This is a genomic window from Rhodococcus sp. NPDC049939, from assembly GCF_040656415.1.
GTDB lineage: Bacteria > Actinomycetota > Actinomycetes > Mycobacteriales > Mycobacteriaceae > Rhodococcus_F.
On sequence record NZ_JBFAMC010000003.1, the window covers coordinates 115,344 to 229,467 of the forward strand.

The window sequence follows — 114,124 nt, forward strand, 5'->3', positions numbered from 1 at the left end:
GAAGGGAATCGGTACCGGGCGGGCAGCCGCGATGTCCGCGAGCATCCGGCCTACCGAGGTCGAGCCGGTGAAACAAGCGCCGCGGATGCGCTCGTCCTTCAGCGCGGCGACGCCCTCGTCGCGGCCGAAGAGAACTCCGAACGTGCCGTCGGGCATCCCGGCTTTCCGCAGTGCGTCCTGCACGATCCGTCCGGTGGCTTCACTGAGCCGCGGGTGTCCCTCGTGTGCCTTCACGATCACGGGGTTGCCCCCGGCGAGTGCGGCGGCGGTGTCGCCGCCCGCAATCGAGAACGCCAGCGGGAAGTTCGATGCGGCGTAGTTCAGCACCGGTCCCACAGGAACATTGACCCGGCGGACGTCGGGCCGGGGACCGACGGCGTACTCGGCATCGGGTTCGTCGATACGCGCATCGAGGTACGCGCCCTCGATCACAACCTCGGCGAACAATCGCAGCTGCTGCGTGGTCCGGTTCAGTTCGCCGCGCAACCGTGCCTCGGCCAGGCCGGTCTCCTGCTGTGCGAGAGCGATGACTTCGTCGCCCGCGGCGTCGAGCGCGTCGGCCACCGCGACGAGGGCGGAACCGCGTTCACGCGGTGCGGTGGCAGCGAAGAGTGGGAACGCGGAGGCCGCGTCTCGGATCGCATTGTCGGGCATGTCGTTCCTCCTAGAATTCGAACCCGGCGGGGAACGGGTCGTTGGGATCGAGCAGGTATTGAGCCGTGCCGGTAATCCAGGCGCGACCTGTGATCTCCGGTAGAACGGCGTCGTACTCACCGACTTGGGTGGTGTCGACAAGGCGACCGGTGAATTCCGAACCGATGAACGATTCGTTCACGAAATCCGTGTGCAGGGGCAGCTCACCGCGTGTGTACAGCTCGGCCATGCGTGCGCACGTCCCGGTACCGCAGGGGGATCGGTCGAACCAGCCCGGGTGGATGGCCATCGCATGACGCGAACGGACGGCATTGGACCCGGGAGCGATGAACTCGACGTGGTGTACGTGGTCGACACCGGTGATGGTCGGGTGCGCCGGTGGCGCTGTCGTGTTGATCGTGTTCATGATGGACAGCCCGGCGGAGATGATGTCCTGCTGCCGGGCTCGGTCGAACGGCAATCCGACAGAGTCCAGGTCCACCATCGCGTAGAAGTTGCCGCCGAACGCGAGGGAGTAGGGGATCGAGCCGTAGCCGGGAACGTCCAGAGTCCGGTCGAGGCGCTCGGTGAAGCTCGGCACGTTCGCGAGTGTCACCCGCGCCGCGCGTCCGTTCTCGACCCGAACCTTCGCGACGACGAGTCCCGCCGGCGTGTCCAGCCGGACCGTCGTCACGGGTTCGGTGACTTCGACCATGCCCGTTTCCACCAGGACGGTGGCGACGCCGATCGTGCCATGGCCGCACATCGGCAGGCAGCCGCTCGCCTCGATGAAAACGATGCCGTGGTCGCAATCGCTCCGGGTGGGTGGTTGCAGAATGGCACCGGACATCGAGGCATGACCGCGTGGTTCGTTCATGAGCAGGCGCCTGATGTGGTCGAGGTGTTCGATGAAGTACAGGCGGCGCTCGTTCATCGTTTCCCCCGGTATCACGCCTACCCCGCCGGTAATGACACGAGTGGGCATGCCTTCGGTGTGGGAATCGACGGCGTGGAATATCCGTGACGACCGCATGACGCTCCTGCCTCCGGCAATCCGGTGTCAGCGCCGCGCGATGGCGGCGAGGGCACGTTCGGTGTCGGCCTTCACCTGATCTGCCTGGGCATCGCTGAGCGGTCCGCGCGGGGGACGAGTGCGACCGCCGAAAGAGTTGCCGCAGATGTCCATCGACAGCTTGATCGCTTGCACGAACTCGGTGCGTGAATCCCAGCGGAAGACGGCGACGAGTTGCTGATACAGCGCCTTCGCCTCCAGCCACTTCCCGCTGACGCACAGCTCGTACAACTCGACCGCTTCCTTGGGGAAGGCGTTGGGGTATCCGGCGAACCAACCGACCGCGCCGTTGACCATGAGCTCGAAGAGAACGTCGTCCGCACCGGCGATGATGTCGATATCGCAGAGTTCGGAGATCTCGTAGACACGGCGCACGTCACCGGAAAACTCCTTCAGAGCCACCACTTCGGGGATCTCGGCGATCTGTGCGACGAGTGCAGGCGTGATGTCGACCTTGGTGTCGAAGGGGTTGTTGTAGGCCATGATCGGTATTCCGACCTCGGCAACCTTGCGGTAGTGCTCGACCACCTCGTTGTCGTTGGCGCGGTATATGGTCGGCGGCAAAACCAGGACGCCGTCGGCACCGTCGTCGGCCGCGTGACGTGCCCAGGTCTGTGCCTGGTGCCAGCCGACTCCGTGGGCTCCGGCGACTACGACGCCGCGCCCGTCGACCGCGTCGACCGCGACCTGCACGACCTTGCGGCGTTCGTCGTCGGTGAGCGAGGAATATTCTCCCAGTGAGCCGTTGGGGCCGACGCCGCGGCATCCATTGCTCATGAGGAAATCGACGTGTTCGCCGAATTTGTCGTAGTCGACGGTGAGACCGGCGGGAGCGGAAGCGTCCTCTTTGAAGGCCAGCGCGGTGGCGACGATGACGCCCCCGAGGTCGATGGTGGGTTCTGACATGGGTGCTCCTTCGGATTGGGTTCGGCTATCGGATTGTTCGGAATTGACTCGGTTCAGGACTCAGCTGGGTGACCGGGGCGCACGTGCGAGGTCGGCGATGCGTATCGGCGTCGCGATGGGTCGCCGATCGGTGGTGGCGCCGTCGGCGAACCCGTCACACCCGCGTGTGGCGAGGAGGATCTGCTCCACACTGCGCCCGCAGATTCGACCCTGACACAAGCCGAGACCGGCGCGCGTGTTGAGCTTGAGTGGTCGCAGGCCAGCCGAGTTGGTTGCCGCAGCGACCCGTGTCAGCGTGCCGGCGTCGACGTCCTCGCATCTGCAGACCACAGTGTCGTCGTGCAGCCAGTCGGGCCAGCCGTCGCCGATCACATGAGCTCTGGCGATGCGCTCGGCGAATTGTTCGGCGCGGGCGCGAGATCGGATGGCGCGCGTGATGTCGCGGTCATCGAGCGAGCCGCCCGCTGCCACCCAGCCGGCGATCTCACCTTGGGCGAGAGCCAGATCGACACCGCCTATCGTGGTGAGTTCACCGACCGCGAAGACGCGGTCGGCACTCGTGCGCTGGCTGGCATCGACGTGCACGAAGCGCCGCTCGGTGATCCGGCAGCCGGCAGCGATCGGGAGCTCGAGTCGCGGAACGAATCCATGACCGAAACAGACTGCATCACAATCGATTCTGCGCTCAGTCCCGGCGACGGCTCGCCAGTGCTCGTCGAGGGCCGCCACAGTAACTGCCTCCACCCGGTCGGTGCCGTGGACCGCGACGACTCCGTGACCGGTCCGGTACGGAACACGACCTCGAATGTGATGAGCGGCGTACTCGGCCAGTTCACCGATCTTGCGTGCGGCGCCGACCAGCTCCCACGGCCGGGCCAGCCAGTGCCGAGCGAGGGCACGCGACCGGGACGCTTCGTAGACCCCGACGACGCGGGCACCCGCCTGACCGAGGGAGGCGGTCACCGGAAGCAGGAACGGCCCGGATCCGGCGACCACGACGCGCCCACCGATCGAGACGCGCTCGCCTTTGGCCATCGCTTGGGCGGCGCCCGCGGTGAAGACGCCGGGGAGCGTCCATCCAGGCACCGGAAGGGCGCGGTCGTGTGCACCGGTGGCGAGGATCAACTGCTCGGGGACCAGGGCCTCGGTCTGCCGTCCGAAACCATCGGCCTCACCTTGCGCGAGGTTCACGCGTAGCCGGTTGTCAGCGGTGCGCTCGATCGCCCAGACCTCGGTCTGCATGCTGACGACGATGCCGGGATCCTCGCAGACCGCGTCGTGGAGCGTCCGGAAGGTGTCCCACCCGTGATGGAGGATGCCCTCCCGTGCGGACGGCCGTGAGGAGGGTAGGTGTCGCCAGTACTGGCCGCCGAGACCCTCTGCGGCGTCGATGATCCGCACGGTCGCAGCCCGTCGCCTCGCAGCCACCGCAGCAGCGAGACCCGCCGGACCGGCGCCGACGATCAGGATGTCTGCCACCGTGCATCCACCTCCTCGATCGGCCGCGGGAGCAGGTCGTGCTGGCGTTCGACGCGCTCGCCGCCGTGAACCCTTCGCCGGCACGCGCGAACATCGCGGTGACCGTCTACGGTCACGACGCAGTCGAAGCACACACCGATCCCGCAGAACAGGCCCCTGGCCTCACCGCGACTCGACGTCGTGCGCCATTCGAGCACGTTGTTGGCCAGCAGCACTCCCGCAATCGATTGTCCGCGGACCCCGTCGTAGTCGGCGCCTTCGAATGAAATCGTCACGCTGTCCGTGGGAGCGGGACGAATCGGATCCCGATCCGGGTCCACTGCGCGGGGAGTCATCGAGCCATCTCCTGTAGGTGCGGCGCGAGAGTGGGGCGATCGACGGCGAACGGTGCGGCGTCGACGGGCGGAACCTCACCGAGGATCTGTGCCAGAAGAATGTCGGCCGACGCGACGGATAGGCCGACGCCGGCTCCCTCGTGACCGGTCACGTGGTAGAGACCCGGTACACGGGGGTCCTCTCCGATGACCGGGAGGTGATCGGGCATGTAGGGCCGAAAGCCGCCGTAGGTGCGCAGGATCTGCATGTCGGCGAGAAAGGGGAACAGACGCATCGATTTTGCGGCGATCTCACGCACCACGTCGAGGTCGAGACGGTCGTCGAACCCTATCCGTTGCCTGGACGAACCGATCAGAACGTTTCCAGCGGAGGTGGATTCGATTACGGTCGACGTCTGAAGGTCGGCATCGCTCGACTGGGTGGCACCGACGTAGTCGGCGTCGTAGACCTTGCGGAAGATCCTGTGTGGCATCCGGGTGGTGACGAGCACCATTCCACGACGAGGCAGGACCGGAAGCGGCACTCCCAACCTGGAGACGACTGCACCGGCCCAGGGGCCGGCGGTGTTGACGACGATATCCGCATCGTGACGTCCGTTCGTGGTCGATACGCTGCCGATCCGGCCGTCGACGTCGCGCATCCCACCCACCACCTCCACCCCGGTCAGGATCTCGGTTCCGGCACGTCGTGCGGAGGCGAGCAGGGCCTCCGCGGCTGCGGCAGGCTGAACCTGCGCATCTTGCGGGTAGTGCACGGCGGCCGTGATGTCCCGGGTGAGAAACGGCTCGAGGTCCCCGGCGTCATCGACGGGCACTTCTCGCGCGTCGACCCCGGCCGCGCGCTGGGTCTGCGAGAAGGACTTCAGTGCCCCGGCCCCGACTTGGGTGGTCGCTACTACGAGGCCGCCTTTCCTCTCGTATTCGATGGAGGGGAAGCCCGGCCCCAACTCGTCTCGCAATTCATCACGCAGGGCGCACCACCGATCGGCGGCGTGCAGGGCGAGGGCGAGTTCGGGGCCGGGCTCCTTGTCCGAGACGAGAAGGTTTCCTTCACACATCGCCGAAGTGCCACCGACGGCCGCTCCTCGCTCGAGGACGACAACTTCGAAGCCTGCTCGCGCGAGAGCGCGTGCACATGCGGCACCGGTGATGCCGGCCCCGATGATGACAGCTCGCACGGCCACCTCCTCGCTAGTAATATATCACACATTACTAGTACGGCTGGGTCGGGATTCTCTAGAGTGCATGCGATTTCAGCAGGTCAGACGGGCTATGCCTGGCTATCCGGTGTCTCTTCCGTGCCGCTCCACCACCCGAGCACGTGCCCCAGATGCCGTTCCATGAGGGCCGCGGCTGCCGGTCCGTCGCCATCCTCGAGTAGGTCGAGCAGCTCCGCGTGTTCCTCGATGGATGCGGACAGTTGCTCGGGGGTGATCTTGGAAGCGATGCCGACCGTTCGGGTCCGGTCCCGCAACATACCCACTACGTCGACCACCACTGGATTGCCGAGGAGCCCGAGCAGTCCTAGGTGGAATTCGCGGTCCGAGCGGACATAGGTTGCGAAGTCCCGTTTGCGGGCCGAGTCACGAATTGCCTTGACCAGTGCCTCGAAACGAGGCCGGTGACTCGCAGTGAACACGGCCGCGAGCTCGATCATGGGCGGACACTCCAACAGCGTACGAGCCTGCACGAGGTGGCGGAGCTCGTCGCGGCCGACTTCGCGCACCCGAAAGCCCTTGTTCCGGACCGGAACCACGAAGCCGCGACGCGCGAGCTCGAGCATCGCCTCGCGCACCGGCGTCGCCGAAACTTCATACTGTTGCGCCAGCACGGGAACGGTGAGCAACTCCTGCGGCATGATCTGTCCGGCGATGATCGCGGCGGCGAGTGAGTCCTCGATCTGCTCGCGCAGGCTCTGCCCCGGCTCGATCCGGCTCGTAATCCAGCTTGTCACACTGCCTCCCATCGGATCGATGTGTGACACCTTACTCGTCCCGGCGGCTGCGCCATCGGTGCGTGCTATCCATCCAGAGACTTCGGGTGGATAGCGTTCTCGTCGGACACCTTGCCCCGATCGGCCGTTTCGACGCGACTCCCGGTGACCCAGAAGTCGGCGCCGGAGATGCCCAGGCGCGTAGGTTCGAACGTCGGATCGAGTCCTTGCTTGCGTTGCGCGTCGTAGTCGCGCATGACCTTCCACACCACCGGAGCCAGCAGCAGGATGGCGATCATGTTGAGCCAGCCGAGGGATCCGTAGCCGATGTCCCCGACCGCCCAGATGACATCGGCGGATTCAATGCATCCGTAGAACGTGATCGCCAGCATTCCGATCTTCAGGACCAGCTTCTGCGCGCCGTGGTCCTTCTTGAAGAGATAGGTCAGGTTGGTGTTCGCGATGTAGTAGAACGCCACCAGGGTGGTGAAGGCGAAGAAGAAGAGTGCGATGGCGATGAATCCGGGACCGTAGCCGGCGGTGATGGAGTCGACCGCGGCCTGTACGTAGGCCGGGCCTGCCTCGAGGTCGTTGTTCGACAACAGGATCTCCCCGCCCGGCGCCACGACGTTGTACGAACCGGTGATCAGGATCATGATGCCGGTCGCGTTGCAGACGACGACGGTGTCGATGAACACCGAGAACGACTGAACAAAGCCCTGTTTGGCTGGATGGGTCACCGAAGCGGCCGCAGCCCCGAACGTGCCCTCACCGACGCCCGCCACGTTGGAGAACACAGCGCGCCGAACACCCCAGGCCAATGCGGCACCAGCGATACCGCCGAAGATTTGATGAGCACCGAAGGCGCTGCTCAGGATCAGTTCGATGGTCGGCAGTACAAGCTCCGCGTTGAGCACGATGATGATTACCGATGCCAGGACGTAGCCGAGTGCCATGAAGGGAATCGCGACCTCCGCGGTGCGCACGATACGGCGGGTTCCACCGATGATCACGAACGCGAACAGTGCGGTCACCACCACCCCGGTCATCCAGACGGGAACCTCGAACGCACCCTCGAACGCTGACGCGATGTTGTTCGACTGCACACCGGGGAAGACGAAGCCGTAGCCCACCAGAGTTATCGTCGCGACGATCACTGCCAGCCACTTCAGCTTGAGGCCGTGCTCGATGTAGAACGGGATTCCGCCACGCTGTTCGTCGTCGATCTTGCGCTTGTACACCTGTGCCAGAACGGATTCGGCGAAGGCACTCGCGGACCCGACCAAGCCCACGACGATCATCCAGAAGAGCGCACCCGGCCCGCCCGCCGCGAGGGCGGTTCCGACGCCGGCCAGGTTGCCGACGCCGACTCGGCTCGACAGCGTCAAGAGTAGGGCCTGCGCCGGAGCGATACCTGCTGCGTCGGACTTCTTCTCGCGCATCACACGGAACATGTCCGGGATACGCCGAAACTGGACGCCCGCGGTCAGGGCGGTGAAGAACAGCCCTACGCCCAGAGCCAAATAGGCCATGGGGTTCCAGATGAGGTCGTTGATCGCCGTGAGAATTTCCATGTAGAACTTCCTTCTTCGGCGGTGTCCGTCGACGGGACCGTTGTCACCGTGCGCGAGCCTCGAGGGAGTCCAGGACGCCGTATGTACCGTGTGACATATTACATATCGCTTGTGAACGGCAGAGATGACGAAATCCGCTGGGCTGATTCGTCCCAGGACGTACCGGTAGGTTCGAGAGTGCGGACTAAGACAAACTTCTCGCTGTTCTCGTCGAGGGCAGCAGGTGGGTGCACAGCCGCCTCGGTAGCGTCGATATTCGAGTCGGAACGCGTGCGTCAGAAACCTCCCACAACCTGTCGGTGTCTCGAGTCACACTGGGTCGATATGCCAACGGAGGAGAACTATTGATGGTCGATGCAATTACTGCAGAGGGCCTGTTGAAGCGGTACGGCGACGTAACCGCACTCGCGGGGATCGATCTCGCGGTTTCGGCGGGAACGGTGATGGCTCTGCTGGGGCCGAACGGTGCAGGCAAGACGACGGCCGTGCGGGTGTTCACCACCCTTCTGGTTCCTGACGGGGGCCGCGCCGAGGTCGCGGGTCTGGATGTCGTCCGGGATGCGAAAGTGTTGCGTTCGCGGATCGGCGCGTCAGGGCAGTACGCCGCTGTCGACGAGTACCTAACCGGCTTCGAGAACCTCGAAATGGTGGGCCGGCTCTATCACCTCGGTGTCAAGCGCAGTCGGGTGCGTGCCCGCGAACTTCTCGAACAGTTCGATCTGGTCGAGGCGGGAGACCGCCCGGTCAAGGGCTACTCGGGCGGCATGCGCAGACGTCTCGACCTCGCGGGGGCTCTCGTCGCGGAACCGGAGGTGCTGTTTCTGGACGAACCGACCACGGGACTCGACCCCCGAGCCAGGCTGGGGCTGTGGAACGTTATCGACGAACTCGTCGCGAAAGGCACCACCCTCCTGCTCACCACGCAATACATGGAAGAGGCGGAGCGACTGGCGGATCAGATTGCGGTCATGGACCGAGGTTCCGTGATCGCTCGTGGAACTGCCGACGAGCTGAAGAACCGGGTAGGTGGTGAGCGCATCGAGTTGAGTGTGCGTGACGGGATCGATCTCCTATCGGTGCGCGAGGAACTGGTGCCGCTCGCTGCGGGCGACATCCAGATCGACGAGAGTGTCCGCCGCGTGACAGTGCCGGTAACCGGAGGGTCGGACACGCTCGTCGAGGCACTCGGCCGACTGTCGAACCGAGGCGTGAAGGTGTTCGACGTGGGCCTGCGTCGCCCGACACTCGATGACGTATTCCTCACCCTGACCGGGCGTGAGGCCGAACAGGAGAAGGTCTCATGACCGTGCCGCAGACCGCTTCCGTGAACACCGCGCTCGCCGATGGGCTCACCATCGCCAAGCGCAACATCATCAAGATCAAACGCGTACCCGACCTCATCGTGTTCACCACGTTGTCGCCGATCATGTTCGTGCTGCTGTTCGCCTACGTGTTCGGCAGTGTCATCGAGATTCCGGGCATGTCGTATCGAGAGTTCCTGATTGCCGGAATCTTCACTCAGACAGTTATTTTCGGGGCCACCTGGACGGGCCTCGGCATGGTCGAAGATCTACAGAAGGGGATCATCGACCGGTTCCGTTCGCTGCCGATGGCTCCGTCCGCCGTTCTCGTGGGCCGCACATCCACAGATGTGCTCATCAATGTGGTGAGTCTCGTCGTGATGTCGCTGACCGGTCTCCTAGTGGGCTGGCGAATCAACTCGAGCCTGCCCGAGGCTGTCCTCGGGTATCTGCTCCTACTGCTGTTCGCCTATGCCTTGTCTTGGGTGATGGCGGTGGTGGGCATGTGGATTCGTACACCTGAGGTATTCAACAATGCGAGTTTCATCGTCATATTCCCGCTCTCGTTCATTGCGAACACATTCGTCGAGGCGGCGAATCTTCCCGGTCCGTTGAAGGTGATCGCGGAATGGAATCCGGTATCCGCAGTGACGCAGGCCGTGAGGGAACTATTCGGAAACACCAACCCTGCCATGACGGTTCCGGATGTATGGCCATTGCAGAATCCGATCATCGCCTCACTGGCGTGGTCGGCCGGGCTGCTCGCGGTCTTCGTGCCCTTCGCTATCCGGCGTTACAAGAAGGCGGTCAGCCGGTGAGTCGACGTCGCGCCCGGATCCGAGATCGGAGCAGTCGACCATTTCCACATCGTGTGCGATGAGATATTTCCTCGCACCGGTGTCGCCGGTAAGGCTGCGCTGCAACGGCATCCAATGTTCGCGGCCGATCAGGACAGGATGGCCGGGCGATTCGTTGTAGTGAGCCTGGCGCAGCGCCGACCTGGCGTTCAGTGGTGGCACGGTGGCCAGTCGTTCAACGGCGTCGGCACCGAGGTCGGGTAGGTCGACCAGCGTGATCACGACGGCGTCGAGATCTTCGAAGGTCGCGGCGGCTGCCAGCCCGCGACGAAGAGATGCGGACAGGCCCGATTGCCAGTCCTCGGCGATCCCGACGGAGACAGTGACGTCGTCGGGGATCAGGGCTTCGGCTTCTGTGGCGCGGGCGCCGAGCACCACGACGACGGGGTTGCATCCGGCCTGCGAGAGCACCCTGATACCGCGCTCCAGCCACGGCTGTCCGTCGTCACCGATGACAAGGGCCTTGGGCATTCCCATGCGCGAACCGGCCCCGGCCGCGAGCAGGACGCCTCCGACCGAAACCCTCGTCGAGGCCGTTTCCGAGTCGCGTGGCATACGTTCACAGTACTTTTTCTCGAGCGGGTGTTCTCGTTGAATGGTCGCAGGTCGGTGCGGGCGCAATGTACGGGAAGTGTGTGTTTTCGCCTTGGCACGCGCCTACACTGGCCGATGGGTTCGAGACGGCGTAAGCCGGGATGGGACGGACGCATGTTGGATCCCGAGAGGGTCGGAGAAGTTCCCAGGTTCACCGAGCGGTGGGGTGGCTCCGGCAGCGTGGGCGATATCGACGGACCCGTTCACTGGGTCGAATACGGCGATACCGACAACGGATCTCCCCCGGTAGTCATGGTTCACGGACTCGGTGGGTCACACCTCAATTGGGTCCGTGTCGCACCGCTGCTGGCGAAGCACACACGTGTACTGACAGTAGATCTCCCGGGTTTCGGCCTCAGCGAGGTCGGTCGACGCCAGGCAGGGATCGACGCCAACGCGATAGTGCTGCAACGCTTCCTTCAGGATGTCGTCGGTACGCCGGTGATTCTGATGGGCAATTCGATGGGTGGAATGATCTCGTCCTTCGCAGCGGCAGCGCACCCAGAGTCGATCTCCGGCCTGGTTCTCGTCAATCCTGCACTGCCGGTTGGGCAGCGGTTACCTGACCCGCAGGTCGCGTTGCAGTTCGCGCTGCAATTCATCCCGTTCGTGGGCGAAGGATACCTGCGATTCGCGAGTAGAAATCTGACCGACCGGCAGCTGGTGGAGCGGATGGTCGAGATGTGCTTCGCCGATCCGAGTAGGGCCTCTCAGGAGGTGCTCGAGGTGGCTACCGCCTTCACGGGATACCGGCGTGGGCTGCCGTCACAGGATGCGGCGTTCCTTCAGGCCAGCCGATCACTCTTGCTCACCCTGGCCCGTCCGGGCCGCTATCAGGATGCGATGCGGTCCATTCAAAGGCCGGTCCTCCTCATCCACGGGGACAAGGACAAGCTGGTGCCGGTCGCGTCCGCCCGGAAGGCTGCGGCAGCCAACGAGCGGTGGGACAGCGTGATCCTCAACGGCGTGGGGCACACGCCGCAACTCGAGGTCCCCGACACGATGCTCGATCACGTGATGACGTGGGTCGGCAAGCACGGTCTCATCGACGTCTGAAGCACGGAGCGCCCGTGTGAGTGTGCAGAAGTGCAGACGCCCACTCGACGTTAGGCTGCAGAACTGCGCACTCGTTCCGCCCAAAGGGGTTACATCCGAGGGATAGTCGTCTAGCTCGACTCTCCCGGCCCCGCGATCGACTGCGCGAGCGCGTTGAACAGGTGTGTGAGCTCCTGCCTGGTCACGGCTCCGCTCCGGATGACCGCGCAGACGGGAATTCGCAAGCGGTCGTGCGCCTCTCGCATGACGCGCAGTCCCCTTCGAGGAGTTGCGTCAGCGGTATCGGCGTAGAGCACGGTCCATGATCGAGGCGTGGTGAGCACATCGAGCGTGGCCGTGTGGTCGCTCGGAATGGATGGGCCGAGCTTCAATTTTTGCCCGACTTGACCGAACGCGTCCTCCATCACCGTGTGCAGCAGGATCTGGCTGCTCCGCGGCGGCAGGAGCAGGGGATACGGAGCCAGTTCGCTCAACTCCACCGTCGAGTTCCCGGCGAGCGGATGGTCGCTCGAGGTCACGATCACCAGATCTTCGAGTCCGAGTTCGACTGTCTCGAGCCCTGGCCGATCGACGCCGCCTCGAATCAGTGCGAGATCGACGTCGCCGGACGCGACCGCGGTCATCCGCTCGGTGAAGTCCTTGATGACGAACTCGATATCCAGCTGCGGGAATTCTTCGCGGACAAGTGATATCGCCTCCAGAGCTTGCGTGGCGAAGCTCATGCTCGCGCTGATGCGCAGCCGGTTGCGTGGGTCGAGGCCCACCGACAGTGCCTTCGTCTCGAGACTGATCATCTCGGCCGCGATCGGCATCAGTCGCTGACCCGCCTCGGTCAGTCGTGTGGCACGGGTCGAGCGTTCGAGCAACGTAGTGCCCAACTCGCGTTCGAGCTTTGCGATCTGGTGGCTGATCGCGGACTGGGAGATGAAACAGCGCTGCGCCGCACGGGAGAAGCTCTCTTCCTCGCCGACCGCGAGGAAGTAGTGAAGCTGCCGGAGTTCCATGTCTCGAGGCTACGTGTATTCCCGAAAACTTATGACAAATCGAGATAACACAATTTCGATTTCCCCTGCTCATTCGCGACTGGTTGCGCCCAAACCATAGGATGGTTCATACGCAACGCTAAGCAGAAGTTGCTGCTCAGACGCAGGTTGCTGCTCAGACGCAATAGGAAATGGAGGGGATCTCGATGAATCGCACGCAGGTCGTCATTGTTGGATCGGGATTCGGCGCCCTTGCGGCGGCGAAGAAGCTCGGCAAAGCCGGTACACCGTTCGTGTTGATCTCCGAGACCACCGAGCATTTGTTCCAGCCGTTGCTGTACCAGGTCGCGACCGGCGTGATCTCACCTGGTGAAATCGCCCCCTCCATCCGCGAGATTCTCGCCAAGTACCCCAGCGGCGACGTCCGGCTGGGTCGTGTCGTCGACGTCGATCCGGACGAGAAGGAAGTCGTCTACGAGGCGGGTGGCGTACGGCACACCATTGGCTACGACAAGTTGATCGCGGCGACCGGAGCGCGGCAGGCGTACTTCGGTCAGGACCAGTTTGCCGATGTGACGTACGCCCTCAAGACCGTCGCCGATGCCGACCGATTGCGCAGGCAGATCGTTCGTTGCTTCGAGGAGGCGCATACCACCGCCGACGCTGAACGTCGCCGTGACCTGTTGCACTTCATCGTGATCGGTGCGGGGCCGACGGGTGTCGAATTGGCGGGGCAGATCAAGGAATTGGCCGGTCGCTACTTCGAGAAGTCGCTCGGACACATAAACGCTGACGAGGTAACCGTGACCCTCGTCGAGGGTGCGGGGGAAACCCTGCCTGCGTTCGGCGGCAAGCTCAGTCGCTACACCCAGGACTCGTTGGAACGCGCGGGTGTCGAGGTCGTGCTGGGCACCATGGTGACCGATATCGACGAGACCGGCGCGACGCTGTCGTCGCCGGGCAACGGTTTCGAGAAGCGCCTGACTGCGGAGACGATCATCTGGTCGGCAGGAATCCAAGCCAACGATTTTGCTGCTGTGCTCGCGGAGCGCACGGGCTGCGAGACCGGTCGTGGAGGGCGTCTGCTGGTCGACGAGGACCTCACGGTGGGCAACTATGACGACATCTATGCGATCGGCGACATGGCATCGCTGAACGACCTACCGGCCCAGTCCCCGTTTGCGATGCAGGGTGGCCGTCACGTCGCGGCAATCATCAACGGAAAGCGCCCCGCCGGAACGCCCTTCAAGTATCGCGACAAGGGAAGCATGGCGATCATCAATCGCTTCCGTGCCATTACCCGCGTCGGCAAGATCGAGCTGACCGGTGCAATCGCCTGGTTCCTGTGGCTTGCCGTGCACCTTGTCTACCTCGTCGGCTTCCGTAACCGATACGTCGCGGTTCTGTCGTGGTGTGGATCGTTCCTCGGCCGCCGGCGCCCGCACTTCCACTACGCGCAGGAGATCGAACCGGTAGAGCGGAGCGAAAAGCCAGAGGTCGCCGCGGCATAGAGTGGGTCGATGACGGTCACCAGCGCCGGCGTTCTGCTGTACCGGATCGACAACACAGGTGTGCTCCAAGTGTGGATCGCGCACATGGGTGGGCCGTTCTGGGCGGGCAAGGACGAGGCAGCGTGGTCGATCCCGAAGGGCGAGTACACCGAGGGTGAGGATCCGTATGTCACGGCGATGCGCGAGTTCGAGGAAGAGATCGGCGCACCGGCACCAGCCGGGGACTACGAGTTGCTCGGCGAGTTCCGACAGCCTTCACGCAAGGTGATCACGGTATATGCGGCGGAGGTGGGTGAAGAGATCGCTTTCGTCGCAAGCAACCTGTTCGAGTTGGAGTGGCCGCCCCGATCGGGGAAGCGGCAGCTGTTCCCCGAGATCGACAGTGCGCGATGGTTTCCGGCGAGCGTTGCGGAAGCGAAACTGGTCAAGGGTCAGCGTCCGATGGTGCGGGAACTGTGTGACCGTCTCGACGGACGCGGCCGGTCGTTCACGGCCGGCCCGCCTCCGACGTGAACGGGGTCTCCTCGGAATGTCGAAGTGCCTGCCTGATAGGGCGTCATCGACGGCCCACCGTCTGTGCCTTGGAACTGCGGAAGTCTTTGAGGTCCAACACCTCCAGGTTGCATTGGTTGCGTCGGCCTAGATGATGTGGGCGAACTGGTTATCGTAGTCGATCCAGAACTTCGGCAGCCACTGCTTCATCCTCCGATGGTTCGAGCGAGGTCATGACGAGGCATCGGGAACTCCTGCCGTGGACCTGAAACGGACCCGCACCTCAAAAGTGGGTGCGGGTCCGCTTCTGTATTGAAGTACGTTGTTTCAGTTAGTGCTTCAGGTTCAACCTGAGTGACCGTTACTTTTTGTTGAGATCGGTCCACTCCTTCGGCGGCCAGACGGTAAGGGATGGCCGGATAGGCGAATTGAACCCGAGCTCCAGCTCCTCCAAGTACACTCGGCGCCGCTGCTCCGCTTTCTTCGCCTGGGTGTCGTACTCCTTGGCCGCGTCCTCCGCGGTGTCCTCTCTGATCAGGAACGTCCGCTCCCCGTCAGGGTTCGGTAACGGTTCGACCCGACCGGCGACCATGTGCGGGAGATACACGCCGGGATACCCATGGACGACGAGGACTCCGGGATACAACTCACACGCCAAGCGCTGATACGGGGGTTCGTCCGTGGTGATGTGCGTGGCCTCGACCTCGATCATCTCTACTACGCTAACCTCACTTAGTCGTCATGGGGGACAACGGCGTACGGGATGCCCCGCGCGGTCGGTAGCTTCGCGAGTGGTTACTTCTTGTCGGCGTTGTCGAAGAACCGTTCGTTGTAGGCAGCCCATTCACGCGGCGGCCACACAGTTTGCGACACCGTAGCGGAGAGAGAGTGCGGCCACTCCCGCGAGATCTCGGCCATCCCCATCTGACGGTCGTACTCCTCGGCAGCCAACTCGGCGACACGATCCGTGATCAGGAATGTGCGTTCACCGCCCGGATTGGGCAACGGATCAACCAGCTTACCGGCCTCCCTCACCGTGAACGGGCCACTGATCCCGTCGAAGACGAGGATGCCGGGATACAGCTCGCACACCAACCTCCTGTCCTCGGGATCGATCTCGTTGGTGATGTGCGTGGCCTCGACCTCGATCATCTTTACGACCCTAACCTCACTTAGTCGTGATGGGGGACAATGGCGTACGGGATGTCCCGGCGCGGTCAGGAGTTTGGTGGGTGGCTACTTCTGGTCGGGATTGTCGAAGAAATGCTTGTTAGAGGCAACCCATTCACGCGGCGGCCACACACTAGGGGCCCTACCCATGACGTCATCGTTCTCCCTTTGGAGTGCGGCGTAGTCGACGTTCTCCTGATACATTTCCGCCGCCTCCTCTGCCGTGCTCTCGTAGATCGGGAACGGTCGGTTACTGCCTGGAGGCAGGGGAACGACCCGGCTCCCGAAGGAAATCACCGAGGATGGGGAGTGGAACCCGTCGATGATTAAAATCCCCGGATACAGCTCACACACCAGCTGCCGTCTACTTGGGTCGCTTTGAGTAGTGATGTGGGTGGCCTGCACTTCCATCCGCTTCTCGCCCATCGGTTTTCCTCCTGTTCGGCGGCGACCACCCTATACAGAATGTTTTACGCGGTCAGTCGCTTCAAGAGGTGGCTACTTCTTGTTGCGATCGGTCCACGCCTTCGGCGGCCACACGGTATCCCACACCAGAGGAGGGAGGGAGCGGGGCTGTTGCAGTGCGCCCTCGACCCTTCTCATCTGACGGTCGTACTCCTCGGCGGCTAGCTCTGCGGTTCTTTCCGTGATGGGGAATGTGCGCTCACCGCCCGGATTGGGCAACGGATCAACCAGCTTGCCGGCCTCCCTCACCGTGGACGGGCCACTGGACCCGTGGAAGACGAGGATGCCGGGATACAGTTCGCACACCAACCTCCTACGCTGCGGATCAATCTCGTTGGTGATGTGCGTGGCCTCGACCTCGATCATCTCTACTACCCTAACCTCACTTAGTCGTCATGGGGGACAATGGCGTACGGGATGTCCCGGCGCGGTCAGGAGTTTGGTGGGTGGCTACTTCTGGTCGGGATTGTCGAAGAAATGCTTGTTAGAGGCAACCCATTCACGCGGCGGCCACACGCTGGGGGCCCTACCCGCGAGGTGATCGTTCTCTCTCAACAGTGCGGCTTGCTCGACGCTTTCCTCATACATTTCCGCCGCAAGATCGGCGGTGAACTCGAAGATCGGGAACGGGCGGTCACTGCCTGGATGGAGGGGCGCGACCCGGTTCCCGAAGGTAATCACCGAAGTCGGGCCGGGGTGCCCGTCAATGACCAGGATCCCCGGGTACAGCTCACACACCAGCCGCCGTCTGCTCGGGTCGCTTTGAGTAGTGATGTGGGTGGCCCGCACTTCCATCCGCTTCTCGCTCATCAGTTCTCCTCCTGTTCGGCGGCGACCACCCTATGCGAAATGTCCCTTGCCTTCAGGAGTTCACGACCCCTACGACTGTTGATCGGGTTGACGAATCCGAGCATCTGGACGACCGAGAGATCGATATCCCTACCCTTCAGGCCGGTGCACGTCGCGCCAGTGGCGGGCGATCTCTATCCGTCTCGCCACCCATACCCGGTCGTGTGACTGCACGTGGTCGAGGAAGCGCTCGAGTGCTGCGATACGGCCCGGCCGGCCAACGATGCGGCAATGCAGCCCGACCGAGAGCATCTTGGGGGCACCGGAAACTCCCTCCGCGTAAAGGACGTCGAACGCATCGCGCACGTGCGTGAAGAACTGCTCCCCGCTCGGAAATCCAACCGGTGTCATGAACTTCATGTCGTTGGTGTCGAAGGCGTAGGGCACCACGAGATGGTCGACTTGTAGACCGCCGGACGTAGGCACCTTCACCCAGTATGGAAGATCGTCGGCGTAGGAATCGGAGTCGTATTCGAAGCCGCCGTGCTCGACGAGAAGCTCGCGGGTGCGCGGTGAATCGCGCCCCGTATACCACCCGAGTGGTGCGGCCCCGGTGAGTTCTCGCAGGATCTCCACCGCCTCGGCGATGTGTTCACGTTCCATGCTCTCGTCGGCGAGCTCGTATGACCTCCACCAGAGATGGTGGCAGGCGATCTCATGACCCAGTTCACGAAAGGCGCTGACGACCTCGGGGTTTCGCTGCAGTGCCTTGGCCACCGCAAAAACTGTCAGTGGCAGACCTCGTCGCTCGAAGACCCGGAGCACCCGCCACACTCCGGCGCGAGAGCCGTATTCGTAGATCGATTCGGTGCTCATGTGCCGAGTCGGAACCGCCTGCGTCCTGTGGAACTCGGACAGAAGCATCTCCGACGTCCCGTCACCGTGCAGCACGTTGCTCTCGGCACCCTCCTCGTAGTTGAGGACGAACTGGACAGCGATCTTCGCGCCGCCTGGCCACCGCGGGTCGGGCGGATGCGGCCCGTATCCAACTAGGTCACGTGGGTAGCTGGTGTCCGAGTTGGGGGTCATGATTCCAACCATGCCGGGTCAACTGCCGTATGCGCCAACAAATCGGTCGCAGACGAGTTCTTCGAAGACGCTGACGAGGTCGGTGCCGGCCGAACGTCCGCAGACGCACGCCCCCAGCGCTTCTCAGAACCTCTTGATGCTGTGGATGTTACGGAAACCCGACAACGGGGTCAGACCCACCGGCGTTCCGGTTGCGTACGAGTTGAACACCTGTCCGAAGCCCGCGTAGATCCCGACATGTGACGCGTCGTTGAGCAGGATGACGTCGCCGGGAGCCAGCGCCCACAGCGGAATGTTTGCACCGACGTTGGCCTGATCCCAGGTGACACGCGGGAGGTCCACCCCTACCTGCCGGAATGCCCACTGCACCAGACCCGAGCAGTCCCACGCGTGAGGACCCGTCCCACCCCACAGGTAGGGCTTGCCGGTCTGTGTCGTCGCGACCGCGAGCGCGGCCAGGCCCGTCGGGCTGGGAATGGGTGTCGGGATGACGGAAGAACCCATGGACAGTGATCCGGTAATGCCACCACCACTACCTGAACTCCCGGACGGTGCCGCGTGGGCGGGAACTGCCACCAGGGCCGTCGCGCAGAGTGCGAGACCGCCGGTGACGACAGCACGTTTAACGGGGCGGAGATAGTTGCGTTGGGACACGGGGTCCCCCCTTTGTTCGCTACTGCTCGCGGAGAGAAGTGGAACCGCCCCGATCATCGGTAACACGTCTCGATGAGGTCACAAAGGATCGTACAAAGGGTTGCAGCATCGTGTCTGCGGATTGCTCAAATCCGCTTTAGCTGCGATAAGAAGGATTGCTTTCCGGTAACTAGGCCATGGAGAGAACCACATCCGCCAGCGCAGGAGCGTTGTCTCGTTCGGGAACCGTGGCCGAGATCAACAGTCTGCCCTCGTCCTTCCAGATTCGCGTGTGGAGCGTTTCGCCAGGAAACACCACGCCCGCGAACCTGGCCCGGAATCCGGCGACCGCGGACACGTCCGCATCGAGGACCTCGTCGACCGCCGCCTTGCACACCATTCCGTAGGTGCACAGGCCGTGCAGAATCGGTGCGGGAAAACCTGCGGCTGCTGCAAATTTCGGGTCGGAATGAAGTGGGTTTCGGTCGCCGCACATCCGGTACATCAGTGCCTGCTGGGGCAGCACGGGGGTCTCGACCTCGGCGTCAGCGGGACGGTCGGGCAACTCGATGGACTGCGATGGCCCGCGCTCACCACCGAAACCGCCTTCGCCGCGCGCGAAAATCGACGATCGACTCGTCCACAGCGGGGTGCCGTCGAGTTCGGTGGTGGTCGATTCCTGGACGATCACGGCGGCCTTGCCCTTGTCCCACACGTCAGCGATACGCGTGGTGGTGCGGGCCTTGCCCTCGGGTGGGATGGGCCGGTGCACAGCCACTTCCTGGGTTCCGTGCACTACCTTGGCCAGGTCGATCTCCACGCCCGGAAACGACACGCGCGGCGCTTCGGTGGCATGGAAGTTCGCGGCTACGGTGGCGAAGGTGGGGAGAACCTGTGGCGTCCCGTCGGTGAGATACCGCAACTCGTTCTCGTCCAGGGGACGAGAACCGGCGCCGAGTGCCAGGTGATAGTGCTGCACGTCCGAGCTGGTCCAGGAAAACTCCTGGTTCGGTAGCTCGGCGCCGATGGCAATGTTCGGATCAATGGGCATTTGTCGTGTCTCCGGTGAGTGACGTGGGCGAATCGGAGTCGCTCGACTTCGCGAGGACGTCCAAAATCGCAAGGTAGCCGAATGTCATCGCGGGGCCAATCGTTGCGCCGGGACCGGCGTAGGTGTGCCCCATGACCGGACCGCTGGCGTTGCCTACCGCATAGAGGTTCTCGATGGTGCTCCCGTCCTCGCGGAGCACGCGCGCATTGCTGTCGGTGCGGAGTCCGCCCTTCGTGCCGAGGTCGCCGGGGACCATCTTGACTGCGTAGAAGGGCGCCTTCTCGAGCGCACGTAGGCTCGGGTTCGGCTTGTTGCGGGGATCCCCGTAGTAGTGGTCGTAGCCGCTCTCACCTCGCCCGAAGTCCTCGTCTTTGCCCTTGCGCGCGAAGGAGTTGAAGCGCGAGACCGTCTCGGTGAGTGAGTCCACGGGCACACCGATCTTCTCGGCCAGTTCGGCCACGCTTTTCGCCTCGACGATGATGCCGGCCTTCCGCCAGCGACGGGGGAACGGGGAGCGAGGGGTGATTCCGGCGAACGCGTACCGGTCGCGGTATCGCTGGTCGATGATGAGCCAGCACGGAATGTTCTCACCCGGCCCGTCGCCCTGGCCGTGCTTGCCTCCGTACATGGCGTGTGTCGCCTCCACATACGGCGCGGATTCGTTGACGAAGCGCTTGCCGGATTGGTTGATCATGATGCAGCCCGGCAGACTCCGCTCGGAGAGCGCGAACCAAGGTCCGCCCGTGAGCGGGATGCACGGGCCCCACCAGGCGTCTTCCATCAGATCGAGTGCGGCACCTAGTTTCTGGCCCGCCCAGATGCCGTCACCGGTGTTGGCCTTGGCACCAACGGTCCATTCGGTGCCGATCGGTGCGCGCTGGTATTTCTTGCGAGCCTCATCGTTGTGCTCGAAGCCACCAGAGGCGACGATCACCGCGCGGCGTGCGCGAATGACCTGTGGCCGGCCGTCGACTTCGGCCTCGACACCCTTGACCACGCCGTCCTCGACGTAGAGGTCGGTGAGTGGGGTTTCGAGCAGAATCGGTACGCGGGAGGCCTTCAGTCCCGCAAACAGTCCCGCGACGAGTGCCTGGCCCAGGACGAGCAAATGCTTGCCGGTCAGTTTCGCGCCGAGGAAACGGAGGCCGACCCGGGCCGCACGCAGTGGGCCGCGAGGGTGGCGCATGAGCAGGTTGAGCCAGCGGAAGTCGGCCTGGGTGACAACGAAGTTCGGTGGGGCCTTCACATAGGCGGGTTCGAGTTTGTCGAGGTCTTCGCCGAGTTTGCGGCCGTCGAACGGTGCCGGTTCGACCGACCGTCCTCCCAACCGTCCGCCGGGCGCCTCTGGATAGTAGTCGGAGTACTCGGGTACCCACTTCAGCTTCAGCGGGCTGTTCTTCAGCACGAATGACAGCATCTCGGGGCCGCGATCGAGGTAGGTGTCGATTCGGTCCTTGGGTACGACGTCGCCGATGATGCTGTGCAGATAGGTCCGCGCAGCCTCGGCGGTGTCATCGACTCCAGCCGCGACGAGGACCTCGTTGTTCGGGATCCATACACCACCACCGGAGCGGGCAGTGGAACCGCCGAAGTGCGCGGCCTTTTCAAGGATCACCACACTGAGTCCCTTGTGGGCTGCGGTGAGGGCTGCGGTCATCCCGCCGGCGCCACTGCCGACTACCACGATGTCGTATTCATGCTTGCTCATGTAGAACACGTTATAGAATGATGACGTTGTCAGTCTATCGTTTCTGCCTGGAAGTATTACCGACACCGACAAACAAGAACGAAACACGTTGCAGTTGTTCCGACGGGCGTGTGCAACTTCAGGGAAGGTCCGTAAACCATGCTCTCTGCGCAAATACGAACCGAGTTGGCGGATCGGCTCGACGCCGCAGAGCGCGGTCGCGCTCCAATCGGCCCACTAACCACTGTCCATCCTGACATCGACGTTGTCGATGCCTACGAAATCCAGTTGATCAACATTCGTCGCCGGGTGCAGGCCGGCGCGAAGATCGTCGGGCACAAGGTGGGCCTGTCTTCGCTCGCGATGCAGCAGATGATGGGTGTCGACGAACCCGATTACGGGCACCTGCTCGCCGACATGGAGGTGTTCGAGGATCAACCTGTGGATACTTCGCGGTTCTGCTATCCGCGCGTTGAGGTGGAGGTCGGGTTCGTTCTCGGCGCCGACCTTCCCGGAGCCGACTGCACCGAACAGGACGTCCTGGATGCGACCGTGGCATTCGCGCCGTCCATCGAGTTGATCGACAGTCGTATCACCGACTGGAAGATCGCCTTGCCGGACACGATCGCCGACAACGCTTCGTCCGCCGGCTTCGTGCTTGGCAAGAACCGGGTGCGACCGCAAGACATCGACATCAAGAACATCGATGCGGTCCTGACGCGAAACGGCGAGACCATCGCGGAGGGTCGTAGCGACGCCGTGCTCGGCAATCCCGTGACAGCTGTTGCGTGGCTTGCGCAAAAGGTCGAGGGTTTCGGTGTCAGATTGAAGGCGGGCGACATCGTGCTGCCCGGTTCGTGCACCCGCGCCATCGACGCTCGCCCGGGCGATCACTTCCGCGCCGACTTCCGTGGGCTCGGATCCGTAACCTTGCAGTTCAAGTAGGAGTTTGTTCATGACCAAGGCAAGTGTCGCCATCGTCGGTTCGGGCAACATCAGCACGGACCTGCTCTACAAGCTTCAGCGGTCGCAGTGGCTCGAGCCTCGATGGATGATCGGGATCGACCCCGAGAGTGAGGGTCTGGCCCGCGCTCGCAGCATGGGTCTCGAGACTTCCGCCGAGGGCATCGAGTGGCTGCTCGATCAATCGGAGAAGCCCGATCTCCTCTTCGAAGCCACCTCGGCGTACGTGCACCGTGCGGGCGCACCGCTGTACGAGGCAGCGGGCATCCGGGCAGTCGATCTGACACCCGCGGCCGTCGGGCCTGCCGTGGTCCCGCCCGCGAACCTGCATGAACATCTCGAAGCTCCCAACGTCAACATGATCACCTGCGGCGGTCAGGCCACCATTCCGATCGTCTATGCCGTCTCACGAGTCGTCGACGTCGCCTACGCCGAGATCGTCGCCTCGGTGGCATCGGTATCCGCCGGGCCCGGTACCCGCGCGAACATCGACGAATTCACCAAGACCACCAGCCGTGGAATCGAGACCATCGGTGGCGCCCAGCGGGGCAAGGCGATCATCATCCTGAACCCCGCCGACCCGCCGATGATCATGCGCGACACGATCTTCTGTGCGATCCCGGAGGATGCCGACCGCGCCGCGATCACCGATTCCATCCATCGAGTGGTCGCCGACATCCAGGAGTACGTTCCCGGCTATCGGCTCTTGAACGAGCCACAGTTCGACGACCCGAGTGTGGTGTCGGGCGGACAGGCCACGGTCACGACGTTCGTCGAGGTCGAGGGTGCAGGCGACTTCCTGCCCCCGTATGCCGGAAACCTCGACATCATGACGGCGGCAGCAACCAAGGTGGGCGAGGAGATCGCCCAGAAACTCCTGAGTGTGGAGGCATGAGCACAATGGTCCACTTCGACGCAGGCTGGGACATCCGTGTCACCGACACGTCTCTGCGCGACGGTTCACACCACAAGCGTCACCAGTTCACAGGTGAAGAGGTCCGCGCTATCGTCGGCGCGCTCGACGGCGCCGGGGTTCCGGTCATCGAGGTGACACATGGTGACGGCCTCGGCGGCTCGTCCTTCAATTACGGCTTCTCGAAGGTTCCTGAGCAGGAATTGATCTCGATCGCTGTCGATACCGCGAAGAACGCGAAGATCGCGTTCCTGATGTTGCCGGGTCTGGGGGTCAAGGACGACATCATCGCAGCTCAGGAAAATGGAGCCTCGATCTGCCGTATCGCGACGCACTGCACCGAGGCGGACGTCGCTATCCAGCACTTCGGGCTGGCCCGCGATCGCGGTCTCGAGACCGTCGGATTCTTGATGATGGCGCACTCCATCTCACCTGAGAAGCTTGCCCAGCAGGCACGGATCATGGCCGATGCAGGCTGCCAGTGCGTGTATGTAGTGGACTCCGCCGGTGCGCTCGTCCTAGAGCAAGTGTCCGACCGCGTCGAGGCGCTCGTGCAAGAACTCGGCTCGGATGCGCAGGTCGGTTTTCACGGGCACGAGAATCTCGGCCTCGGCGTGGCCAACTCGATCGCCGCGATCCGCGCGGGTGCCAAGCAGATCGACGGCAGCACAAGACGTTTCGGTGCCGGAGCAGGTAACGCACCGGTCGAGGCGCTGGTGGGGGTGTGCGACAAGATCGGCGTCAAGACCGGCATCGACTTCTTCGCGGCCGCCGACGCCGCCGAGGACATCGTGCGACCCGCCATGCCCGCCGAATGTCTGCTCGATCGCCAGGCGCTGATGATGGGCTACGCCGGCGTCTACTCGAGCTTCCTCAAGCATGCCGAGCGTCAGGCGCAGCGGTACGGCGTATCGTCTGCCGAGCTGCTGGTCCGTGCGGGAAAGCGCAAACTCGTCGGCGGCCAGGAGGATCAGCTCATCGACATTGCCCTCGAGCTGCAGAAGGAGGCAAATTCGGCTGGGTCGACGGCGAGTGCTTCCTGAGCGGAGGAAGTCCGCCGGAACTCACATCGTCAGCCGGCTGTCTCCCACAATCCGACGACGTTGCCTTCGGAGTCGGTGAAATAGGCGGCAAACCCCATGTTCCCGACGGGTGTTCGCGGTGAAACGGTCTTTCCGCCGAGGGACTCGATCTTCGCCAGTGCTTCGTCGATGCTCTCGACGTCCACGGTGACCACGGGGGAGGTCACCTCACCGCGCTGCATCATGCCACCGTTGATGAATCCTGGCTCGTCCGGCATTCCGCTCTCGCTGACGGGTCCGGTACTGACCATGGTGTAGTCCATTTGGGGGATTTCGGCGATGTTCCACCCGAACGCATCCCGATAGAACCCTCGGGCGCGGTCACCGTCGTCGAAAGGGATTTCGAAATGTACGATTCGGCCTGCCATGACACGCCTCCCGTTCGGCTGGTGCCGCCGGATCCGGCGACACGATCCAGCCTATGTCGCCGATTCTGCACGCGATACCCACGACACGCGCGCCCAATGTGACATCTCGTTTCCAGACCTGCGGTGAGGGATCATGGAAGCTGATTCGACAATCAGCAGTTCCAGGGACATGGCCCGGTGAACGGATACCAGAGACAATGGATTCGGTGGTCGCCCTTTGCGGCCGTCGCGTTGGCCGTCGTCGTCCTGGCCCTGACCGGCGTGGTGCCTACCTGGCCGGGGCTGGTGCATCTCGTTGCACTGCCGCCGGTGGACCAGTTCGCGGATCTTCGGATTCTGCTGTTACGCACTGACTCCTGGCCGCAGTTCATAGTCCTGGCGGTTATCGTGTCGGCCGGCCGAATCGTGGTGCTGTCCTGCCTGATGGGTGGACTCGATCGGCACAGATTGCGCTTCGCCACACTGTTCTACGCAACGATGCTGGGCCCGGTGTTCATCGCGACCTTCCTCGATGCGACCGCGTTCGCGATGCTGTATTCGCGGGTGTTCTGGCCTGCGGTAGCGCTCATCGGAGTGCTGGTCCTTACCTTCGGCGCGGTTCCGTGGCAGGAGAGCACCAGACTGCGCGCCGCGATCGGCGCTGCCTGGCGACGTGGCCTCCGGGTGGAGGTGATCGTGCCGTACTGCCTAGTGCTTCTCATGCTGGGCGCTCTGGCGGACACTGTGCCGTCGCTGACCGTGCCCCTCGTGCCGGTGTCCGCCATGGCGACCGGATTCGCGATATGGGGGATGAGCCGTGCCCCGCTCACCCGACCGGTCGTCGCGCTCACGGCCGCCGTCGCCGTCCTCGTCGCCAGTTCCGTCGTGTTCGTGCAGACACGAACTTACGCAGAACCGGATCCGTCTCCGCACCAACAGGGTTCACTGCTTCTCATGGCGGGAATCGACTCGGAGTCCGGGACCAGCGGGGTGCATCGCACCGATGTTCAACGGCTCGGCTACGACTGTGAACAGGTCTATTACTTCTCCTATGCCGGGCCAGGTGACGGGCAACCGCAGCGCGATGCCCCCTGCCCCCTCCGCACCGGTGCCCCGTACGGGCCTGAAGACACCCAACGCCCCGTGGAAGAGCAGGTTGCGCTCCTTGCCGAGCAGACCCGGGCGCTGCCACGACCGCTGGCCGTGATCGCTCACTCCCAGGCGGCCTGGATTGCCTGGGAAGCAGTGGCGACAGGTCGAGCGCACGTAGACACGCTGGTGCTCGTGGGCGCCTTCCCCGACGATCCGATCGGATATCTCCCCGAGGGCGTAAGTGGGCGTGGCCGAGTGTTCAGCGATCTGCTGCACTGGGCGGTACCGGTCGCGGATCTGTTCTCGTTCCAGTTCTATCCCGATGGCCCGGCCTCGCGGCAACTACTCGGGACCGTGGGCAGTGTGCGCACCATTCTCGCCAGACCGCTACCTGGGCAGGTCCGAGTTCTCGATGTCTCATCGACGGCCGATCTTCCCTTGATGCCGAGCGGGGAACGCCTGCCTGGAGCGGAATGTCCCGTCCGCGCCCCGCATTCGCAATTGCCACGTTCCCCCGCGTTCTACGACGCCGTGATCCGCTTCCTCAACCACCGCGATCCGCCGCCCTGCCCGCCGTGGCGAGAGATGGGTGCGGCGCTGACGCGCGCGTTCGGTGTGGCGCCGACCGATCACCCGCGCAGCGGACGGTAAGCGGGGAGGTGGAGTAGCTCACGCACCATCGCCGACTCGAGACGCACGACGATGCGGTCGATCGCAGCCGACTGGTCGGGTGTCGAGTCGGCCAACCCGAGCTGTTCGACCAGCGCGCGTCTGATGTGCGGATTGATATGAGGCGAGTTCGTATTCACTGAACCGGAATCGCTCTCCCGACCGCCAACCACTGGCCGCGGTCGTCGATGGATACCGCTATTCACCTCTATTGTCCCGCTGTCGGGTGCGTCTGCCCACTCCAGACACCAGGAAATTCGCCCCAGGTGGGCGACGGGTGAGTTCCCACGCGATGTCCACCCCTCAGGACACCTCGGGCGTCGCGCACGCGAAGGTGTATCGGACTAGTTGGCGCCGCCCCCCACTTTGACGACACCTTCCATCACCGCGCGCTCGATACTCTCCTGCAGCCGCGGACATCCGTCCCGCAGTGCACTCGAGTGACCGTCGGCGACGGCGTCACGGAACGTCGGGCAACTCCGTGCCGGGTCGGTGGTCCACTGGATGCTCGTGTGCGCGGGGCTGTTCTTGCGTACCAGCACACAGGTACCGCAGGTTCGGCACTCGACGTCGCTCATTCCGTCGTCGAGGTAGACCGCCTTGTCCACGACCGTCTGCGCATGAATGGCCTCGAGCCGGGTGGGCTGCCCGGCGAAGTCGGGAGCTTTGGCCCATTCGCTCGAGGCACTCACGATCAGACCTGTGCTTCCGTGTTCTCGGACCCCGCATTTTCGGACTGCTTGGCCTCACGCTCGGCCTTCTGGCGGGCCAGGTTCTCATCCACCTCTTGCTGCCACGCCTCGTTCGCCTTGGTTGTATCCACCTCGAACTCGAAACGCTGTGTCATCTTGTCGGTGACGTCGGCGACGTCGACATAGAACTGTTCGTACCAGCGTCGCAGTTGATACACCGGGCCGTCTTCGTCACAGAGCAGAGGATTCTCGATCTTCGTCTTGTTCTTCCAGATCTCGACGTCCTGCAGGAATCCCTCGGCGATACCTTCGGTGAACTTCGCGGCCAGCCTGTCTGCCGCCTGGTCGTCGATGCCGCTCGGCTTCTTGACAGTCACCCCGTACTGGAGGACGAACGAATTGTGGGTCACCGGGTAGTGGCAGTTGATGAGCACGCTCTCGACCTCGTAGCCGCCGTAGGTGTTCAGCAGTGGGTTGATCATGTAAGAGGGCCCGTAGTACGCGGCCTCGGATCGCAGCAACGTGTCCACGCCGTACTGCGTCGCCATCCCGATGTCGGGCCTGCCCTTGGTGTTGAGGTACTGGGCAGCGATGTGGCCTTCGAAGACGTTCTTGAAGTACGTCGGGAACGCGTAGTGGATGTAGAAGAAGTGCGCCATGTCCACAACGTTGTCGATGATTTCGCGACAGTTGGAGCCCTCGATCAGCATCGAGTTCCATGTCCAGTCGGTCCATTCGTCGCTGTATGCGCCCTCGATGCGGGGGATGGTCACGTCGTCCGGTGGGGGATTGCCCTCCGGGTCGTTCCACACGAAGAGCTGGCCGTTCCGCTCGAGCGTGATCCAGGCGCGGGTGCGGGCGATCGGGGGGACGCGACGTGCGTAGGGAATTTCTGTGCACTTTCCGTTGCCGCCCCAGCGCCAGTCGTGGAACGGACAGGCCACGGAGTCGCCCTTGATCGTGCCCTGTGACAGGTCGCCACCCATGTGCCGGCAATAGGCGTCGAGAACCTTCAGATCGCCCTTGCTGTCGGCAAAAACGACGAGCTTGGTGCCGAATGCCTCGATCGAATGCGGTTTGCCGTCTTTGAACGACTGGCTCAACCCAAGGCAGTGCCAACCGCGCGCGAAGCGGGTCTGGACCGTGCCCACATCGATCTCGCGAATCTGCGCCATATTGCCGTCACATCCCTTCATGGTCTCAGTAGAACACGTTATAGAAGTTGAGCGAAATCTGCTAGATCTTTTCCGCCTTCATTACAGACTTAGGCCGTCCAGCAGCACTTTTGCAAGGATCTCGACATTAATGGGAACGTGTTCTAGTCTCAGAGGTAACTGACGATCGAACGAGACAGGAGCGTCTTGTGGGTGACCATGACAGTCACGAGGTGATGCGGCGACTCGACGCACTACTGCCGACGCTGCGTGAGCGTGCGCAGGAGACCGAGGATCTACGTCGCATCCCCGACGATTCCATCAAGGCGCTTCAGGAGATCGGATTCTTCCGGTTGCTCCAACCGGAGCAGTGGGGCGGCTACCAAGCAGACCCGGTGCTGTTCTACTCCGCCGTGCGGAAGATCGCGAGTGCATGCGGGTCCACCGGTTGGGTGTCGTCGATCATCGGTGTTCACAACTGGCACCTCGCCCTGTTCACGCAGCAGGCGCAGGAAGACGTGTGGGGCGAAGACACCGACATCCGCATCTCTTCCTCCTATGCGCCGATGGGGGCCGGACAGGTCGTCGAGGGCGGCTATCTGGTCAACGGTGCCTGGGCTTGGTCCTCGGGTTGTGATCACGCCACTTGGGCGGTGCTCGGGGGTCCGGTCATCAAGGACGGGCGTCCGGTGGACTTCGTCAGCTTCCTGATCCCGCGTGAGGACTACCGGATCGACGACGTCTGGAACGTGGTGGGACTGAGGGGAACCGGAAGTAACACCGTGGTGGTCAAGGACGTATTCGTTCCGAGGCACCGCGCTCTCAGCTTCAAGGCGATGAGCGACCTCACCGCTCCAGGACTCGAGCAGAACACTGCACCTGTCTACAAAATGCCATGGGGGACAATCCACCCGACCACGATTTCGGCACCGATCGTGGGGATGGCCTACGGTGCCTACGATGCGCACGTCGAGCATCAAGGCAAGCGTGTCCGTGCGGCGTTCGCCGGTGAGAAGGCGAAGGACGACCCGTTCGCCAAGGTTCGCATAGCCGAGGCGTCGAGCGACATCGACGCCGCGTGGCGCCAATTGGCCGGCAATGTCGCCGACGAATATGCACTGTTGGTGAAGGGCGAGGAGGTCCCGTTCGAGCTGCGGCTTCGGGCGCGTCGGGATCAGGTGCGCGCCACCGGCAGGGCCATTTCGTCCATCGACAAACTGTTCGAGAGCTCGGGAGCTACTGCGTTGGCAAACGGCACCGCGCTGCAGCGTTTCTGGAGGGACGCGCATGCTGGACGTGTTCACGCGGCCAACGATCCCGAACGCGCATACGTCATGTACGGCGCCGGGGAATTCGGATTGCCGATCACGGACACGATGGTCTAGGAGCGCAGGTGACCACTACCGAAGAAGCCATTACATTCGAGTCCACGTCGAAGTTCGCCCAGGTCAGACCCGACCTGAAGATGCACTATCACGAAGCCGGTATCGGCAACGACACCACGATCGTGCTACTGCACGGCGGGGGCCCGGGCGCTTCATCATGGTCGAACTTCGCCAGAAACATCTCGGTCCTCGCCGAGAAGTTCCACGTGCTGGCTGTCGATCAGCCGGGATTCGGACTCTCCGACAAGCCGACCGAGCACCCGCAATACTTCGTGCACAGTGCGTCCGCACTGAAGGACCTTCTCGACACTCTCGGTATCGATGGGCGTGTTCACCTGCTCGGTAACTCGCTCGGCGGCGGCGCCGCAGTGCGTTTCGCGCTCGACTATCCAGACCGGGCTGGGCGTCTGGTCCTCATGGGTCCGGGTGGACTGAGCGTCAACCTGTTCTCGCCGGATCCGACTGAGGGCGTGAAGAACCTCGGTAAGTTCAGTGCGCCACCCGAGGGGCCGACGAAGGAGAAGCTCGAGGCGTTCCTGCGGGTCATGGTCTACGACCAGTCGCTCATCACGCCGGAACTCCTGGAGGAGCGCTTCGCTGCGGCGAGCACTCCCGAGTCACTTGCGGCGGCGAAGGCAATGGGGAAGTCCTTCGCCTCCGCAGACTTCGAGAAGGGGATGCTCTGGCGTGAGGCCTACAAGTTGCGCCAGCGGGTGCTGCTGATCTGGGGCCGCGAAGACCGGGTCAATCCGCTCGACGGAGCTCTCGTAGCGCTGAAGATGATCCCGCGGGCACAGTTGCATGTCTTCGGCGGCTGCGGGCACTGGGCGCAGCTCGAGAAGTTCGACGAGTTCAACCGGCTGGCAATCGATTTCCTTCTGGACGGAGGTAAGTGATGAGTATCCGTTCACTTGCGTACCTGCGCATCGAGGCGACAGACATGGCCGCGTGGCGTGAGTACGGGCTGAAGGTGCTCGGCATGGTGGAGGGCAAGGGCACTGATCCCGATGCACTGTATCTGCGGATGGACGACTTTCCCGCCCGACTCGTGATCGTTCCGGGAGAGAAGGACCGGCTCTCCGTCTCGGGTTGGGAGACGGCCAATGCCCAGGAGTTGCAGGAGGTCCGGGCCAGCCTCGCGGCAGCGGGCGTCGTGTTCAAAGAGGCCGGAGCCGAGCAGCTCGCGGATCGCCGGGTCGACGAACTGATCACATTCGAGGACCCGTCGGGCAATACTCTCGAGGCGTTTCACGGTGCGGCACTGGAGCATAGACGTGTCGTCAGTCCATACGGTCACAAGTTTGTCACTGGCGAGCAGGGTTTGGGGCACGTCGTTCTTTCGACCTCCGACGACGACGCGTCTCTGAGCTTCTATCGCGACGTGCTGGGCTTCCGGCTGCGCGATTCGATGCGGCTGCCTCCGCAGATGGTCGGACGACCCGCCGACGGGCCGCCGGCATGGCTGCGGTTCTTCGGTTGCAATCCGCGGCACCACAGCCTCGCTTTCCTGCCGATGCCCACGCCCAGTGGCATCGTGCATCTCATGATCGAGGTCGAGAACTCCGACGACGTGGGCCTTTGCCTCGATCGCGCGCTTCGCAAGAAGGTCAAGATGTCGGCGACACTGGGCCGTCACGTCAACGATCTGATGCTGTCGTTCTACATGAAGACACCTGGCGGCTTCGATGTCGAGTTCGGCTGCGAGGGAAGGCAGGTAGAGGACGAGAGCTGGATCGCGCGGGAGAGCACGGCTGTCAGCCTGTGGGGACATGACTTCAGTGTCGGGATGAATCCGTGACCGATGTGTCGGGGGACGGGGCAGTCACAGAGGAAACAATCGATCCGCGACGGTTCCGCACGGTACTGGGCCAGTTCTGCACTGGCGTCACCATCATCACCACTCTCTCCGACGACGGGAAGCCGGTAGGTTTCGCGTGCCAGTCGTTCGCGGCGCTGTCACTCGATCCTCCTCTGGTGCTGTTCTGTCCGACAAAGAACTCACGGTCATGGGCGGCGATCGAGAGCAGCGGCGTGTTCTGCGTGAACGTCCTGGCAGAAGAGCAGCAGTCGACCTGTGCCCGCTTCGGGTCACGGGAACCCGACAAGTTCGCGGGGATCGACTGGACTGCCTCACCGCTTGGGTCGCCGATCCTGACCGGGTCACTCGCCCACATCGACTGCTCGCTCGAAAGCGTCCACGACGGTGGTGACCATTGGGTGGTCTTCGGCCGGGTGTCGTCTTTGAGCGAGGTAAAGGGGGAGCGGCCGTTGCTCTTCTACCGCGGGCAGTACACGGGCATCGAGCCGGACAAGACCGTGCCCGCACCTTGGCGCGACGACCTCGAGGCGTTTTTGACGACATCGTCGGAAGACACCTGGCTATAGCCGGACGGCTCTCGGCTCTGGCACCGCCTCAAACCGTGATACCGATGTATTTGGTCTCGAGGTACTCGTCGATGCCCGTTGGCCCGCCTTCGCGCCCCAGCCCGGATTCCTTGACACCGCCGAAGGGAGCCGCCGGGTTCGATACGACGCCCTGGTTGAGCCCGACCATTCCGGACTCCAGTGCTTCGCACACGCGAATGCCGCGGGTGAGACTCTCGGTATAGACGAAGGCCACCAGGCCGTACGGCGTGTCGTTGGCTCGCTCGATCGCTTCCGCTTCGGTGTCGAACGTGCTGATCGCGGCTACCGGTCCGAAGATCTCGTCGTGGCACATCTCGGCGTCGTCGGGCACGCCGGTCAGGACAGTTGCGGGGTAGAAGCTGCCCGGGCGGTCGAGGCGCGTGCCGCCCGTCGTCACGGTGGCTCCGCGTTCGACCGCATCCGTGACAAGTCGATCGATCTTCTCGACGGCTGCATCGTCGATCAGCGGTCCGACCACCACGCCGTCCTCGGTGCCTCGCCCGAGGGGAAGCGCAGCCATCTGCTCGGTCATCCTGCGGGTGAACTCGTCCACGACCGAGCTGTGCACGAGAATCCGGTTGGCGGCCGTGCAGGATTGCCCGATGTTGCGCATCTTCGCAGCCATTGCACCGGTGACGGCATCGTCGAGGTTTGCATCGTCGAAGACGAGAAATGGCGCGTTGCCGCCGAGTTCCATGGATGTGCGCATGACGGTACGGGCGCAGAGTTCCAGAAGATGTTTCCCGACCTTCGTGGACCCGGTGAACGAGAGTTTGCGGGTGCGGCCGTCGAGGATCAGCGGAGTCATCACCTCGTCAGGGGTGGAGGTGGTGACGACGTTGACGACACCGTCGGGCAGTCCTGCTTGCACGAGGATGTCCGCGAGAGCAAGGCTCGACAGCGGAGTCTGGGCGGCAGGTTTGATGACGGACGTGCACCCGGCGGCAATCGCGGGTCCGAGCTTGCGGGTACCCATCGCCATCGGGAAGTTCCACGGGGTGATGAGAAGGCTCGGTCCAACCGGCTGGCGTGTCACGAGGAATCGTGATCCTCCACCCGGCGCAGTCATGTAGCCGCCGTCGATTCGGACGGCTTCCTCAGCGAACCAGCGAAAGAACTCGGCGGCATAGGCGATTTCTCCGCGCGCCTCGGCAAGCGTCTTGCCCATTTCGAGCGTCATGATCAGCGCGAGACGATCGACGTTCTCGAGGAGCAGTCGGTGTGCGTCGGCGAGTATGGTGCTGCGCTGCCGGGGCGGCGTCGCCGCCCACGCTGGTTGAGCAGCAACGGCCGCGTCGAGCGCTTCGCAGGCCGCGGTGGCGTCCGCGTCCGCAACCTCGCAGAGGATCTGCCCCGTCGACGGATCGTAGACCGGCATGGTCCGGGGGCTTCGGTGCCACTTGCCGCCGATGAAGAGGCCGGTCGGAACGGATTCGATGGCTGCCTTCTCGAGCATGTTCTCTGTTCCCCGATCGCCGTTGCCGAAGTGACTCCGATCATGCTATACAGATTGTCGACAATCTGACAATACGAACTGCCAGCGCTCGGTGGCATCCACTACCCCTCGGTGGCATCGATCCGTGGGAGGGTTTATCGTGACTCGGCTGTCTCCACTTCTCGCCCAAGCCACCCCCGTGACAGTCGATCATGGTGAGGGGTGCTACTTGTACGGCACCGACGGTCGCCGCTATCTGGACTTCACGGCAGGCATCGGCGTTACCAGCACAGGGCATTGCCATCCCCACGTCGTTGAGGCGGCGCGCCGGCAGGTCGGATCGCTGATTCATGGCCAATACACGACCGTCATGCACCAGCCGCTGCTCGAGCTGATCGACCGTCTCGGCTCGGTGCTGCCCACCGGGCTCGATTCGCTGTTCTTCGCCAACTCCGGAAGCGAGGCCGTGGAGGCCTCGCTTCGGTTGTCGCGGCAGGCGACCGGGCGGCCGAATGTGATCGTCTTCCACGGCGGTTTCCACGGACGCACGGTTGCTACCGCGACGATGACCACCTCGGGAACCCGGTTCTCGGCGGGATTCAGCCCGTTGATGGGCGGCGTCCACGTCGCGCCGTTTCCTACTGCCTACCGCTACGGCTGGTCCGAGGAGGAGGCCACCGCCTTCGCGCTGAAGGAACTGGACTACATCTTCGCGACACTCACCACCCCCGACGAGACTGCCGCATTCATCGTCGAACCCGTCCTCGGCGAGGGTGGCTACGTCCCGGGCAACAGCGCGTTCTTCCAAGGGCTCCGCGAGCGCGCCGACCGGTACGGAATCCTTCTCGTCATCGACGAGATCCAGACCGGTTTCGGACGCACCGGAAAGTTCTTCGGGCACGAGCACTTCGGCGTCAGGCCCGACATCATCACGATCGCCAAAGGGCTGGCCAGTGGATTCCCGTTGTCGGGTATCGCGGCGTCCGAGGAGTTGATGGCCAAGGGCTGGCCAGGTTCACAGGGCGGGACGTATGGGGGAAACGCGGTGTCGTGCGCGGCCGCGATCGCGACACTCGAAGTGATCGAAAAGGAAGGCCTCGTAGCGAATGCGGCCACTCGCGGCACGCAACTGCTCGAGGGTGCTCGCAGCCGGGCCATCGAGGCGGTGGGGGACGTGCGCGGCCTCGGACTGATGGTGGGTAGCGAGTTCACTGCCGGCGACGGCACCCCGGATCGTGCGAAAGCGTCCGCCGCGCAGCAACTGGCCGTGAAGAAGGGGCTCCTGCTTCTGACGTGCGGTGCCCACATGAACGTGGTGCGGATGATTCCACCGCTGATTGTGACGGCGGAGCAAATCGAGGACGCACTCGCGATCTGGTCGGAGGTTCTCGACGAGCTCTGACCAGCACCCGACCGCTCACGAGGAGGAATCTTGGCTCGCTACATCACCGTATCCCTGGACAAGCGTGGGGTAACTTGCCGCGCCCGGCTCCTCGACGAAGATGCGCCGCTCACCTGCGACGCTGTCTGGAACGTGCTGCCTCAGGGCGGTGACGCGTACCACGCCAAGTATGCGCGCAACGAGGTGTACACGCTGATCCCGCGTATCACGCAAGCGCCACGCCGCGAGAATCCAACCGTCACACCAATTCCCGGTGATGTGTGCCTGTTCGATTTCGAGCCGTGGGAGATCGGCAACTCCGCCTACGGTTACGAGCCCGGTTCCGAGGCGCACGCTGAGCAGGGCGCCACCGATCTCGCGATCTTCTACGGCCGCAACAACCTCCTACTCAACGGCGACGTCGGCTGGGTGCCCGGCAATGTCTTCGCCGCCATCGAGGAGGGGTTGGCCGAACTCGCCGAAGCCTGCAACGACCTGTGGATGCGCGGGGTCGAGGGCGAGACGTTGAGCTTCGCCCGGGCCTGACGGCGGGACCGGTCCAGAGTGTGTGGGATGGCCCTCGACGAGGTTCAGGGCCGCCACCATCATCGGACCTATGAAATTGGATATCCATCAGATCGACGCATTCGCCGCCGGACCCTTCGAAGGCAACCCTGCGGCAGTCATGCCGCTGGCCGAGTGGCTGGACGATTCGGTTCTTCAGCAACTGGCCGAAGAGAACAATTTGTCCGAGACCGCGTTCTACACAGTTGGCCTTCCCGCTGACGCGACACCTGACGACCGGGAACATCCGGCCTATCACCTGCGGTGGTTCACTCCGGTCGTCGAGGTAGACCTGTGTGGTCATGCGACCCTCGCCACCGCCGCACACATTCTCGAGGACGTGCACCCGGACGCCGACCGAATCCAGTTCTGGACCTGCAGCGGTTGGCTGAACGTCGATCGGGGACCGGATTCGGCACTGGTGATGGATTTTCCGGCCGAGCCCCCGGTGCCGACCGCTGCCGCCCCCGAGGTCGTCGCGGCACTCGGCATCCCGGTGCGGGAGTGCCTGAAGGCCACCGACCTCGTATTCGTCGCGGAGTCCGAACACGACATCGCATCGATGGTTCCCGACTTCGCCGTGATCAGCCAATTGAAGGTGCGCGGCATCGTCGTCACAGCAGCGTCCGACGCGGACGAAGTCGACTTCGTGTCGCGATTCTTCGGCGCCGCGGCGGGCGTGCAGGAGGACCCGGTGACAGGGTCCGCGCACTCACAGATCGCGCCGTACTGGGCTGCCGCACTGGGTCGCGACCGTCTTGTCGGACGGCAACTGTCAGCGCGTGGCGGAACAGTTCACTGCGATGTGCACGGCGACCGCGTCCATCTGTCCGGGACCTACCGGCGGTACCTCAGGGGAACCGTCGAGTTCTAGGAAGTGTTCGAAGAGCTCGTCGACTTCAGCCGAGTACGTGTTCGGCGAACCGTGCGACGGCGAGGACGAGGTCGTCCGAGTGCCGAGGGCCGATGATCTGCAATCCGACGGGCAGTCCACCGGCGGTGGTGCCGGCGGGGATACTGATGGCTGGTTGTTGGGTGAGGTTGAAGGGATATGTGAACGGAGTCCACTGCGGCCAGCTGGTGTAGTCGCCGCCGGGTGGGACGTCGTGACCGGCGTCGAATGCAGGTATCGGGACTGTAGGGGTGAGCAGGATGTTGTATGTCTGGTGGAACTTGCCCATCGTGATCCCGATGTCCGCAGCGACAGCGCGGGCGTCCAGGTAGTCGATGGCGCTGAGTTTTTCGCCGCGTTCCCAGGCTTTGCCCAGTCCGGGGTCTACTTTGTCGCGCGTGCCGTCGGGGAAGCTTCTCAACATGGCGGCAGCTCCGGACGACCACAGCACGTCGAAGGCATCGATCGGGTCGGTGAAGCCGGGATCGGCGGCGGTGACCTGTAGGCCTGCAGTGTCGAGGGCGTGCACCGCCCGGTCGATGATCGCCCGGACCTCGGGATCGACTGTGACATAGCCGAGAGTGGGGGAGTATGCGACGCCGAGTCCTATCACGTCACGGCCGATCTCACCACGGAAGGTGGTTGAGGTAGGGGCGAGTGAGGTGGGGTCGCGAGGGTCGGGCAGGGACATGATGTCCATGAGGAGTGCCGCGTCTTCGACGGTCCTAGTGATCGGGCCTGCGTGCGACAGCGGACCGAACGGACTTGCAGGAAAGAGGGGAACCCGACCGTGGGTGGGTTTGAAACCGACGGTGCCGCAGAAAGATGCGGGAATGCGTACGCTTCCGCCGCCGTCGGTGCCCACGGAGCAGGGTCCGAGACCTGCGGCGACGGCTGCGGCACTGCCGCCGGAAGATCCGCCGGCAGTCTTGGTCGGGTCGGCCGGGTTGCGAGTGATTCCGCACAGGGCGCTGTCGGTGACGGCTTTCCAGGCGAGTTCGGGTGTGGTGGTCTTACCCAGGAAGACCATTCCGTCTTCGCGCAGGCGCGCCGTGACGGGGCTGTCGACGTTCCAGGGTTGGGATTCGTCGATGGCTTGTGAGCCACGGAGGGTGGGCCAGCCGTCGGTGAGGAAGATGTCTTTGATCGAGATCGGGACTCCGTCGAGCAGTCCTTTGGAGTAGCCGGTTGTCCAGCGCTCTTCGGATTTTCGGGCTTGAGCGAGTGCTCGTTCTCGGTCGACGAGGCAGTACGAATTGATGTCACGGTCCCGTTCCGCGATGGTATCGAGGATTGCCTGGGTGGCTTCGACCGGGGACAGTTCACCGGATGAGTAGGCCGTGACCAGTTCGACGGCGGTCATGTCGGTGGGATTCATGAAAACTCCTTCAGCGCGTTCGGGCCCAGTTATCGGCTGGGGACGTACCCGAGCTGCTTATCTATGATGTTCTCGAGAGGGCGACCCGCCATCCAGCGTTCGAAATTGTCTGTGAACACGGTAACGAGCGCTTCGCGCCATCCGGCAAAATCACCCGAATTATGTGGTGTGATAGAGACATTCGGCACGCTCCACAAAGGATTGTCGGACGGGAGAGGTTCGGTGTCGAACACGTCGAGCGCGGCGCCGGCGATGGTTCCGGACTCGAGCGCGCTGACCAGGTCTTCGGTGCGGACCAGTCCGGCGCGGCCCACATTGATGAAGCGTGCGCTCGGCTTCATCGCGGCGAATGTCGCATTGTGGAACATGTGCCGGGTCAGTTCGGTGAGCGGTGCCGCCGCGATCACGTAGTCGGCGTCGGCTAGTTGTTCGGGGAGTGTCTCTGTGGCCGTGATCGTTCCGAAGTCGGGGTCGTTGCCGCGTGCACGGCGACCCGACCCACTGACCTTCATGCCGACCGCTCGCAGCAGTCGAGCGGTCGCACGACCGATGGGGCCTGTGCCGACGATGAGTGCGGTACGCCCCGCGATACGCTCGGATTCCCGGTGCTGCCAGATGTGTGCCTGTTGCAGGCGGAAAGAGCCCTGGAGATCCTTGGCGAAGGAGAGGATCTGCGCGAGGACGTATTCGGCAATGGCGCCGTCGAACACGCCCCGTGAGTTCGTGATCGTGACTTCGCTGTCGCGAATCTCAGGGAACATCACTGGATCGACACCCGCGGCCGCAATGTGCAGCCATTTCAAAGAACCCGCAGCGTGCCATACCCTCGACAGCTCATCGGACTGGAAGTTGTAGAGAAAGAGGATATCTGCGCCCTCGAGGGCATCGTGGAGTCCCGCATCATCCGTGTAGCGAATCTCGGCACGGGCGGAAACTGGCGCCATGAGTTCGTCACTCGGCAGGACGTGGGCGTGAAGCACCGCGACAATCGGGTTCCGGCTCACGTTGACACCGTATGAGTAACTCGTATGATTGTCAACAATCTTAGAATGCACACGGGTGTGGCCGAAACGAAGGTGAGGCCTGGCGTGGAACTGAACATTCCAGAATTCGAAGGGCCTCTCGCACAACGGGGAATCGGTATCATCGCCCCGTTCGATCTCGCGCTCGAACGCGAACTGTGGCGATGGGCCCCACTGGAAGTGAGCCTTCACCTGGCACGCACCCCGTACGAACCTGTCCCCGTCAGTCTCGAGATGGCCGAACTGGTCTCCGAACGACGACACATCATGGCGGCGACGCGCGACGTCCTGCATGTCGAACCCGAGGTCGTGGCCTATCTGTGCACATCAGGGAGCTTTATCAAGGGCCTCGAATTCGAGCGAGCACTCTGCGAAGCAATCTGCGAGGCGGGCGCCCCGCACGCCGTAACGACGTCTGGCGCACTTGTCGAGGCGATCGAGCACCTCGGGCTCAGCAAACTGTCGGTGATCACACCTTATGACGCCCCATTGACGGACCGGTTGCACGCCTTCCTCGAAGAGGCGGGCACTGAAGTCGTCCGCTCAGACCACCTCGGGCTCGGTGGCGGCATATGGAAGGTCAACTACCGCACGATCGCCGAACACATCATCGAGGCGGATGATCCGAGTGCGGAGGCGATCTTCGTCAGCTGTACGAATCTGCCCACCTATGATCTCATCACCCCTCTGGAGCGCGAACTCGGAAAACCGGTTCTCACCGCCAACCAACTCACCATCTGGGCCTGTCTCGGCCGGATGAAACTCCCGATGTCCGGGCCAGGCCAGTGGCTCCGGGACGTCTTCGGAGATCAGCCCTTGTGATCGGAAAGGAGAACACAATGGCGACCGCACCCACCGTCGGATTCATCTATCCAGATCATGCCGCCGAGGACGACTACCTCCTCGCCGCGCAGATACTCGGAGTGGATCTGCCGGTTGTGCACATCTATGGCACGGACCTCCATGCCATACCAGAACTGCTCGACCTCGGCAGTCCCGAGAAGCTCGCCGGTGGGGCGGCGCTAATCGCCCGTGAGAAACCGGACGCTGTCATGTGGGCATGCACATCGGGCAGCTTCGTGTACGGCCCCGACGGTGCACGGCAACAGGCGGCGAGCCTCGCCGAGGCAACTGGTGTACCAACTTCCAGCACCAGTTTCGCGTTCGTCAACGCGCTGCACGCGCTCGGGATCACCAGGGTGACCGTGGTTGCAAGCTACCCGGAGGACGTTGCGAAGCTGTTCGTAGACTTCCTCGACGCCGCCGGCATCGAAGTCCTGTCGGTGTCCAGCGCAGGCATCGAAACCGCTGCTGAGGTCGGTCTGCTCACCCCGGAGCGCGTAGTGGAACTGGCAGTGCGCAACGATCACCCGGATGCGCAAGCTCTCCTGATCCCCGATACGGCCATGAGGACGATCGGCGTGCTGGGTACCCTCGAGCGGCGCCTCGGTAAGCCAGTACTCACGGCCAACCAGGTGACCATCTGGGAAGGACTGCGTCTTGCGGGCCACACGGCGGCGCAGTCGTCGTTAGGAACCTTGTTCGAGAAAGGTAATAGCCATGGCTCTGACTGACCTGGAGCCCCCCAGTCGTCAATCGACGGCCGAGTTCATTGCGGACCGCCTGAGAGTCGCCATCATGAACGGCGCGCTCGAGCCAGGCTCCCAGTTGGGTGAGGCAGAGCTGGCCGCGCACTTCCAGGTTTCGCGTGGACCCCTGAGAGAGGCGATGCAGCGACTCGTGTCCGAGGGCATACTGCGCAGCATTCGGCATCGCGGGATCTTCGTAACAGAGTTGTCCGCGGACGACATCGTCGACGTGTACCGCAGCCGATCGGTGATCGAGCGCGGGGCGCTGGAGATGATCCTCGCCGACGGACGACGGGAAGCTACCTATGTGGCGCTCGAATCGTCAGTGGTCACGATGCAGGCAGCCGCAGAACGAGGCGACGCCACTGCGGTATCGGACGCAGACCAGCAGTTCCATCAAATTCTGGTTGAGAGTTCGGCGAGCCCACGATTGGTTCGCGCCGCACGGACGCTGCTGATCGAGACGCGGATGTGTCTGGGGGCATTGCAGACCACCTATCCCGACATCCGTGCACAGGCGGATGAACACGCGGCGCTGCGCGAGGCGATCCGGACCGCTAAACCTGCGAAGGTGCAACGGATGCTTGCCGAACATCTCGACGACGCCGTCCGGCGCCTGCACGCCGATCAGAAGACCCTGACGTCGTAGCGACACGGGTCGGGGGTATCGCCGCCGCGGCGGCGATACCTCATGGAGTCTGCCGGTCGAGTTCTCCGGTTGCCATACGACCGAAGATCTCGGTCAACAGATTGACACCAGCGCAGACATCTTCGTCGGTCGTGAACTCGTGTTCGTTGTGCGAGATGCCCTCCACACTCGGTACGAACAGCATCACCGTCGGAACGACATCCTTCATGTTCACCGAATCATGCCCGGCGACCGTCATGATCTGGCGGTATGTCAACCCGAGATCGTCCGCGGCGCTCATGGAGAGCTTCACACCCTCCGGCTGATAGCCGGCCACACCCCAAGAGTGCGCGGTGGCCTTTTCGATACGCACACGCGCGCGAGCCTCGATCTCGGCGAAGCGGGCCGTCAATCGGTCGTTGGCAAGGGCTACCACCGATTCGTTCGGCGAACGTACGTCGAGGTTCATCCGTACTTCACGTGCGATCACCACTGGGGAGTTGGGCTCGATGGCCATCTGGCTCACCGAGGTGTGCAGCGGCGCCTCCGCGAACTCTTCGGCCAGCTCGCGTGCTGCGACTACCAGCAGGGATGCCCCGAGAAGCGCATCCTGGCGATCGGGCATCGTCGTCGATCCCGTGTGTGACTGATCCCCGTGTATCACCAGTTCGTATTTCTGGGCTGCCCACGTGGAATCGACTACACCGATGGTGATTCCGTCGTTCTCGAGATTCCGGCCCTGCTCGATGTGAATTTCGGCGAACGCCGCGGCCTGTGGCCCCGAACCCGATCCGAGACAGCCGATACCGGCGAGCGCATCTGCGACCGCGACGCCGTCGCGATCGGTAGTGGACAGGGCTTGGTCGATATCGAGTTTGCCGGTGAAGACGGAACTTCCCATCATGCTCGGCTTGAACCGGCAGCCTTCCTCGTTGAACCAGTTGACTACCGCAAGATTGTATTTCGGTGAAATGTCGCCGGCTCTCCACTTCTGGGCGATCCGGTGAGCGGCGTGCGCGGAGGCGAGGACGCCGTACGCACCGTCGTAACGGCCACCGAGCGGTTGGCTGTCCAGATGAGAGCCCGTCAGAACGTACGGGGCACCGGGATGGATCTCGAGCAGACCGAACTGGTTGCCCACTTGATCGTATTCGACGCGAAATCCGCGGTCGGTGAGCCACTCGGCAAGCCACGCCCGCTGGGCGCCGTCCACTGCGGTGGCAGCCTGTCGATCGACGCCGCCGCCAGACGTCGCACCGAACTGCGACAACTTTTCGAAGTCCGCGATCACAGACCGGTCCAGATCGATCTTGCTGGCGGTGATCATCTTGTTGGTGCCTCTCTCGAGTGGTTATTCGTGCCCGGACGACGTTGTCCGGGGTGGAGCCGACATCACGCTGGTACGCGTGATCGATCAATGTTGTTGTGGATCAGAAGAATCAGTGCTTGAGCCCTTCTTCGGCGACGCTCCATCGCGGTGCGAGGACGCCCCCTACCAGGGCGATCACGCCGATGAGGACGAGGATGACCGCTGCGGGCCAGAGGGTGTCACCAGTCACGGTGAGGACGGCGGTCGCGATCAGCGGCACGAATCCGGATGCCATCCCGGCGATGTTCGACGAGACGGACACACCGCTGTATCGGATTCTGGCTGGGAACAGGCTGGTCAGTACCGCCCCGCTGACCGCGTACGGATACGAAATGGCGGCAACCCCGACGGTCATGGCGATCACGACGAGCACCGGATGCGCTGTGCTGATCGCCCAGAAGACTGGGAAGGCCAGGACTATCGTTGCGATGGCTCCGCCGATCACGACGCGGCTCGAACCGAATCGTGTGCCCAATCTTCCACCGTTGATGACGACGGGCAGCTCGACTACCGCTGCGATGACAGTGGCAAGGAGAAGCATCGTCGCACCGAGACCGAGAGCCCGTTTGCCGTAACTGATGACGAACGTCGTGATCAGGTAGAACCCGCCGGTTCCGATGAACATGACCGAAGCGCCGACGAGAAGTTGTTGCCACGCCCCGGAGAACACCTGACGTAGAGGAGCTTTTTCGACCGCGTCCTCCTCCCGCAGGGCTTCGAATTCGGGGGATTCCTCGAGCTGCTTCCGGATCACGACGGCTACTCCGAGCAATGGCAGCGCCAGCAGGAAGGGAATGCGCCAACCCCAAGCATTGAATACATCCTCGGACAGCACGGCAGCTGTTATGAAAAATGCTCCCGAGGACATGATCGTCCCCACCGGCGATCCGAGTTGCGGAATGGAGGCGTACCTCGCTCGCTGTTCGGGTGGGGCGTTCTCGGCTGCGATCGTGACCGCGCCACTCCATTCACCTCCGACGGCCAAACCCTGCAGCACGCGCAGTACGACGAGCGCGATCGGGGCGATGACGCCGATCGAGTAGTAGTTGGGAAGCAGTCCGATCAGGACGGTGGAGATTCCGATGCCGACAATGGTCGTCATCAAGATTTTTTTGCGCCCGACTCGGTCACCGAGCCAGCCGAAGAGCAGCCCACCCACCGGACGTGCAACGAATCCGACCGCCAGGGTGCTGAACGAGGCCATCGTCGCCGTCAGGGCGTTGTCGGAGCTGAAGTACTGCACATTGAACACCAGTGCAGCCGCGGTGGTGAACAGGAAGAAGTCGTACCACTCCATCGCCGTCCCCACGAACGCGGCGAAAGCCACTCGGCGCGACGTTTCGGGCGGAATCGGCCTCTTCGTGCCGGTCTGTACGGCTGTCGGGGGGTTCATACCTTGCTCCGAAACTCGCGCGTGTAGGGAGGTCGTTCAATGGACGCTTCGTCAATGAAACCCCACCGAAAAGCCGGAGAAAATCGCAATCTGCCTCGAAGAAGAGCCCAAATATTGTGTATGTGCATAATGCGTCGTCCACAAAGCGGCGGTTTGAGCGATATCCGATGTCGACGTAGGGCGGCGATTCTAGAGTTGAAGATCTGAGCGAACGTGTCGAACGACTCGCGCGAAAGGAACTCTCCGTGAGAAACCTCGCCAAGCGGAAGCAGGAGAGCCTCCCGCGCTGGCGTGAGCTGATTTCGGAGACCGCGCGTGAGGGTCGATGACCTGGCCGCGATCTTCCTCGACAAACTCGGTTCTATCATCTGAGCTGCGCAGATCTGAGCAGATCCCTGGGTTCAGCTGGCGTTTGTCTTACCTCGACTCGATCGCCGACGAGCTCAATGACCGCAGGTGCCGTTCTCAGCTACCAGCAAGCTACTCATTGGATCCGCTTCTTTCGGAAATTGGTACTGCCCCACCGCCGGACGGTAGCGACATAATCGACTACTTTCGTCACAAGCTTTGGCGTCATTGGATCTCAAGCCAGTAGGCCACCGAACCACTGGTGTGATTCACCGCGACGTTGATTTGAGCCAGGACCAACAGAGGAGAGCCGCTGTGCGATTGACCGCTGACAAGGTCGTGACGTGGAACGATGCGTTGACACCAGCCGGTCTAACGACCGAGGAGGTCTACCTCGGTCCCGACCCGTTCGGCCTTGGTGGATTCCAGGTGGCGGTGGCGATGTCCACGGCATCCCCTTCCAGGCAAGCGCTGCGCGACCTCTTCACTGCGCGCAAAGGAAAGACGCAGATTCAACTGGTCGTGGCCGTCATCCACGACGGCACAGCCCATCTGTTCGGCCCCGACCCGCAGGCGCAATCGATCGAGCTCTCAGCCGATGTGGCAGAGCGGCAGCTCCAGTCTGTCCTCGCCGAGCCGGATGTGCTTGCCGCTACCGATCGGTTTGCCGGATTCCGCAAATCGAGTGACTCGACCGGTGTTCCGGGCTTCGCCAACAGCGGACTGTTCGCCACGCACCACCTCACGAGCAACGTCCCAAAGCGTGCCGATTGGGAGGCGCTGGGCGATCAGGCGCGAGATCTGCTGGGTCTGCGCAGGAAACAACTCGTCGATGCGTTGGGCTTCGCGACACAGCCCGGTCCGAATGGGACGCTGTTGCTCTCGATTGACCGGCACCCGCCGCGCGCGGTTGCTGTGCTTCTCGACGACTCCGAGCAGTTCGACGCCAAGACTCAACGATTCCAGCTTTCACCGGTCGCATTCGGGCTCGCGGTAGCTTCCCGCCAGGAAGTCCCGTGGCTAATCGTCCTCCGCAAAGACCAAATCCGCCTCTACCCGGGACGCGACGGCGTAGGTATGGGGTCAAAAGGACAGGCCGAGACATACTTCGAGGTCGACCTGTCGACGATCGGCACCGAACACGCTGCGCTTCTCCCGCTGATATTCTCTGCAAGCGCACTGACGGCGGGCGGTACAGCTGACGAACTACTGCGCGACAGCGCGCGGTACGCGACGGAACTCGGCGCGCGCCTGCGAGATCGCATTTACGACGAGATCGTCCCACCGGTAGCTGTAGTGGTGGCTCAGCGCCTGGCGAAGGCGGCCGGGTTGAAGCTCGACGCGGATGGTCTCGCCACTGCTTACAAAGTCACCCTTCGAATCCTCTTCCGTTTACTATTCCAGGCATACGCCGAGGATCGCGGGTTGCTCCCATCCGGACGCAACGAAGGTTTCGATGCCAACAGCCTCAAGACAAACGCTCGTCGTCTGCTCGAATCGGAGGCGGAGGAATTCGGTGACTCGGCGACGATTTGGCTCGACCTCGTCCAGGTGTGGAACGCGATTGACCAGGGAAATCCACAGTGGCAGATCCCGTCATACAACGGCGGATTGTTCTCGGCCGACCCTGGGCGGTCGCCCGAAGGCGCACTTATCAAGCAGATCGAACTTCCGGACAATGTCCTGGGTCCAGCGCTTAAGAGCCTGCTGATCGACGTGAGTGATGACGGTGTGCTTGGCCCCGTCGACTACCGCTCTCTGAGCGTCCGAGAGTTCGGCACAATCTACGAGGGCCTCCTGGAAAGTTCGCTCTCCCTGGCCGAAGAGGACCTTACGGTCGACAGCAAGGGCGCGTGGGTGCCGGCCGCTGAGGGTGCCGAGGTCTGGGCGCCGTCAGGAGCGGTGTACTTCCACACCGCTTCAGGAGAACGCAAGGCAACCGGCTCGTACTTCACTCCCAAGGTCGTTGTCGACCACCTGATCGAGCGATCCCTTGTTCCTGCACTCACAGCGCACCTGGAGAAGATTGCGGGATACCTCGCCAACGGTGACCCGGCCGCGGCGGCTCGTGAGTTCTTCGACTTCCGTGTTGCCGACCTTGCAATGGGCTCGGGGCATTTCCTCGTAGCGGCGGTCGACAAGATCGAAACGCTCATGCGCACCTTCCTCACTGAGCACACCGTTCCTGGTGTTACCGAGGAGCTACTGCGCCTGGCCGCGGTTGCAAAGGAAGCACTCGGATCCGACGATGTCGCCAAGAGCGAAGTCGACGAAGTGGGCCTGCTGCGTCGTCAGGTGGCGAGACGTTGCATCTATGGCCTCGACCTCAATCCGATGGCGGTCGAGCTGGCACGCCTCGCGCTCTGGATTCACACATTCGTTCCCGGCCTGCCAATGAGCAGTCTCGACCACGGTCTGGTGAATGCGAACAGCCTCACCGGCATCGGAACAATCGACGAAGCAATCGATGCATTATTGGGCCTCCCTGGTTCATTTGCTACGTCAACTTCAGCGTCTCCCGGGGATTCCCTCGATGAGCGTGACGGGCTATTCCGAAGCCCAACCACGTCCATCGATGGGAAGTCACGCTCATCTAGATCCAGCACCGGCTACCAGCAGTGGCTACGCAGCGTTGTCGAGGACTATCTTGCGGAAGCACGCCCAATTCTGCTGGACGTCGCCAACGCGTCCGAGGCAACCAAGGCTGAAGTTCACGAAGCCGCCGCCTTGCTCGCCAAGGCGAGAGAAGCCGCGGAGCCCGCACGCCGCATCTTCGATGCCGCCGTCGCGGTTCGAATCGGCAGGTGGTCGACCGAGATCACTCGGCCCGAACACATCACACGCCTCACAGACACCGTCGAGACCAGCACGATCACTGCTCCACTCCGACCGGCACATACGCCGTTTCTCTACCCTGAGGTCTTCTTGAGGGAGAACCCCGGGTTTGATGTGCTGCTTGGCAATCCACCGTGGGAGAAGTTACACATCGAGGAGCACCAGTGGTGGGGACTTCGTATGCCAGGATTGCGATCGATGCGGCAAAAAGAACGAGAGGCCGCACTGGCCGAGTTCAGGGATGCACGCCCCGACTTGGAAGCCGAGTACAAGCGTGATCTAGAGGCAGTACGCCAAGCCAGCGAGGCAGTTGGCGCCGGTCCATTCCCAGGCGTAGGCGCTGCCCACCTCGATCTGTTCTCGGCATTCGCCTGGCGAAACTGGCAGCTGATTCGCAACGGAGGCCGCTTCGGCGTCGTCCTCCCGCGCGGCGCACTTGCTGGAGCCGGACTTGCGGAATGGCGACGTGAGATCCTTGCGCATGGCTCGTTCACCGACGTCTGCTTCATTTTGAATAACAAGAAATGGGTATTCCCAGAGGTGGACGCGAGGTACACCATCGGCCTCACTGTCGCGGAGAAGGGTGGTGACTCGGTTGTCCGGTGGGTCGGCCCCTTCACGAACGAACGCGATTTCCTTGTGGGTGCGGAGAATCTCTCCGAAGTCCCTGGTGGGGAGTTCACCTCCTGGTCCAACACCGCAGCTTTCCCGTTGTTGCCCGACCCAGTCTCGGCCCAAGTCTTCCGGCAGATGAGACAGAGTCCTCGGTTCGATCAAGCGCGCGCAAATTGGGAATTCCGGCCCCTACAGGGTGATCTCAACGCGACGAGTGAGCGTCGCGTGCTCCAAGTCGACGTCGAGGAAGCTCGCGGCCGAATTCCTGTGGTTACCGGGGCTTCGTTCAACCTCTGGAATCCGGACGCTGGCCCACCGAAGGCCTACGGCGAACCGCGCGTGCTTCGTCCGCACCTGGCTAACAAGCTCGAACGTTCAGCACGCCTCACAAGGTCCGCCTATCACGGTCTGGAGTTTCCTGTCCAAACGCTCCCCCTCGACCGCCCGCGCATCGCGGTCCGCGACATCACGAGAGCAACAGACTCGCGAACAGTCATTGCTGCGCTCCTGCCCCCCGGTACAGCTGCCATGGAAAAGGCGCCAGTCTTGGTCCAGCGCCGAGGCGGAGCTCGCGAGGCAGCGGCGCTGCTCGGAATCATGTCGAGCCTCCCGTTCGACTGGTACATGCGCCGTTGGGTAGAACTCAAGCTCTCCTTCGAGTTATTGAACCCCAGTCCAATTCCCGATGTGAACATCGCTTCACCATTTGGCGGTCGTTTAGTAGAGGCCGCGGGCCGCCTCGCCTCCGTTGACGAGCGTTATGAGGAATGGGCTACCGAAGTCGGCGTTCCTGTCGGCACGGTGAAGACTCCGAGCGAGAAAGATGACCTGATCGCAGAAATTGACGCACTCGTAAGTCTTCTTTATGGGCTTACAGAGGACCAGGTCGAACACGTCTTCGCCACGTTTCACCGTGGATGGGACTACAAGGCTCGACTCGACGCCGTTCTGACGCACTTTCGGTCGTGGAAGGGCAAAGCATGACTCAGCTTCCCGATTTCGCGACCAACCACTCACTGAGTGATGCGGCGACCACAGTTGCCGACAAAGTCAACGATCTTTTTCGCCTCTTGCGTAAGAACAAGGTGGCGCCTCCTCCGATAGCGATTGCGACGGCGTATATCAATCCCGCTGGATTCGCATTGGTCGCAGACGAACTGGAGATGGCGCCTCGGGTGCGCCTGCTACTCGGGGCAGAGCCGGACGCCGAGTCAATTCGTGCAATCGCCTCGGGGGATTCCGACCAAGACTCTCGACGCGACGACGCGATTCAGCATCACCAGGCATGGCTCGAGTCCGAGCGCGACAGGATGGGATTCGCCCGCGTCCCAGCCGCTGAAGCAAGGCGAATGGTGGAGTGGCTTCGGAGCATCGGTCCGGAGGGCACCGCGAGGGTAGAGGTTCGCCGGTATTCCGGCGGGTTCCTGCACGGCAAAGCGTATCTCGTCGAGGATGAAGCTACGCAAGCAGCCATTGCCGGCTCGTCAAACATGACGTACGCCGGACTCGCACACAACGCTGAACTCAACCTCGGAACGGGTGGCGGTACAAATTCTGCCGCCAAAGTACGCGAGTGGTTCGAGCATTTCTGGGAGTTGAGCGATCAATACGACCTGGCAGCTCTGTATGGCAGACTCTGGGACCCGCACACCCCCTGGACGATCTACCTGCGGATGCTCTGGGAGCTTTATGGCGAGCACCTCGACGCGGACGAGAACCCGAATGTCCGAACGGGACTCAATCTCACTCGCTTCCAGGCAGACGGTGTTGCTCGAATGGAGCGCCTCCTCGACGAGCACGGTGGCGTCCTTGTCGCCGACGAAGTCGGTCTCGGTAAGACGTTTCTAGCCGGTGAAGTGATCTATCGGACGGCGAACCTCAATCGACAGCAGGTCCTAATCGTCGCACCCGCGGCGCTAAAGACCTCGATGTGGGAGCCCTTCCTCGTGACCCATGACTTCAGTCGGTGGGTGAGAGTCTATTCGTACGAGGAAGTTCGGAACCGCCTCGATCCAGATCGAGGTCCGATAGACGCCTTCATGCGTGAGATCGAGGACTACTCACTCGTAGTGATCGACGAGGCACACAACCTGCGCAACTCTGGTGCACAACGCTCCGGTGCTGTAGACCGAGTCATCACGGCCGGCAACCCCAAGAAGGTTGTTCTATTGACGGCCACACCAGTCAACAATTCGCTGATCGACCTCGAAACCCTTGTCAAGTACTTCATACGAGACGACGCCCGGTTCGCATCGCTGGGTATTCCAAGTATGCGGGAATACATCAAGCAGGCGCAGGCGATAGACCCAGCAAATCTCACACCGGAACACCTATTCGACCTCATGGACCAGGTCGCTGTGCGCCGTACACGCAAGTTCGTCAAGGAGCACTACGCCAACGAGCTCATTATCGGTCCTGACGGCAAGCCGACCTCGATCAAGTTTCCTCAACCGACGGTTCGGCGCATCGACTATGACCTCGACACCGAGGGTCTGGCGCTCATTGATGCAATGGTCTATGCGCTCGACGACCCGACAGACCCGCATGCGCCCCGTGCATGGGAGGACCGGAGTCGTGACCCGAAGCGACTGATGCTTGCACGCTACTTGTCCAGCATGTACACGATCGACCACGACCTGCAGGAATACCAGGCAAGCAATGCGGGCCTGTTGCGATCAGGCCTGCTCAAGCGGCTGGAGTCTAGCCCGCAGGCATTGCAGGCTTCGCTGGAGAAGATGATTGTCTCCCATCAAGCGTTCCTCAATGCCCTCAGCAAGGGGTTCGTCCTCAAGGGCGAGGCACTCAACGAATGGGTTTCGTCCGACTCCGACGACCTCGACGAGTTCGTGGCCGAGTTCGACAAGGACGACCAGATCGACTCGGTCGACGGCTACCACTTGAGGCAGCTTCAGGCCGACGTCGAGTCCGACATCGGCCTGTTGCGCGAGCTGTGCGATCTAGCCGAGGCGGTGATAGCGGGAATCGAGCCAAAGGCCCAGAAGCTCATAGAGGAGCTCACCAGGATTGCCGAGGAAGCTCAGAGAGTCGACCCACGCGGTCTTTCGCACGCCGACCGCCGTAAGGTGATCGTGTTTTCGGCGTTCACCGATACGATCATCCCCATCCACGAAGCAGTGCTCGAGGCCACCAAGGCGGCACCCGCAGGATCACCGCTGGCCGACTACAAGGACCGAATTGCTCCTCCGATCATGGGCACCTATGCCAAGGCCATCGAACGCGGAGCGCACGGCGGTGTCGACCAGGGTGGTCGCGCCTCAACGATCGCAGGATTCGCTCCGCAGACAGCCGGTCCTCGCAACGCGGCTGGCGAGCCGACAGCGACAGACGAGTTCGACATCTTATTCACCACGGACGTGCTTGCCGAGGGCGTGAACCTCCAACAGGCAGGACAGATGATCAACTACGATCTGCCGTGGAACCCGATGCGCATTGTGCAGCGCCACGGTCGCGTTGACCGCATCGGCTCCAAACACGACTATGTTTACCTCGGACTGTTCTTCCCGACTGAACGTCTCGACGCGCTCCTGGAACTCGAAACACGACTAGAAGCGAAACTGGCACTTGCGGATGCCGCCGTAGGCGCAGGTGATGTGCTCCCTGGACGCGGACTAGGCTACGAGGTAAATCTTGCCGATGATCAGGTCATCGACGAGTTCGAAAGATTACTCGACGCCGGCGGTTCGAGTGCCTCGCTGTCGGGTGAGGAGTACCGCCGCCGTCTCTTCGGAGCCTTCGACATGGAGCCGCTGCTGAAGGACGAGGTCCTCGAACTTCCGTACGGCGCAGGTAGCGGCTTCGTGAACCCGGCTGTCCACGGCAACGGGTACGTCTTCTGCATCAAGATTGGCAATAGCGCGAAGCCGTGGTTCCGTTACGTCCCCGCTACCGACAATTGGGCTCTTCGGCACACTGAGGACGGACATCCGATCGTGTCATCCGACACACTGATCTCCCTCCGCGTCGCCGACCCGCAGAACGCTTCCCCTGAACGGTGGCTGCCCGATGAGGTCTATGACGGAGCATTCGATGCATGGGAGGTCGCACGCGACAGTGCCTATACATCGTGGAAGGAACTCACCGACCCCAATGCCTTCCAGCCCGACCTCCCACTCTCGTTCCGAGACGCCTACGCGTTGGTGCTCCGGAAAGGTGCCTATCTTGGACGGGAATCACAAATTGCGCTCGCGAACCGGCTTCGAAGCGTCCCATCGGCAAAGGTTTCGCGCCAGGTACGGGCAAGCCTCAACCAGGGCCGCACAGACGAAGAGCGCATCGCGCTCGTAACGAACGTCCTCGACGAATCCGGAATCACCGCACCGCCGCCACGAGATCCACTGCCAGACATCGAGAAGCACGAGGTCCGCCTCGTCACATGGATGGCCGTTCGCGGAACACGCGGCCTAGAGGAAGTCGCCGAATGACGTTCAACCCCAAGCTGTCTGTCTCAGAGGGTCTCGACCACTTGGCGGAGCGTCTCGATCCGATCATTGCGGCACGGTTCGCAGCCGAGCTGCCTCAACAGCCGTGGACGGTTATTCTGGCGCACCTGGACAAGGTTGCCGGCAAGCCGGCCAGGAACTACAGCACCACAGATCTCCAGACGCAACTCAAGATGTTCACCCGCAGGCTCGGGAAATTCGGCTTCCCGTTCGACGACAACCGACAGACGGTCAGCACACTCGGCCGGGAGTTGACGATTGTCCGCAACGCCCGAGCCCACGGCGACCCGTTCGCCCGGCTCGATGCCTGGCGTGCGCACGACTATTGCGTTCGCCTGCTCGATTACTTCGCCGATACTGACGGACTCGTGAAAGCAACCGCTCTTCGCCAGGAGGCCCTGCTCGCCTACGTCAAAGAGCAGGGCATCGCCCCAGAACCAGCTGATGCGTCACGCTCGACTTCCCCTGCGGCGGCAACCGAGCTGGAGCAACAGTCCACGCAGACCACGCCCAAGGATGAGCCTGAGGTCGTTACACCTGATCAAGCGGTCTTCACTCGCGAACCGACTGTGGAACACAGCGTAGTGGGTAACAGCCGCCTCCCCTTCGAGCCTTGGGAACCCGTCCCGGTCGGGGACGTCTCCGTACTCGACGCTCTTCCCAAGAAGATCGCCAAGGAGAAGATCCGATCCGTCGCGACCGAGATAGTTGAATTCGAGGGACCGGTTCATCTCGAGCGTCTTACCCAACTGACGGCGGCTTCGTTCGGCGTGCGCCGACTCTGGTCGGCACGCGAGAAGAAACTCGTATATCAGATCAAGCAGACGGGCCTGCTCGTCGACGATGACAAGTTCGTCTGGCCGGAAGGTACGCATCCGCAGGAATGGACGGAATTCCGGCCGAACAGCAGCCAGGCTGATCGTCCCTTCCTGCATATCAGTCCGGTCGAGATCGCGAACGCCATGGCGTTCCTTGGCAAACGCAACCCTGGCATCAGCGACGCCGACCTCGACGTCGCGACACTTCAGACGTTCGGACGGAAACGACGAACGAAGCAGATCATTGCGCACCTGGCCAAGGCACGGAGATATGTGTGACGAGGATTCGGCTTATCGCGGCGGGAGTCACTGCGGCCGACTCCGGTACCATCCTCCGGCCGATATCCTAGGATTGCGTTGAACCAGTCCTCGAAAGATGCACGCCACAGAGCGACCGAACACGACGCCGGAACCTTCGGCCGTCCTGGATCTCGTTAACGAATGGGCGCGGCGAAGAGTAATGAGCAACTAGTAAGCCTCACCACCGTGGTATTCGAGAGACGCCAGGAGATCGGTAGTTTCCACTCGTGTGGGACCCAAGCCCTCCACCTATGGTGAGCAACGTGGTCCCTGAGGTGCTGGCGATTCGGGAACCAGCTAGGTCGTCGGCGAAGGGTGATCCTGCGAGCCTCATGCCGACTCTTGGTTGATGTGCGGATTCGACCGGATCTATCGCAACCCGACTATCGCCGGTAGGAATCCGGTGACGGCGCCAGACTGCGCCTTACAGAATCGCCTGGTACGGGAATCAGATCATTCAATGGACGTTTGAAACCCCACCGAAAAGCCGGAGAAAATCGCAATCTGCCTCGAAGAAGAGCCCAAATATTGTGTATGTGCATAATGCGTCGTCGACAAAGCGGCGGTTTGAGCGATATCCGATGTCGACGTAGAGCGGCGATTCTAGAGTTGAAGATCTGAGCGAACGTGTCGGACGACTCGGGCGAAAGGAACTCTCCGTGAGAAACCTCGCCAAGCGGAAGCAGGAGAGCCTCCCGCGCTGGCGTGAGCTGATTTCGGAGACCGCGCGTGAGGTCGATGACCTGGCCGCGATCTTCCTCGACAAGCTCGAATCCGTGGAGGCATATCAGTCGGGCCTTGTGGCGAGGGCCGATCTCGCGGATTCCGCCCGCGAATCGATCCGCCTGATACTCGAGGCGGTCACCGTCGGTCCGAAGAAGACTCGACTCGGTGCGCTTTCCTTGGAGTTGGGTCGACAACGTGCTCGACAGGGAATCCCTGTCGAGGATCTGGTGGCTGCGATCCGCCTCGACTTCGGCATCCTGTGGTCGTCGCTGCTCGAGCGCGCGAATTCTGGGGATATGGCGGTTCTCGCCTTGCATGTCGACAGCCTTTGGCGCGCGGTCGACGACCACGCTCGCGCGGTTCAACTGAGCTATCTCGAGGAGAAAGCGGTGATGGCCGCGTCCACCCGCGACGAACAACAGACTTATCTGACGGAGTTGTTCGGTCCGGCGCCTCTCGTCCCGAGCAAGGTGGAGCAGGTGGCACGCGCGCTGAAGGTTGACGCGCACGACATGTTCCGCGTCGCCGTCGTAGGCCTCGACTCGTCCCAGGACGTTCATCGAATCGCGAACACCCTCGCCGCCAGAGGTGAACGTCTCTTCGTTCTCAATCAGTCCGGCCGTGTGGTGGTCCTGTGGCCTGCCCCCCGAACGCATACGCGGGGGCCGGAGACCCAATATCGGCAACTACAGGAGATTGCGGGCGGAGTGGTCCCAGCAGTGCCCGGCCTCGGCGCCGTATCTTCGGCGGCCGACACCGCGTACGAGATATTTCGTACCATCCGTCCCGATGAAACCGGGCTGCAGACATTGACGGATGCGTGGACGAGAGTCACCAAGAGCCGACTCGACGATCAAGCGGATTTCTCGGCCCACCTGTTGTCCGGTCTTGCCACGATTACCGACGATGAACGTGAACGGATCGTCGAGACCGTGCGGGTCTACCTCGCAACCGGAAGCGTTACCGACACGGCCGTGCAATTGTTTTGCCATCGCAACACAGTGCTGAACCGGCTCGGCAGATTCGAGAAACTGACGAGCCTGGACGTCACCGTTCCCGAACAGGCCGCACTGGCTCTGCTTGCGTTGGCGTGAGGTGTGAACTACTCGATCGGAAGCGGACGGCCGCCATCACTCGAGATAGCTGCCATTACTCGAGGTACCGGAGGACTGCGAGGACCCGTCGGTGGTGTCCCTCCGAAGTCGGCAGGTCGAGCTTGGTGAAGATGTTGCCGATGTGCTTCTCCACTGCCCGCTCGGTGATGTGCAGGGCCTTGGCGAGTGCTGCGTTCGACAAACCCTGAGCCATCAGCCCGAGCACCTCACGTTCGCGAGGGGTGAGCCGGTCCAGGGTCGCGGCCTTCTGACTTGATCCCATCAGTTGGGTCACCACCTCCGGGTCGAGTGCTGTTCCACCGGCCGCGACCCGCTCCAGGGCGTCGACGAACTCGCTTACATCCGCAACACGGTCCTTGAGCAGATAACCGACCCCCGCTGCCCGTCCGGCGAGAAGCTCTGAGGCGTAACGCGTTTCTATCCACTGAGAGAACACGAGAACGCCCATGTCGGGGAACTGTCTGCGCAGTGCAACCGCCTCGACAAGCCCCTCGTCGGTGAACGTCGGAGGCATTCGGACATCGATTACCGCGACATCCGGTCGGTGTTCGGCGACGGCGGCACCCAGGGTGCGGGCGTCGCCGGCGATCGCCGCAATCTCGTGACCACGTTCGATCAGGAGTTGCGCCAGGCCGTCCCGGAGGATCGCATTGTCCTCGGCTATCACGATCCGCATCAGAGGACTCGCTCGACGGGGAGGGAAAGGGTTGCGACAGTGGGCCCTCCGGCGGGGCTGTCCACGGTCAGCGTTCCGTCCACGGTGGCGGCTCGTGCTTCCAACCCGGACAGTCCGCTTCCCGCCCCCACGCGAGCTCCACCGGTTCCGTTGTCACTCACCGTGACCGTCAAGGCGCCTCCGTGGGTGCTCGCTGACACCCATGCCCGGGTCGCGTTCGAGTGGCGCGCGACGTTGGCAAGGAGTTCGGCCACAGTGAAGTAGGCGATGGCTTCGATCCCTGGCGAGGGTCGCGGATCGACGGACACCGTGAGTTCTACAGGAATTGCGCTTCGCGCGGCCAGGGTCTCGAGCGCCCGGGCGAGGCCGAGATCGAGAGCGGGGGGATGGATGCCCCGCACCAGTTCTCGCAGCTCGACGAGGGTGTCCTTCGCCTCCGAGTGCGCCCTGTGCACCAGGTCGGACGGATCTTGTCCGGAAGCCAACCGTTCTTCGGCACGGCCCAACGTCATGGCCATCGACACGATGCGGGCCTGGGTGCCATCGTGTAGGTCACGCTCGACACGTCGCAGTCGGGTCGCCGAATCGTCCACGGCTGCAATCCGACTGCGTTCCAGATGTTCGACGCGAACGTCGCGGGACGAGGGGCCGAGCAGCGTGTGGATCAGAAAGCGGTCGAATGCGGCGAGCCCTCGTATCGGCCACGGCGTGAGAAACAGCCAGACGATGCCTACCGCGCCCACCAGCAACATCTGCGGCCAGGTGTCGAAGTAGACGTTTCCGATCTGGATGATCGAATGCCGCTCGGTCCCGGTCGAGTCGACGTTGGTGATGTCGAACGCCCACCACAGGATCGGTGAGATGGTCAGGTAAAACGCACCCGCGGCGAGCAGCAGAGCGACCAGGGCCGGAACGAATGCGACTGCCTTGATCAGCATGAACAAGATTGCTCGCCATCCTGTTCGGTCTGTGAGTCCGGATTGGACGAATCCGATGACACCGCTGCGCTGCGTGGGTCTGGGCGGTTCGGGTACCGCCACACCCATCAGCGACGAAGCCAGCCTCCGATGAGCGGTGCCGAACCCTCTGGCACCCAGGATGACCGCAGCGAGCAGTGGAAACCCCAACAAGGTGACGGCAAGCAATATCCCGCTCCCAAGCCCGGCGGCGAGGTATACGAGGCCGGCGAGTGCCGGCACGACCGCGACGCCGAGGTAACCCGCCTCACGCCATGTCTTCGCGGCGATGGGTGCTCGGAGGAACTCGACCATGGGCGACGTCGACACGGAAGGTTTGGTCATGGCGAAAGTTTTTCACCTCCAAGGACGCCATTCGAGGGGGTTGGCAGGTGGTTCGTATGGTGTGGCTGTCCACACCATACGAACCACCGCTCATGCGGTCAGATGGGCTGAGCGTCTCCGAATGTCATCGGCAGGTCGGGAATCGAGGAAGTGATCAGTGCTCGCCTCGGCAACCCCAGGGACCGCAGTTCGTCGGCGATGGGGTGAGTTCCGAGTTTCAAATCCGCCCCACCGGGTCGCGAGCGAACACCGCTGGGATTCATCTGCCATGTGGTGACCCTGGTGACGTCGTCGAGATGCGAGTAGGCGGCGAGTGCGGTGCCGGTGCTCGAAGCAGGTACCGGGATACCACGTTTCACGCTGAGCTGAGCGATCAGGCGGTTGCCCTGGCTGACCGACGCCCGCTCCACCGAACTGCTGTGTTCCACATCGAATTGGGCGAGGATCTTCGGAAACCCCCATATGCCCCGGCCTGCTGCCATGGTGAACTCTCCGTCGACCGGTAGGTGATGGATCAGCGCACCGGTCTTGCCTTGCGCCAGCGCCCGCAGATCCTGTGGGACCGATGCGCTGTCGGCGCGGTGATCCCGGACGAGGAACACAACCCCGAACTCGTTGTAGGGGCCAAGGTCTCCGTCGACGTAGTCGATGAATATGAGCACGCACACGCCGCGCCCCGGACGGAATTGCAGGATTTCGAGACCGGTGGAACCGATCAGATCCTGGGCCACGGAGCTCGGAACCGAGTACATGGCCATGAATGCGGACGCCCGCCGAATCTCAACCGGCGTGTCGACCTGTTTGCCGAGTACCAGGTGCGACGTCATGGCGCGACCACCCCTCGCAGACCGTCGTCCCCATAGACCGGTTCGAGCATAGACCTGAAATCGGGTCCGCGGCGCAGCATCTGACCGCCGTCGACATTGATGATCTGGCCGGTGATCCATGTGGATTCGGGACCGAGGAGGAACTTGGCGAGCGCCGCAATGTCGGTGACCTCACCGACCCTCGCGATCGGAGTGTTCGCCAGGTAATCGTCGAGTATCGGCCCGCCGTCGGTGATGAGCGCGACGAGGTCGGTGCGGGTGAGCCCGGGGCGGATGCAATTGACGCGTACATTGCTCGCGCCGAGTTCGTCGGCGGCGAGTTGCACCAGGTGATCCACCCCCGCCTTCGACGGCCCGTACGCCCCGAACCATCGATGCGTGTTGCTGCTAGCGATTGACGAGATCGCGACGATCGATCCCCCGCCCGCGGCCACCAGAGCTCTAGCCGAATGCTTGATCGTCAGCATGGTGCCGGTGATGTTGAGGTCGACGGTACGCCGCCACGCTTCAACGTCCAGTTGGGTGACGGGAGCGATGGTTTCGTTGCCGCCCGCACACGCGACGACGCCATCAAGTCCTCCGGTGCGCTCGCACGCCTTGGAGACCGCGCGGATTACGTCCTCTTCGACGGTGACGTCCGCGGCTACGCTGTCAACGCTGCCGGTGCCGATTTCGCGCACCGCCGCCGCCAGTTTCTGTTCGTTGCGACCACAGATCGTGACGTGGGCTCCCTCGTATGCGAGGGCCTTTGCGACTCCCAAGCCGATGCCGCTCCCGCCGCCGGTGACGAGTACAGAAGCCTTCGAGAGTCCGATGCCGTCGTCGGTAACCATGCACATCTCCTTCGGGTGGTGAACTCGGGTCTGTTCGTACCGCTCCGTCAGGATAGGAACACGTTCTATCATCGGGACACGATTCGTGGGATTCGATGCCGGGGAACTTCCCGGCCAAGGAGCATCGCGATGGCGGACAGGCCGAATTTCGATCTGCTCGACGGACGCTTCTACTCGGGCAACGGCCGATGTCCCGGAACCAGTTCGGTTCCGGGACATCAAGAGCGTCCGGATTGTCTACCTCAACTCCTTGATGTCCTTGGCGTGAGACATATCCATCCTTGACGGGGACCCCTTCCTCGCGCGGCGGTGCGCTGGATGCGCGCGATCTCCCCGGATGGGTCCCGCGCCTACATCGCCAACTGGGGCAGCGACTCGGTGTCGGTGATCGACACCGCCACCAACACCGTCACCGAGACCGTCCCGGTCGGTGAAACACCGCTCGAGGTGGCGATCACCCCGGACGGCGACCACGCCTACATCACCAACGAGGTGATCGGCACGGTAACTGTGGTCGCGATTGAGCAGCCGTAAGCCCCTTTGGGAAACTTCGCTGGCAGCTGACGACATCCAGGAATCACGCCTGGATTAGACTGCTGCTGCGACGAGTAAGAGGTCGCCGCACACTGCCTCGGCCGGCAGGGATTGCTCTCTGTCGGCCCTGATCCGGGAAGTTTCTCGGATCGGCGGGGTGCGGCGACCTCTTTCCGGTCCCCTCAGATCAAAACTGCGCTGCCCTCAGTCAGGTACGGGTGGGTCCTCGAAGGACTCGACGCGCGAGAAACCAAGCCAATTGACTTCGGCAACGACTTCCCAATCATCCTGCGGAGCATCCGAATTACCGCGAAAGACGTATTCCATGCTCGCCATCGCCGTATCGGTATCGAGCACGAGAATATTCTTGGTAGGTGCGTCGAAGCTGATACCCTCCGCTGAAATGGTGAGCATGTTGTGACCATTCTGCGTCAACACCTCAGCCGAAACCTGTGGTCGTTGGGAGAGATCGATGAGAATGGCGCCGGTCAGCCAGGGAGGGATGATTCGATACTTCCACAGGCTTCCTGTCGACGCGATGACGCTCAGTGCCGACTCGGTGTCGATGGCCCGCAGCGGGTTCTCCCGGTCGAATTCCACTTGTGGCGGACCACTATCCGGATGGCGCACCCCATTGGTGGATTGGAGCCTTCCGTTACGGGTCTGAATTACCTTTCGCGTACCGTCGGGTGATCGCCAACTGTGCACATCACAGAAGTCCGTGTCTTTGAATGCGGGAACGGGTTTCGAACCAACAAGGATGGAACCGGTCACCTGATACGTGGCGGTGTGGTGGATGTATTCGATACTTCCGGTGCCCGCGAGTTCGGCACCGTTTGACGCTAGTTGGTGACCCAGCCTGCGCAGCAGGAGTGAACTGTCTTCTCCACCGCCAGCAGACTCGGTCACAGTAGACATGGTTCCACATTCGCCAAGGATGTGAAGAACTGTGCCGCTCGGCAACAGCACGGGTTGGGGCTTGGAGTCTCCCGGTGGAAGTCACACCGGGAGACTCCCCGTTGGCGAGCATCAAAGCGACAATCGCGGCTGCCCTGTCCGCGTACTACGGAGCGGCCGCCGCTACATTTTCCCAGGACAGATACACCGGTTTGTCCCCGCGGACGGTGCGGCCGAGCAGGATTCCCCACGACCGCGGGTCGTTTTTGTCGAACTGGGGGACGAGGCGCTGCGACTTGGCCCGCGAAACACCCTTCAATCTGACTGGTGCCACCATGGTTTTCGCCGCCGCATCCACCTCCGTGCGGCCCCTGGCCCGTGTGGCGGCCATCAAACCCCGCCGGGACGATCAGCACCACCATGAACAGCACTTGGACTGCACCGGCCACACCCGCTCGCCCTTGACCAGCTCACCGATGATGGTGCCGGGATCCCCGCTGGTATCGAGTCCGGCGAGACTCACACCGACCCACCGGGACCCGTAGCCGATGGCCGCGACCGCGATCAGCGCCGTCACCAGCAGCAGCGGCGCCAGATCGGTGCCGGCACCCCCGCTGCCGCTTTTGCGTGCCCGCGCCATCACTGACCACCCCCGGCGATCGCATACATCATGGCCGCCGACACCAGTGCCAGCAGGAGAGCGCCCCCGTATCCGATGGCGACCGCCGAAATCCGTTTCGCCGCAGGATAGGTCTGCGATCGCATCGTCGCCGCCCCGCCGTAAACACACCGACCCCGATCATCACCGCCCTTACCCGGCCGACGCCCTCGCCCTCGCCCCCACCAGCGCCGCATCGCACACATCGTGGATCGAACAACCCCCCGGAAGCGCCTCCACCTCGGTGACCACGCAACTCACCGTCGACCAACCGACCCGATTCGATAGCGGCGCAAATGTCGATGCTCGAAGTCGTGTGCATTTGCTCCGGCAGCGGCTGAGCTCTGGGGCGGGATTCGGGTCGCGTTCTCGTCGGGCGATGGCTCAGTCGGGTAGGCGAACCGGCATCAGTACATAGATCAGACCCTCGCGGCGCTCACCGTGGGGTTCGCGTTCTGCCGCACGCAGAATCGCTGCTCTGGTCGGGCCGTTCAAGGAGATCTCTACGACCTCGGCATGCGCGGCGGTCAGTCCCTCGAGTAGATAGCGGGGGTTGAAGGCGATGGTCAACGGTTCGCCGTCGAACTCGCAACCGATGGACTCCTCTGCGCTTCCTGAGTTGTCGCCCCCGGCGGACAAACGGGCCGTGGTTGCAGCGAAGGTCAACCGAACCTGCGTTCCTCTGGGGGAGAGTAGCGACACCCGTTTGATCGCGTCGATCAGCGGGGCGGAACGTATGCGGGCGGATGCGGTGTGGGTGGTTTCGAGATAGCGCTGGTAGGGCGCGTAGGGCATGTCGAGCGTGCGCATGGTGTGGTGCTGGTCCTCGGTCGCGAGTCCCAGGATCTTTTGCCCTGGGTCACTGGCGATTTCAATTCTCGGTCCCGTGAGCGTCTTGCTTGCCTCTGCCAGTGCGCGGGCTGGCACGAGCATGCTGTTTGGTCTCGAGTTGCCCATTGGGGTCACAGGCTCCCAGCCGAGCTCTCGGATCGCGATGCGGAAGCGGTCGGTGCTCACCAGCCGCAGGAACGAGGGATGGAATTCGATGTTGATCCCGGTCAGCATGGGCAACGTGTCGTCGCGCCCGGCGGCCACGACCACCTGCGCCACGGCGTCGCGCAGGTCCGAGTGATCGACAGCGCCGACCGCTGCAGGTGAGGGCGGGAGGTCTGGGTAGTCCTCGATAGTCATCAGCGGCAGAGCGAATCGCGACGGACCGCAGACGATCTCGAGGCGATCCCCGTTGTCGGACAACTCGACCGGACGCGGGGGGAGGGCTTTCGCGATATCGGTGAGCAGTCGCCCCGATACCAGTGCAGCGCCCGGCTCGTCCACCACTGCACCGGTGATCGTGGCGTGCGAGGAGATCTCGTAGTCGAAACCGGCGACCGACGCCGAGTCCGGTTCCGCTCGTAGCCGAATGCCCGCGAGCACGGGGATCGACGGGCGTCGAGGCACTGTTGGTCCGACCGCGGCCACCGCATCGACGAGACGGTCACGGTCTACACGGAGTTTCATCGGGTTTCTTCCTCGTCGAGGGTTCGATATTCCAGGCGTCGGTGCAGTGCACTGGCCCGAGCGTGCGCGGCTTGCTTGGAGCGATGGCCGAATGTCTCGGCGATCCAACTCCAGCTGTTGCCGTGTTCGCTGGCTGCCCGCATCAGACCCAGTTCCAGCCGATCCAGGTCGGTCCGCGCGGCATGCAGCAATAAGACGCAGGCGTAGACCACGTCGTGTGGTAGCTCTACTCCGTTGTTGTCCAATCGATTCAGTACTCCGCGCACGATCGCCGCCGGGTCGCCACGGGGTGTTTCGTTCGTCGATGACGATGTGGCTTGCAGCCACTCGTCGAGCATCGCCGCCTCCGGCAGTTCGGGATCGGGCATGCCCAAAGCGTACCCTACCGTCAAAATATTTTTGACGGTACGTGGCTGGTTCGGTCCCACCGTCAATCCGGGGTACACCCGATAACCCCGCGAGTTGACCAGGCGGTCACGTCGTTCATGTGTTGGTGAGTAGTTCGGCGATCTCGTCGTCGAGGGCGAGTGCGCGTTTCGCTGCTTCGGCATGCTCGGGTCCGATTTCCAGCGCCAGCAGGTGGTTGTAGTAGTCGTCCAAGACACGGCCAAGCTCGCGTGATGGCAGAAAGCCAATTGCGAACCGCACTGGCGCCCGGTACCTTCCAGGGGTGCATTTGTACTTCCTGTGACGGCTGAGCAAGGCCCCCGCACTCGTTGAGTGATCCGAGTCTGCGGCGGCCTCCTCGTCCTCGACCCTCGTGGTCGCCGTCATCTGCGCACCCTTTCGCCCTCGGGGCTATTGGTGCGTCTTCTTGGAGGACTCGAATGCGTACTTCTACCAATCGTCGACCGGCGCGCGAAAGTGCGCAGCTCATCGTCTCCGACGTATCCGTGATGCGTGGGGCGACCTCTGTGCTGAATCACGTCGACCTCACCGTCACTCCGACATCGCGCATCGCGATCGTGGGTGAGAACGGGCGTGGCAAGTCGACCCTGCTTCATGTGCTCGACGGCACTCTCACCCCTGACACCGGCACGGTGCAATGCATCGGAACACTGGGTGTCGCGGAACAAGCAATGTCCGCGAGCGATGGCCGAACCGTGGGCCAAGCCGTGGCGGAGGCCATCGCCGAACCGCTCGCGGCGCTGGCGTCACTCGACACGGCCGCACTCGCTCTCTCGGATGGAACTGCCGACGCCGCGGAGCGGTACGCGACCGCACTCGAGCATGCCGAGGTACTCGACGCCTGGGACGCCGAGCGGCGTGTGCAGATCGCGCTCGAGGCCCTCGAAGCGGAAACCGACTCGACTCGCCTGCTGAGTGAACTCTCGGTGGGGCAGCGTTATCGCGTGCGTCTCGCGTGTCTCCTGGGTGCCGGTGACGACTTCTTGCTGCTCGACGAGCCCACCAACCATCTCGACCGCAGTGGGCTCGAGTTCTTGACTGCGCAGCTCCGAGGGCGACGGGGAGGAGTGGTCGTCGTTACGCACGATCGCGCACTGCTATCGGATGTAGCGGAGACCATTGTCGACCTCGACCCGTCACCCGATGATCGGGTGCGCGTATATGGCAGCGGTTACGCCGGCTATCGCGAGGGCCGGTTGGTCGAGCGTCAGCGGTGGGAGCAGGAGTACGACCGCCAACAGGCCGAGCACGCCCGACTGAAAGAAAGTCTCAGCTCGGCACAGAACCGTCTGGTGTCCGGGTGGCGGCCGGAGAAGGGCACGAACAAGCATGGCCGCGCGACGCGCGCGGGCGGGCTCGTGCAGAGCGTGCATCGCCGGCAGGAAAAGCTCGATGCCCACGCGGTGACCGTACCGGAGCCACCGCAGCAGCTCCGATTCCCTGAACTACCGACGAGAACTGGCAGAGTGCTGCTGCGCGCCGATCGCGTCAGCGTGGCGGGTCGCGTGGCCGGCCCGCTTTCGTTCTCGCTCTCGCACCGCTGCCGCCTGGCCGTGACCGGCGCGAACGGGGTCGGCAAGTCGGCGCTGTTGGGAGTGCTTGCCGGACAGCTGCAACCGGATACGGGCTCCGTCTGGATGCCGCAGGGGGCACGTGTGGGCTTCCTCCGTCAGGAAACCATGCTGCCGTTGCACCGGCGGGCGAGTGAGGTGTACGCCACTCACGTCGACGCCCTCCTAGCTGCGGGGACGATACAGGGATCAGAAGCTATCGGGCTGTCCCAGCTCGGACTGCTGCGCGCCCGTGAGTCGAGCAAGCGGATCGGTGAACTGTCGATGGGCCAACAGCGCCGCCTCGACCTGGCATTGGTGCTCGCAACGAAACCACACGTGATCCTGCTGGACGAGCCCACGAACCACCTTTCGATCGCTCTCGTCGACGAACTCACCGACGCCCTCGGGGCAACCCAAGCGGCAGTCGTACTCTCTACCCACGATCGGCAGTTCCTCCGCGACATCGACGACTGGCCCCCACTGCAACTGACTGCGACCGCGGACGGCGAGGCATCGGCGTGAGCAACGCGAATCCCGGTGCACTGCGCGCACTCGAGCCGCTCGTTTCGGATCTCGGGCGGTTTCGTCCGGCTCGAAGCGAAGATCATGTTCGAGCAACTGCTTTCGCGGCTGCCCGAAATGATGCTCGTCGACGACGGTCCGCTGCGGCGACGTCCGGCGAATTTTGTGTCGGGACTCGAGCAGATGCCGGTCAAGCTCGGCGCTGTTCAGTAGTGGCTTGTTCGGCTACTGGCGCGCGCCGACCCTGTAGTGATCCGGGTGGGCGCCGACCCGGATACCGCTGTCCAGAGTCTCGATCTCGCTGAGGTCTTGTTCGTCGAGTTCGAAGTCGAAAACGTCCATATTCTCGCGGATTCGCGAATCGTGAACTGACTTGGGGATGACGATCAGGCCGTTTTGCAGATGCCAGCGGACCAACACCTGAGCGGCGGACTTGCTGTGGCGGTCGCCGATGCGTGTGATGATCGGCTCTGTCAGCAGGGTGTTGGGCTTCGATCTCTTGCCCCAGCCCGAGTTGCTGGTGCCGCCGAGCGGACTCCACGATTCGACGGCGATGCCGTGCTCCTTGCAGAAGTTCCGGATGTCGCGCTGGGCGAGATGCGGATGCAATTCCACCTGGTCGATCACGGGCAAAGTGCGCCCGTGGTCGAGTAGTAGCTGGAGGTGGTGAGGCTCGAAGTTGCACACGCCGATCGCCTTGGCTCGTCCGGACTCGGCGATGGCCTCGAACGCGTCCCAGGTGTGGAGGATGCGGTCGTTGTCCTGTAGTGGCCAATGGAGCATGTAGAGGTCGACGTAGTCGAGACCGAGGCGGTCGAGGCTGACGTCGAACGCCTTCAACGCCGGTTCGTATCCGTGGTCGGTGTTCCACAATTTCGTGGTGACGAAGATGTCCTCACGCGGAACGGACGAGGTCGAGATGCCGCGGCCGACGCCCTCTTCGTTGCGGTACGTGGCGGCGGTATCTATGTGGCGGTAGCCCGCCTCGTCCAAGGCGAACCGCACGGCGTGCTCGGTTTCGGCATTGGTGGCCTGCCAGACTCCCAGTCCGAGTTGTGGGATGACCGTTCCGGAATTGAGCACAATGCCGGGTACGTGATGGCGCATGTGATCCAGGCTATCGACATCCTGGGGTTGCGCGCGCGGGTCTGTCGAGCCTGGCATCATGCCGGGATGACTCGAATTCGGCTGTTGGCGACCGACCTCGACGGCACTCTGCTGCGTTCGGACCGCGCAATCTCCCCGCGTACCGCCCGTGCGATGGCGGAGGCCCGGCGGGAAGGCCTCGAGATCGTGTGGGCGACCGCTCGAGCCCGTCACTCGGTGCACGAGCTGGCGCAGGCGTGCGGGTTTCGCGGCAAGGCGATCTGTGCGAACGGTGCTGTGGTCCTCGATCTCGCCGACGGAACCCCGAAGATCACAGCCACGACCACGATCGCGACAGATTCCGCAGCGGCGGCGATGAACCGTGTGCGGACGCTGATGCCGGGGGTCGCGTTCGCGAACGTCGGTCCCACTGGTTTCGTCGCCGAACCCGCCTACGCAGCGCTGTGCGAATTCGTCGACCACCAACGACACCCGCACGAGATGGCATTGTCCGAACTACTGCCGTTGACGGACGAGCCGATGGTCAAGATCGTTGCGCGGCACCCGGACGTGTCCGGTGCCGAGTTGTATCGGACCACGCGGGCGGCCGGCGTGGAAGGTATGGAACTCACCCACTCCGGTGCGCCATATGTGGAGATGTCTGCGTCAGGGGTGTCGAAGGCCAGTGCTCTCGCCGAGCTGTGCGCGGCTGAGGGGATCAGCTCGTCGGAAGTCGCTGTGGTCGGTGATGCGACCAACGACGTCCAGATGCTGATGTGGGCAGGGACGGCGCTGTGTCCATCCAATGCGATTCCCGATGTTCAGGCCCTGGCCGACCAAGTCCTGCCCAGCAACGACGAGGACGGAGTCGCGAGCTACATCGAAACACTGCTCCTGCAGCGAGCTTTGTGAACCGCCTGAAACAGCCCTGGAATTTCACACCGCTAGGCGGAAGAGCTGGAGGCAACCGCAGCGTTTGCGGTATCGGACTTGATCGAGGCCGTGACAATGCCGCCCGGGGCCTTCTCCATCAACGTGAGTGTCGTCGGTAGAAGCCCGGGGAATGCTGCCTCCAGTTCATCGCAGCGCAGGTGAACGAAGCACCTGGTGCCCTCTTTGCGGGTCCGGGTGAGACCCGCCGACCGAAGAACCTTCAGGTGGTAGCTCAACGTCGACGGTGCCACGGGAACATCGAGTTCACCCCAGCCGACCTCGTGTCCGTCAGCCAACAGACGCACCAGGCCCAGGCGAACCGGGTCGGCGAGGGCATGCATTACGTCGGTGAGTTCCACCTCGGCGAGGTCGCGGTAATCCGCAGATGTCGTTCGAGCCACGCTCCGATGATAACGTCACCTTCGTTCGATGATCGACGAACAACAAACGGGGTATGTCGGAGCGATCGTCTACAGGCCCGCGGCCTCGGCCAGCCCCGGCAGGAACTCCCTCGGCTGGCCGAACAACTGCGCAGAGCCGTGGGCCCGCTTGAAGTAGAGCTGCGTGTCGTGTTCCCAGGTGATGGCGATTCCACCCTGCAGCTGGATGGCCTCGGCCGCGACTTGCTGTAGTGCCTCCGAGCAGTACACCTTCGCGATGACGGCGTCCTCGTGCGTTCCCGACAGCGCCGCGGCGTACGACATCGAGCGTGCCGTCTCGACCAGCGCGTACATGTCGGCCATGCGGTGCTTGAGCGCCTGGAAGGAACCGATCGCCCGTCCGAACTGCTTGCGTGACTTCGCGTACTCCACCGTCTGTTCGAGTGCCGATGACGCCGCGCCGACCTGTTCCGCCGACAGGGCGGTAAGCATCACCGCGCGTAGTTGCTCGACGAGGTCGGTGGGGGAGGAGAGCTTGCGCGCCGAGGCATCGTCGAAGCGCACTTCCGAAAGAGCCCGCGTCGGGTCCATCGTCGGAACGCGGCGACGGCTCACGCCGTCCGTGGCCGGATCGACCTCGAACAAACCGTCGGCGGTGAGTACCAACAGCACGTCCGCGACTTCGCCGCCCAGAACATATGACGCGGTCCCGGACAGCTTGCAGTTCGCAGCTGACACGCCGAAACCACTCCAGCCGGCCGGGCCCGCCCAGCAGAGTGCGGCCACCGAGCCCGCCGCGATGCCAGGCAGAAGGCGCGCGCAGGCTTCGTCGTCACCCGATAGCAAGAGAGCCTGGGCGGCGAGAACTGCGCTGCCCAGCATCGGCGACGGCGTCAGTGTCCGTCCCAGCTCTTCTTGCACGACATGCGTTTCCAACAGCGACGCGCCGACCCCGTCGTACTTTTCGGGGATTGCGAGTGCGGCGACGCCGATCTGTTCGCACAGGGTGGCCCACAACGCCTCGTCGTAGCCGTGTTCGGTGGTGACAGCCCGGCGGACGGCGGCCGAGTTCGAACGCTTGGACAGCAGATCCCGGACCGAGGACCTGAGCGCGGCCCGCTCTTCGTTGTCGAAAGTCATGAGGCGCCCGCCAGCGAATCGACAACGCGCCCGCGATGGAACGCAGGTGTGCCCCAAGCCGTCACGAGCGCTCGAACCTTCGTGAGCCACAGCGACAGGTCGTGTTCCTGGGTGTATCCGATGGCGCCGTGCACCTGCAGTGCGACTCGTGCGGCGCGATAGGCGGCGTCGCCGCATGCCACCTTGGCGGCCGAAGTGTCGCGGGCTGCGTCGGGGGCACCGTCGCGGACGGAAAGCGCGGCACCGAACAGTAGCGGCCTCGACATTTCCAGCCCGACCGCGACATCGGCCAGGTGATGTTTGATGGCCTGGAAGCTTCCGATGACCCTGCCGAACTGCTTGCGCTGCTTCGCGTAGTCGGTGGTGACCTCGAGCAGGGTTTGGCCGAGCCCCTGTAACTGGGCCGCGGTCGCGAGGACGCCCAAGTCGAATGCGGGCATGAAATCGCCCTCGCCCAACACTTCCGACTCGGTGAGCGAGAACAGTCGCCGCGACCGGTCGACCGACGCCTGAGCTGAACCCGGTTCGCCCAGACGGATGGTCGAGCCGTCGACCAGCAGGACGATATCGGCAGACTCGGCATCGACAGCGAACGGCACGTGTGGAGGTGCCGCAATGGTGGCGAGCGATCCGGATGCCAACGCGGGCAACTTGTCAGGCGCCACCTGTGCGAGTAGGGCAGGGGCGACGGCAAGGGTCTCCGCCACCGGACCGGGAACGGCGTGACGTCCGAGCTGTTCGACCGCGACCACGAGGTCGACGGCATCGGCACCGAGTCCGTCGTTCTCCTCCGGAACCATCAATGCGTTGACGCCGGTTTCGGCGAGGCGCTGCCACAGCTCGAGGCCCGGTCCGGTATCGCCGGTGCTCCATGCGCGGACCACTTGCGGCATGTCGGCCTTCGTCAGCAGCGCGTCGATGCTGGACGCGAAGTCGGTGTGAGAGGAATCGAGTGCGAACCTCACCGGTCCCCCTTCGGTAGTCCGAGCAGTCGCTCGGCGATCACGTTCTTCTGGATCTCGTTGGTGCCTGCGTAGATCGGTCCCGACAGCGAGAACAGGTAGCCGTCCATCCAGTTGTCGGCGAGTTCGGCCGAGGCACCCTGCAGCTCGAGCGCGGTCTCGTGGGTGGCGATGTCCCACTCGGACCAGAACACCTTGTTGATCGATGATTCGGCGCCCAAATGCCCGCCCTCTGCGAGTCGGGTGACGGTGCCGAATGTGCTGAGTTGGTATGCGCGGGCGCCGATCCAGGCGTCCGCGATACGGTTCCGCATCGCGGTGTCGTCTGTTTGCCGGGTGGTCTCGAACAGCTCTACGAGACGATCGACCGTGGCGAGAAACCGGCCCGGACTGCGCAGCGACAGCCCGCGTTCGTTGGATGCCGTGCTCATCGCGACGCGCCACCCCTCGTTCACGCCGCCGATCACCCCGGACTCGCCGGGATGGTCGGGGTCGTCCGGGACGAAGACATCCTCGAGGAATATCTCTGCGAAGCCAGGTTCGCCGTCGAGTTGATCGATCGGCCGGACTGTTACGCCTTTCGAGCGCAAGTCGAACATGAAGTACGTGATGCCCCTGTGCCGCTGCGCTTCGGGATCGGAGCGAAACAGCCCGAAGCCCCAATCAGCAAAGCTCGCCCGGGAACTCCAGGTCTTCTGTCCGTTCAGCACCCACCCTCCGTCGACGCGATGGGCGGTCGATCGCAGTGACGCGAGATCGCTGCCTGCCTCCGGTTCGGACCATGCCTGAGCCCAGATGTCGTCGGCGCGGGCCATGCGCGGCATGATGCGGGTGAGCTGCTCGGCGCTGGCATGCTCGAACAGGGTCGGTGCCAGCAGGAAGATTCCGTTCTGGCTGACTCGTCCTGGCGCACCGGAGCGGTAGTACTCCTCCTCGAAGACCACCCATTCCAACAAGGACGCATCGCGTCCGCCGAGATCGCGCGGCCAGGACACCACCGACAACCGGGCATCGGCGAGCGTGCGTTCCCACTCACGATGGGCTTCGAACCCCTCGGCTGTGTCCATCGAGGGAAGCGGCACTGCAGGAACATTCTCGCGCAAGAACGTCCGGACTTCGTCGCGGAAGGCGAGGGTGGCGTCGTCGAAGTCGAGGTCCACCTACTTCGCCCCCTCGCTCGAATTGCGAGCACCCGCCGCCATGGACTTGGCGTTCATGCCGGCGAGTGAATCGGTGCCGACCTCTGCGTTGTGCGCGTGCGCGAAATGATGCAGGCCGAAGACGGAGTCCATGCCGTTGCGCATGCCCATCTGGTCTTCGCACTGATTGACGGCCTTCTTCGTCAGCGCCAGCCCGAATCGCGGCATCGCCGAAATGCGTTCGGCAATTGCGAGTGTCTCTTTCTCGAGATCCTCACGAGGGACTACCCGGTTGACCATGCCCACCTCGTAGGCCCGCTGGGCGGTGAAACGGTCACCCGTGTAGAGGATTTCCTTCGCGAATCGCGGCCCCAACATCCACGGGTGCGCGAAGTACTCGACCCCGGGAATGCCCATGCGTACGACTGGATCGGAGAAGAACGCATCATCCGACGCCACGATCAGGTCGCAAACCCATGCCAGCATCAGTCCGCCGGCGATGCATGCCCCTTGGACCATCGCGATGGTCGGCTTCGGGATTTCCCGCCAGCGGCGGCACATCCCGAGATAGACCTCCATCTCGCGGGCGAAACGCTGATCACCGCCCGGCTTGTCGACGTGGTCCCACCACATGACGGCCTTGTTTTCGTAGTGGACATGGTGGTCGCGCCCAGGGGTGCCGATGTCGTGGCCTGCGCAGAAGTGCTTCCCGTTGCCGGCGAGAACGATCACCTTCACGTCGTCGTCCTCGACGGCCTGTTCGAACGCGGCGTCGAGAGCGTAGGTCATCACCGAGTTCTGGGCATTTCGGTAATCGGGGCGGTTGAGGGTCACGAATGCGACGCCGTCGCGTACCTCGTAGGTGACGACGTCACCCTCGTCGGGGACCGTCATATTTTCTCCTCACGCAGAATGTTCTTCATTACCTTCCCGGAAGGGTTCCGGGGCAGGGAATCCACGAACCGCACCGAGCGGGGGACTTTGAAGTTGGCCAGGTGCTCCCGGCAGTATGCGATCACCTCGTCCTCGGTGATGCCGTCGCGGCGAACGATGAAGGCGCGTCCCACCTCTCCCATGCGCGGGTCGGGGATTCCGATGACCGCGGATTCGGCGACGCCCTCTAGTCGGGCGAGCGCGTTCTCCACCTCTGTCGGATAGACGTTGAAGCCACCCGAGATGTACATGTCCTTGAGGCGGTCGGTGATATCGACATAGCCGCGGTCGTCGAGGGTGCCCACGTCGCCTGTGTGCAGCCAACCATCTGGGTCTATCGTCTTGGCGGTTGTCTCCGGGTCGTCTAGGTACCCGAGCATCACACCCTCGCCACGCACGAGAATCTCACCCTGATCACCGATCCGCACCTCCATACCGGGGACGGCGCGGCCCGATGTGGTGGAGACGGTTATCGGATCGTCGTCCGTGCGGCACATCGTGATCATCGCCGCTTCGGTCTGACCGTAGGCGGTGAGGACGGCGTCGAAACTCAGTTCGGACTGCATGCGTTCGACGAGCACCACTGGAACCGCGGCGGCTCCCGTCACAGCTATCCGCAGGCTCGACAGTTCGTAGTTCGGGCGGTCTGGGTGATCGAGAATGCTCTGGAAGATAGTCGGGGCGCCCGGCAGCACGGTGATCTGCTTCGCTTGCACTGCTGCCATCACTTCTGCCACGTCGAACACCGCCATGGGGACGATGGTCGCACCGCTGAGTAGGCAGACCAAGATGCCTGCCTTGTACCCGAAGGTATGGAAGAACGGGTTGACGATCAGGTAGTTGTCCCGTGATGTGACCTCCGCGCACTCGACCCACACCGCGGCGGCGCCCACCGTCTGCCGATGCGCGCTCATGACCCCCTTGCTCTTGCCCGTGGTGCCCGACGTGAACATCACGTCGGCGATGTCGTCGGCGGAGACGGAATCGGCGCGAGCGTTCGCTTCGTCTCGCCACTGGTCGGTGGCGAGGGCGAGAAAGTCGCCGAAGGCCAGTAACTCGGGTGAAGGGGGTCCGCTGTCAGTGTCGTCGTCGGTGATCGGCACCTGGACGACTGTGGGAATGTCGAGGGCCGATGCATTTCGAAGCGAGGCGTAGCGGTCGGTACCGAGGAAGTTGTCGACGACCACGAGGCCGGATGGCTTGGTGCGCTCGAGGATGTCGAGTGCCTCGGTCGCGGTATAGCGCGTGTTGATCGGCACCAGCGTGGCACCCGCGTAGTGGGTGCCCAGGGCCGCGATCACCCAGTGGTATGTGTTCGGTGACCAAATGGCCACGCGCTCACCGGGTTGCACTCCGCGTGCGCACAGCGCCGCGGCGAAATCGCAAACAAGATCGTGCAGTTGTGTGAAAGTCAGTTGGACGCCATGGTCTACCACGGCTGTGAGTTCACCGAAGTCGCGGGCGGCCCGCCTGAGCGCGGACGGGGTGGTTGTCGGGTGTTCGATCACTGAGCTCCCTACCTAGCAAGTGCTTGGTAGGTTATCTTACAGACGTGGACCAGAGCGAGAGCCCGGACGAACGGATCACTGACGACGATTTTTCGACGACCGTCAGGACTTGGTTGGCAGACAACCTGACCGGGGACTTCGCCCGTCTCAGAGGCAAGGGCGGGCCCGGAAGCGAGCACGAGTTCTTCGAGGAACGACTTGCTTGGGATCGGCACCTCGCCGCAGCGGGATGGACCTGCCTTGGCTGGCCGAAGGAGTACGGCGGCCGTGGAGCGACGTTGTCGCAGCAAGTGCTGTTCCATCAGGAATACGCGAAGTCGGGAGCGCCGGCGCGAGTCAGCCATATCGGTGAGGAGCTGCTCGGCCCGACGCTCATCGAGTTCGGCACCGAGGAACAGAAGCGCCGCTTCCTTCCCGGCATCAAGACAGTGACCGAACTGTGGGCGCAGGGTTACTCCGAACCGGGTGCGGGCTCCGACCTCGCCAACGTCGCTACGACCGCACGGCTCGAAGGTGACCGGTGGGTGATCAACGGGCAGAAGATATGGACGTCCCTTGCGCATGTCGCCCAATGGGCGTTCGTGTTGTGCCGCACCGAACCGGGTTCGAAGCGGCATCAGGGTCTCAGTTTCCTGCTGGTTCCGCTGGACCAGCCAGGAGTGACCGTCCGCCCGATCCAACAACTCACCGGCACGTCCGAGTTCAACGAGGTGTTCTTCGACGACGCACGCACGGACGCAGATCTGGTGGTCGGGGAGCCGGGTGACGGCTGGCGGGTCGCGATGGCGTTGCTGACCTTCGAGCGGGGCGTCTCCACCCTCGGTCAGCAAATCGGGTTCGCGAGGGAATTGCACGGCATTGTCGAACTCGCGAAAGCCAATGGTGCAGACAATGATCCGAACATTCGAGAGAAGATCGCCCGCGCCTGGATAGGACTTCGCGTGATGCGGGCCCATGCCATGCGCACGCTCGAAGCGGGAACCTCCGGCTCGGAAGCGTCAGTTGCCAAACTGCTTTGGGCCAACTGGCACCGCGACCTCGGACAGCTGGCGATGGACGTTCGGTCGGCGCCGTCGCTGCTCGCACCGATGGGTCCGGGTTCGAACATCGCAGACCCCGAGCATCTGGAACTGGACGAATGGCAGCGGCTGTTTCTCTTCACCCGTGCCGACACGATCTACGGCGGATCCAACGAGGTCCAGCGCAACATCATCTCCGAGCGCGTGCTCGGACTTCCCCGAGAGGCACGACCGTGAACAAAGCTACTGACGCCCTGACGAGCTCACCACTTGCCGTCGCGCCCGTCGAGACGGCTGGACATGACCTGTTGAAGGGCAAGAAGGTCGTCGTCACCGCCGCCGCCGGGACGGGTATCGGGTTCGCCTCCGCGCGCAGGGCCCTTGTCGAGGGCGCCGACGTCGTGGTGTCGGACTGGCACGAGCGAAGGCTCGGGGAGACTCGGGAGAAGTTGGCGGCAGAGTTCGCCGGACAGGTGGTCGAGTCCATTGCGTGCGATGTGTCGAGCACGGAGCAAGTGAACGCCCTCGTCGGTGGTGCAGCTGAGAAACTGGGCCGGATCGACGTACTGATCAACAACGCCGGGCTCGGCGGCGAAACGCCCCTTGTCGACATGACCGACGAAGAGTGGGACCGAGTCCTCGACATCACGTTGAACGGAACGTTCCGAGCCACCCGTGCGGCGTTGCGCTACTTCAAGGACGTTCCGCACACCGGTGTCGTGGTGAACAACGCTTCGGTTCTCGGGTGGCGGGCACAGCATTCGCAGGCGCACTACGCCGCTGCGAAAGCCGGTGTCATGGCGTTGACCCGGTGTAGTGCGATCGAGGCCGCGGAGTACGGCGTACGCATCAATGCCGTCGCCCCGTCGATTGCCCGGCATGCATTCCTCGCGAAGGTGACCAGTGAGAAACTCCTCGACGAACTGGCGTCCGCCGAGGCCTTCGGCCGAGCTGCCGAGGTGTGGGAGATCGCCGCGACCATCGCGATGCTCGCCAGCGGCTACACCACCTACCTCACCGGTGAGGTCGTCTCGATCTCCTCGCAACGTGCGTAGACGACTTCACACCGGGCATTCGGTTTGCTACCTAGCAAGCGCTTGGTTGATAGAATGAGACGATGACCTCACCGCAGGACAACGCCGACTCGGCAGGCAAGAGCGCACGCAGGGCCGAGTTGCTCTCTATCGCGGCCGAATTGTTCGCTGAACGCGGCCTGCGGGCTACGACTGTCCGAGACATTGCCGATGCCGCCGGCATTCTGTCGGGCAGCCTCTATCACCACTTCGATTCCAAGGAATCGATGGTCGACGAGATTCTACGGAGCTTCCTCGACGACCTGTTCGGGAAGTACCGCGAGATCGTCGCATCCGGACTCGACAACCGCGCGATGCTTCAGGCACTGGTGACCACGTCGTACGATGCGATCGATGCATCGCACTCTGCCGTCGCGATCTATCAGGACGAGGTGAAGCACCTCGTCACCAACGAGCGCTTCGCCTATCTGTCCGATCTGAAAACCGAGTTCCGAGAGCTGTGGATGGGCGTGCTCGAGGCCGGCGTGAAGGACGGCAGCTTCCGGCCCGACATCGACATCGAACTTGCCTTCCGATTCCTGCGCGACACCGCTTGGGTGTCCGTGCGCTGGTACCGGCCCGGTGGATCGATCACGGCCGACACCGTGGCCAAGCAATACCTCTCGATCGTCCTCGACGGACTCGCGAGTCCTCATAACTGACTAGGAGCTTCCCATGACCGAGGCGTACATCGTCGACGCCGTTCGTACACCGATCGGCAAGAAGAACGGCGGCCTGGCGGGTATCCACCCTGCCGACCTTGGTGCACACGTGATCCGGGCAATCGTCGAGCGGACCGGGGTGGACCCGGCGACGGTAGACGACGTCGTCTTCGGGTGTGTCGACGCGATCGGCGGGCAAGCGGGCAACATTGCACGAACGGCGTGGCTGGCGGCCGGATATCCGGAAGAGGTTCCGGGGGTCACCGTCGACAGGCAGTGTGGGTCGAGCCAGCAGGCCGTGCATTTCGGAGCACAGGCGATCCTTAGCGGCACTGCAGACCTCATCGTCGCAGGCGGTGTGCAGAACATGAGTCAGATCCCGATCGCGTCGGCGATGGTCGTCGGACAGCAGTATGGGTTCGACACCCCGTTCGGCGGGTCGACCGGCTGGACCGAGCGGTACGGCGACCAGGAGGTGTCACAGTTCCGCGGAGCCGAACTGATCGCCGAGAAATGGGACCTCAGTCGCGAAGATCTCGAACGCTGGGCGCTGCGGAGCCACGAACGGGCGCGGGCCGCGATCGCGGAGGGGCGGTTCGACAACGAGGTCGTCCCAGTGGGTGGAGTGACGACTGACGAGGGGCCACGGGAGACGAGCCTCGAGAAGATGGCATCCCTGCAGCCGCTCACCGAGGGGGGCCGCCTCACAGCAGCGGTTGCGAGCCAGATCTCCGATGGAGCAAGCGCGTTGCTGCTGGCGTCGCCCCAAGCTGTCGAGCGATTCGACCTGAAGCCCCGTGCCCGTATTCATCACCTCAGCGCCCGTGGTGCCGACCCGATCTTCATGCTCACCGCGCCGATCCCGGCGACGCAGTATGCACTGGAGAAGACGGGGCTGAGCATCGACGACATCGACTTGATCGAAATCAACGAGGCATTTGCGCCCGTGGTACTCGCATGGATCAAGGAGATCGGCGCAGACCCGGCGAGGGTGAACGTCAACGGCGGAGCGATCGCTCTCGGACACCCCCTCGGTGCCACCGGCACGAAACTGATGGCGACGCTGCTGAACGAACTCGAGCGCACCGGCGGCCGCTACGGGCTGCAGACCGTGTGCGAGGGCGGCGGAACCGCTAACGCCACCATCATCGAGCGACTCTGACCGCTCACGTGTAGGCGTGGCTCGCTTCCCGGCGGGCCACACACGCCGGGGCCGACCCCCGTGAGGAACGCAGGCGAGCTGGGTTGTGACGGTGGTTTTCGCATCGTGGTACGGCTGGATCGTGCTGGTGGCACGTGCGAGCGGTGACCGACCCCTCGTAGGCGGCGACGAATCAGCACCACGACGAGGTGATGCACATGCTTGCCGAACTCGACTTGCTCAGCGGCAGAATGTAGTACCGCAACCAGCCACGCAAAGAGTCCCGCGAGCACCTGGACCCGAACCAGCTTTGTACCCAACTCTTCGAACCCTCGCCCCACGTCGCCGAGGTTGTCGAATGGCGAAAAACGCTGCGCACCGTATCCTGACCTAGGACGACATCCGCCTGACCAAACAATCGGCCCGGGAACACGTGCAGGGCGGGTGGCCGTCCTCGACACCGCTGAGAACGACGATTTCCGCGGCGCCGTACTAGCGATTCTGGAGGCCGAAGGTGCGGGCAGGCGCTCTGTGTAACGAGCCGGTTCGTCGTTCGTGCGGACGCGTACCTGGCGGAAGGGGCAGTCGCCGATCAGCGTCGAACTCGACGGGTGGGCCTCGAGCACCTTGATCCACTGGACAGATGGCCCCGACATCGGCGCAATCGTGCAGAGCTAGCCCCTGAATTCCGTGCCTCTCGAGCCCACGCCCTCGAGCTCACAGCCGAGAAGTCCTTTGACGACACTGTTTGCGACTACCTCGCCGACAACCCGGGAGTAACATCATGAGCGCTGGCGACGAGGCCACCGCCTTGGGCGGCGAAGACGACTCCGACCTTTCCGACCTCGAGCGGACATCGGTCCGCACCCCCGCCGAAGTCCGTCGGGTCGCCTTCGCCGGCGGCATCGGCACCCTCATCGAGTATTACGATTTCGCGCTCTACGGCTATGTTTCCACGATCATCGCGCCGCTGTTCTTCCCCTCCGATGATCCGATCACGTCGCTACTAGCGGTATTGGCCGTGTTCGCTGTGTCCTATGTGGTCCGCCCGATTGGCGGGATCTTCTTCGGCTGGGTCGGCGACCAGTACGGGCGCCGAAAAGCTCTGCTGGTCACGGTAATCGGAATCGGTTTGGCGAATACGGCTATCGGCCTCCTCCCGACCTATGCGGTGGCCGGCGTGCTGGCACCGATCCTGCTGGTGTGCATCCGCTTCTTGCAGGGCTTCTTCGCCGGCGGAGAAGTGGGCGGCGCCGCGACCGTCATCGCGGAGGCTGCCCCACCGGGTCAGCGAGCACGGTACGGGGCATTCACCCCAATGGGCACCAACGGGGGCTTCGCTATCGCGGCGGCGGCCGTCGGGATCGTGTCCGGGGTGCTCGCCACCGACCAGCTGAACACATGGGGATGGCGTATTCCGTTCCTCGTGGGGCTGCCACTGACCATTGTCTGCTATATCGCGCGCCGCAGTCTCCCGGACATCGACAAGAACATCTCACTCGGGAAGCACGGGTTCCCGCTGCTCTCTACGCTGCAGTCTCACCCCAAGTCGCTGTTGCAGGCCACCGCACTCGGCATCGGCGTTCAGGGTGCGGCCTACATCGGTTCCACGTTCGTCAGCATCTACCTCGTCACCAACCTGCACTATGCAAGGTCGCCGGTGTACTGGATCACCGCCGCCGTCACACTCGTGGCGGTGGGCCTCATGCCGTTCACTGGGCGCCTCGCTGACCGCATCGGCACGCTGAAGGTTGCCGCAATCGGCCTCGTAGGGTACGCGGCCGTAACCTACCCCGCTTTTCTGCTCATGGGCGTCGGTAGCCTCGCGCTCGCCGCCTTCGGCTATGTCCTGATCATGGTGAACATGGCGTTCCTGCAGGTCGCGTCCTTCACCGTCACGCCGCAACTCTTTCCCCGAGAGGTCCGATACACCGGCACCGCACTGGCCACCAACCTCTCCGTCGTGATCGCAGGCGGCACCGCACCATACGTCGCCACGTGGCTCGTCCGGCAGACGAATGACCTTCGCTCGCCGTACTACTTCGTGGCGTTGACGTGCGGTATCGGCCTGATCGCCGTGGCAACGATGTGGAAGCGGACCCGCATCAGCTCAGAAGCCTGACCCATAACGCCGCTCGATCATCGCTGGTACCGACCAGCAATCAGAACAGCTTGAGGGTCGGCTTGTAGATATCCATCCACGCCGCGACGTCGAGTGTGCGCTCGAGCCCGCGCCGCGACATCGGAGTGACCTGCGGGGTATCTACAGCCACGGCTCGGGACAGCCAATCCGGGCTGATCAGTCCGAACACCGGGTGTGAGCGGTCGGCAAGCAGATCCTTGCATTGCTGCTGCAGTACGACCGCATACTTGGGGTCCTGGGTGGAGGGGTACGGCGACTTCACGCGATCGATCACCGACTGCGGCAGCACATCGTGGGCCGCTGCCCGCAGCAGTGACTTTTCCTTGCCGTCGAAAGTCTTCAGCGACCACGGAGTGTTGTATACGTACTCGACGAGTCGATGGTCGCAGTACGGCACCCGAACCTCGAGGCCGACGGCCATACTCGCGCGGTCCTTGCGATCGAGCAGGATTCGTACGAAGCGCGTCAGATGCAGATTGCAGACCTTGCGCATACGCCATTCGAAGTCGGACTCGCCGTCGAGCCTGTCGATGCAGGCCACGGCGGAATCGTACGAATCCTGCACGTACTCATCCATGTTCAGCTCCGCCATGAGCTCCGGGGTGAGGATGTCACGATCGTCGCCGAAGTGATCGTCGTATCGCACGAGCCATGGAAAGGTGTTCGCCTCCCGCACCTTCGGATCGAAGAACCACTTGTATCCGCCGAAGACCTCATCGGCCGACTCACCGGACAGCGCCACCGTGGAATGCTTGCGGATCTCCTTGAACAGCAGGTACAGCGAGGTGTCGATGTCCCCTACCCCCTCTGGGATGTCGCGTGCGATCAGCATCTGTCGTCGCGCAGCAGGGTCCGCCACAAGCTCGGAGTCGAGCACGATGTCCCGGTGGTCGGTCCGGGAGCGTTTGGCAACGTCGTGCACGAATGGAGTGTCGGGGGCATCCCGCAATGCGTCAGGGATGAAATGTTCGGTCTGACCGACGAAATCAACGGAGAACGACCGTACTGTCTCTCCCACCTCGGCGAGTTGCTCGGCCGCTATCGCGGTCATCGACGAGGAATCCAGGCCGCCGGACAACAAAGTACAGCGGGGCACATCGGCGACCAGTTGCCTGCGCACGATGTCGTCGAGGAGTTCGCGGACGTGCGCCACCGAGGTCTCCCGGTCGTCGGTGTGCGGAAGCGTCTGCAGGGACCAGTACACGTGTTTGCGCAGCCCGGCCCGAGAGACCGTGACCACGGTGCCCGGAACCACCTCGTTCATGCCGTCCCACACCGCATGGCCCGGTGATTTGACGAAAGCGAACATCTCCCGGACACCGTCCGTCGTGACCGTCGGCGGGGCGATCGGGTTCGCAAGGATCGCCTTCGGTTCCGAACCGAACAACACGCCGTCGGGCGTCTCGTAGTAGTAGAACGGCTTGATACCCATCCGGTCGCGAATCATGACCAGCGTGTCCACGCGAGAATCCCAGATGGCAAACGCGTACATGCCGTTGAGGCGATCCGCGACCGCCTCCCCCCATTCGAGGTAGCCGTGGACGACGACCTCGGTGTCGGAGTCCGTGAGGAACCGGTGCCCGCGCCCGTACAGTTCCTCTCGCAGCTCACCGAAGTTGTAGGTCTCACCGGAGTAGACCATCGCCACCGCACCATCCGGGGTCTCCACACTCATCGGCTGGTGACCGCCCGGCAGGTCGATGACGGCAAGCCTACGATGGCCGAGCGCCGCATGCTCTACGACCCATGTACCGCGGTCGTCCGGCCCTCGGCAGCTCATCGTCTCGGTCATGTCGTCCAGGGTGGCCTGCTCGATGCGAAGGTCGCGTTCGAACGACACCCATCCGGCGATTCCACACATAAACTCCTCCAACTGCCGCCGGCGCCCCTCAGCGCATGGTCATTTCCGAGGCGGCAAGGTCCACCCCATCCCTGCCGACTGTTCGCCAGTCTTTACTTTTGCTAACCGTCGAGCTTCAGACTAGTACCGTCCGGGAGATTGGTGCATCTCAGCTCGGGTCGAAACCTCGGCCGCGATGATGAAGCGGCCGAGCATCGTCGCTAGCTCGGAGCCGACCCCGGATGCGCGAAGCGTCGTCGCGTCTCCATTTCCGCGGCTGGAAACGCGACAGGTCAGTATCTTTGTGCAGGTACTGACGCGGGAGTCCGGTTCATATTGTCCGCATGACTGTGCGCCGACCTGTTCAGACCAGGGTCGTCTTTGAGTCTTCCCATCTCACGCTGAGATCGGCAGGTGGACACCATCCCACATGCCTATGGCTCGTTCCGGTTTCGATCGGAACGAGCCACAGCGCTTGCTTATCTGTGTGAGGCAGCGTTCCAGATCACAACGCGATCAGCATGCGGTGGGCGATGTTGTTGTCTCGCAGCGGTCTTAACGCCAGTCGCGCTAGAACCAATGCGTTGTCGTCGCCGGCGATGCGGTTGGCGCTGAGCTCACCGCATGACAAGCACTGGTGGATGATCGTCCACTCACCAGAGTCCCGGACGGATATGCTCACCGCCTCCATTCGGCCGCGGCAAGAAGCTGCCCGGTCGCCAGGGACACGACGGTCGACATGCAGGCTGGTCAGGCAATTCGGACAGTGGTTGCGGTGCCTGGTCCCAGGCGCATCCAGGGACACGTCCAGTCGACAGCCGACGCACCGGAAGTCGTTTGTTCGGTGCCCACCCTGACCGTGCAGGACATCCTTGCGCCGTTGGGGCCGTCGCCCGGCCTGCATACGGACGCGTTGATTCTTATTGCGTTTGGACATGCGGTCACCTCCTTCCCGGTTGATCAGAGGTCACCGAACGATTCGAGCGGGAACGGCGGCTGTGCCAACGGTCGCACCGCCGTGCGCATCAAGATGAGCTGATTGTCGTCGGCGCAGACCTGGTTCGAGGTCAGTTCATCGCAACGCACACATCGATGAATAACCATCCACTCACCGGTGCGGTGCATGGCGATGGCGATGGGTGGCATACGGCCGTGGCAGTCGCTGGCGCCTCCCTCGATGTGGTCGAGAACGTGCTGGGAGTGCAGGCACGACGGACAGTGGTTTCGTCGCACGCCATCTCGGTCGACGGTGGACACGGTCAGTCCGCACCATGTGCAGGTGAAGGTGCCGATCTTCAAAACGTTGTTCGGTGTGCTCGAATGAGATTTATTGGTGGACACCCGAGGTGCTCCTTGCTAAGAGGTCTGCGATGACAGCAAGGGCAGGCCGAGTGGCCTCGCCGAAATAGCCCACCCCACAAGCCGCATAACTACGGCGATACGAGGGTGTTGCTGGATCAAGGCACCGGTACGGCGCGTCCTGGCACCGTCTTCAGGGACGACGGTGCTGTATTTCTGGACGGCTGATCAGTCGATGCAGCGAGGCGCACTCGGCGCGAGCTGGGCGGGAGTAGACACAAATCTCATTTCTCTTTGGGGCGCAACGGACCTGGACGAGGTCTTTCGGCAACCGTGCGAAATTATCAACATCCCGCCCTGTCTTGCAATCGATTAATGGTTCCGATCGGCGACTTCCCGGCTCCCGTTGCCGTCCACCACCGAATGTGGCCGTTCAGTGAGCTTTCGGTACGCGGGTCCGCGCAAAGATATAAACGAAGGAACCGAGAACCGCCGCCAGGAAAAACACGACGACCGCCGCCAGAACCCAACCCGGCACGATCGTCCCGGTCGCGGTCAGACCGGAAAGAACAACGATGGTAGCGAACATCATGATCATGGCAGCCCCGGCCGCTTCCAGGCCCGACGCAAACACATCATTGAATGCCTCGCGCCGCTCCGCGGCAGTCCAATACGCGTGTGCGGACCGGCTGGGCAGATTGATCCTTGACGCAGGGACCCTCGATATGAACCAGCGTGCACCACCGAACATCGCGAGGAACAAGGCTGCTACTCCGCACATTCCGCCCAGGAAGTAGGCCGTGCTGTCCCACCGGTGGACGCCGCCGCTGGTGTCGTATTGCCCAGGGACCCTTTCGAGACCGAGAGACAGCATCCACACCACCGCCCCGCCAAACGACAACACAGAGACTCCGAGCGCGATACGAGTTGGCCTGCTTCGACGAATCGACATGTCTCGGACACTACGGCGCTCACCCAGATCGTGAGAATTGGTGCCATCGAATCTTCGGCATGGGTGTCTTCGGATCCTTCACTCCAACATCCGCGCAAACGTTTTCGTCTACCCAGGATGACCCCGGCGTGTGGCCGAGCATCGAGTACTCATCGAACAGCTCTGAAGCTCAGGTGCGGGCGTGACTGACGATATCCTCGCCGAATTCCCGCACCATCTCATTGGTGAGGGTGGGACGCACCTCGGCGATGACGTCCAGGTAGTTCTGGGTGTCAGCGTGGCAGCGTCCGCCTGAGTCGACACTGCGTTCGAATGTCGCCTGCGCGACCGTGCGTGCTGCATGAGCCACATCGGCAGGCGTGTAGCCCTCGGTTGCGGCCACGAGGGCCGAGATGTCGACTCGTTCCTTGCCGAGGTAGCGCTCCCACAGCGAGAATCGAGCCTCGGCATCTGGTGGGCCGATCGGCAATACGTAATCGAAACGTCCGTGCCGCAGGAACGCATCATCGAGTACGCGAACGGAATTGGTCGCGCAGACCAGAAGTCGCCCGGCGCGTTCCCGGAAACCGACGATCGACTTCAGCAGTTCATTGACAACCCCGACCGACGGCGATCCAGGATGTCGCTGGGCCGCGACCTCCTCGACCTCGTCGATGAAGACGACGACGTGCTCGAGTTCGTCCATGGACGTGAATGCGTGCCCGAGACCAGCAGCCAGGCCGTTCCCGTTCGACGCCAGGCGTGACGGAAAAAGCTCGACGAACGGCCAGCCCAGCCGACTGGCGATGGCACGTGCAAAGGTTGTCTTCCCGGTTCCAGGCGGCCCGAAAAGCACCACAGCCCGGGGCGGGGCCACCCCGTGGTCGGCCGCCAACTCCGGCCGGGACAGAGGCAGCACGATCTTTCGTTCGATGAGCGACTTCTCACGGGCCATACCGGCCACCTGAATCCACAGCCCGGCCGGCGGTACGGCACCGCCGAGTAGGGACAGAACCTCGGCGGCTCGCGGGGACACCGTTCCGACCTTCTCGTAGTACGTGACGCCGGAGCGCGCGGTAAAACCGGAATTGGTCAGAGCCGCAGCACCGGTCTCTCCGTCGGGCAGGAGTGCGGTGACCCGGCGCACCCCTTTGGCGTGCAGTCGGTGTTCGAGTTGCGAGAGCAGTGCGCTGCCGAGCCCTCGCCTTCGCCAGTTGGGGTCCAGCGAGATCCTCATGACCCAAGCGCGATCTTCGTCGATACGCCCGACCGCGGTCCCTACGATGCGTCCGTCCGTCACCGCCACGACGGCCGGATGGCGATTGAGCAGGCTGCCGACGACATCAGAGAGTGCGAACAGCGGTGACTGGTTCGTCGTGGTCGAACTGCTGTCCATGCGGACGACAGCCTCTAGATCCTCGGGTTCGAAATCTCTGATGTTCCAGGCGTCCATTCCGGCGCCTCCCAGAAGTGGTGGCAGAAACTTCCAGGTTACGCGCAGACATCGCATGGCATGACGGCTCGATATGGGCGGACGTGGAGGGTCGACGCAGGAATGCCACCCACGCGGGCGGCCGGAAGTCGTAATGCAGGCAGCGGTACCGGGATCTCGGATACAACGAGCGCCCAGTAGAACAAGCGCCCAGTCGTGGCGGTGGCAGTCACGAACCGTTGGCATGCCACCAGTGTCAGACGGCTATCAGTTGGGTCCATCCCAGGCCGATATTCGTGGGATCCAGCGCGGAACGTTGCGGCGGTAGTCGAGGTATTCGCTGCCGAAGCGCTTGGCCAAATGGGGCTCTTCCCAAAACCGGATACCGATCGCGATGAAGGCGAAGAAGACCACGAACCACACCAGTAACCAACCAGACGCAGTGACGGCCGCCTCCCCGAGCAGGATGCAGAGCACCCCACTCATCATCGGGTTCCGCACGTGCCGATACGGTCCGCGCACGACCAGCTTGACCGGCTCGCCTAGCAACTCTCCCGCACCGAGCGTGCCTTCGCCCACTCGATCGAACAGCACCACCGTCCAGATCAATAGGCCCAACCCGCCGGCGATCAGTAGGACACCGACTGTCAGCAGTGCAGCTCTCAGAGGGGAGTTGAGGGTGGGGATCCCGACGTCAGCAAACAGCGCGATGAGCCCCGGAATGACGAGTGCCATCGTGACCGGCGCCAGCAGGATGGTGGCCAGGTGCCGCCACCAAAGCCGTCGGACGCGCGAATCCGTATTCATGCCGGGCCTCCTTCCGAAGGCGCTGCCAAAAATACTTCAACTACTGTTGAAGAATAACTCTCCACTCGAATCAACGCAATGGTCAACGAGTGTTGAAGTATGCTGTCGTGAATGTCAGAACCCGCACGACGGGGTCGGTGGCGCACCGGCCAGCAGAATAGGCAGCGCATCATCGACGCAGCGCGCGAACGTTTCATGCGCGACGGGTACGAACGAGCCGCCGTGCGTGCGATTGCCGCCGACGCCGGTGTGGATGTCGCAATCGTCTATTACTTCTTCGGCAGCAAGGAAGGTCTGTTCACCGAGTCGGTGCTAGCGGGTCCCGAGCACCCACTGCACCAGCTGGCCACGCTCCTGGACGAGGGGACTGACCAGATCGGTCCGAGGCTGGTACGCCGCTTCCTGGAGCACTGGGACCAAGGCGACGTTTTTGAGCCACTACTGGCGTTGTGGCGTTCGGCCGATATCCAGCCACTGGCACGAAAGGTGTTGCACGACAGTCTTGCCGGCCCGCTAGCAGAACGGGTCGCGGCCGAATTCGGGGCGGCCGATGCCGAGCTGCGCGTCGAGTTGGTGGCCAGCCAGTTGGCAGGGCTGGCGTTCGCGCGTTACCAACTCAGGATTGAGCCGATAGCCTCCACCTCTATCGACGACCTCGTCGCCTGGCTCGGACCGATCGTGCAGCGCTACCTGTCCGATCCCAGCCCACACACGGTCGGATAGTCCGAAGTTCGGACTTGAATGGATGTCGGCAGTTCATTGCGCCGACGAACCCCGTCAAAAGCTCCCCAGGCCACCTCGCCGTTGACGATAATTACCTTATCCACGGCTTGCGACGCTCACCTGGAGGAGCGATGACCCAGCCAGATAATCCGTATGGTCCACGACCCGGCGGCGGGATCAGCCTTCCCGACTATTACCGGCCGATGACTTCGATCAACAACCGGAACTTCTACTCACCGGGGACCGAGATACTGCCCGAGGGCGAGATGCGCATCAGCATCCTGGGCAGCACCCCGTGGCCGCCAACCCGCTCTCAGGCAGGAACCTGCATCCTCGTCGAGTGCGGCAACGGCCAGCCCCAACCACGCCGGTTCTTCTTCGATATGGGTAACGGAAGCGTGAAGAACGCATTGGCCATGCAGGTGCCACCGTTGTTCATCAACGACATTTTCATCAGCCACCTACACGGCGACCACTACGCCGATCTGCCGTACATGTACCCGTTCACGGCCTGGGCAGGACGGTGGCAGCCGTTGCGCCTCTACGGCCCATCGGGCGCGACGCCAGAGTTGGGGATCAAGCACATGGCCAAGCACATGCGCGAGATGCTGCGCTGGCACGAGGAGAACTTCCTGCACGCGACCATCTCGGCCGGCTACGAGATGGATGTCACGGAGTTCGATTGGAAGGAAGAGAACGGCGTTTGCTACGACCAAGACGGCATCGTGGTACGACACTGGCCGCGTTCCCACGTCAAGGACGGGGCCTCCGCCTACCGCCTCGACTGGGAAGACGCCGGGCTCTCGGTGGTGTGGACCGGAGACGGTCGTCCCGACGAGAAAACCGAGAAATATGCCGCCGGCTGCGACGTGTTCATCACCGAGGGACAGATAGACACCCCGTCGCTGATGTCGCTGAAGTTCGGCGTCCCCGAGGAGCTCGCCAAGTACACGATCGATTCGTGGCACACGATGTACTACGCGGCGGGCTATCTGATGAACAAGGTCCAACCACGGATGGGAATGATCGTCCACTACGAGGCAGGCGGAGCGGCGCTGGACGCCGAGTCCGTTGCCGAGGTCCGGGCGAACTACGAGGGACTGTTCCAATTCGGCGGCCCCGACATCCAGGTCGTCAACGTGACCAAGGACCGGATCTGGTCTCGGGAGGCCGCGATCCCGGACGGTGCCGCGATCGCACCGCTCGACCCGCGGTGGCTGCTGCCCTCGCCGTTGCCGTCCGAGCTGGAACTGCCGCGTCCGGAACTGCCGCGTGAGCAGCAACAAGAACCGTTCCTGCGGGAGATGGAAATCGATCCACACGAGTACTATCCGCCTGACGCCGACCGTGACCCCGTGCAGAGTTGGCCGGACAAAGGCTTCAAGATCGACCCGCGCGACATGCTGAGGGCTCGGGGGATCGATCCCGATGAGTCTTGACGCGTCGTCGGCCCCGGAACGGGGCACAGGCGAGAGCGTCGATTCCGGCGCGACCCCGCTGACGATAGTCACCGGATTTCTTGGTGCGGGAAAGACCACGCTGTTGAACCGGATTTTGGGCGGCGGTCATGGTCTTCGCGCCGCGGTCTTGGTCAACGACTTCGGATCGATCAACATCGACGCCGACCTCATCGTCGGCGTCGCAGACGACATGATCAGCCTGGCCAACGGCTGCGTCTGCTGCGAGATCCGCGATGACCTCCTCGGCGCGGTCGAGCGGCTCGTCAGCTCTGAGGCACCGCCGGAGCACATCATCCTGGAAGCCAGCGGCGTGGCAGACCCCGCCGGTATCTGGGCGACATTCGCCGGTTCGCAGCGACCTGACTGGGTTCGGCTGGACGGCGTCACCTGTGTGGTGGACACGGAGCAGATTTTCGAACATCTCGACGAGGCCCCCGACTTGTTGATGCTCAAGGCGCGCCAGATCGGTTTCGCGGACCTGGTTGTGCTCAACAAGGTCGACCTGGCCGGACCCGCAACCGTGGCCTGGGTGAGGCAGTGGATCGACGCGATGATGGATCGCGTTCGGATTGTGGAGGCCGTCCAAGCCGACGTCCCGCCGGAAATCCTGCTCGGGGTGCGAAGCGAGGAACGAGGGCCAAGCTTTGAACGGCCCCACGGGGGACTCAGCCATCGGGAACAGTTCGAAACGTGGACCTTCAGGACCAGTCGCCTGTTCGACCCGCGATCGCTCCAAGAGATGATCCGCCGCGACTTGCCCGGCGAGGTCTACCGTTGCAAAGGCTTTGTGCGCGTTGACGGCGACACCCCGAAACGCATGCTGCTGCAATCCGTTGGGCGGCGTTCGGAGCTCACCCCCGCAGGGGCGAAAGCAACCGCGACACATAGCGAGATCGTGGCGATTGGAACGTCCGCGCTGGACCCGCAGCGCCTGCACCGGCTATTCGAACAGTGCCTCGTCACGAGGTGACGCATAGGTGAGCTACCGCATTCAGGCGATAAGCGGCGGAATTGCCCTACCGCCCCGACCAGACCGAAGGATCCCTGTACCTCAGTTCGAGTATGAGACTTGATAGCCGTTGTCGTGTTGCATAGCGTTCTTCGAGAAAAACTTTCAAACACCAGTTCATGAATCACTGGCAGCCGGATTCGAGGAGATTTAGTGAAGTTTCGCCTAGAGGTAGATCTGACGAAGCTGGACGGCAACGAGACCGAGGAATTGAGCCGTGTGCTGCGGTACTGGGCCGGGAACCTGAGTCACTACGATCTGAAAGAGAAGCCGAGCGAGGCCATCTACGACTCCGCTTACAACCCGGTCGGCACCTGGGTGGTTTCGTGACTGCGAAGTAATTCGGAGGCGTGCGTACGCAGCGCACACCGACTCCTCGTCCGCGACGTCAACCCGTACCGCCGCGGAGGCTCCGAGTTCATCCGCCGCCCACTGCGCATGCGCGTGGTTGAGGTCGGCGATTGTCAGTCCTGCATCTTGACGGTGAGACCGCCGTCGACGACGAGCGCTTGTCCTGTCAGGTAGCGTGATTCGTCGCTGACGAGGAAGCGGATTATCGTCGCGATGTCTGTGGGTGTCCCGACTCGTCCCCACGGGATCTTTTCCGCTGCTGCTGCCAAACCGTCGGGGCCGAGCGAATTGACCGGATCGATCGACTGTGGCGTCTCGATCACTCCGGGAATGATCGCATTGGAGCGGATCCCTCGTGGCGCGAGTTCGAGCGCCAGTGCCCGGCTGAGTCCGAGGACCCCCGCCTTGGCAGCCGAATAATGTGCGTGATCGGCCCACCCGTAGACCCCTCCCACGATCGAGGACATCGAGATCAGCGAGCCTGGTCCGGCCATCCGGGTCGAGGCCGCACGCAGCGTCCTCATCACGCCGGTCAGATCGACCTCCAGCATGCCGGACCAGGCTTCGTCGTCGAGTTCGGCGATAGCGTTCTTCCGCAGAATGCCTGCGTTCGCTACGGCGAAGTCGAGTCGTCCCCACTCCGTCAATGCCCGCTCGGCGAACGCCTCGACATCGTTGCTGGACCGCACGTCGACGTCCTGGATCACTCCCTTGCCGCCTGCCTCCTCGACCTGCCGCAGCGTTTCCTTCGGATCATGGGGATCTCCGGGGAAGGTGCCGATGACGACTCTGATACCCACCTCGGCCAATGCGACTGCCGTATGACGCCCGATTCCGCTCGCCCCGCCGGTGACGATGGCGACCTTGTTCTCCAAATTCTCGTACGGGTTGAACATGAAAGCTCCTCACGGTCCCCCCATCGGTTCTTCGGTGAATCAACTCTGGTCACATCAAGTCTGGCGCGAGCAACAGGTTGAAGCGTCAACTACAACCGTGGGTCCACCGGCTCGGACTCGAGTGCCAGAACCGCGAACACCGGCTCGTGCACACGCCACAGCGGATCACCCTCGGCGAGTCGGGTCAGCGCCTCTAGCCCGAGTGCATGCTCACGCAGGGCCATCGATCGTTTGCGACCCAGGGAGCGCTTGCGCAGCACCTCGAGATTCGAGGTGTAGTCGGGGCCGTAGATGATCCGAAGGTACTCCCGCCCCCGCACCTTGATTCCTGGCTGAATCCTCTTGTGCGCCAGTTCTGCTGGTGTCGCACCGACTGGCTTGACCACCATGCCCTCGCCGCCGGCATCGGTGAGTTTCGACCACCAGGCGGTCGCCCCGTCCCGGGAGACATCCGAGGTCAGATCGACGGACAGGTGCTTGGTATTCGTGATCAGCGGATCGTCGAGCGTCGCCAGCTTGGCGAGGTGCCACGAGTGCGTTTCCGTGACTGCTGTCGCCTTTCCCTCACAGGCGAGTATTTGAAACGGCGCGATACGCAGCCCGTCCAGGCCGGTAACCGGCCAACAGTAGCGCGCATATGCCTCTCGGAACCGACGCGCGTTGGCGGCCCGAGTTCGGGTGTGGGTCAACAGGCCGTCGACATCCAGACCCCGCGCCGCGGCCCGCTCCAGAGCGGCAATCGCATCCGGCAGCGCCGCACCCGCCGCGGCCCCGACCGAAGCGTACTGGCTGCGGATCAGTTCTTCCGCCTTCGCCGACCACGGCATCAGTTCGCAATCCAGCGCCAACCATGGCGACCCGAGGTCGTCCATCAGCGGCTCACATGCGTGACGTAGCCGGGCGACCAGTTCACTCATCCGGTCCGCATCGTCGAAGAATGGTCGACCGGTTCGGGTGTAGACGATGCCCGAACTGCCGTCGGTGACGCCGAAGCGCTTCGCCGCTGTTTCGGCATCGCGGGCCAGCACGGCGATCGCCCGGGAGCCCATGTGCTTCTCCTCGCACACGATCTCGGTGACCCCATTCGCCCCGAACTCGGCGAAAGCCTCTACTGGATGCTCCAGGTAACCGTCGAGGTTCGATGTCGCCGGTGGAGCCATGGTCGGTGGAAGGTACACCAGCCAGCGCGGGTCGACGGCGAATCGGCTCATGATCTCGAGCGCGGCGGCGGTGTTGTCCTCACGCACCTTCATGCGCCCGCTGTAGTACCGGACGTCGATGTGCCGGGTCCCGTGCACGTCGTCGATGGACAACTGCATCGGATCCCGCTGTTTCGCATGCCAGTACTCGCCCGGGTCCGTGCCGAACGGCCGCACCGATTCGGACCATACCTGTTCTGCCGGAACGGAAACGATTTCCTTGCTCGGGTAGCGCAGCGCCGTCAGCTTGCCGCCGAAGACGGCACCGGTGTCGAGGCAGATGGTGTTGTTGACCCACTCGGTCTCCGGCACGGGAGTGTGGCCGTAGACGACCATGGCCCGCCCGCGATAATCGCGGGCCCAGGGGTAGCGCACCGGCAGTCCGTACTCGTCGGTCTCGCCGGTCGTGTCCCCGTACAGTGCGAACGAGCGCACCCGGGCTGACGCGCGGCCGTGGTAAGCCTCCTTCAGCCCAGCGTGCGCGACCACAAGGTTTCCACCGTCGAGCACGTAGTGGCTGATCAGGCCGTCGAGGAAGGCGTGCGCGGCTCTACGGAAGTCGTCGGATTCCGCAGCAAGCTGATCCAGAGACTGCTGCAGCCCGTGTGACACTGTCACGTTCCGCCCGTGGAGTGCCCGGGCAAGCTTCTGTTCGTGGTTGCCCGATACGCACAGCGCGGTTCCGGCTGCCACCATGCCCATCACCAGGCGCAGCACTCCGGGGGTGTCTGGTCCACGATCGACCAGGTCGCCGACGAACACCGCGGTCCGGCCCTCGGGGTGGTGGGCGCCGTCGCCATCGGGCTCGATCTTCCAGCCGAGCTTGCGCAGCAGAGATTCCAGTTCATTCCGACAACCGTGCACGTCGCCGATGATGTCGAAGGGGCCTTTCAGCTCCCGCTTGTCACTCCACGCCTTCTCGGTAGATACAGTCGCCGAGTTGACTTCGTCGACTCCCGTGAGCACGTGAACCCGTCGGAAACCTTCTCCGTCGATCTTCTGCAGTGAGCGTCTCAGGTCCTTGTGCTGCCGCTGAACAACGTGCGGACCGAAGTTGCGATCTGCACGCGTTGCGTTGCGCTCGATCGCTTCGGCCGCGGGAACGTCGAGCACGATCGCGTCCACGAGGACATCGTGCGACTTGGCCAGATCGATCAGCGACTTGCGCGATCTGGGTTGCACACTGGTGGCGTCGACGACCGTGAGCAGGCCGCGCCGAAGCCGGACCCCGACAATATGGTGCAGAACGTCGAATGCGTCCGGAGTCGAAGTCTGGTCGGTTTCGTCGTCGGCGACCAGCCCGCGGCAGAAGTCGGATGAAATCACTTGTGTAGGGGCGAAATGCTTTGCGGCGAAGGTGGACTTACCGCTGCCCGATACTCCCACGAGCACCACCAGCGACAGCGCAGGCACCGAGATATCAGACATTGTCACCCCCGATCCGTGTGAAAACCGCCATCTGTGTAGGTGGACCGACCTCGGGGTCGTCGTCACCGACCGGCCGGAAGTCGACTGTGTATCCATGGACGCCGCAGACCTTGCCCGCCCACGAGTGGAATTCGGGCCGCGACCACTCGAAGCGGTGGTCGCGGTGGCGCATACCGTGTAGGCCCGTGTAGCGCACGTTGTATTCGGAGTTGGGTGTAGTCACGATTACGTGTTCAGGGCGTGCGGTCCCGAAGATCACCTGTTCGAGAGCGGTCAGCCGTGGAGGATCGATGTGCTCGACGACCTCCATCAACACGGCCGCCTCGTATCCGGTGAATCTCTCGTCGGTGTAGGTGAGGGCGGCCTGGAACAGGTGCAGCCGCTCACGGCGCCGCTCCGGTATCCGATCCAGCCGGAGCTTGCGTGCCGCTGACGTCAGCGCCCTGGTCGACACGTCCGCGCCACCGACCTTGGTGAAGTCGGGATTGTCCAGCAATGCAGAAACGAGCTCGCCGGAACCGCAACCGAGGTCGATGACCGAGCGGACATTGCGCTCGCCGAGTACGTCTAGGACCACTTGGCGCCGAAGCAGATTCAGCGGGTTCCTGACGCCTGCGGTGTCCGTCTCGTGTTCGTCGCCCGTGCCGACTTCCTCGTCGATCGGCGGTTCCAGTTGCTCCTCGACGTCGTCGCCGAGTTCGGCGAGCCGCTCGAAGGCGGAACGGGTGAGGGCGGATCGGTGCCGTAGGTAGCGGCGAGTGATGAGCGCTCGCTCGGGGTGTTCCGCGAGCCAGGACTCACCGGCACGGATCAGTTTGTCGACCTCGTCGGAGGTGACCCAGTAGTGTTTGGCGTCGTCGAGTACCGGAAGCAGTACGTACAGGTGATTCAGGGCGTCGGCGAGTCGGACGCGTCCGCGCAAGGTGAGTCCCACATAGCGGGAGTCGCCCCATTCCGGGAACGCATCGTCGAGGGGAACGGTGCGCGCCTCGACAGTCCATCCCAGTGGCGTGAAGAGCCGTTCGGCGAGGTTCGGTCCGCCACGACACGGTAGAGCCGGGAGCGAAATCTCCAAGGGTATGGGCGAGGAGGCAAGCTCGGGCTTGATGGTGCACCGTCCTGCGCGGGCGGTGCGGAAGACGTCTGCCAACGCCACCGACAGCAAGGATGACGCGGAGTACGGACGGTCGTTGACGTACTGGCCGAGGGTGAAATCTGGTGTGGACCTACCTGATGTGCGGGTGAGTCGGATCGCATCGACATCCAGCAACAGCGCGGCCGTGCAGCGATCCTCGTTCGCCTCGGGGTAGAAGACATGTGCGACGCCGCAGGATTGGGTGAACTCCTGGACCCGATCCGGGTGCTTGTGCAGCAGGTAGCCGAGGTCGGTCGCCGGCCGCACAGTAGTGGAAATCGTGAGAATCACTAGCGCACCTTGCCACAGTTCGGGCGTTCATCGCATCGGTAATTCAGCCGCTTCAGTGCAATCCGGTTCGTTGGTGGTGGTCGGCCTGGGACAGCAGGTGTCGCCCTTCCAGGCATTGACGCCTTCTCGCATTGCGATCACCGCGATGATGAGAGCAGCAATCGGGTCGGCCCAGGACCAGCCCAGCAGACTATTGAGCAGCAAACCGGCCAGCAGGACCGCGGACAGGTAGGTGCACAGCAGCGTCTGCTTCGAATCGGCCACCGCAGACAGCGACCCTAGTTCGCGGCCTGCGCGGCGTTGAGCCCACGAGAGCATGGGCATGATCGCCAGGCTCGCGGTAGCCAAGGCGATGCCGATGGTCGAATGCTGAGCCTCGGAGGCGCCGAGCAGCGAGCGGATCGCTTCAGCGGCGACGTAGAAGGCGAGAGCGAAGAACGACCATGCAATGATTCGCAGGGCGGTCCGTTCGCGCGCACGATGATCTTTGCCGGCGAACTGCCACGCCACAGCCGCGGCGGAGGACACCTCGATCACCGAGTCGAGGCCGAAGCCGATCAGCGCGGTTGAGGAGACCCGCGCTCCCTCGGTGAGGGCGATTCCGGCCTCGAGCACGTTGTAGCTGATCGTCGCACCGACGAACCAGCGGATCCGGCGTGACAGCACCGCTCGCCGCTCTTCGGTGGAAACCCGCTGTGCCGAGTGCAGGTCGATGTCGGGAGGCATCAACAGCACTCGTCGGTGTCTGCAGCTGGGCAGCACGACGGGTCTACCGCCAGCACCAGTCCGAGCAAGTCGTCGAGGGCCCGACCGATACGAGGATCGGCGAGCTCGTACCGGGTCTGTCGGCCTTCTCGTGCGGCGACGACCAGCCCACACCCCCGCAGGCACGCCAGGTGATTCGACAGTATCTGCCGCGAGACTCCGATCCGTTCGGCCAACTCGGACGGATATCCCGGCCCCGACCGCAGATTCAGCAGAATCTGGGTCCTCGTCGCGTCGGACAATGCGTAGCCGAAGCGGGTCAGCGCGTCACGATGAATCGTTGCCTCCACGCCCAGATAGTACATCCAAATCTGAATTCAGGAAATCTTGAATTGAATCTACAGGCTTGAAGGGCGTGCGGGTGGCCTAGGTCAGAGGTGTCAATTCGCCAGTGAGATACCGCTGCAGATTGGGGGCTACCAGTTCGACGATCCGCTCGGGTGTGGCCGAGGACAGTGGTTCGAGGGCGAGCAGGTACCGCATCGTGACCAACCCCATCAGCTGGGTGGCCAGGAGGTTCGCGCGCCACCTGGCCAACTCCGGGTCGGCCTCGACGGACTCCGCGATCGGTCGCAACGCCCGCTCGAGCAGGAACTCTCGTAAAAGCCTGGCGCTGCGCTCATGTGCGATCGAACTGCGAAAGAGAGCCGTTGCCGCTGGACCTGTTGGGGAATCCCAGATTTCCAGTATTGTGCGCAACATCCGCTCGGCGAGCCGGTCAACTGGCCCGTCGATGATTGTGTCTACGTATTGTCGCGGGTCGATCGGGGCGTCCATCAACGCCAGGAACAGTTTTTCCTTGGTACCGAAGTAGTGGTAAACCAACGCCGGATCCACCGCAGCGGATGCGGCGACCGCGCGAACGGTTGTCCCACCATACCCGTGCTGTGCGAAGGCAAGCCTTGCGGCACTGAGGATCTGGTCTCGGGTGTTCTGTTTTCCCGGCCGCCGCCCGCTACGCCGTCCGGTTACCATCATGACTCGATCTTCGCGTCGCGGTCGATCAGCACCATCGTCTCCTCCAGGGTGGCGGGCACGTCGGTCACCGCTGCCTCCACCCCGGCAGAATCGAGCGCAGCGCGCACGACGGTGGCGTCGGTCCCCGCGACCCGCACCACTCGTCCGGCGAGTGTCACGGGGAGTTGCGCCGCCACCAGCGCGTCGAAAGCGCGTGCCCACTCGGCCGTTCGCACGGTGATCGCCCGCTGCCCGCCGATGATGTCGTCGAGTGTTCCGTGCGCCACCAGGCGTCCGCGGGACATGATCACCAGCCGGGTGCACTGCTGGGCTTCCTGCAGGTAGTGCGTAGTAACGAGCACTGCACGACCGGTGTCGGCCTGGTCGTGGATGGTGTCCCACAACTTCGTGCGGGCCAGTGGGTCCACGCCTGAAGTCGGCTCGTCCAGGATCACCAATTCCGGGCGGTGCGAGAGCGCGCAATAGAACGCGAGCTGCCGTTGCAGACCCAATCCGATTCCGCCGACCTGACGAGTCGCAACCTCCTCGAGCGCATCCGGCAGTGGCGGGGCGGCAATCCCGAACGCTTCGGCCACGAATTCGACGTTCTGTCGCACCGACAGTTCTTGGTAGAGCCCGAGTCCCTGCGGCATGTAGCCCAGCCTGCGGCGGGTCCCTCGTGATGGCGGAGCTCCGAACACGTCGATCGCTCCTCGATCCACGAGCTCCAGCCCTAGGATCATCCGGATCAGCGTGGTCTTTCCTGCCCCGTTCGCTCCGATCAGTCCGACGATCTCCCCGGGGTGAACCTCTAGGGACATCTCTCGTACCGCGGTGAACGACCCGAAGCTCCGCCATACCCCTCGTACATCGACAACCGCTGGCTCAGTCATTTCCTGACCCCCGCTGCTCGGCGCGCGCCAACATCAGCGCGATAACCGCATCCTCCAAGTCGGGCAGCCCGTTCCGATGCGGTTGCGCGGACGGATTCCACACCCGAAATATGTTGCCCCGTCGCCAGGCCCGTTCCGATTCCGGGCCGGCGGGTCGTATCTGCTCGGTGGTGATCGAGCCCGGGATCGAGGAGATCACTTCGTCCGGGGTACCAAACCCGAGGACCACGCCGTCTTCGAGTGCGAGCACTCGGTGCGCTCGCTCTGCCTCGTCCAGGTAGGTCGTCGACAGCAGCACTGCGGTGCCTGCCGCTGCCGCCTCCGCCACCATCCGCCACAGCTCCACACGGCTGACCGGATCCACGCCGGTGCTCGGTTCGTCGAGCAGCAGCACGCGCGGGCGCGGCAGCACCGCGAGGCAGAAGCCCAGTTTGTGCCGCATGCCGCCGGACAGTTGTCCGCCGAGCCGGTCGCCGACGTTCCCGAGGCCGGCTGGGCCGAGCAGGAGCTCTTTCCGATCCGACAGCAGCTTCGAGCTCATTCCGTAGGCGCTGCCGACGAATTCGACGTTCTCGTCCACTGTCAGGTCATGCCACACCCCCGTCGCGCTCGGCTGGAACCCGACCTCGTCCTTGGGAGGCATTGTCACAGTGCCGTCGGCGATCGGCACTCTGCCCGCCAACGCGCCGAGCAGGCTGGTCTTGCCCGCTCCGTCCCCCCCGACGACCGCGGTGACCTGTCCGCGCGGAATGTCGATTGTCACTGCGTCGAGCACCGGCCTACCGGCCAGGCGCACTGTCAACCCGACCGCACCCCAGGCGCTTTCACTCGGCACTTCGCACCACCGCCTTACCTGCCGGTGCGATCGACCTCTTCAACCGGAACACCGCCGCACCGAAGATGATCACAGCCATCACGATCAGCACCGCGATCGGCACCCACATGGTATTCAGCTCTGCCCCGCGCAACATCACGCCCTGCGAGATCTTCGTGAAGTAGGTCAGTGGCAGCAGGTACCCGATCCAACGGACCCCGGCAGCCATCGCGTCGAGTGGAAAGATCATGCCGGACAGCAGGACCTGTGGGAGCATCACCATCAAGGCCGCCTGGATCGCCTGCCCGGTCGTCGTCGAGATCGTCGAGATGAACGCCCCCAGACCGAGCACAACGAATAGGAAGACCGCCGCGCCCAGCGCGAAGATCAGCACGTTGCCGTTGAACGGCACACCGAAGATCCATATGCCGAGCAGGGTCACCGCAATCATGTCGATGGCAGCCAGCAGGAAGTATGGCGCGATCTTTCCGGCGATCACCTCTGCCGGTGAAAACGGCATCACCGCAAGCTGCTCCAGCGTTCCCGCCTCACGTTCCTTGACCAGGCCGATGCTGGTGATGATGCCGCCGATGAACGTCAGGATCAGTCCGATGATCGCGGGCACCATCACCCAAGATGTCTTCAGGTCCGGGTTGTAGAGCACCTCCGAGTCGACTGCCGGGCCCATTCGTGCGACGGCGATCTTGGCGGATTGGGCGGCGAAGAGATTCGATCCGTCGATGTACACCATCGGCTTCCCGGCTCCGGTGACGATTGCCAGGTCGGAGACGTCGTCACGCAACGCATTGCGCGCGGTCGTGTCGGTGCCCGTGGGATCGACGGCGTCGATGCGAAACTCCGCCTCCGTCTGTGGGGTGGCTTGGAGTTGATCGGCCACCGCCTGGGCGTTCGGGCCGGTGATCGTCACGCCGAGAGTTCCGACGGTGAAGTTCGCTGCGAACCCGAAGACGATCAGTAGTAGCACTGGTAGCGCAATCAGCATGGCGAGTGTGCGGCGATCTCGCCGCAGCTCACGAAATTCTTTGACGATCATCGCGCGCATGGGCACTCCCAGGAGAGGCAGGCGGAAATTAATTCATCAGACTGTGAATTAATGGTAGGCCCCGTACTGGACCCCGTCAAACATTTGACGCGGGTGTCGACGGAATGTGTCAAGCGTGTCAGCGCCGCAGGATTTCGGTTCGGTTTCCAGCGAAAAAGGGCTCGGCTGACGGATGATGAAGCCACAGCTCGGTCACCCGTTGCGTGCAACCCAGAGGGCTGCTGCGGCCGAAGAGACGGGAGGAAATCGTGTTGCTCGACGGAATCAACCACATTGCTTGGATCTCCAAGGACGTCGCCCGGTTGGCCCAGTTCTATGCCGAGGTTTTCGACGCCGACGTCGGGCCGACACGGTCTCACGGTCAGGACGGCAGAGAAACGATGACCGCCATTCGTATCGGCCCGCATACCGAGCTGAACATCTTCGTGATCGAAGGCAATACCGAAGCCGAACGTCAAACACCGATGTGGGGGCGGGGTCGCATCGACCACTTCGGCCTACAGGCCGCCTCACCCGAGGCGTTCTCCACGATTCGCCAACGACTGATCGACCGGTCCGCCAGCGACGGCAGTATCAACGACTTCGGTGCAGTCCACAGCATCTTCTTCCGTGATCCCGACGGGCTCGAAGGCGAAGTGGTCATTGCCAAGCCGTCGAGTTGAGCCACGGACCCGAATGCTTGGAGGAAGGCCCACGCTGCTCGACAGTCGTCAGCCGACGTCACTCCGCAGCCGGTCGAGACCGTCGAGGATGAGGTCGAGTCCGAATTCGAACTCGTCGGCATAGTCGTAGCCGGGCTTCATGGCGTGGTCGACGATCATCTCGGTGAGATACGGAAACTCACCGGCGGGAATCTGGTCGAGGATCGTCTCCGCGACGTCTTCGAGATCGTCGGGGCCCTCGAACGGCAAGTTGAGCTCCTGTAGGACGAAGCCGTACAGATAGCTGTCGATCACAGAAAACGCATGGGCTGCACCGGCGATGCTGAAGCCGCCCCGGCGCAGGATTCCGATCACGGCGTCGTGGTGTCGAAGAGTCGCGGGCCCGGGATTCCCCCGGGAGTCCATCAGACCGATCGCCCAAGGGTGGCGGACGAGGACGGCGCGCGCCGAGATCGTCCGGTCCCGGATCGCTTTCCGCCACTCGTCCTCTCTCACGGGTAGATCGATCTCACCGAAGATGGTGTCGACCATTCCGTCGAGGATGGCGCTCTTGTTCGCAACGTGGTGATAGAGGGACATCGCCTCGACGCCGAGGTGATCGGCGATTTTGCGCATCGAGACCGCGTTGACGCCCGCGCCGTCGGCGAGGTCGACAGCCGTGCCGAGGATTGCATCGAGCGTGAGTGGTGCATGAGGGCGTTCGCGACGTGCTGGTTTCTCTGAAGGCAACTGGGCTCCTGCGCAAATGGATGCATTCCGTCCTTGACTACCTTACTGTGTAAGGTACCTTACGGTGTAAGACTGTTGTACGAGTGAGGAGATCACATGGAAGCCGCGGAAACCCAAAAGAACCGCAACCCGCAGAAACTGGGCAAGGTGTGCATCGTCGGCGCATCGGGCAAGCTGGGTCGCTACATGGTTCGGCATGCGCTCGATCGGGGGTACGAAGTCGTCGGCGTCTGCCGCGAGAAGAGCGTGGACAAGCTCGCGGAGTTCGAGGGCCGGATCACCATCGTCCCCGGAGCAACCGACGATCGAGAGGTCATTGCGCGAGCCGTGGCGGACTGCGACGGCGTTCTGACCGTGTTGGTGCCATGGGGTGTGCACAACTATTCCTCGGGCACCGCGCAGGCCGTCCTCGACTTTGCGCGCCCCGATGCGCGGCTCGTGTTCTCCTGCGGCTGGCACATCACACGCGACGGCAAAGACGTCTACACGCGCAGGTTCAAGGCGACCCTCGCGGTCATCAGCCGATTGACCAGGCTGCTCCGGCTCGTGGACATATACGACCAAGTCGAGGCGTGCAGGCGGATCTTCGCCAGTGACACCCGGTGGACCGTTGTTCGAGGCAGCGGCCTGGAAGAAGGTGAGAGTGAAGGGCTGCCGGTCTGGAGCAGGCATGTCGGAGATCCTGTGCTCGCGAGCGACTTGACCCGTCGCGTGGACTTCGCGATGTTCATGGTCGAGGCCCTGCGTGACGACACTCTCATACAGGAGGCGCCCGCGATCGTCGGACGTCTGGCCCCGTCCGCGCTCGCGCACGCCGAGGGGGCAGCATGAGCGTCGCCCTCGCATCGTCGTCCACCACGTCGCACGCCCTGCCTGCAAAGCCCTCGCCTCAGCGCCTGGCGCGAACCACCGGCTGGTTGTATCTGGTGCTGGCGGGGCTGGGGATGCTTGGGCCGCTCATGCTTGAATCGCTCGTCGTTCCCGGCGACGCTTCGGCGACGGCAGACTCGATCGCGCAGTCGCTGTGGCTCCTGGATGTCAGCCTCGTCGCCTGGATCGCGATCATTGCGGTGGACGTCGTCCTGTCGGTGGCTCTCTACCTGCTGCTGGCGCCGGCGGGACGGGCACTTTCTCTGGCCGCCGCCGCGTTCCGGCTGGTCTACTCCGCGGTCGTGGGGGCGTTGCTGATCCTGCCGTTCATCGCCCGCGCTCTGCTCACCGGTGGGTCGGACGATGCAGTCGACCGCCAGGCACAGGCGTTGGCCGCGCTGGAGGCCTTCGATGTGGGTTTCCTGCTGGCGCTTGTGTTCTTCGGATTCCACCTCCTGGTTCTTGGACCGCTGCTGCTCAGGTCACGTTACGTCCCAAGGGTATTCGGTGTTCTCCTGTCGGTGGCAGGCGCCGGCTACATCACAGACAGCCTGCTGCACCTGATCACCGATGCCGGTGGCGGCCCGATCTCCGCAGTGTTGCTCACCCCAGCCGTCATCGGTGAGATCGGGCTGGCCGTCTGGCTGCTGATCAAGGGCGTTCAGACCCCGAATGGTAAGGCGCCGGATCTGTGATTTTCTCTGCGCTCGAGGCTGAGTCGTGCGAGCGTCGTGCCCGTTCGGTTGGTCCGTTCACATACCATCGAGAACGTCCCGAAAACGGTATGTGGGAGTGCTCATGACACGGGTCCGTGCGGCGGTGATCGGCGGTGGCATCATCGGTTTGGCTGTTGCCCGGGAACTCCTACACCGGATGAACGAAGCCCAGGTGACGGTGTTCGAGAAGGAAGGGCACGTAGCGGCCCACCAGACCGGTCACAACAGTGGAGTCGTACATGCCGGCCTCTACTACCAGCCCGGCAGCCTCAAAGCGCGACTGTGTCGTCGTGGTGTCACCTTGCTGCGGCAGTACGCCCGGGACAAGGACGTCGCGTACGAGGAGTGCGGGAAGTTGGTGATAGCTCAGGACGCGTCCGAAGTCGAGCGTATGAATGCCATCTTCGACAAAGCCGTCGCCAACGGTGTGCCGAACGTGCGCGTCGTCGCCGGCGGCGAAATCGCCGAGATCGAACCGCACGCGCGCGGTATCGCCGCCGTGTACTCACCGTCGACGGCGATCATCGATTTCGTCGCGGTAGCGGAGGCTCTCGCCGCGGACATCGCGGCTGCCGGTGGGCGCGTGCTGTTAGGCCGGGAAGTGCTCGGACTGGCCAGCCGATCCACGGAATCGGTGGTCACCACACGGGAGGGTAGTCAGGCCTTCGACGTGGTGGTCACCTGTGCCGGTCTCCAATCGGATCGGGTGGCGATGATGTCGGGAGAACCACGATTACCGCGGGTGGTGCCGTTCTTCGGCGACTACTTCCTACTCGAACCAGGACGGTCGTCTCTCGTCAAGGGTCTGATCTACCCCGTCCCGGATCCCCGGTACCCCTTCCTGGGAGTGCACTTGACCAAGCGGATCGATGGGCGAATCATGCTCGGACCGAATGCTTTTCTCTCTGCGGGGCGTGAGGCATATGCCCGTCGTGGATGGTCGGCATCTGATATGGCATCGTCGATCGGTTTTCCCGGATTCTGGCGATTCGCGCTGCGCAACACCGCGGCGGCCGCCCGCGAGGCCCGCACAGTCCTGAGCACCGGCGCCTTCGTGAAGGAGGCGCAGAAGTACGTCCCCGAGGTGCGACGGGCCGACGTCATGCGCGGGCCCCGGGGCATTCGCGCTCAAGCCATGAATGCGGATGGAAGCCTGGAGGACGATTTCGTCATCACCGGCAACGGGCGCATCGTCCACGTGCGCAACGCACCTTCGCCGGGCGCCACCTCGTCCCTCGCCATCGCCGAATACGTCGTGACGAAGGTTCTAGAGCGCACGTCCGTCTGATGTGCAGGGGCATCCCCGATGTGGACGGGCGGGTCCGGGCCGGCTCGAGTTCAGGTCACTACAACTTTCGCGCTGGGCCAGGAATTGTTGACGTACCCGTGTGGGTTCCACAACTGAGCGGCTGATTCGGGTTGCATGGCGCCGGTGGTGTCCCATGCGCGCGCTGTGATCGTGAGTGACCCTGGCTTCGCGTCGATCACCAGCGACCATCGCCGCCACAACCAAGGACTCTGCTCGGCGTCGAGTTCTGCCTGCGTCCACGTGTGGCCACCGTCGATGGACACGTCGACCCGGGCGATCCCGCGACCATCGCCCGCCAACGCGTACCCGCGGACTGCGAGCGGCCCCGCGGAGACGGCTGCCCCGTCGCCGGGGTCGAGGATGTCGCAGTTCAGTGCGACTGAGGAGAGCGGGATCCCGTCGCCTGGGCGCGCGGTATGGGGATCGGCGTCGGCGGGAAGGATGTGATACGCCGTGGTCTGGAAGTAATTGTCGGACGGGTGGTCTTGGACGCTGATCCCGGTAATCCACTTGACGCTGCGGGCACCGATATATCCCGGAACCACCACGCGGACGGGCCCGCCGTGCACTCGGGGCAGGGGCTCCGAGTTCATCTCCCACACGAGTAGAACTTCATTCGACATGGCTTTGGACAGCGGGATCGAGCTGCCGTACGGCTGCGGAGGTGTGGCTTCGGACGCGACGTCGGGTGCGGTGAACTCCACGTGTGCGGATTCGGTGGTGTGGACGCCGCACGTGTCGAGGACGTCGGACAGGCGCACCCCTTTCCACTCGGCGGTCGATGTGGCCCCCGATTCCCAGGGGTCCTCGCCGACGATGTTACGCACGGCGTTGAAACCGGCCCTGCGGTTACCCGCACATTGCAACGTTGCGACGACTCCGTGGGACTCGAAACGGTCCTCGAGGTCCGAGAGCGTGAATTCCCGTTCATCGGCCACCAGACCGGTGACCGAGAGTCGCCACTGCTCGCTGGAGATGTCCGGGATCTCGCCGTGGTTGCGGCAGTAGAAGGTATCTATGGCGGTGACGTCGGCATTTGCGAGGGCGGAACCAACCGGCTCAGCGTTGTATGGAGACTGTTCGTGGACTATCATGTCATCGCGCTTTCCCCACATATATGCACCTGCAATTCGTCTGTGTGCGTGCCAATCTGGTTCGGGTGCGGGCCTGATACTCCTTTCCGACTGTAACAAGAACGGTTAGTCAGAGGATCTTCTGCGTAGAGACGCACCTTCAGCGGTGACGGAGAGCAGAGTGGACGTATTCCGGCGATTTCAGGAGACGTGATCCACATGGCTGAGCCCATCGATGAACACTTCATCATCACTGTCTCTGCAATGAGGCGCGGTGCAGGCGGAGGCTTCGGCGATCGGGATGCACCTCTGTGTGAGGGGCATTCGCTGACGGTGCGGCAGGCGCTCAGGCTCTTCGATTCGCAGCTGGGCAGTCGACATCTCGATCTGGCGGCGCGGTGGCTTCGATCCCTGGGAAAGGGCTTCTACACCATCGGTTCCTCCGGACACGAAGGAAATGCGGCGGTGGCGGGGGCTCTGCGTCCGACCGATCCGGCTCTGTTGCACTACCGGTCCGGCGGATTCTTCCTCGAACGGGCGCGGCAGGTCTCCGGTAGTGACCCGTTGAGGGACGTCCTGCTCGGGGTCGTTGCGGCTGCCCAGGAGCCGATGTCCGGCGGACGGCACAAGGTCTTCGGGCGCCACGATCTCAACGTGATTCCGCAGACCTCGACGATCGCTTCGCATCTGCCGCGCGCCGTCGGGGTGGCTTTCTCCATCGCCAGGTCCGCCAAACTGCACGTGACCTCTCCTTGGCCCGAGGATGCCCTCGTGGTGTGCAGTTTCGGTGACGCCTCGGTGAACCATTCGACGGCGGCGGGAGCGATCAACACGGCCATCCAGGCTGGGTATCGAGGTTTGTCGACGCCGCTGCTGTTCGTCTGCGAGGACAACGGCATCGGGATCAGTACGAAGACCCCGGATGGGTGGATCACGTCCGCCTTCGGCACCAGGGAAGGCCTCGAGTACTTCGTCGCCGACGGTTCCGACCTGCCGACGGCATTCACCACGGCCGCTGCTGCCGCGGAGTGGGTGCGAGTCCATCGGCGTCCGGCATTTCTGCACCTGCGAACGGTACGACTCATGGGGCACGCTGGGTCCGACGTCGAATCTGCGTACCGCAGCCCGGACGAAATCACCGCGGATTTCGACCGCGATCCGGTGCTGTGCACGGCGCGCCTACTGGTCGAGGGCGGTCACCTCACGCACACCGAGGTTCTCGACCTCTACGAGAAGAAGCGCGCCGAGGTCCGCGAACTGGCCGAGCAGGTCGGCGAACTGCCGCAACTCGACAGCGCCTCGGCGGTGATGTCTCCGCTGCGAGACGGTCTGGAGGAGGCGGTCGCCGCCGTTGCCCCGCGCAACCCGGATCAGGCCCGGCGAATCCAGGTTCTCGGGACACCCCTTCCAGAAGACGAGGGTCCGTTGACCGTCGCGTCGGCGATCAATCGGGCGTTGCTCGACGTTCTCGCGCTCTACCCTGAGGCGCTGGTTTTCGGTGAGGATGTCGGTCGCAAAGGTGGCGTCTACGGCGTGACCAGAGGGCTGATGAAGAAGGCCGGGCCTGCACGGGTGTTTGATACCTTGCTCGACGAGCAGGCGATCCTCGGCCTCGCCCTCGGCGCCGGGGTGTCCGGTCTGCTGCCTATACCGGAGATCCAGTACCTCGCCTTCCTGCACAATGCTGCGGATCAGATCCGCGGGGAGGGCGCTACGCTGCAGTTCTTCTCCAACCGCCAGTACCGGAATCCGATGGTGGTCAGGGTCGCCGGATACGGGTACCAGAAGGGCTTCGGCGGACACTTCCACAACGACAATTCGATCGGCGCACTGCGCGACATCCCCGGCATCGTGATCGCCTCGCCGGCGCGTCCGGATGACGCGGCAGCCATGATGCACACCGTCGCGGCGGCCGCGTACACCGCAGGCGTGGTGTGCGTGTACCTCGAACCGATTGCGCTGTACCACAACCGGGATCTGTTCGAGGAGGGTGACGAGAAATGGTTGGCTCCGTACCCGAAGCGAGTGCAGGGCAAAGTCCCGGTAGGAAAGGCACGCACTTATGGCGACGGAGAGGCCCTGACGATCGTCACCTTCGGGAACGGGGTACGCATGAGCCTGCGGGTCGCTCGCCGGCTTCAACGGCTGAACATCGCTGCGCGGGTAGTGGATATGCGATGGCTGGCACCCTTGCCAGTGGAGGACATCATCCATGAGGCCGACGCCACGGGTCGGGTACTGGTCGTCGACGAAACCCGTCGATCCGGTGGTGTGTCCGAGGGTGTGGTCGCAGCACTCGTCGACGCGGGCTTCAACGGCCGCCTCTCCCGTGTCGCAAGTGAGGACAGTTTCATCCCTCTCGGTGACGCGGCACAGGAGGTGCTCCTGTCCGAGGACACCATCGAGGCCGCCGCCATAGCACTTGTGTCTTCGCCGAATATCACAGCAGCACAGTCTGAGTGAACCGATGTGACGGCGGACGGATGCAGGTGGTAGTCAACGCCGCTGTAATTGCAGCTTGAACCCCTCGGGCATCAAGGTCAGCCGTTCGTTTACCTTCAACCGATAGTCGGGGTCGCCGACGATGCGATACCGGTGCAGGATCGTGCCGAGGACGAGCACCGCCTCGTGTAGAGCGAACTGGCGGCCTATACACCCGCGCTTGCCTGTACCGAACGGTTTGTACACGTGGGCTGGGCGCGACCGGACGCGCTCGGGGAGGAAATTGTCGGGGTCGAAGGTCTCGGGGTCGTCGCCCCACACAGGGTCGCGATGTAGGGCCGGGATGAGCACGAGAACCCAGTCGCCGACACTCATCGGGTACTTGCCGACCAGGGTCGTCTCGACCCTCGCCTCCCTGCCGTATGCGGGAGCGGTCGGCCACAACCGCAACGTCTCGTCGAGCACTCGCCGGACATACCGGAGTTTCGCGACTTGCTCGAACTCCGGGGCCTCGTCTCCCCAGACGGCGTCCACCTCGGCCTGCGCTTCAGCGAGAACTTCGGGGTGCCTGGACAGGTAGTAAAGGGCGAACGACAGTGCACCGGAGGTCGTTTCGTGCCCTGCAACCAGGAAGGTGACCACCTGGTTGCGGATGTTCAGATCGTCGATCCGGTTGGGGTCGTCCTCTCTGGCAGCCCTCAACATGAGTTCGAGGAGGTCCTCGGGGCCGGTGTCGGCACTGTTACGGCGGCTGCGGATCACCTCGTCGACGACCGCCCACATGTACTCGACGTCGGCGAGGTTCCGGTGATCCGATCGCCGGGTCAGGAGGCGTCCCAGCGCCGTGGATCTCATGAGCGTCGTGCGTTGCGAATGACTGAGCGCGTTCACCATCGCCTGTACGAACGGATGCGGACGCTCCCGCTTGAACGAGTCGAACGAGTAGCTGAACCCGGTGCGACCGATGGTTTCCAAGGTCACCTTCGTCATGTCCGAAGACACGTCCACAGGCGTGCCGTCGACGAACTGGTCCCAGTGCTCGGTCAGTTCTCCTGCGACATCGACCATTGTGCGGTGGTAGGAGCGCATGGCGGACTTGGTGAAGGCTGGAGCGAGGAGGTTGTGGGCCTTGCTCCAGTTGGGCTCGTCGTCGAAGGCGGTGAACAGGCCGTCACCGCCGATCTCGCGCAATGATTCGACACCGGGGGCGAGGTGTTTGCCGAACCGGGAATCGTCGGAGAGTTCGGCCACCATGTCGGCGCCGGATACGAACACAAAACGATTGCCGAGCACCCTGCGCTCGAAGATGGGCCCGAGCGACTTGCCGACCTCCATCGAGTTCTGTACAGGAGTGCGGATGCTGATGCCGAACACGTCGCCGATCACGGGTAACCGCCCGCGAGGACGCGGAATACTCGCCTTCGCCGCAGTGCGCGCTGATCCGACGCTCATTGTCGACCCCGTATCGCTGTAGCCAGCACTTTCCGATTCGAAACGTACGCCATACCTGAACGCTGTCAAGTAACAGCGGGTCGGCTGGCCCACGACCGTGTAGTCCGCATTCAGTGAGTGTGTCCGCGCCGGCGCAGGAGGCTGAGCGCACCTTGGAGACTGGTCAGCTCATGCCGCGCGGTAGGGGCCGCATCTAGTCGGGGTGCGGCCCCGCTATCAGGAGTTTTCAGAGGCTCCGGACATTCTGAGCTTGCGGTCCCTTCTGTCCCTGGCCGATCTCGAACTCAACCCGCTGGTTCTCCTCGAGCGACTTGTAGCCACTGCCCGCGATCTCCGAGTAGTGGACGAATACATCAGCGCTACCGTCGTCCGGTGCGATGAATCCGAAGCCTTTCTCGCTGTTGAACCATTTCACAACACCTTGCGCCATATCGATCTCTCCCTGGAGCTGTCCGGGGTCTCACGTCGAGACCCCGATGTCAAGTGTCCATCCTGTCATCCCTTGGGCGCGAGGACGGGTTTTGCGGCGGTGAGTCGGTGAAGTGTCGGAAGATATCGGGTGCGGGGGAGAAGGTTCTACCCAGCTCGGCGTGGCCTACGACTGTGTAACCGATGCGACGTGAACGCTCGGTAACCCTGTCAGCAGGCTGGGTCGGCGTGTTGCAACTGATCCTTGCTCGGATTCATCGGACGAAACGACACCGGCGCAGAGCGTCATTTCCTCACCGCGTGGGTTGCCACTCTCGTGGGCGAACGCCGGTCATCGCAGATCAGCTTCGTCGAGTCGGACCGCTAGTGTGCAGCAGGCGAACTCAGCGTCGGTGGTGGAATTCGCTTGGTGACGATCCGATGAATCAACCGGGCGGCGGTTCGAGCGGTGCGGTTGTCGACATCGTAGGTCGGGTTCAGTTCGGCCACGTCGCAGACTGCCAGTTTCCCGCTCGCCGCTATTGCGTCGCAGACGAATTGGATCGTTTCGAGCGGAACACCGTACGCAGCGGGATCGCTGACGGCCGGAGCGACGCTCGCGGGAAGGACATCGAGGTCGATCGTGAGGTGGACGAGATCGGCATCGGACAGGAAGTCGCTGACGAAGACCGCCACACGATGGCGGTCGGTGACTGAGCAATCATCGTCGAGTAGATAGTGAACACCCAAACTTCGGGCTGTCTCGAACAGTGCGGCGGTGTTGCTCGGCTGGCTGATGCCGAGAACGGAATACTGCAGGGTTGTGCCTGCCGCTTGTTCCCGTTCGATGATTTGCCGGAACTGGGTACCCGAAGTCGCGATCGGATCGGCGCGTAGGTCGAAGTGGGCGTCCAGATTCAGGATTCCGATTCGCAGACCAGGATGGCGGGCGGACGACTGTGCGAGCCCGAGATACGTCCCGTAAGCGAGTTCGTGACCTCCACCGAGGACAACCGGGAAACGGCCTGCGTCGAGAGTCGCAGCGACGGTGGAGCCGAGCGCCTGCTGTCCAGCCTCGAGTTGGTCGTCGGTGACCATGACGGTGCCTGCGTCACAGGCATGGATGGGCTCGGCAATTGCCATCGACGACAGCGCACCACGCAGGGAGTCGGGTCCCGCAGCAGCGCCTCGCCGTCCATTGTTCCGGGCCACGCCCTCGTCGCTCGCGAATCCAATGAAGACGCAGGCGCAGGAATGAGATTCGTTTCCCAATGGTGTCACGGCCTGATGCCACCGCAGATGTTCCTGTGTAGCCCCGTCAACCCGTCCGGTCCAGGCGGGCGGGGGCTCGAGTGGAATCTCGGTCATCGTGCACTCCTCGAAGGTCGAAGGGGAAAGTTCGGGTACCGAACCGGAGCGTGAACTCCGCCGGGCAGATGTCCGCGCCTCGCCACCTTCCCTGATCACAGTGTGCTCTGGCTCACTCAATATATCGCTGGGCGGCTGTGTAATCTTTAGCAATGGGAAACATTTCTGTTGCGGAGCAGGAGCGCGCGCACGGCCACAGATTTCTGGGGCAGCCGATCGCGCTGGCGAACCTGTTCGGCGTGGAAATGTGGGAACGGTTCTCGTTCTACGGAATGACCGCCATTCTCATCTACTACCTGTATTACCCGGTATCCGATGGCGGACTCGATATTTCCAGGGCGGCCGCAACGAGCATCGTCGGTGCGTACGGCGGCACCGTGTACTTCTCGACGATCGTCGGCGCCTGGGTGGCCGACCGACTGCTCGGATCGGAGCGCACCCTCTTCTACAGTGCCGTTCTCGTCATTCTGGGGCACCTCGCACTGGCCACACTGCCCGGCCTACCAGGTGTCGGTGTCGGACTGATTCTCATCGCGCTGGGGAGCGGTGCGGTCAAGGCGAACGCGACCTCGATGGTCGGCGAACTGTACGCCGCAGGCGACAGCCGCCGCGACGCCGGGTATTCCATCTATTATCTTGGGCTCAATCTCGGCGTGTTGGTCGGTCCATTGCTGACCGGACTGGTCAATGACATCGCGGGCTTTCGCATCGGATTCGCAGTTGCCGCGCTCGGTATGGCGGTGGGACTGACCCAGTACGTGCTCTATCGCCATCGGCTTGCAGGAGTGAGTGACAGGGCCGCGAACCCGCTGCCAGTGGCGGACCGACTGAGATATTCAGTAATCGCCTTGGGTGTAGTGGTCGTCATCGTGGTGGCATCGGTGACGCATTTGCTTACTGCCGACAACCTCTCGAATGTAGTGATCGTCCTGACGGCGCTGGCGGCAATCGCGTACTTCTCGGTCTTTCTGTCCAGCAAGAAGGTCTCTGCTGTAGAGCGCAGCCGGATGCTCGCGTTCATCCCGATGTTCATCGTCAGCGCAGTGTTCTGGTCCTTGTTCCAGCAGCAGTTCACCGTCCTGGCGATCTATGCCGATCAAAGGCTCAACCGCAGCGTGTTCGGTTGGGAGTTCCCGGCCGCATGGGTGCGGTCCATCACCCCGGTGTTCCTCATCATCTTTGCGGGAGTGTTCGCAGCCATCTGGACAAGGCTCGGTCCACGTCAACCGGCTACCCCGATCAAGTTCGCATCCGGCACTATCGTCACCGGCTTGGCATTCTGGGCATTTCTGATGTTCGCCGGTGGCGGGCCGAACAGTGCTCCGCTTCTCGGCATCGTCTTCATATGCCTGTTGCTCACCTTCGGTGAACTGCTCATCGCACCGGTCGGACTGTCTCTGGCCTCGAAGCTGGCACCGACCGCTTTCCACACCCAAACGGTCGCCTTGTACTACCTTTCGATCGCCCTCGGCACTGCCGCGGCCGGCACCTTGGCGCAGTACTATGACGTCGACAACGAGGTCCCCTACTTCACGACAGTCGGCGCATTTTCGGTAGGGGTCGGAGTGATAACGGTGCTGATCGCGCCGTGGATCATCCGGATGATGCGCGGCGTGCGGTAGGCGGCTGCCGTGTGTGGGCCGCATAGCGGCCTTACCCACCTTCGATGCGCTGGCCGACAGCGTGAAGGATGATGATGCTCGGACCCCACGGCACCACTTCGGCCACTGACTGTTCGAGGTCGGAGACTGGCGGTAGGTTTCGTGGGCCAAGGACTTCGATCACAGCGGTATTGCCTTGCCACGTGACAGATCCGACGACGGCGTCGGGAGTTTCGGCCAACCATTGTTGGGTCGACTTGCGGATATCGTCGGCCCAAACCGTGGCCAGTGAGTTCAAGACCATGGGAATGGCGACGACGACCAACGCCGCGGCCAGCACTGCGTAGATTCGGCCGTGTCGATTCGATGCGGTGGTGTCGGATTCGCGGGCATAGCCGGCGACTGCCATCACCACGGTCGATGTGATCACCATTGCGATCACGTTGGACGCGAACAGCACCAGGGCGCCGGCGGCAAGCGAGGGCGCGCCTGATCCGAGGCAGACACCTACCACCGCGAGTGGGGGCACGAGAGAGATCGCGATTGCCACCCCCGGTAGTACGTCGCCGACATCGCGACGGGTGATGGCGATGGCCCCGGCCAATCCAGTGGCTATCGAGGCCGCGAGATCGTTCAAGGTCGGGGAGGTGCGGCCGGAGACTTGCGAGTTGGTCAGCACATTTGTGGGGTTGGGCAGTACCTGCGAGAAGATGTACCCGACAAGGGCCACCAGTACGACACCGGCCAGAACGTACAAGATGTTGCGGACCACGAGTCGGCCCCGGCCGGTGACGATGCCGAGACCGATCCCCAGAATCGGTGTCGACAAGGGGGCGATGATCATTGCGCCTATCACGGTTGCGGTCGAATCTCCCACGACGCCTGCCGCAGCGATCACGCCGGAGAGTGTGAGCATGATCCAGAAACCGGACCGTTTTGCCCTCAGGTCGCCTGAGTCGAGATCCAGGCGGTCCTCGAGTTCCTCCAAACTCCGTCGCTGACTGTCCGGTATGAGAGCGAGGCGCATCGTGGTCCTTTCGACCGGGCCAGAGGGTCTCCGTCACCGTAAACCCTTCTCGGATCGAATCGGCGCATTGCGATGTGCAGGTTGCGATGTAGCAGGAGACTCACCCTGCCGGGTCGTTGCCCTGGTGTGAACAACTGTTCAATAATCGGCGCATGCGTTCAGTTGATGTGAAGGCGTCAGATTGATTCGCTCAGGGGAGGCCCAACGGTGACAGTTGTCATCGACGTCGCAGGTCTTACCCGCCTTTTCGCGCCTCGTCGGGGTGTGGCCGATCTCGACTTCACCATCAGCGGCGGCGAGGTGTTCGGGTTCCTCGGACCCAACGGTGCCGGCAAGTCGACCACGATCCGGCTGTTGCTCGGCCTGTACCGGGCCGACTCCGGAACCATGAAAGTGCTAGGACTCGATCCTGTCCACCACAGTGTGCACATCCACCGACGCGTGGGATATCTGCCCGGCGAGGTCGCGCTATACCCAAGGCTGACAGGGCGTCGGCATCTCGACACTGCCGCGCGGATCCGCGGCCTCGAGGATCTGTCATACCGCGACGAGCTGGTCGAACGATTCGGCGCCGAACTCGACACCCCGGTGCGAACCCTGTCCAAGGGCAATCGCCAGAAGATCGGCCTCGTACAGGCCTTCATGCACAAACCCGAACTGCTGATCCTGGACGAGCCGACATCGGGGCTCGACCCGCTGCTCCAGCAGGAATTCGTAACCTTGATTCGGGAGACAGTTGCGCAGGGGCGGACCGTGTTCTTGTCCTCCCATGAGCTCGACGAGGTGCAACGACTGGCCGACCGGGTGGCGATCATCAGGGAAGGCAGGTTGGTTGTCACCGACACAGTCGAGCGGCTGCGGCGCAACGCCCCGCGTACCGTCGAACTTCGCTTCGACCGCGACGTCGACACCAGGGAGTTGTCGCGCCTCGACGGCGTTCGAGTTGTCACCGATATCGATCGGCGAGTCACTCTCGCCGTCGCCGGGCCGATTGCTCCACTGCTTCGTGTGATCGCCGACCTCGAGCCTGCAGATATGACCGCTCGCGGCGCCGACCTCGACGAGCTTTTCCTGACTTACTACCGCCAGGAACCGCACGGGAAGGCCACCGATGCTCACTGAGCTGACCCGACTGGACCTGAGGCTGCGGCGGCGATCACTGATCGGCTACGCCTTGGGTATAGCGGTGTATACGTTCGTCATCGTGGCGCTCTACCCCGCCTTCAAAGATGATGCGGGGCTTGACAGTTTTGCCGAAGGTAATGCCACGATGGCCGCCTTGTTCGGCATCGGCGACTCGTTGACCAGTTCATCCGGGTGGCTCAATGCCAATCTGTATGCCAACTTCCTGCCCTTGATAATGCTGCTTCTCGGAATCGGATTCGGGGCCTCGTGCCTGGCAGGGCAGGACGAAGACGGCACCCTCGGCGTCGTGGTTGCCATGCCGCTTTCTCGTATGCGTATCGCCGGCGAGAAATTCGGGGCTCTGTGCCTGATCGGGATCCCGGTTGCCCTCGTCACCGCGGCGGTGGTCGTGTTGGGCCGGGGTTTCGAGCTGACGGTCGACCTCGGGCACCTCGCAGGGACCACGCTCGGTGTTCTCCTGCTCGGAATCGGTTTCGGGGCGCTTGCCATGCTGGTCGGTGCGCTGACCGGAAGCCGCGGGCTGGCGCTGGGTATCTCCTCGACCGTCGCTGCAGCGTCGTACCTGATCAACTCCCTCGCACCGATCGTGGATTGGATCCGTCCGGCGCGCTACGCGTCACTGTTCTATTACGCTGTCGGTGACAGTCAACTCGAGAACGGGTTGCACCTGTCTTCCGCAGCGGTGCTGATCGCGGTTCCACTGGTCTTGTTCGTGGCTACCGTCCTGGCCTTCCAGCGGCTCGACGTGCACTGAAGTCTTCGTTCGCCGAAGTCATCGGTGCGGGGTCCTCGGGATCGGGGTGTACATCGGGTCCCCCTATACTTCTCACGCCTCGCGGATCTGCGAAGTGAGCGGGAGTTTGTTTTGACGTCATCGTGTGCCACAGGCACGTAATCCCATCCTCATAAGTTGGGTTTCGATCGCGAGAGATCGCCCGCGCCCACCATTGGACGCCCAAGAAGTCTGGATCGGGACTGTGCGGGTCGCCACACCGAGAGGA

At 63.2% G+C, this 114,124-nt stretch carries 110 protein-coding genes and 1 pseudogene (1 of these 111 running past the window's edge); 44 read left to right on the forward strand and 67 right to left on the reverse strand.

Annotation, left to right across the window (positions count from 1 at the left end; genetic code table 11):
- From AB0I57_RS12770 to AB0I57_RS12805, 8 genes are all read right to left on the reverse strand, one after another.
- A protein-coding gene (locus tag AB0I57_RS12770) for an aldehyde dehydrogenase (NADP(+)) (RefSeq protein WP_358335242.1) crosses the window boundary here: on the reverse strand, positions 1–654 show its 5' portion. 828 nt of this gene lie to the left of the window's left edge; the window shows 654 of its 1,482 coding nt (coding positions 1–654); the start codon lies at positions 652–654; the stop codon falls past the left edge of the window.
- Positions 655–664: 10 nt separating this feature from the next.
- A complete protein-coding gene (locus AB0I57_RS12775) occupies positions 665–1,666 on the reverse strand; it encodes a proline racemase family protein (protein WP_358335245.1) in 1,002 nt (333 codons plus the stop codon).
- A gap of 27 nt (positions 1,667–1,693) precedes the next feature.
- A complete protein-coding gene (locus AB0I57_RS12780) occupies positions 1,694–2,611 on the reverse strand; it encodes a dihydrodipicolinate synthase family protein (protein ID WP_358335248.1) in 918 nt (305 codons plus the stop codon).
- Between the two features lie 60 nt (positions 2,612–2,671).
- Positions 2,672–4,090: an FAD-dependent oxidoreductase gene (locus AB0I57_RS12785; protein WP_358335251.1), complete on the reverse strand. Its 1,419-nt coding sequence runs from the start codon at positions 4,088–4,090 to the stop codon at positions 2,672–2,674.
- Positions 4,075–4,425 carry a (2Fe-2S)-binding protein gene (locus AB0I57_RS12790; RefSeq protein WP_358335254.1) on the reverse strand — a complete coding sequence of 117 codons (351 nt, stop codon included), beginning with the start codon at positions 4,423–4,425 and terminating at the stop codon, positions 4,075–4,077. Before AB0I57_RS12790 ends, AB0I57_RS12785 begins: the two co-directional genes overlap by 16 nt.
- Entirely contained in the window at positions 4,422–5,603 is a 1,182-nt protein-coding gene (locus AB0I57_RS12795; RefSeq protein WP_358335257.1) for an FAD-dependent oxidoreductase, read from the reverse strand. The genes AB0I57_RS12790 and AB0I57_RS12795 overlap by 4 nt, the downstream gene beginning before the upstream one ends.
- 92 nt (positions 5,604–5,695) lie before the next feature.
- Positions 5,696–6,379, reverse strand: a complete 684-nt coding sequence (locus tag AB0I57_RS12800; RefSeq protein WP_358335260.1) for a GntR family transcriptional regulator — start codon at positions 6,377–6,379, stop codon at positions 5,696–5,698.
- 65 nt (positions 6,380–6,444) lie between these two features.
- Positions 6,445–7,932, reverse strand: coding sequence for an alanine/glycine:cation symporter family protein (locus AB0I57_RS12805; RefSeq protein ID WP_358335263.1), 1,488 nt, complete (start codon positions 7,930–7,932; stop codon positions 6,445–6,447).
- A gap of 347 nt (positions 7,933–8,279) precedes the next feature.
- On the opposite strand from AB0I57_RS12805, the gene AB0I57_RS12810 reads away from it, so the two are divergent.
- Together AB0I57_RS12810 and AB0I57_RS12815 are read left to right on the forward strand one after the other, a co-directional pair.
- A complete protein-coding gene (locus tag AB0I57_RS12810) occupies positions 8,280–9,236 on the forward strand; it encodes an ATP-binding cassette domain-containing protein (protein ID WP_358335266.1) in 957 nt (318 codons plus the stop codon).
- Positions 9,233–10,051 carry an ABC transporter permease gene (locus tag AB0I57_RS12815; RefSeq protein ID WP_358335269.1) on the forward strand — a complete coding sequence of 273 codons (819 nt, stop codon included), beginning with the start codon at positions 9,233–9,235 and terminating at the stop codon, positions 10,049–10,051. The genes AB0I57_RS12810 and AB0I57_RS12815 overlap by 4 nt, the downstream gene beginning before the upstream one ends.
- Here AB0I57_RS12815 and AB0I57_RS12820 read toward each other — a convergent pair.
- Positions 9,971–10,645 carry a nucleotidyltransferase family protein gene (locus AB0I57_RS12820; RefSeq protein ID WP_358335272.1) on the reverse strand — a complete coding sequence of 225 codons (675 nt, stop codon included), beginning with the start codon at positions 10,643–10,645 and terminating at the stop codon, positions 9,971–9,973. The genes AB0I57_RS12815 and AB0I57_RS12820 overlap by 81 nt on opposite strands.
- A 153-nt stretch (positions 10,646–10,798) precedes the next feature.
- Between AB0I57_RS12820 and AB0I57_RS12825 the strand changes: the two genes are divergently transcribed.
- Positions 10,799–11,740, forward strand: a complete 942-nt coding sequence (locus tag AB0I57_RS12825; RefSeq protein ID WP_358336412.1) for an alpha/beta hydrolase — start codon at positions 10,799–10,801, stop codon at positions 11,738–11,740.
- A gap of 110 nt (positions 11,741–11,850) precedes the next feature.
- Here the strand turns inward: AB0I57_RS12825 and AB0I57_RS12830 are convergent, their stop codons facing one another.
- Positions 11,851–12,744: a LysR family transcriptional regulator gene (locus AB0I57_RS12830; protein WP_358335275.1), complete on the reverse strand. Its 894-nt coding sequence runs from the start codon at positions 12,742–12,744 to the stop codon at positions 11,851–11,853.
- 185 nt (positions 12,745–12,929) lie between these two features.
- Here AB0I57_RS12830 and AB0I57_RS12835 point away from each other — a divergent pair, with 185 nt between their 5' ends.
- A complete protein-coding gene (locus tag AB0I57_RS12835; RefSeq protein ID WP_358335278.1) occupies positions 12,930–14,234 on the forward strand; it encodes an NAD(P)/FAD-dependent oxidoreductase in 1,305 nt (434 codons plus the stop codon).
- Positions 14,235–14,243: 9 nt separating this feature from the next.
- Positions 14,244–14,747, forward strand: coding sequence for an NUDIX domain-containing protein (locus AB0I57_RS12840; protein ID WP_358335281.1), 504 nt, complete (start codon positions 14,244–14,246; stop codon positions 14,745–14,747).
- 340 nt (positions 14,748–15,087) lie between these two features.
- Here the strand turns inward: AB0I57_RS12840 and AB0I57_RS12845 are convergent, their stop codons facing one another.
- The 9 genes from AB0I57_RS12845 to kstD all read right to left on the reverse strand — a co-directional run bounded on the left by AB0I57_RS12845 (position 15,088) and on the right by kstD (position 21,631).
- Complete coding sequence (locus AB0I57_RS12845) at positions 15,088–15,438, reverse strand: hypothetical protein (protein WP_358335283.1); 351 nt, start codon at positions 15,436–15,438, stop codon at positions 15,088–15,090.
- An 83-nt stretch (positions 15,439–15,521) separates the two neighbouring features.
- Positions 15,522–15,878: a hypothetical protein gene (locus AB0I57_RS12850; RefSeq protein WP_358335286.1), complete on the reverse strand. Its 357-nt coding sequence runs from the start codon at positions 15,876–15,878 to the stop codon at positions 15,522–15,524.
- A gap of 84 nt (positions 15,879–15,962) precedes the next feature.
- Entirely contained in the window at positions 15,963–16,322 is a 360-nt protein-coding gene (locus AB0I57_RS12855; protein ID WP_358335289.1) for a hypothetical protein, read from the reverse strand.
- 72 nt (positions 16,323–16,394) lie between these two features.
- Positions 16,395–16,727, reverse strand: coding sequence for a hypothetical protein (locus AB0I57_RS12860; protein ID WP_358335291.1), 333 nt, complete (start codon positions 16,725–16,727; stop codon positions 16,395–16,397).
- 84 nt (positions 16,728–16,811) lie between these two features.
- Positions 16,812–17,171 carry a hypothetical protein gene (locus tag AB0I57_RS12865; protein WP_358335294.1) on the reverse strand — a complete coding sequence of 120 codons (360 nt, stop codon included), beginning with the start codon at positions 17,169–17,171 and terminating at the stop codon, positions 16,812–16,814.
- 129 nt (positions 17,172–17,300) lie between these two features.
- Positions 17,301–18,239, reverse strand: coding sequence for an allantoinase PuuE (gene puuE / locus AB0I57_RS12870; protein WP_358335297.1), 939 nt, complete (start codon positions 18,237–18,239; stop codon positions 17,301–17,303).
- Between the two features lie 123 nt (positions 18,240–18,362).
- A complete protein-coding gene (locus AB0I57_RS12875; RefSeq protein ID WP_358335300.1) occupies positions 18,363–18,893 on the reverse strand; it encodes an NlpC/P60 family protein in 531 nt (176 codons plus the stop codon).
- A gap of 169 nt (positions 18,894–19,062) precedes the next feature.
- A complete protein-coding gene (locus tag AB0I57_RS12880) occupies positions 19,063–19,923 on the reverse strand; it encodes a MaoC/PaaZ C-terminal domain-containing protein (protein WP_358335303.1) in 861 nt (286 codons plus the stop codon).
- Positions 19,913–21,631: a 3-oxosteroid 1-dehydrogenase gene (gene kstD / locus AB0I57_RS12885; protein ID WP_358335306.1), complete on the reverse strand. Its 1,719-nt coding sequence runs from the start codon at positions 21,629–21,631 to the stop codon at positions 19,913–19,915. The genes AB0I57_RS12880 and kstD overlap by 11 nt, the downstream gene beginning before the upstream one ends.
- Positions 21,632–21,769: 138 nt before the next feature.
- Between kstD and AB0I57_RS12890 the strand changes: the two genes are divergently transcribed.
- The 3 genes from AB0I57_RS12890 to dmpG are packed head-to-tail and all read left to right on the forward strand — an operon-like array spanning position 21,770 to position 24,529.
- On the forward strand, positions 21,770–22,555 hold the full coding sequence (locus AB0I57_RS12890; protein WP_358335309.1) for a 2-keto-4-pentenoate hydratase: 786 nt from the start codon (positions 21,770–21,772) through the stop codon (positions 22,553–22,555).
- A gap of 10 nt (positions 22,556–22,565) precedes the next feature.
- A complete protein-coding gene (locus tag AB0I57_RS12895; RefSeq protein WP_358335312.1) occupies positions 22,566–23,468 on the forward strand; it encodes an acetaldehyde dehydrogenase (acetylating) in 903 nt (300 codons plus the stop codon).
- Entirely contained in the window at positions 23,465–24,529 is a 1,065-nt protein-coding gene (gene dmpG, locus AB0I57_RS12900; RefSeq protein WP_358335315.1) for a 4-hydroxy-2-oxovalerate aldolase, read from the forward strand. The genes AB0I57_RS12895 and dmpG overlap by 4 nt, the downstream gene beginning before the upstream one ends.
- Positions 24,530–24,558: 29 nt before the next feature.
- On the opposite strand, the gene AB0I57_RS12905 is transcribed toward dmpG, so the two are convergent.
- Positions 24,559–24,936, reverse strand: coding sequence for a VOC family protein (locus AB0I57_RS12905; protein WP_358335318.1), 378 nt, complete (start codon positions 24,934–24,936; stop codon positions 24,559–24,561).
- Positions 24,937–25,113: 177 nt separating this feature from the next.
- Between AB0I57_RS12905 and AB0I57_RS12910 the strand changes: the two genes are divergently transcribed.
- A complete protein-coding gene (locus tag AB0I57_RS12910; RefSeq protein ID WP_358335321.1) occupies positions 25,114–26,658 on the forward strand; it encodes a hypothetical protein in 1,545 nt (514 codons plus the stop codon).
- On the opposite strand, the gene AB0I57_RS12915 is transcribed toward AB0I57_RS12910, so the two are convergent.
- The 3 genes from AB0I57_RS12915 to AB0I57_RS12925 form a co-directional block, all read right to left on the reverse strand.
- Positions 26,637–26,816, reverse strand: a complete 180-nt coding sequence (locus AB0I57_RS12915; RefSeq protein WP_358335324.1) for a hypothetical protein — start codon at positions 26,814–26,816, stop codon at positions 26,637–26,639. The genes AB0I57_RS12910 and AB0I57_RS12915 overlap by 22 nt on opposite strands.
- Positions 26,817–27,020: 204 nt before the next feature.
- The gene (locus AB0I57_RS12920; RefSeq protein WP_358335327.1) at positions 27,021–27,368 is read right to left on the reverse strand and encodes a hypothetical protein; all 348 of its coding nucleotides are present in this window, start codon (positions 27,366–27,368) and stop codon (positions 27,021–27,023) included.
- 2 nt (positions 27,369–27,370) lie between these two features.
- Positions 27,371–28,543: a Rieske 2Fe-2S domain-containing protein gene (locus AB0I57_RS12925; protein ID WP_358336415.1), complete on the reverse strand. Its 1,173-nt coding sequence runs from the start codon at positions 28,541–28,543 to the stop codon at positions 27,371–27,373.
- Between the two features lie 215 nt (positions 28,544–28,758).
- On the opposite strand from AB0I57_RS12925, the gene hsaA reads away from it, so the two are divergent.
- The 4 genes from hsaA to hsaB are packed head-to-tail and all read left to right on the forward strand — an operon-like array spanning position 28,759 to position 32,292.
- Positions 28,759–29,907 (forward strand): 3-hydroxy-9,10-secoandrosta-1,3,5(10)-triene-9,17-dione monooxygenase oxygenase subunit, encoded by a 1,149-nt coding sequence (gene hsaA / locus AB0I57_RS12930; RefSeq protein WP_358336418.1) that lies wholly within the window; start codon positions 28,759–28,761, stop codon positions 29,905–29,907.
- An 8-nt stretch (positions 29,908–29,915) separates the two neighbouring features.
- A complete protein-coding gene (gene hsaD / locus AB0I57_RS12935; RefSeq protein WP_358335330.1) occupies positions 29,916–30,803 on the forward strand; it encodes a 4,5:9,10-diseco-3-hydroxy-5,9,17-trioxoandrosta-1(10),2-diene-4-oate hydrolase in 888 nt (295 codons plus the stop codon).
- Positions 30,803–31,705, forward strand: coding sequence for an iron-dependent extradiol dioxygenase HsaC (hsaC, locus tag AB0I57_RS12940; protein ID WP_358335333.1), 903 nt, complete (start codon positions 30,803–30,805; stop codon positions 31,703–31,705). The genes hsaD and hsaC overlap by 1 nt, the downstream gene beginning before the upstream one ends.
- Entirely contained in the window at positions 31,702–32,292 is a 591-nt protein-coding gene (gene hsaB, locus AB0I57_RS12945; RefSeq protein ID WP_358335336.1) for a 3-hydroxy-9,10-secoandrosta-1,3,5(10)-triene-9,17-dione monooxygenase reductase subunit, read from the forward strand. Before hsaC ends, hsaB begins: the two co-directional genes overlap by 4 nt.
- Before the next feature lie 28 nt (positions 32,293–32,320).
- Here the strand turns inward: hsaB and AB0I57_RS12950 are convergent, their stop codons facing one another.
- Entirely contained in the window at positions 32,321–33,769 is a 1,449-nt protein-coding gene (locus AB0I57_RS12950) for an NAD-dependent succinate-semialdehyde dehydrogenase (protein ID WP_358335339.1), read from the reverse strand.
- Positions 33,770–33,908: 139 nt separating this feature from the next.
- On the opposite strand from AB0I57_RS12950, the gene AB0I57_RS12955 reads away from it, so the two are divergent.
- From AB0I57_RS12955 to AB0I57_RS12965, 3 genes are all read left to right on the forward strand, one after another.
- On the forward strand, positions 33,909–35,150 hold the full coding sequence (locus AB0I57_RS12955) for an aminotransferase class III-fold pyridoxal phosphate-dependent enzyme (RefSeq protein WP_358335341.1): 1,242 nt from the start codon (positions 33,909–33,911) through the stop codon (positions 35,148–35,150).
- Between the two features lie 30 nt (positions 35,151–35,180).
- Positions 35,181–35,675, forward strand: coding sequence for a DUF3830 family protein (locus AB0I57_RS12960; RefSeq protein WP_358335344.1), 495 nt, complete (start codon positions 35,181–35,183; stop codon positions 35,673–35,675).
- Positions 35,676–35,745: 70 nt separating this feature from the next.
- A complete protein-coding gene (locus AB0I57_RS12965; RefSeq protein WP_358335347.1) occupies positions 35,746–36,567 on the forward strand; it encodes a PhzF family phenazine biosynthesis protein in 822 nt (273 codons plus the stop codon).
- 25 nt (positions 36,568–36,592) lie between these two features.
- Here AB0I57_RS12965 and AB0I57_RS12970 read toward each other — a convergent pair whose 3' ends face one another.
- A complete protein-coding gene (locus tag AB0I57_RS12970; protein WP_358335350.1) occupies positions 36,593–37,963 on the reverse strand; it encodes an amidase in 1,371 nt (456 codons plus the stop codon).
- A gap of 29 nt (positions 37,964–37,992) precedes the next feature.
- Positions 37,993–38,967, reverse strand: coding sequence for a D-2-hydroxyacid dehydrogenase (locus tag AB0I57_RS12975; protein WP_358335353.1), 975 nt, complete (start codon positions 38,965–38,967; stop codon positions 37,993–37,995).
- 45 nt (positions 38,968–39,012) lie between these two features.
- On the opposite strand from AB0I57_RS12975, the gene AB0I57_RS12980 reads away from it, so the two are divergent.
- From AB0I57_RS12980 to AB0I57_RS12990, 3 genes are read left to right on the forward strand one after another with little or no spacing between them, the layout of a single operon-like run.
- Positions 39,013–39,807: an Asp/Glu/hydantoin racemase gene (locus tag AB0I57_RS12980; protein ID WP_358335356.1), complete on the forward strand. Its 795-nt coding sequence runs from the start codon at positions 39,013–39,015 to the stop codon at positions 39,805–39,807.
- Between the two features lie 17 nt (positions 39,808–39,824).
- Entirely contained in the window at positions 39,825–40,559 is a 735-nt protein-coding gene (locus AB0I57_RS12985; RefSeq protein ID WP_358335359.1) for a maleate cis-trans isomerase, read from the forward strand.
- Entirely contained in the window at positions 40,546–41,223 is a 678-nt protein-coding gene (locus tag AB0I57_RS12990) for a GntR family transcriptional regulator (RefSeq protein WP_358335362.1), read from the forward strand. The genes AB0I57_RS12985 and AB0I57_RS12990 overlap by 14 nt, the downstream gene beginning before the upstream one ends.
- Positions 41,224–41,263: 40 nt before the next feature.
- Here the strand turns inward: AB0I57_RS12990 and AB0I57_RS12995 are convergent, their stop codons facing one another.
- A complete protein-coding gene (locus tag AB0I57_RS12995; protein ID WP_358335365.1) occupies positions 41,264–42,529 on the reverse strand; it encodes a M20 family metallo-hydrolase in 1,266 nt (421 codons plus the stop codon).
- A gap of 112 nt (positions 42,530–42,641) precedes the next feature.
- The gene (locus AB0I57_RS13000) at positions 42,642–43,964 is read right to left on the reverse strand and encodes an MFS transporter (RefSeq protein ID WP_358335368.1); all 1,323 of its coding nucleotides are present in this window, start codon (positions 43,962–43,964) and stop codon (positions 42,642–42,644) included.
- Positions 43,965–44,627: 663 nt separating this feature from the next.
- Here AB0I57_RS13000 and AB0I57_RS13005 point away from each other — a divergent pair.
- From AB0I57_RS13005 to AB0I57_RS13020, 4 genes are all read left to right on the forward strand, one after another.
- Positions 44,628–48,746 carry a hypothetical protein gene (locus AB0I57_RS13005; RefSeq protein WP_358335371.1) on the forward strand — a complete coding sequence of 1,373 codons (4,119 nt, stop codon included), beginning with the start codon at positions 44,628–44,630 and terminating at the stop codon, positions 48,744–48,746.
- Positions 48,743–52,204 carry an SNF2-related protein gene (locus AB0I57_RS13010; protein ID WP_358335374.1) on the forward strand — a complete coding sequence of 1,154 codons (3,462 nt, stop codon included), beginning with the start codon at positions 48,743–48,745 and terminating at the stop codon, positions 52,202–52,204. Before AB0I57_RS13005 ends, AB0I57_RS13010 begins: the two co-directional genes overlap by 4 nt.
- Positions 52,201–53,319, forward strand: coding sequence for a DUF3320 domain-containing protein (locus tag AB0I57_RS13015; RefSeq protein ID WP_358335377.1), 1,119 nt, complete (start codon positions 52,201–52,203; stop codon positions 53,317–53,319). Before AB0I57_RS13010 ends, AB0I57_RS13015 begins: the two co-directional genes overlap by 4 nt.
- Positions 53,320–53,999: 680 nt before the next feature.
- Positions 54,000–55,160 (forward strand): helix-turn-helix domain-containing protein, encoded by a 1,161-nt coding sequence (locus AB0I57_RS13020; RefSeq protein ID WP_358335380.1) that lies wholly within the window; start codon positions 54,000–54,002, stop codon positions 55,158–55,160.
- Positions 55,161–55,215: 55 nt separating this feature from the next.
- On the opposite strand, the gene AB0I57_RS13025 is transcribed toward AB0I57_RS13020, so the two are convergent.
- The 4 genes from AB0I57_RS13025 to AB0I57_RS13040 form a co-directional block, all read right to left on the reverse strand.
- Positions 55,216–55,857, reverse strand: a complete 642-nt coding sequence (locus AB0I57_RS13025) for a response regulator transcription factor (RefSeq protein ID WP_358335383.1) — start codon at positions 55,855–55,857, stop codon at positions 55,216–55,218.
- A complete protein-coding gene (locus AB0I57_RS13030; RefSeq protein ID WP_358335386.1) occupies positions 55,857–57,158 on the reverse strand; it encodes a sensor domain-containing protein in 1,302 nt (433 codons plus the stop codon). The genes AB0I57_RS13025 and AB0I57_RS13030 overlap by 1 nt, the downstream gene beginning before the upstream one ends.
- Before the next feature lie 98 nt (positions 57,159–57,256).
- Positions 57,257–57,985, reverse strand: a complete 729-nt coding sequence (locus AB0I57_RS13035) for an acetoacetate decarboxylase family protein (protein WP_358335388.1) — start codon at positions 57,983–57,985, stop codon at positions 57,257–57,259.
- Positions 57,982–58,818 (reverse strand): SDR family oxidoreductase, encoded by an 837-nt coding sequence (locus tag AB0I57_RS13040; RefSeq protein ID WP_358335391.1) that lies wholly within the window; start codon positions 58,816–58,818, stop codon positions 57,982–57,984. The genes AB0I57_RS13035 and AB0I57_RS13040 overlap by 4 nt, the downstream gene beginning before the upstream one ends.
- Before the next feature lie 318 nt (positions 58,819–59,136).
- On the opposite strand from AB0I57_RS13040, the gene AB0I57_RS13045 reads away from it, so the two are divergent.
- Positions 59,137–59,352, forward strand: coding sequence for a beta-propeller fold lactonase family protein (locus tag AB0I57_RS13045; RefSeq protein ID WP_358335393.1), 216 nt, complete (start codon positions 59,137–59,139; stop codon positions 59,350–59,352).
- Positions 59,353–59,556: 204 nt separating this feature from the next.
- Here AB0I57_RS13045 and AB0I57_RS13050 read toward each other — a convergent pair whose 3' ends face one another.
- The 7 genes from AB0I57_RS13050 to AB0I57_RS13080 form a co-directional block, all read right to left on the reverse strand.
- Positions 59,557–60,261 carry a hypothetical protein gene (locus tag AB0I57_RS13050; protein ID WP_358335396.1) on the reverse strand — a complete coding sequence of 235 codons (705 nt, stop codon included), beginning with the start codon at positions 60,259–60,261 and terminating at the stop codon, positions 59,557–59,559.
- A 154-nt stretch (positions 60,262–60,415) separates the two neighbouring features.
- Positions 60,416–60,640, reverse strand: a complete 225-nt coding sequence (locus AB0I57_RS13055; protein ID WP_358335399.1) for a hypothetical protein — start codon at positions 60,638–60,640, stop codon at positions 60,416–60,418.
- 18 nt (positions 60,641–60,658) lie between these two features.
- Positions 60,659–60,889, reverse strand: a complete 231-nt coding sequence (locus tag AB0I57_RS13060; protein WP_358335401.1) for a hypothetical protein — start codon at positions 60,887–60,889, stop codon at positions 60,659–60,661.
- A complete protein-coding gene (locus tag AB0I57_RS13065) occupies positions 60,889–61,014 on the reverse strand; it encodes a hypothetical protein (RefSeq protein ID WP_358335404.1) in 126 nt (41 codons plus the stop codon). Before AB0I57_RS13065 ends, AB0I57_RS13060 begins: the two co-directional genes overlap by 1 nt.
- Positions 61,015–61,291: 277 nt before the next feature.
- On the reverse strand, positions 61,292–62,425 hold the full coding sequence (gene dnaN, locus AB0I57_RS13070) for a DNA polymerase III subunit beta (RefSeq protein WP_358335407.1): 1,134 nt from the start codon (positions 62,423–62,425) through the stop codon (positions 61,292–61,294).
- Entirely contained in the window at positions 62,422–62,793 is a 372-nt protein-coding gene (locus AB0I57_RS13075; RefSeq protein ID WP_358335410.1) for a hypothetical protein, read from the reverse strand. Before AB0I57_RS13075 ends, dnaN begins: the two co-directional genes overlap by 4 nt.
- Positions 62,794–62,908: 115 nt before the next feature.
- Entirely contained in the window at positions 62,909–63,073 is a 165-nt protein-coding gene (locus AB0I57_RS13080; RefSeq protein WP_358335413.1) for a hypothetical protein, read from the reverse strand.
- A 179-nt stretch (positions 63,074–63,252) separates the two neighbouring features.
- On the opposite strand from AB0I57_RS13080, the gene AB0I57_RS13085 reads away from it, so the two are divergent.
- On the forward strand, positions 63,253–64,908 hold the full coding sequence (locus tag AB0I57_RS13085) for an ABC-F family ATP-binding cassette domain-containing protein (protein WP_358335417.1): 1,656 nt from the start codon (positions 63,253–63,255) through the stop codon (positions 64,906–64,908).
- A 66-nt stretch (positions 64,909–64,974) separates the two neighbouring features.
- Positions 64,975–65,121 (forward strand): annotated as a pseudogene (locus AB0I57_RS13090) (cytochrome P450); the annotation flags it as partial.
- A 12-nt stretch (positions 65,122–65,133) separates the two neighbouring features.
- Here AB0I57_RS13090 and AB0I57_RS13095 read toward each other — a convergent pair.
- Entirely contained in the window at positions 65,134–66,015 is an 882-nt protein-coding gene (locus AB0I57_RS13095; protein ID WP_358335420.1) for an aldo/keto reductase, read from the reverse strand.
- 66 nt (positions 66,016–66,081) lie between these two features.
- On the opposite strand from AB0I57_RS13095, the gene AB0I57_RS13100 reads away from it, so the two are divergent.
- Positions 66,082–66,906 (forward strand): HAD family hydrolase, encoded by an 825-nt coding sequence (locus AB0I57_RS13100; RefSeq protein WP_358335423.1) that lies wholly within the window; start codon positions 66,082–66,084, stop codon positions 66,904–66,906.
- Between the two features lie 32 nt (positions 66,907–66,938).
- On the opposite strand, the gene AB0I57_RS13105 is transcribed toward AB0I57_RS13100, so the two are convergent.
- The 6 genes from AB0I57_RS13105 to fadD3 all read right to left on the reverse strand — a co-directional run bounded on the left by AB0I57_RS13105 (position 66,939) and on the right by fadD3 (position 72,989).
- Entirely contained in the window at positions 66,939–67,328 is a 390-nt protein-coding gene (locus AB0I57_RS13105; RefSeq protein WP_358335426.1) for a metalloregulator ArsR/SmtB family transcription factor, read from the reverse strand.
- 69 nt (positions 67,329–67,397) lie between these two features.
- Positions 67,398–68,447, reverse strand: coding sequence for an acyl-CoA dehydrogenase family protein (locus tag AB0I57_RS13110; protein ID WP_358335429.1), 1,050 nt, complete (start codon positions 68,445–68,447; stop codon positions 67,398–67,400).
- Positions 68,444–69,412: an acyl-CoA dehydrogenase family protein gene (locus AB0I57_RS13115; protein ID WP_358335432.1), complete on the reverse strand. Its 969-nt coding sequence runs from the start codon at positions 69,410–69,412 to the stop codon at positions 68,444–68,446. The genes AB0I57_RS13110 and AB0I57_RS13115 overlap by 4 nt, the downstream gene beginning before the upstream one ends.
- The gene (locus AB0I57_RS13120) at positions 69,409–70,569 is read right to left on the reverse strand and encodes an acyl-CoA dehydrogenase family protein (RefSeq protein ID WP_358335436.1); all 1,161 of its coding nucleotides are present in this window, start codon (positions 70,567–70,569) and stop codon (positions 69,409–69,411) included. Before AB0I57_RS13120 ends, AB0I57_RS13115 begins: the two co-directional genes overlap by 4 nt.
- Positions 70,570–71,442, reverse strand: coding sequence for an enoyl-CoA hydratase (locus AB0I57_RS13125; RefSeq protein ID WP_358335439.1), 873 nt, complete (start codon positions 71,440–71,442; stop codon positions 70,570–70,572).
- Positions 71,439–72,989 carry a 3-[(3aS,4S,7aS)-7a-methyl-1,5-dioxo-octahydro-1H-inden-4-yl]propanoyl:CoA ligase gene (gene fadD3 / locus AB0I57_RS13130; protein ID WP_358335442.1) on the reverse strand — a complete coding sequence of 517 codons (1,551 nt, stop codon included), beginning with the start codon at positions 72,987–72,989 and terminating at the stop codon, positions 71,439–71,441. The genes AB0I57_RS13125 and fadD3 overlap by 4 nt, the downstream gene beginning before the upstream one ends.
- 44 nt (positions 72,990–73,033) lie before the next feature.
- Between fadD3 and AB0I57_RS13135 the strand changes: the two genes are divergently transcribed.
- The 5 genes from AB0I57_RS13135 to AB0I57_RS13155 all read left to right on the forward strand — a co-directional run bounded on the left by AB0I57_RS13135 (position 73,034) and on the right by AB0I57_RS13155 (position 79,006).
- Positions 73,034–74,245, forward strand: coding sequence for an acyl-CoA dehydrogenase family protein (locus AB0I57_RS13135; RefSeq protein WP_358335445.1), 1,212 nt, complete (start codon positions 73,034–73,036; stop codon positions 74,243–74,245).
- A 17-nt stretch (positions 74,246–74,262) separates the two neighbouring features.
- Positions 74,263–75,063: an SDR family oxidoreductase gene (locus tag AB0I57_RS13140; RefSeq protein ID WP_358336421.1), complete on the forward strand. Its 801-nt coding sequence runs from the start codon at positions 74,263–74,265 to the stop codon at positions 75,061–75,063.
- A gap of 62 nt (positions 75,064–75,125) precedes the next feature.
- Positions 75,126–75,743 (forward strand): TetR/AcrR family transcriptional regulator, encoded by a 618-nt coding sequence (locus AB0I57_RS13145; protein ID WP_358335448.1) that lies wholly within the window; start codon positions 75,126–75,128, stop codon positions 75,741–75,743.
- Between the two features lie 13 nt (positions 75,744–75,756).
- Positions 75,757–76,905: an acetyl-CoA C-acetyltransferase gene (locus AB0I57_RS13150; protein WP_358335451.1), complete on the forward strand. Its 1,149-nt coding sequence runs from the start codon at positions 75,757–75,759 to the stop codon at positions 76,903–76,905.
- A 763-nt stretch (positions 76,906–77,668) separates the two neighbouring features.
- Positions 77,669–79,006 (forward strand): MFS transporter, encoded by a 1,338-nt coding sequence (locus AB0I57_RS13155; RefSeq protein ID WP_358335453.1) that lies wholly within the window; start codon positions 77,669–77,671, stop codon positions 79,004–79,006.
- A gap of 40 nt (positions 79,007–79,046) precedes the next feature.
- On the opposite strand, the gene asnB is transcribed toward AB0I57_RS13155, so the two are convergent.
- The 6 genes from asnB to AB0I57_RS13185 form a co-directional block, all read right to left on the reverse strand.
- Positions 79,047–80,888, reverse strand: a complete 1,842-nt coding sequence (gene asnB, locus AB0I57_RS13160) for an asparagine synthase (glutamine-hydrolyzing) (RefSeq protein ID WP_358335456.1) — start codon at positions 80,886–80,888, stop codon at positions 79,047–79,049.
- Between the two features lie 484 nt (positions 80,889–81,372).
- Positions 81,373–81,804 carry an RNHCP domain-containing protein gene (locus AB0I57_RS13165; protein WP_358335459.1) on the reverse strand — a complete coding sequence of 144 codons (432 nt, stop codon included), beginning with the start codon at positions 81,802–81,804 and terminating at the stop codon, positions 81,373–81,375.
- Positions 81,805–81,827: 23 nt separating this feature from the next.
- The gene (locus AB0I57_RS13170; RefSeq protein WP_358335460.1) at positions 81,828–82,208 is read right to left on the reverse strand and encodes an RNHCP domain-containing protein; all 381 of its coding nucleotides are present in this window, start codon (positions 82,206–82,208) and stop codon (positions 81,828–81,830) included.
- A 391-nt stretch (positions 82,209–82,599) separates the two neighbouring features.
- Positions 82,600–83,118 (reverse strand): hypothetical protein, encoded by a 519-nt coding sequence (locus AB0I57_RS13175; protein ID WP_358335463.1) that lies wholly within the window; start codon positions 83,116–83,118, stop codon positions 82,600–82,602.
- Positions 83,119–83,287: 169 nt separating this feature from the next.
- Positions 83,288–84,550: a GNAT family N-acetyltransferase gene (locus AB0I57_RS13180; protein WP_358335466.1), complete on the reverse strand. Its 1,263-nt coding sequence runs from the start codon at positions 84,548–84,550 to the stop codon at positions 83,288–83,290.
- Positions 84,551–84,796: 246 nt separating this feature from the next.
- The gene (locus AB0I57_RS13185; RefSeq protein WP_358335468.1) at positions 84,797–85,336 is read right to left on the reverse strand and encodes an isoprenylcysteine carboxylmethyltransferase family protein; all 540 of its coding nucleotides are present in this window, start codon (positions 85,334–85,336) and stop codon (positions 84,797–84,799) included.
- Between the two features lie 111 nt (positions 85,337–85,447).
- Between AB0I57_RS13185 and AB0I57_RS13190 the strand changes: the two genes are divergently transcribed.
- From AB0I57_RS13190 to AB0I57_RS13205, 4 genes are all read left to right on the forward strand, one after another.
- Entirely contained in the window at positions 85,448–86,059 is a 612-nt protein-coding gene (locus AB0I57_RS13190; RefSeq protein WP_358335471.1) for a TetR family transcriptional regulator, read from the forward strand.
- 131 nt (positions 86,060–86,190) lie between these two features.
- Positions 86,191–87,498: a guanitoxin biosynthesis MBL fold metallo-hydrolase GntH gene (gene gntH, locus AB0I57_RS13195; RefSeq protein WP_358335474.1), complete on the forward strand. Its 1,308-nt coding sequence runs from the start codon at positions 86,191–86,193 to the stop codon at positions 87,496–87,498.
- Positions 87,488–88,489 (forward strand): GTP-binding protein, encoded by a 1,002-nt coding sequence (locus AB0I57_RS13200; RefSeq protein ID WP_358335477.1) that lies wholly within the window; start codon positions 87,488–87,490, stop codon positions 88,487–88,489. Before gntH ends, AB0I57_RS13200 begins: the two co-directional genes overlap by 11 nt.
- 192 nt (positions 88,490–88,681) lie before the next feature.
- The gene (locus AB0I57_RS13205) at positions 88,682–88,858 is read left to right on the forward strand and encodes a hypothetical protein (protein ID WP_358335479.1); all 177 of its coding nucleotides are present in this window, start codon (positions 88,682–88,684) and stop codon (positions 88,856–88,858) included.
- Positions 88,859–88,992: 134 nt separating this feature from the next.
- Here AB0I57_RS13205 and AB0I57_RS13210 read toward each other — a convergent pair whose 3' ends face one another.
- The 9 genes from AB0I57_RS13210 to AB0I57_RS13250 form a co-directional block, all read right to left on the reverse strand.
- The gene (locus tag AB0I57_RS13210) at positions 88,993–89,775 is read right to left on the reverse strand and encodes an SDR family NAD(P)-dependent oxidoreductase (protein WP_358335481.1); all 783 of its coding nucleotides are present in this window, start codon (positions 89,773–89,775) and stop codon (positions 88,993–88,995) included.
- 89 nt (positions 89,776–89,864) lie between these two features.
- The gene (locus tag AB0I57_RS13215) at positions 89,865–92,402 is read right to left on the reverse strand and encodes a polynucleotide kinase-phosphatase (protein WP_358336424.1); all 2,538 of its coding nucleotides are present in this window, start codon (positions 92,400–92,402) and stop codon (positions 89,865–89,867) included.
- Positions 92,395–93,828, reverse strand: coding sequence for a 3' terminal RNA ribose 2'-O-methyltransferase Hen1 (locus AB0I57_RS13220; protein WP_358335484.1), 1,434 nt, complete (start codon positions 93,826–93,828; stop codon positions 92,395–92,397). The genes AB0I57_RS13215 and AB0I57_RS13220 overlap by 8 nt, the downstream gene beginning before the upstream one ends.
- Positions 93,829–93,855: 27 nt before the next feature.
- Positions 93,856–94,554: a cation transporter gene (locus AB0I57_RS13225; RefSeq protein WP_358335487.1), complete on the reverse strand. Its 699-nt coding sequence runs from the start codon at positions 94,552–94,554 to the stop codon at positions 93,856–93,858.
- Positions 94,554–94,883 carry a metalloregulator ArsR/SmtB family transcription factor gene (locus AB0I57_RS13230; RefSeq protein ID WP_358335490.1) on the reverse strand — a complete coding sequence of 110 codons (330 nt, stop codon included), beginning with the start codon at positions 94,881–94,883 and terminating at the stop codon, positions 94,554–94,556. The genes AB0I57_RS13225 and AB0I57_RS13230 overlap by 1 nt, the downstream gene beginning before the upstream one ends.
- A gap of 76 nt (positions 94,884–94,959) precedes the next feature.
- Positions 94,960–95,571, reverse strand: a complete 612-nt coding sequence (locus tag AB0I57_RS13235) for a TetR family transcriptional regulator (RefSeq protein ID WP_358335493.1) — start codon at positions 95,569–95,571, stop codon at positions 94,960–94,962.
- Positions 95,568–96,443 (reverse strand): ABC transporter ATP-binding protein, encoded by an 876-nt coding sequence (locus AB0I57_RS13240; protein ID WP_358335496.1) that lies wholly within the window; start codon positions 96,441–96,443, stop codon positions 95,568–95,570. The genes AB0I57_RS13235 and AB0I57_RS13240 overlap by 4 nt, the downstream gene beginning before the upstream one ends.
- Positions 96,436–97,278, reverse strand: coding sequence for an ABC transporter ATP-binding protein (locus AB0I57_RS13245; RefSeq protein WP_358335499.1), 843 nt, complete (start codon positions 97,276–97,278; stop codon positions 96,436–96,438). Before AB0I57_RS13245 ends, AB0I57_RS13240 begins: the two co-directional genes overlap by 8 nt.
- The gene (locus tag AB0I57_RS13250) at positions 97,268–98,320 is read right to left on the reverse strand and encodes an ABC transporter permease (RefSeq protein ID WP_358335501.1); all 1,053 of its coding nucleotides are present in this window, start codon (positions 98,318–98,320) and stop codon (positions 97,268–97,270) included. The genes AB0I57_RS13245 and AB0I57_RS13250 overlap by 11 nt, the downstream gene beginning before the upstream one ends.
- Positions 98,321–98,568: 248 nt before the next feature.
- Between AB0I57_RS13250 and AB0I57_RS13255 the strand changes: the two genes are divergently transcribed.
- Complete coding sequence (locus AB0I57_RS13255; protein ID WP_358335504.1) at positions 98,569–98,982, forward strand: VOC family protein; 414 nt, start codon at positions 98,569–98,571, stop codon at positions 98,980–98,982.
- Positions 98,983–99,030: 48 nt separating this feature from the next.
- On the opposite strand, the gene AB0I57_RS13260 is transcribed toward AB0I57_RS13255, so the two are convergent.
- A complete protein-coding gene (locus AB0I57_RS13260; protein ID WP_358335507.1) occupies positions 99,031–99,711 on the reverse strand; it encodes a TetR/AcrR family transcriptional regulator in 681 nt (226 codons plus the stop codon).
- A gap of 96 nt (positions 99,712–99,807) precedes the next feature.
- Between AB0I57_RS13260 and AB0I57_RS13265 the strand changes: the two genes are divergently transcribed.
- The 3 genes from AB0I57_RS13265 to lhgO all read left to right on the forward strand — a co-directional run bounded on the left by AB0I57_RS13265 (position 99,808) and on the right by lhgO (position 102,585).
- Positions 99,808–100,542 (forward strand): NAD(P)H-binding protein, encoded by a 735-nt coding sequence (locus tag AB0I57_RS13265; RefSeq protein WP_358335512.1) that lies wholly within the window; start codon positions 99,808–99,810, stop codon positions 100,540–100,542.
- Positions 100,539–101,276, forward strand: coding sequence for a DUF4386 domain-containing protein (locus AB0I57_RS13270; protein ID WP_358335514.1), 738 nt, complete (start codon positions 100,539–100,541; stop codon positions 101,274–101,276). The genes AB0I57_RS13265 and AB0I57_RS13270 overlap by 4 nt, the downstream gene beginning before the upstream one ends.
- Positions 101,277–101,379: 103 nt before the next feature.
- Positions 101,380–102,585, forward strand: a complete 1,206-nt coding sequence (gene lhgO / locus AB0I57_RS13275) for an L-2-hydroxyglutarate oxidase (protein ID WP_358335517.1) — start codon at positions 101,380–101,382, stop codon at positions 102,583–102,585.
- 50 nt (positions 102,586–102,635) lie between these two features.
- On the opposite strand, the gene AB0I57_RS13280 is transcribed toward lhgO, so the two are convergent.
- A complete protein-coding gene (locus tag AB0I57_RS13280; RefSeq protein ID WP_358335520.1) occupies positions 102,636–103,721 on the reverse strand; it encodes a sulfite oxidase in 1,086 nt (361 codons plus the stop codon).
- A 177-nt stretch (positions 103,722–103,898) separates the two neighbouring features.
- Here AB0I57_RS13280 and AB0I57_RS13285 point away from each other — a divergent pair, with 177 nt between their 5' ends.
- Entirely contained in the window at positions 103,899–106,142 is a 2,244-nt protein-coding gene (locus AB0I57_RS13285; RefSeq protein ID WP_358335523.1) for a thiamine pyrophosphate-dependent enzyme, read from the forward strand.
- Between the two features lie 33 nt (positions 106,143–106,175).
- Here the strand turns inward: AB0I57_RS13285 and AB0I57_RS13290 are convergent, their stop codons facing one another.
- The 3 genes from AB0I57_RS13290 to hutG all read right to left on the reverse strand — a co-directional run bounded on the left by AB0I57_RS13290 (position 106,176) and on the right by hutG (position 109,349).
- The gene (locus AB0I57_RS13290) at positions 106,176–107,573 is read right to left on the reverse strand and encodes a cytochrome P450 (protein ID WP_358335526.1); all 1,398 of its coding nucleotides are present in this window, start codon (positions 107,571–107,573) and stop codon (positions 106,176–106,178) included.
- Positions 107,574–107,799: 226 nt separating this feature from the next.
- Positions 107,800–108,003, reverse strand: a complete 204-nt coding sequence (locus tag AB0I57_RS13295) for a cold-shock protein (protein WP_358335528.1) — start codon at positions 108,001–108,003, stop codon at positions 107,800–107,802.
- A gap of 362 nt (positions 108,004–108,365) precedes the next feature.
- Positions 108,366–109,349, reverse strand: coding sequence for a formimidoylglutamase (gene hutG / locus AB0I57_RS13300; protein ID WP_358335531.1), 984 nt, complete (start codon positions 109,347–109,349; stop codon positions 108,366–108,368).
- 152 nt (positions 109,350–109,501) lie between these two features.
- On the opposite strand from hutG, the gene AB0I57_RS13305 reads away from it, so the two are divergent.
- Complete coding sequence (locus tag AB0I57_RS13305) at positions 109,502–110,971, forward strand: oligopeptide:H+ symporter (RefSeq protein WP_358335534.1); 1,470 nt, start codon at positions 109,502–109,504, stop codon at positions 110,969–110,971.
- A 31-nt stretch (positions 110,972–111,002) separates the two neighbouring features.
- Here AB0I57_RS13305 and AB0I57_RS13310 read toward each other — a convergent pair whose 3' ends face one another.
- Positions 111,003–111,977, reverse strand: coding sequence for a TIGR00341 family protein (locus AB0I57_RS13310; RefSeq protein ID WP_358335537.1), 975 nt, complete (start codon positions 111,975–111,977; stop codon positions 111,003–111,005).
- A 207-nt stretch (positions 111,978–112,184) separates the two neighbouring features.
- On the opposite strand from AB0I57_RS13310, the gene AB0I57_RS13315 reads away from it, so the two are divergent.
- Positions 112,185–113,099 (forward strand): ABC transporter ATP-binding protein, encoded by a 915-nt coding sequence (locus AB0I57_RS13315; RefSeq protein WP_358335540.1) that lies wholly within the window; start codon positions 112,185–112,187, stop codon positions 113,097–113,099.
- A complete protein-coding gene (locus AB0I57_RS13320; protein ID WP_358335542.1) occupies positions 113,089–113,877 on the forward strand; it encodes an ABC transporter permease subunit in 789 nt (262 codons plus the stop codon). Before AB0I57_RS13315 ends, AB0I57_RS13320 begins: the two co-directional genes overlap by 11 nt.
- The last annotated feature ends 247 nt before the right edge of the window (positions 113,878–114,124 follow it).

Bases quoted from the DNA above. Each gene is read 5' to 3' on its own strand.
- AB0I57_RS12775 (WP_358335245.1), bottom strand. From the start codon at position 1,666: ATGCGGTCGTCACGGATATTCCACGCCGTCGATTCCCACACCGAAGGC.
- AB0I57_RS12780 (WP_358335248.1), bottom strand. From the start codon at position 2,611: ATGTCAGAACCCACCATCGACCTCGGGGGCGTCATCGTCGCCACCGCG.
- AB0I57_RS12790 (WP_358335254.1), bottom strand. From the start codon at position 4,425: ATGACTCCCCGCGCAGTGGACCCGGATCGGGATCCGATTCGTCCCGCT.
- AB0I57_RS12805 (WP_358335263.1), bottom strand. From the start codon at position 7,932: ATGGAAATTCTCACGGCGATCAACGACCTCATCTGGAACCCCATGGCC.
- AB0I57_RS12810 (WP_358335266.1), top strand. From the start codon at position 8,280: ATGGTCGATGCAATTACTGCAGAGGGCCTGTTGAAGCGGTACGGCGAC.
- AB0I57_RS12815 (WP_358335269.1), top strand. From the start codon at position 9,233: ATGACCGTGCCGCAGACCGCTTCCGTGAACACCGCGCTCGCCGATGGG.
- AB0I57_RS12820 (WP_358335272.1), bottom strand. From the start codon at position 10,645: ATGCCACGCGACTCGGAAACGGCCTCGACGAGGGTTTCGGTCGGAGGC.
- AB0I57_RS12825 (WP_358336412.1), top strand. From the start codon at position 10,799: ATGTTGGATCCCGAGAGGGTCGGAGAAGTTCCCAGGTTCACCGAGCGG.
- AB0I57_RS12830 (WP_358335275.1), bottom strand. From the start codon at position 12,744: ATGGAACTCCGGCAGCTTCACTACTTCCTCGCGGTCGGCGAGGAAGAG.
- AB0I57_RS12835 (WP_358335278.1), top strand. From the start codon at position 12,930: ATGAATCGCACGCAGGTCGTCATTGTTGGATCGGGATTCGGCGCCCTT.
- AB0I57_RS12840 (WP_358335281.1), top strand. From the start codon at position 14,244: ATGACGGTCACCAGCGCCGGCGTTCTGCTGTACCGGATCGACAACACA.
- AB0I57_RS12845 (WP_358335283.1), bottom strand. From the start codon at position 15,438: ATGATCGAGGTCGAGGCCACGCACATCACCACGGACGAACCCCCGTAT.
- AB0I57_RS12850 (WP_358335286.1), bottom strand. From the start codon at position 15,878: ATGATCGAGGTCGAGGCCACGCACATCACCAACGAGATCGATCCCGAG.
- AB0I57_RS12855 (WP_358335289.1), bottom strand. From the start codon at position 16,322: ATGGGCGAGAAGCGGATGGAAGTGCAGGCCACCCACATCACTACTCAA.
- AB0I57_RS12860 (WP_358335291.1), bottom strand. From the start codon at position 16,727: ATGATCGAGGTCGAGGCCACGCACATCACCAACGAGATTGATCCGCAG.
- AB0I57_RS12865 (WP_358335294.1), bottom strand. From the start codon at position 17,171: ATGAGCGAGAAGCGGATGGAAGTGCGGGCCACCCACATCACTACTCAA.
- puuE (WP_358335297.1), bottom strand. From the start codon at position 18,239: ATGACCCCCAACTCGGACACCAGCTACCCACGTGACCTAGTTGGATAC.
- AB0I57_RS12880 (WP_358335303.1), bottom strand. From the start codon at position 19,923: ATGCCCATTGATCCGAACATTGCCATCGGCGCCGAGCTACCGAACCAG.
- kstD (WP_358335306.1), bottom strand. From the start codon at position 21,631: ATGAGCAAGCATGAATACGACATCGTGGTAGTCGGCAGTGGCGCCGGC.
- AB0I57_RS12890 (WP_358335309.1), top strand. From the start codon at position 21,770: ATGCTCTCTGCGCAAATACGAACCGAGTTGGCGGATCGGCTCGACGCC.
- AB0I57_RS12895 (WP_358335312.1), top strand. From the start codon at position 22,566: ATGACCAAGGCAAGTGTCGCCATCGTCGGTTCGGGCAACATCAGCACG.
- dmpG (WP_358335315.1), top strand. From the start codon at position 23,465: ATGAGCACAATGGTCCACTTCGACGCAGGCTGGGACATCCGTGTCACC.
- AB0I57_RS12905 (WP_358335318.1), bottom strand. From the start codon at position 24,936: ATGGCAGGCCGAATCGTACATTTCGAAATCCCTTTCGACGACGGTGAC.
- AB0I57_RS12925 (WP_358336415.1), bottom strand. From the start codon at position 28,543: ATGGCGCAGATTCGCGAGATCGATGTGGGCACGGTCCAGACCCGCTTC.
- hsaA (WP_358336418.1), top strand. From the start codon at position 28,759: ATGCGGCGACTCGACGCACTACTGCCGACGCTGCGTGAGCGTGCGCAG.
- hsaC (WP_358335333.1), top strand. From the start codon at position 30,803: ATGAGTATCCGTTCACTTGCGTACCTGCGCATCGAGGCGACAGACATG.
- AB0I57_RS12950 (WP_358335339.1), bottom strand. From the start codon at position 33,769: ATGCTCGAGAAGGCAGCCATCGAATCCGTTCCGACCGGCCTCTTCATC.
- AB0I57_RS12965 (WP_358335347.1), top strand. From the start codon at position 35,746: ATGAAATTGGATATCCATCAGATCGACGCATTCGCCGCCGGACCCTTC.
- AB0I57_RS12970 (WP_358335350.1), bottom strand. From the start codon at position 37,963: ATGAATCCCACCGACATGACCGCCGTCGAACTGGTCACGGCCTACTCA.
- AB0I57_RS12980 (WP_358335356.1), top strand. From the start codon at position 39,013: ATGCACACGGGTGTGGCCGAAACGAAGGTGAGGCCTGGCGTGGAACTG.
- AB0I57_RS12985 (WP_358335359.1), top strand. From the start codon at position 39,825: ATGGCGACCGCACCCACCGTCGGATTCATCTATCCAGATCATGCCGCC.
- AB0I57_RS12990 (WP_358335362.1), top strand. From the start codon at position 40,546: ATGGCTCTGACTGACCTGGAGCCCCCCAGTCGTCAATCGACGGCCGAG.
- AB0I57_RS12995 (WP_358335365.1), bottom strand. From the start codon at position 42,529: ATGATCACCGCCAGCAAGATCGATCTGGACCGGTCTGTGATCGCGGAC.
- AB0I57_RS13000 (WP_358335368.1), bottom strand. From the start codon at position 43,964: ATGAACCCCCCGACAGCCGTACAGACCGGCACGAAGAGGCCGATTCCG.
- AB0I57_RS13010 (WP_358335374.1), top strand. From the start codon at position 48,743: ATGACTCAGCTTCCCGATTTCGCGACCAACCACTCACTGAGTGATGCG.
- AB0I57_RS13015 (WP_358335377.1), top strand. From the start codon at position 52,201: ATGACGTTCAACCCCAAGCTGTCTGTCTCAGAGGGTCTCGACCACTTG.
- AB0I57_RS13025 (WP_358335383.1), bottom strand. From the start codon at position 55,857: ATGCGGATCGTGATAGCCGAGGACAATGCGATCCTCCGGGACGGCCTG.
- AB0I57_RS13030 (WP_358335386.1), bottom strand. From the start codon at position 57,158: ATGACCAAACCTTCCGTGTCGACGTCGCCCATGGTCGAGTTCCTCCGA.
- AB0I57_RS13035 (WP_358335388.1), bottom strand. From the start codon at position 57,985: ATGACGTCGCACCTGGTACTCGGCAAACAGGTCGACACGCCGGTTGAG.
- AB0I57_RS13040 (WP_358335391.1), bottom strand. From the start codon at position 58,818: ATGGTTACCGACGACGGCATCGGACTCTCGAAGGCTTCTGTACTCGTC.
- AB0I57_RS13045 (WP_358335393.1), top strand. From the start codon at position 59,137: ATGCGCGCGATCTCCCCGGATGGGTCCCGCGCCTACATCGCCAACTGG.
- AB0I57_RS13055 (WP_358335399.1), bottom strand. From the start codon at position 60,640: ATGGCCGCCACACGGGCCAGGGGCCGCACGGAGGTGGATGCGGCGGCG.
- AB0I57_RS13060 (WP_358335401.1), bottom strand. From the start codon at position 60,889: ATGGCGCGGGCACGCAAAAGCGGCAGCGGGGGTGCCGGCACCGATCTG.
- AB0I57_RS13065 (WP_358335404.1), bottom strand. From the start codon at position 61,014: ATGCGATCGCAGACCTATCCTGCGGCGAAACGGATTTCGGCGGTCGCC.
- dnaN (WP_358335407.1), bottom strand. From the start codon at position 62,425: ATGAAACTCCGTGTAGACCGTGACCGTCTCGTCGATGCGGTGGCCGCG.
- AB0I57_RS13075 (WP_358335410.1), bottom strand. From the start codon at position 62,793: ATGCCCGATCCCGAACTGCCGGAGGCGGCGATGCTCGACGAGTGGCTG.
- AB0I57_RS13085 (WP_358335417.1), top strand. From the start codon at position 63,253: ATGCGTACTTCTACCAATCGTCGACCGGCGCGCGAAAGTGCGCAGCTC.
- AB0I57_RS13095 (WP_358335420.1), bottom strand. From the start codon at position 66,015: ATGCGCCATCACGTACCCGGCATTGTGCTCAATTCCGGAACGGTCATC.
- AB0I57_RS13100 (WP_358335423.1), top strand. From the start codon at position 66,082: ATGACTCGAATTCGGCTGTTGGCGACCGACCTCGACGGCACTCTGCTG.
- AB0I57_RS13110 (WP_358335429.1), bottom strand. From the start codon at position 68,447: ATGACTTTCGACAACGAAGAGCGGGCCGCGCTCAGGTCCTCGGTCCGG.
- AB0I57_RS13125 (WP_358335439.1), bottom strand. From the start codon at position 71,442: ATGACGGTCCCCGACGAGGGTGACGTCGTCACCTACGAGGTACGCGAC.
- AB0I57_RS13145 (WP_358335448.1), top strand. From the start codon at position 75,126: ATGACCTCACCGCAGGACAACGCCGACTCGGCAGGCAAGAGCGCACGC.
- AB0I57_RS13150 (WP_358335451.1), top strand. From the start codon at position 75,757: ATGACCGAGGCGTACATCGTCGACGCCGTTCGTACACCGATCGGCAAG.
- AB0I57_RS13155 (WP_358335453.1), top strand. From the start codon at position 77,669: ATGAGCGCTGGCGACGAGGCCACCGCCTTGGGCGGCGAAGACGACTCC.
- asnB (WP_358335456.1), bottom strand. From the start codon at position 80,888: ATGTGTGGAATCGCCGGATGGGTGTCGTTCGAACGCGACCTTCGCATC.
- AB0I57_RS13165 (WP_358335459.1), bottom strand. From the start codon at position 81,804: ATGTCCAAACGCAATAAGAATCAACGCGTCCGTATGCAGGCCGGGCGA.
- AB0I57_RS13175 (WP_358335463.1), bottom strand. From the start codon at position 83,118: ATGTCGATTCGTCGAAGCAGGCCAACTCGTATCGCGCTCGGAGTCTCT.
- AB0I57_RS13180 (WP_358335466.1), bottom strand. From the start codon at position 84,550: ATGGACGCCTGGAACATCAGAGATTTCGAACCCGAGGATCTAGAGGCT.
- AB0I57_RS13185 (WP_358335468.1), bottom strand. From the start codon at position 85,336: ATGAATACGGATTCGCGCGTCCGACGGCTTTGGTGGCGGCACCTGGCC.
- AB0I57_RS13190 (WP_358335471.1), top strand. From the start codon at position 85,448: ATGTCAGAACCCGCACGACGGGGTCGGTGGCGCACCGGCCAGCAGAAT.
- gntH (WP_358335474.1), top strand. From the start codon at position 86,191: ATGACCCAGCCAGATAATCCGTATGGTCCACGACCCGGCGGCGGGATC.
- AB0I57_RS13200 (WP_358335477.1), top strand. From the start codon at position 87,488: ATGAGTCTTGACGCGTCGTCGGCCCCGGAACGGGGCACAGGCGAGAGC.
- AB0I57_RS13210 (WP_358335481.1), bottom strand. From the start codon at position 89,775: ATGTTCAACCCGTACGAGAATTTGGAGAACAAGGTCGCCATCGTCACC.
- AB0I57_RS13215 (WP_358336424.1), bottom strand. From the start codon at position 92,402: ATGTCTGATATCTCGGTGCCTGCGCTGTCGCTGGTGGTGCTCGTGGGA.
- AB0I57_RS13225 (WP_358335487.1), bottom strand. From the start codon at position 94,554: ATGCCTCCCGACATCGACCTGCACTCGGCACAGCGGGTTTCCACCGAA.
- AB0I57_RS13235 (WP_358335493.1), bottom strand. From the start codon at position 95,571: ATGATGGTAACCGGACGGCGTAGCGGGCGGCGGCCGGGAAAACAGAAC.
- AB0I57_RS13240 (WP_358335496.1), bottom strand. From the start codon at position 96,443: ATGACTGAGCCAGCGGTTGTCGATGTACGAGGGGTATGGCGGAGCTTC.
- AB0I57_RS13250 (WP_358335501.1), bottom strand. From the start codon at position 98,320: ATGCGCGCGATGATCGTCAAAGAATTTCGTGAGCTGCGGCGAGATCGC.
- AB0I57_RS13265 (WP_358335512.1), top strand. From the start codon at position 99,808: ATGGAAGCCGCGGAAACCCAAAAGAACCGCAACCCGCAGAAACTGGGC.
- AB0I57_RS13270 (WP_358335514.1), top strand. From the start codon at position 100,539: ATGAGCGTCGCCCTCGCATCGTCGTCCACCACGTCGCACGCCCTGCCT.
- lhgO (WP_358335517.1), top strand. From the start codon at position 101,380: ATGACACGGGTCCGTGCGGCGGTGATCGGCGGTGGCATCATCGGTTTG.
- AB0I57_RS13280 (WP_358335520.1), bottom strand. From the start codon at position 103,721: ATGTGGGGAAAGCGCGATGACATGATAGTCCACGAACAGTCTCCATAC.
- AB0I57_RS13285 (WP_358335523.1), top strand. From the start codon at position 103,899: ATGGCTGAGCCCATCGATGAACACTTCATCATCACTGTCTCTGCAATG.
- AB0I57_RS13290 (WP_358335526.1), bottom strand. From the start codon at position 107,573: ATGAGCGTCGGATCAGCGCGCACTGCGGCGAAGGCGAGTATTCCGCGT.
- AB0I57_RS13295 (WP_358335528.1), bottom strand. From the start codon at position 108,003: ATGGCGCAAGGTGTTGTGAAATGGTTCAACAGCGAGAAAGGCTTCGGA.
- hutG (WP_358335531.1), bottom strand. From the start codon at position 109,349: ATGACCGAGATTCCACTCGAGCCCCCGCCCGCCTGGACCGGACGGGTT.
- AB0I57_RS13305 (WP_358335534.1), top strand. From the start codon at position 109,502: ATGGGAAACATTTCTGTTGCGGAGCAGGAGCGCGCGCACGGCCACAGA.
- AB0I57_RS13310 (WP_358335537.1), bottom strand. From the start codon at position 111,977: ATGCGCCTCGCTCTCATACCGGACAGTCAGCGACGGAGTTTGGAGGAA.
- AB0I57_RS13320 (WP_358335542.1), top strand. From the start codon at position 113,089: ATGCTCACTGAGCTGACCCGACTGGACCTGAGGCTGCGGCGGCGATCA.